The organism is Streptomyces sp. NPDC006208, from assembly GCF_040613775.1.
In the GTDB taxonomy this organism is placed as follows: Bacteria; Actinomycetota; Actinomycetes; order Streptomycetales; family Streptomycetaceae; genus Streptomyces.
The window spans coordinates 1-82,678 of record NZ_JBEXSW010000033.1 but is presented as its reverse complement, the minus strand read 5'-3'; the positions used below and the strand labels follow the sequence as shown (position 1 = coordinate 82,678).

The 82,678-nt window shown below is 70.4% G+C and carries 68 protein-coding genes, 1 tRNA gene, 2 pseudogenes and 1 riboswitch; of the genes and pseudogenes, 28 read left to right on the top strand and 43 right to left on the bottom strand.

Annotated elements, in window-relative coordinates; translation table 11 throughout:
• The 4 genes from ABZ208_RS25515 to eccB form a co-directional block, all read right to left on the bottom strand.
• A partial coding sequence (locus tag ABZ208_RS25515; protein WP_356911791.1) for a hypothetical protein occupies positions 1-1,298 on the bottom strand: 1,298 nt, incomplete at its 3' end.
• 6 nt (positions 1,299-1,304) lie between these two features.
• Complete coding sequence (locus ABZ208_RS25510) at positions 1,305-1,808, bottom strand: hypothetical protein (RefSeq protein ID WP_356911790.1); 504 nt, start codon at positions 1,806-1,808, stop codon at positions 1,305-1,307.
• Positions 1,809-2,058: 250 nt separating this feature from the next.
• The gene (gene mycP / locus ABZ208_RS25505) at positions 2,059-3,288 is read right to left on the bottom strand and encodes a type VII secretion-associated serine protease mycosin (protein ID WP_356911789.1); all 1,230 of its coding nucleotides are present in this window, start codon (positions 3,286-3,288) and stop codon (positions 2,059-2,061) included.
• 13 nt (positions 3,289-3,301) lie between these two features.
• Positions 3,302-4,831: a type VII secretion protein EccB gene (eccB, locus tag ABZ208_RS25500; protein WP_356911788.1), complete on the bottom strand. Its 1,530-nt coding sequence runs from the start codon at positions 4,829-4,831 to the stop codon at positions 3,302-3,304.
• A gap of 180 nt (positions 4,832-5,011) precedes the next feature.
• Here eccB and eccE point away from each other — a divergent pair, with 180 nt between their 5' ends.
• The 9 genes from eccE to ABZ208_RS25455 all read left to right on the top strand — a co-directional run bounded on the left by eccE (position 5,012) and on the right by ABZ208_RS25455 (position 17,297).
• Entirely contained in the window at positions 5,012-6,346 is a 1,335-nt protein-coding gene (gene eccE / locus ABZ208_RS25495) for a type VII secretion protein EccE (RefSeq protein ID WP_356911787.1), read from the top strand.
• A complete protein-coding gene (locus ABZ208_RS25490) occupies positions 6,346-7,062 on the top strand; it encodes a hypothetical protein (RefSeq protein ID WP_356911786.1) in 717 nt (238 codons plus the stop codon). Before eccE ends, ABZ208_RS25490 begins: the two co-directional genes overlap by 1 nt.
• A gap of 279 nt (positions 7,063-7,341) precedes the next feature.
• Positions 7,342-7,575 (top strand): DUF397 domain-containing protein, encoded by a 234-nt coding sequence (locus tag ABZ208_RS25485; RefSeq protein WP_356911785.1) that lies wholly within the window; start codon positions 7,342-7,344, stop codon positions 7,573-7,575.
• A 409-nt stretch (positions 7,576-7,984) separates the two neighbouring features.
• Entirely contained in the window at positions 7,985-11,242 is a 3,258-nt protein-coding gene (locus ABZ208_RS25480) for an SCO5717 family growth-regulating ATPase (protein WP_356911784.1), read from the top strand.
• A gap of 199 nt (positions 11,243-11,441) precedes the next feature.
• A complete protein-coding gene (locus tag ABZ208_RS25475; protein WP_356911783.1) occupies positions 11,442-13,343 on the top strand; it encodes an ABC transporter substrate-binding protein in 1,902 nt (633 codons plus the stop codon).
• Between the two features lie 3 nt (positions 13,344-13,346).
• Positions 13,347-14,405, top strand: a complete 1,059-nt coding sequence (locus tag ABZ208_RS25470) for an ABC transporter permease (protein ID WP_356911782.1) — start codon at positions 13,347-13,349, stop codon at positions 14,403-14,405.
• On the top strand, positions 14,402-15,331 hold the full coding sequence (locus ABZ208_RS25465; RefSeq protein ID WP_356911781.1) for an ABC transporter permease: 930 nt from the start codon (positions 14,402-14,404) through the stop codon (positions 15,329-15,331). Before ABZ208_RS25470 ends, ABZ208_RS25465 begins: the two co-directional genes overlap by 4 nt.
• Positions 15,328-16,320, top strand: a complete 993-nt coding sequence (locus ABZ208_RS25460; protein WP_356911780.1) for an ABC transporter ATP-binding protein — start codon at positions 15,328-15,330, stop codon at positions 16,318-16,320. Before ABZ208_RS25465 ends, ABZ208_RS25460 begins: the two co-directional genes overlap by 4 nt.
• The gene (locus ABZ208_RS25455; protein WP_356911779.1) at positions 16,317-17,297 is read left to right on the top strand and encodes an ABC transporter ATP-binding protein; all 981 of its coding nucleotides are present in this window, start codon (positions 16,317-16,319) and stop codon (positions 17,295-17,297) included. The genes ABZ208_RS25460 and ABZ208_RS25455 overlap by 4 nt, the downstream gene beginning before the upstream one ends.
• Before the next feature lie 345 nt (positions 17,298-17,642).
• On the opposite strand, the gene ABZ208_RS25450 is transcribed toward ABZ208_RS25455, so the two are convergent.
• From ABZ208_RS25450 to rimP, 9 genes are all read right to left on the bottom strand, one after another.
• Positions 17,643-18,599 carry a bifunctional riboflavin kinase/FAD synthetase gene (locus ABZ208_RS25450; protein WP_356911778.1) on the bottom strand — a complete coding sequence of 319 codons (957 nt, stop codon included), beginning with the start codon at positions 18,597-18,599 and terminating at the stop codon, positions 17,643-17,645.
• A complete protein-coding gene (locus ABZ208_RS25445) occupies positions 18,500-22,330 on the bottom strand; it encodes a serine protease (protein WP_356911777.1) in 3,831 nt (1,276 codons plus the stop codon). Before ABZ208_RS25445 ends, ABZ208_RS25450 begins: the two co-directional genes overlap by 100 nt.
• 222 nt (positions 22,331-22,552) lie before the next feature.
• The gene (truB, locus tag ABZ208_RS25440) at positions 22,553-23,449 is read right to left on the bottom strand and encodes a tRNA pseudouridine(55) synthase TruB (RefSeq protein WP_356911776.1); all 897 of its coding nucleotides are present in this window, start codon (positions 23,447-23,449) and stop codon (positions 22,553-22,555) included.
• Complete coding sequence (gene rbfA / locus ABZ208_RS25435; RefSeq protein ID WP_356911775.1) at positions 23,446-23,892, bottom strand: 30S ribosome-binding factor RbfA; 447 nt, start codon at positions 23,890-23,892, stop codon at positions 23,446-23,448. The genes truB and rbfA overlap by 4 nt, the downstream gene beginning before the upstream one ends.
• Before the next feature lie 47 nt (positions 23,893-23,939).
• Positions 23,940-24,233 carry a DUF503 domain-containing protein gene (locus ABZ208_RS25430; RefSeq protein ID WP_356911774.1) on the bottom strand — a complete coding sequence of 98 codons (294 nt, stop codon included), beginning with the start codon at positions 24,231-24,233 and terminating at the stop codon, positions 23,940-23,942.
• Between the two features lie 139 nt (positions 24,234-24,372).
• Entirely contained in the window at positions 24,373-27,486 is a 3,114-nt protein-coding gene (gene infB, locus ABZ208_RS25425; RefSeq protein WP_356911773.1) for a translation initiation factor IF-2, read from the bottom strand.
• 152 nt (positions 27,487-27,638) lie between these two features.
• Complete coding sequence (locus ABZ208_RS25420) at positions 27,639-27,917, bottom strand: YlxR family protein (protein WP_356911772.1); 279 nt, start codon at positions 27,915-27,917, stop codon at positions 27,639-27,641.
• 120 nt (positions 27,918-28,037) lie between these two features.
• Positions 28,038-29,033 (bottom strand): transcription termination factor NusA, encoded by a 996-nt coding sequence (nusA, locus tag ABZ208_RS25415; protein ID WP_328395815.1) that lies wholly within the window; start codon positions 29,031-29,033, stop codon positions 28,038-28,040.
• Positions 29,034-29,035: 2 nt separating this feature from the next.
• The gene (gene rimP, locus ABZ208_RS25410; RefSeq protein WP_356911771.1) at positions 29,036-29,539 is read right to left on the bottom strand and encodes a ribosome maturation factor RimP; all 504 of its coding nucleotides are present in this window, start codon (positions 29,537-29,539) and stop codon (positions 29,036-29,038) included.
• Between the two features lie 165 nt (positions 29,540-29,704).
• On the opposite strand from rimP, the gene ABZ208_RS25405 reads away from it, so the two are divergent.
• From ABZ208_RS25405 to ABZ208_RS25395, 3 genes are read left to right on the top strand one after another with little or no spacing between them, the layout of a single operon-like run.
• Positions 29,705-30,235 carry a hypothetical protein gene (locus ABZ208_RS25405; protein WP_356911770.1) on the top strand — a complete coding sequence of 177 codons (531 nt, stop codon included), beginning with the start codon at positions 29,705-29,707 and terminating at the stop codon, positions 30,233-30,235.
• The gene (locus ABZ208_RS25400) at positions 30,232-30,687 is read left to right on the top strand and encodes a DUF4439 domain-containing protein (RefSeq protein WP_356911769.1); all 456 of its coding nucleotides are present in this window, start codon (positions 30,232-30,234) and stop codon (positions 30,685-30,687) included. The genes ABZ208_RS25405 and ABZ208_RS25400 overlap by 4 nt, the downstream gene beginning before the upstream one ends.
• Positions 30,688-30,710: 23 nt before the next feature.
• Complete coding sequence (locus ABZ208_RS25395; protein WP_356911768.1) at positions 30,711-31,586, top strand: aminoglycoside phosphotransferase family protein; 876 nt, start codon at positions 30,711-30,713, stop codon at positions 31,584-31,586.
• A 277-nt stretch (positions 31,587-31,863) separates the two neighbouring features.
• Here the strand turns inward: ABZ208_RS25395 and ABZ208_RS25390 are convergent, their stop codons facing one another.
• From ABZ208_RS25390 to ABZ208_RS25335, 12 genes and pseudogenes are all read right to left on the bottom strand, one after another.
• Positions 31,864-33,558, bottom strand: coding sequence for a proline--tRNA ligase (locus tag ABZ208_RS25390; RefSeq protein ID WP_356911767.1), 1,695 nt, complete (start codon positions 33,556-33,558; stop codon positions 31,864-31,866).
• A 65-nt stretch (positions 33,559-33,623) separates the two neighbouring features.
• Positions 33,624-34,193, bottom strand: a complete 570-nt coding sequence (locus ABZ208_RS25385; protein ID WP_356911766.1) for a GNAT family N-acetyltransferase — start codon at positions 34,191-34,193, stop codon at positions 33,624-33,626.
• Positions 34,194-34,244: 51 nt separating this feature from the next.
• The gene (locus ABZ208_RS25380; protein WP_356911807.1) at positions 34,245-35,087 is read right to left on the bottom strand and encodes a GNAT family N-acetyltransferase; all 843 of its coding nucleotides are present in this window, start codon (positions 35,085-35,087) and stop codon (positions 34,245-34,247) included.
• Positions 35,088-35,222: 135 nt separating this feature from the next.
• The gene (gene ispG / locus ABZ208_RS25375) at positions 35,223-36,401 is read right to left on the bottom strand and encodes a flavodoxin-dependent (E)-4-hydroxy-3-methylbut-2-enyl-diphosphate synthase (protein ID WP_328395830.1); all 1,179 of its coding nucleotides are present in this window, start codon (positions 36,399-36,401) and stop codon (positions 35,223-35,225) included.
• 151 nt (positions 36,402-36,552) lie between these two features.
• Positions 36,553-37,848: a site-2 protease family protein gene (locus ABZ208_RS25370; protein ID WP_356911765.1), complete on the bottom strand. Its 1,296-nt coding sequence runs from the start codon at positions 37,846-37,848 to the stop codon at positions 36,553-36,555.
• Positions 37,845-39,098 carry a 1-deoxy-D-xylulose-5-phosphate reductoisomerase gene (dxr, locus tag ABZ208_RS25365; protein ID WP_356911764.1) on the bottom strand — a complete coding sequence of 418 codons (1,254 nt, stop codon included), beginning with the start codon at positions 39,096-39,098 and terminating at the stop codon, positions 37,845-37,847. Before dxr ends, ABZ208_RS25370 begins: the two co-directional genes overlap by 4 nt.
• 172 nt (positions 39,099-39,270) lie before the next feature.
• Positions 39,271-39,523: pseudogene (locus ABZ208_RS25360) on the bottom strand (3-phosphoshikimate 1-carboxyvinyltransferase); the annotation flags it as partial.
• A 106-nt stretch (positions 39,524-39,629) separates the two neighbouring features.
• A complete protein-coding gene (locus ABZ208_RS25355; protein ID WP_356911763.1) occupies positions 39,630-41,612 on the bottom strand; it encodes an acyl-CoA dehydrogenase family protein in 1,983 nt (660 codons plus the stop codon).
• A 234-nt stretch (positions 41,613-41,846) separates the two neighbouring features.
• Positions 41,847-43,292, bottom strand: coding sequence for an aldehyde dehydrogenase family protein (locus ABZ208_RS25350; RefSeq protein WP_356911762.1), 1,446 nt, complete (start codon positions 43,290-43,292; stop codon positions 41,847-41,849).
• Positions 43,293-43,425: 133 nt separating this feature from the next.
• Positions 43,426-44,412 (bottom strand): EamA family transporter, encoded by a 987-nt coding sequence (locus ABZ208_RS25345; RefSeq protein ID WP_356911761.1) that lies wholly within the window; start codon positions 44,410-44,412, stop codon positions 43,426-43,428.
• A gap of 103 nt (positions 44,413-44,515) precedes the next feature.
• A complete protein-coding gene (locus tag ABZ208_RS25340) occupies positions 44,516-46,129 on the bottom strand; it encodes a PucR family transcriptional regulator (RefSeq protein WP_356911760.1) in 1,614 nt (537 codons plus the stop codon).
• A 108-nt stretch (positions 46,130-46,237) separates the two neighbouring features.
• Complete coding sequence (locus ABZ208_RS25335; RefSeq protein WP_356911759.1) at positions 46,238-48,535, bottom strand: ATP/GTP-binding protein; 2,298 nt, start codon at positions 48,533-48,535, stop codon at positions 46,238-46,240.
• A gap of 164 nt (positions 48,536-48,699) precedes the next feature.
• On the opposite strand from ABZ208_RS25335, the gene ABZ208_RS25330 reads away from it, so the two are divergent.
• From ABZ208_RS25330 to ABZ208_RS25320, 3 genes are all read left to right on the top strand, one after another.
• Complete coding sequence (locus tag ABZ208_RS25330) at positions 48,700-49,251, top strand: hypothetical protein (RefSeq protein ID WP_356911758.1); 552 nt, start codon at positions 48,700-48,702, stop codon at positions 49,249-49,251.
• A gap of 155 nt (positions 49,252-49,406) precedes the next feature.
• The gene (gene gabT, locus ABZ208_RS25325; protein WP_356911757.1) at positions 49,407-50,756 is read left to right on the top strand and encodes a 4-aminobutyrate--2-oxoglutarate transaminase; all 1,350 of its coding nucleotides are present in this window, start codon (positions 49,407-49,409) and stop codon (positions 50,754-50,756) included.
• Positions 50,757-51,000: 244 nt separating this feature from the next.
• Positions 51,001-51,678: a phosphatase PAP2 family protein gene (locus tag ABZ208_RS25320; RefSeq protein ID WP_356911756.1), complete on the top strand. Its 678-nt coding sequence runs from the start codon at positions 51,001-51,003 to the stop codon at positions 51,676-51,678.
• Here ABZ208_RS25320 and ABZ208_RS25315 read toward each other — a convergent pair.
• The 8 genes from ABZ208_RS25315 to ABZ208_RS25280 form a co-directional block, all read right to left on the bottom strand.
• Positions 51,614-53,413, bottom strand: a complete 1,800-nt coding sequence (locus tag ABZ208_RS25315; protein WP_356911755.1) for a glycoside hydrolase family 18 protein — start codon at positions 53,411-53,413, stop codon at positions 51,614-51,616. The two genes, ABZ208_RS25320 and ABZ208_RS25315, sit on opposite strands and share 65 nt — an antisense overlap.
• A 100-nt stretch (positions 53,414-53,513) precedes the next feature.
• Positions 53,514-53,972 carry a hypothetical protein gene (locus ABZ208_RS25310; protein WP_356911754.1) on the bottom strand — a complete coding sequence of 153 codons (459 nt, stop codon included), beginning with the start codon at positions 53,970-53,972 and terminating at the stop codon, positions 53,514-53,516.
• Between the two features lie 164 nt (positions 53,973-54,136).
• Entirely contained in the window at positions 54,137-55,549 is a 1,413-nt protein-coding gene (locus ABZ208_RS25305) for an FAD-binding oxidoreductase (RefSeq protein ID WP_356911753.1), read from the bottom strand.
• 21 nt (positions 55,550-55,570) lie between these two features.
• Positions 55,571-56,368, bottom strand: coding sequence for an ABC transporter permease (locus ABZ208_RS25300; protein ID WP_356911752.1), 798 nt, complete (start codon positions 56,366-56,368; stop codon positions 55,571-55,573).
• Complete coding sequence (locus ABZ208_RS25295) at positions 56,368-57,288, bottom strand: ABC transporter permease (RefSeq protein WP_356911751.1); 921 nt, start codon at positions 57,286-57,288, stop codon at positions 56,368-56,370. Before ABZ208_RS25295 ends, ABZ208_RS25300 begins: the two co-directional genes overlap by 1 nt.
• Entirely contained in the window at positions 57,285-58,439 is a 1,155-nt protein-coding gene (locus ABZ208_RS25290; RefSeq protein ID WP_356911750.1) for an ABC transporter ATP-binding protein, read from the bottom strand. Before ABZ208_RS25290 ends, ABZ208_RS25295 begins: the two co-directional genes overlap by 4 nt.
• Before the next feature lie 46 nt (positions 58,440-58,485).
• Entirely contained in the window at positions 58,486-59,733 is a 1,248-nt protein-coding gene (locus ABZ208_RS25285) for a spermidine/putrescine ABC transporter substrate-binding protein (protein ID WP_356911749.1), read from the bottom strand.
• Between the two features lie 62 nt (positions 59,734-59,795).
• Positions 59,796-61,313, bottom strand: a complete 1,518-nt coding sequence (locus tag ABZ208_RS25280; protein WP_356911748.1) for a gamma-aminobutyraldehyde dehydrogenase — start codon at positions 61,311-61,313, stop codon at positions 59,796-59,798.
• A 175-nt stretch (positions 61,314-61,488) separates the two neighbouring features.
• On the opposite strand from ABZ208_RS25280, the gene ABZ208_RS25275 reads away from it, so the two are divergent.
• A complete protein-coding gene (locus tag ABZ208_RS25275) occupies positions 61,489-62,046 on the top strand; it encodes an NADAR family protein (RefSeq protein WP_356911747.1) in 558 nt (185 codons plus the stop codon).
• Here the strand turns inward: ABZ208_RS25275 and ABZ208_RS25270 are convergent.
• Positions 62,036-62,725 carry a DUF4190 domain-containing protein gene (locus ABZ208_RS25270; protein ID WP_356911746.1) on the bottom strand — a complete coding sequence of 230 codons (690 nt, stop codon included), beginning with the start codon at positions 62,723-62,725 and terminating at the stop codon, positions 62,036-62,038. The two genes, ABZ208_RS25275 and ABZ208_RS25270, sit on opposite strands and share 11 nt — an antisense overlap.
• 111 nt (positions 62,726-62,836) lie before the next feature.
• On the opposite strand from ABZ208_RS25270, the gene ABZ208_RS25265 reads away from it, so the two are divergent.
• Both ABZ208_RS25265 and ABZ208_RS25260 read left to right on the top strand, forming a co-directional pair.
• Positions 62,837-63,862, top strand: coding sequence for an adenosine deaminase (locus tag ABZ208_RS25265; RefSeq protein ID WP_356911745.1), 1,026 nt, complete (start codon positions 62,837-62,839; stop codon positions 63,860-63,862).
• A gap of 20 nt (positions 63,863-63,882) precedes the next feature.
• A complete protein-coding gene (locus tag ABZ208_RS25260) occupies positions 63,883-64,572 on the top strand; it encodes a glycerophosphodiester phosphodiesterase (protein ID WP_356911744.1) in 690 nt (229 codons plus the stop codon).
• A gap of 14 nt (positions 64,573-64,586) precedes the next feature.
• Here the strand turns inward: ABZ208_RS25260 and ABZ208_RS25255 are convergent.
• The 3 genes and pseudogenes from ABZ208_RS25255 to ABZ208_RS25245 form a co-directional block, all read right to left on the bottom strand.
• Positions 64,587-64,919: pseudogene (locus ABZ208_RS25255) on the bottom strand (NADP oxidoreductase); the annotation flags it as partial.
• Positions 64,920-65,059: 140 nt separating this feature from the next.
• Complete coding sequence (locus tag ABZ208_RS25250; RefSeq protein WP_356911743.1) at positions 65,060-65,599, bottom strand: hypothetical protein; 540 nt, start codon at positions 65,597-65,599, stop codon at positions 65,060-65,062.
• A gap of 38 nt (positions 65,600-65,637) precedes the next feature.
• On the bottom strand, positions 65,638-66,801 hold the full coding sequence (locus ABZ208_RS25245; protein ID WP_356911742.1) for an extracellular solute-binding protein: 1,164 nt from the start codon (positions 66,799-66,801) through the stop codon (positions 65,638-65,640).
• Between the two features lie 170 nt (positions 66,802-66,971).
• Between ABZ208_RS25245 and ABZ208_RS25240 the strand changes: the two genes are divergently transcribed.
• Positions 66,972-67,334: a DUF1304 domain-containing protein gene (locus ABZ208_RS25240; protein ID WP_356911741.1), complete on the top strand. Its 363-nt coding sequence runs from the start codon at positions 66,972-66,974 to the stop codon at positions 67,332-67,334.
• Positions 67,331-67,885, top strand: coding sequence for a TetR/AcrR family transcriptional regulator (locus ABZ208_RS25235; protein WP_356911740.1), 555 nt, complete (start codon positions 67,331-67,333; stop codon positions 67,883-67,885). The genes ABZ208_RS25240 and ABZ208_RS25235 overlap by 4 nt, the downstream gene beginning before the upstream one ends.
• Before the next feature lie 105 nt (positions 67,886-67,990).
• Here the strand turns inward: ABZ208_RS25235 and ABZ208_RS25230 are convergent, their stop codons facing one another.
• Positions 67,991-69,430 carry a gamma-aminobutyraldehyde dehydrogenase gene (locus tag ABZ208_RS25230; RefSeq protein ID WP_356911806.1) on the bottom strand — a complete coding sequence of 480 codons (1,440 nt, stop codon included), beginning with the start codon at positions 69,428-69,430 and terminating at the stop codon, positions 67,991-67,993.
• A 169-nt stretch (positions 69,431-69,599) separates the two neighbouring features.
• On the opposite strand from ABZ208_RS25230, the gene ABZ208_RS25225 reads away from it, so the two are divergent.
• From ABZ208_RS25225 to ABZ208_RS25205, 5 genes are all read left to right on the top strand, one after another.
• The gene (locus tag ABZ208_RS25225; protein WP_356911739.1) at positions 69,600-70,115 is read left to right on the top strand and encodes an Lrp/AsnC family transcriptional regulator; all 516 of its coding nucleotides are present in this window, start codon (positions 69,600-69,602) and stop codon (positions 70,113-70,115) included.
• Entirely contained in the window at positions 70,100-71,479 is a 1,380-nt protein-coding gene (locus tag ABZ208_RS25220) for an aspartate aminotransferase family protein (RefSeq protein ID WP_356911738.1), read from the top strand. Before ABZ208_RS25225 ends, ABZ208_RS25220 begins: the two co-directional genes overlap by 16 nt.
• A 187-nt stretch (positions 71,480-71,666) precedes the next feature.
• Positions 71,667-72,395: an ATP-binding cassette domain-containing protein gene (locus ABZ208_RS25215; RefSeq protein WP_356911737.1), complete on the top strand. Its 729-nt coding sequence runs from the start codon at positions 71,667-71,669 to the stop codon at positions 72,393-72,395.
• Complete coding sequence (locus tag ABZ208_RS25210; protein ID WP_356911736.1) at positions 72,377-73,540, top strand: hypothetical protein; 1,164 nt, start codon at positions 72,377-72,379, stop codon at positions 73,538-73,540. Before ABZ208_RS25215 ends, ABZ208_RS25210 begins: the two co-directional genes overlap by 19 nt.
• A gap of 361 nt (positions 73,541-73,901) precedes the next feature.
• On the top strand, positions 73,902-75,014 hold the full coding sequence (locus ABZ208_RS25205) for an LOG family protein (RefSeq protein ID WP_356911735.1): 1,113 nt from the start codon (positions 73,902-73,904) through the stop codon (positions 75,012-75,014).
• 59 nt (positions 75,015-75,073) lie between these two features.
• Here the strand turns inward: ABZ208_RS25205 and ABZ208_RS25200 are convergent, their stop codons facing one another.
• From ABZ208_RS25200 to rlmN, 4 genes are all read right to left on the bottom strand, one after another.
• A complete protein-coding gene (locus ABZ208_RS25200; protein ID WP_356911734.1) occupies positions 75,074-76,102 on the bottom strand; it encodes an ABC transporter ATP-binding protein in 1,029 nt (342 codons plus the stop codon).
• Entirely contained in the window at positions 76,102-77,730 is a 1,629-nt protein-coding gene (locus ABZ208_RS25195; protein WP_356911805.1) for an iron ABC transporter permease, read from the bottom strand. Before ABZ208_RS25195 ends, ABZ208_RS25200 begins: the two co-directional genes overlap by 1 nt.
• A gap of 38 nt (positions 77,731-77,768) precedes the next feature.
• Positions 77,769-78,866: a thiamine ABC transporter substrate-binding protein gene (locus ABZ208_RS25190; protein WP_356911733.1), complete on the bottom strand. Its 1,098-nt coding sequence runs from the start codon at positions 78,864-78,866 to the stop codon at positions 77,769-77,771.
• A riboswitch (TPP riboswitch) is annotated at positions 78,862-78,966 on the bottom strand. Its footprint overlaps the gene before it by 5 nt.
• A 60-nt stretch (positions 78,967-79,026) precedes the next feature.
• Complete coding sequence (gene rlmN, locus ABZ208_RS25185) at positions 79,027-80,133, bottom strand: 23S rRNA (adenine(2503)-C(2))-methyltransferase RlmN (RefSeq protein ID WP_356911732.1); 1,107 nt, start codon at positions 80,131-80,133, stop codon at positions 79,027-79,029.
• 260 nt (positions 80,134-80,393) lie between these two features.
• On the opposite strand from rlmN, the gene ABZ208_RS25180 reads away from it, so the two are divergent.
• Both ABZ208_RS25180 and ABZ208_RS25175 read left to right on the top strand, forming a co-directional pair.
• The gene (locus tag ABZ208_RS25180) at positions 80,394-80,531 is read left to right on the top strand and encodes a hypothetical protein (protein ID WP_356911731.1); all 138 of its coding nucleotides are present in this window, start codon (positions 80,394-80,396) and stop codon (positions 80,529-80,531) included.
• A gap of 21 nt (positions 80,532-80,552) precedes the next feature.
• Entirely contained in the window at positions 80,553-80,726 is a 174-nt protein-coding gene (locus ABZ208_RS25175; protein WP_356911730.1) for a DUF6233 domain-containing protein, read from the top strand.
• A gap of 1,164 nt (positions 80,727-81,890) precedes the next feature.
• Here the strand turns inward: ABZ208_RS25175 and ABZ208_RS25170 are convergent.
• Positions 81,891-81,977: transfer RNA gene (locus ABZ208_RS25170), tRNA-Ser, on the bottom strand.
• Between the two features lie 312 nt (positions 81,978-82,289).
• On the opposite strand from ABZ208_RS25170, the gene ABZ208_RS25165 reads away from it, so the two are divergent.
• A partial coding sequence (locus ABZ208_RS25165) for a toll/interleukin-1 receptor domain-containing protein (protein WP_356911729.1) occupies positions 82,290-82,678 on the top strand: 389 nt, incomplete at its 3' end.

Below are 82,678 nucleotides of genomic sequence, written 5' to 3'. Positions count from 1 at the left end.
CGTCCGACGGGTGATGTGGCGCTCGTACCCGGCATCCCTGCGCGGCCGACCGGTCCGGTCGTACGTCCCGCTGTCGTCGGTCCGCTGCCGGTCGGGCCGGGGCGTCCGACGGGTGATGTGGCGCTCGTACCCGGCATCCCTGCGCGGCCGACCGGTCCGGTCGTACGTCCCGCTGTCGTCGGTCCGCTGCCGGTCGGGGCGGGGCGTCCGACGAGTGCTGTCGGCGAGGGCCTACCGGTCTTCGGCACAGGAGGCCCGCCCGTAGCCCGCGGCGGGACTCCCCTCACAGGGGGGCCAACAGGGCCGACCGTCGGCAGAACCGGGCCACTACCGTTGGGCGGGCCGGCCGGCGCCGTCGGCGGTGTTCCTGGAGCAGTGGTCGTCGGTGGGGGAGGTGTCGTGACACTGTCGATCTCGACCGAGGTGTCCGGGACGGTGGGGGTTCTTCCCGGCACATCTACACGGGAGACACCGCCGGTGTCCCTGGCCTCGTTTTCTGCGACGCCGCCTCGCTCGCTCGAAACTCGTGAGAAGTCACCGGAATCGGCCCGGGAATCGGAGGCCGTTCCCGTCCTGACGGAGTTCATCGGTGGCGGCACCGCCGCCTTCAGCGTGCTCGGGGGCTGCGGTTCCGGCTGCTTCTCCAGGGTCGTCCGCGACACCACGTAGAACGACGCCAAGCGGTTCATCTGGTTGATGGCCTCTTGGCGGTCCTTCTCCTTCTGGATGGCCTTCTGGTACTCCGCGTTGTCCGGGGTCTTCTTCTCCGCCGAAAACCTCTCAGGGGGCTTCGGTTCGGCCCGATCGTCACGCGCAGGCATGGCGTTGCGCACGGACGCCAGGCCGGTGCTGGCCACCTTCATCTGGGCCCCAACCGCGTTGGCATAGGCGCCCAGATCCCAGGTGTACTTCACGACTTCCTTGCCGTACCGCTGGAACTCGGTGGCACCATCGCTCTTCCAGTCGGTCGACTTGATGAAGTCGTCGAGCTCCTTCGCCGCCTTGTTGAGAGCCTCCGTGGTCTTTTTCAAGGCGTCGCCTGCGTCTTCGAGATCTGACGGCTTCGCCCCCTCGACCATGTCGATCATGTCGTTGAGCAACTTCTCTTCGAAGTTGGTCGAGCCGAAGATGCTGCCCTTCGGGAAGGGGAGAGGGATGAACGGCAGTCCCTCCGGCAGCCGCTCCAACATGTCCGTATTGGCAAACAGGCTCTCGATGTCGCTTCGGCCTGTCTCCTGCCTCTGTTGCTGACCCTCCTCGGTCAGCGCCCAATGCTTGTCTTTCGCCTCTTCAGCCATCAACCATCACCTCAAATCCGTCGGGACAGAGGTGTCGTTGCCGCGAGCCGGCTCGCTGCCCCTGGAACCGTCTTCCTTCTGCTTGACGTCCCTCTCCGACTGCCGCTCGTCGTATGCGTCCCGCGCCTGGTCGAGACGCGCCTGAATGACATGGAAGCGCTGCCGCGCATCCTCTTCGATGGTGTCGTAGCCGAGGTCGGCACCCTTCACACCGATGCTGAGCAGTTCGATCTGGTCACCGAGAGACTGCGAGAACGAGACAAGGAGGGTGTGAACGCGTTGGTACTGCTTGAAGAAGTCCTCCGCCTCGTCGAAGTCACCCTTGAGCCCACCGAACGAGGCACGACTGACGTTGGCGAGAGCGACCTTGGACTTGCCGGCGGCTCCATTCTCGAGCTCGCCCAGCAGAGCATTGACCTTGCTGCGGAAATCCTTCAGCGCATTGACGCCGCGCTCGATGTCGCTCGAGCCCCTTGCGACGCCGCCGCCTCCTCCGTCTGCCGGAAGCACGATGCCATTCCTCCCCGTTTGCTTCAGCTGTCACGCATTGCGATCGTGGTGACTCGCCGTCCACCGATTGCACCCAACCCACTCTAGCCACTGCCAGTGACAGCCCCAAGTGTCTTATCCGTCACGCGACTTAACTGTCAGGACGTCACGCAGGCCCTGTGCGGTTGCAACGCTCGGCACCTTGCCACCTGCAACGCATCACGGTTCACCCACAAGGCTTCACCGCTCCCGCGCACAGTTCACCCACCCGTTATCCGGCAGCCCGTCCGGCCCGTCGTCGGGAGTCGCGCAGTGCCACCGCGCCGCCCGCGATCGTCGCGACCAGGACTCCGCCGCCCACCACCACATACGTCGCGAGGCGGGTGTTGCGCTGTTCCGGTGTCTCGCCGAGATGGAGCTTCGCCGGGGTCGGTGCCTCGGCCTTGGGCATGCCCTCGTTGGCGACCGGCTTCTCGATGGGCTTGTCGTCCTCGGTGAGGGCGCGGACCGGGTCGACCACTCCCCAGCCGACCAGGCGGTCGTGGCCCGCGACCGAGCGCTCGGCCGTCTGTTGGATCTGAGCGACGATCTGTTCCTGTGTCCAGTCGTCGTGCTTCGCCTTGACCAGGGCCGCGAGACCGGCGACGTACGGCGCGGAGAAGCTGGTGCCGTTGTCGGCGCAGTGGCCGCCGCCGGGGACGGTGGAGATCATGTCCACTCCGGGTGCCGCGACGCCGACGAAGTCGCCGGACTGGGAGAAGGCCGCGCGCTCGTTGTTGCGGTCCGAGGACGCCACGGCGAGGACCCCGGGGTACGAAGCCGGGTACGTCCGCTTGACGTTGCCGCCCAGGCCGTCGTTGCCCGCCGAGGCCACGATCACGATGTCCCTCCCGAGGGCGGCGTCCACGGCCTGCTTCAGGATCGGGGCCGGCTCCACGGCGTTGGCCGTGTCCTGGGAGATGTTGATCACGTCGGCGCGTGCGGTGACCGCGTAGTTGATGGCGTTGGCGAGTGTCTTGGCGGTGCCGTGGCCGTCGGCGTCGTTCTGCTGGATCGGGATGATCGTGGCGTCGGGAGCGAGGCCGACGAAGCCCGTGCCCTTGTCGGGGCGGGCTGCGATGATGCCGGCGACCTTGGTGCCATGGCCCACCACGTCCGTGGTGCCGTTCTCCTTGCCACGCTCGATCTTGTTGCCGTTCTCGTCCTTGAGGTTCTTGGGAAGCAGATTGCGGCCGCTCCTGACGTCCACCGCGCGCGTCAGCTGTTTGTTCTTGACGTCGACGCCGGTGTCGATCACCGCGACCCGCACACCCTTGCCCGTGGACTGCTTCCAGAGTTCGTCGAGCAGGACCCGTTGCAGGGACCAGGGGCGGCCTTCGTACTTCTTTCCCGGGAAGGTGCACTGCGTGTCGTCCGCCACCGCGGTCGGCAGCGGCAGGCCGACGAGAGTGAGAGCGGTGACGGCCGCCGTCGTGAGCAGGCGCCGGGTGTGGTTCGTCATCTCGCCTCAGTCCTCAGGAGCCCTGCGGCTGACGCGCGGCCCCGGTGGACAGCCGGGGTCCGGTGGGCAGGAACGTCGACCATTCGGCCGGGACGGGAAGAGGGTCGACGTCCTTGTAACCGAGCCGGTTCTGGGCCTGCTGCGCCTCCTGCGCCCGCTGCCGCTTCTCCTCCTCCGAGCCGGAGGAGCCGATGCCGGAGTCGTCGGTGGCGGTGTCGCCGTTGGACTGCATCGCGTAGCGGAGTCCGGTGTCGGTGACCAGGAAGAGGAATCCGCTCCTGGTGTTGGAGCCCTTGAACTGGCGGAAGAGCTGGCCGGATCCAGGGGTGACATAGGCGCTGCTGGAGCCGGTCGGCAGCGGAGCGGGGAAGTCCGTGCCCGCCCATGTGCTCAGCGTCGTCTCCCCGTTGTCGTCGTCGACCTCGCGCAGCACGTTGCAGACGGTGTTACGGCTGTCCTCGGCGGTACCTGCGTCGTTGACGGGTACCGGCCTGGCCGCCGGCCACTCCTTGTCCTGGTTGAACGGGGCTCCCGGCTCGAGGACTCCGGGGCTGACCGCCTTCGCCTTGCCGGGCTGGCCGAGGCTGATCAGCTGCTTGCTGCCCAGCAGGAGCTTCGCAGTGAAGTCCGAGATCGGGGCGACCCGGCCCTGAAGGACGACGTACTGCTGGTTTCTCGTACCGTCGGTCGCGGACAGGACCATGCCGATCCTGTTGTCCGCGGGGTCCAGTTCGCCCGGCGCGTTCGCGGGGTCGCCGATCCGTCCGGGGACGGTCGGGAAAGTGATGGTGTCGCCCTTGTGGAGGGTCTTCAGCCAGGCTTCGGACACGCGCTGGGGCACCTGGTTCCGCCCGACGACCTGACTCAGCAGGAGGTCGTCCTTCGCAACGGGGTATGCCTTGCCGCCGGCGTCGACCACGTAGCGGGCCTCGTCGGGCCCGCTCTCGACGTAGAGGAGTTCCCCGCCCCTCAGCCGGTTGGCACCCTCGGTCTGCTTCTGCTCCCGTTCGGCGAAGACGAACGCGGCCTTCTGGATGGCACGGCCGCCCTGCCCGGGACGCTCGCAGACCGCCCAGCGCTTGACCGCCCCGGCCTCCTTGGGATCGGGCAGCCGGTCAGGGGCGTAGGGGATGCCGAGCGTGGCCCCGTGCGGAATCTTCCCGCTGTCGAGCACGGACTCGTCGACATTGATGACCTTGCCCTTGTCGGGAAGGAGCAGCAGCTTCGCCGACGCCATGTTGAGCACCGGGTGGAGCTGTACCTTTCCGTTGGTTCTCAAGACCACATAGCGGGTGGTGGACTTGCTCGCAATGATCACGTTCTCGTCAGGTGTGTTCCAGTCCTTGGGGGCGACCGGCTTGAACATCCCCCAGGCTCCGAAGACCGCGAGTACCACCACCCCGACGATGGCCCCGGGAAGCACCGCACGCAGTGGGCGGGGTGCACCTTCTTCCGAACCGGTCGCGTTCGGCTGGAGGAACTGCGCGATCAGCCTTCGCTTCGCGAAGGTGTAGGCGTTGAGTTCGTCCCGTCGTGATGCCATCTGTCCGCTGTCCCTCTCCCCGCTGGGCGACCAGGTTCCCACACTCATCGAGATGGGCTGCCGTCGTACCGCCCCCTACTATGCCTGCTGGCGCCCGCGTCCCACTGCTCAGGTAGGGTGATCGCCCGGTCAACGCCCATGGGAATTTGGTAATTACGGACACGAGGGGGCAACGCGGCGATGGGTACAGCGACGCGCGTGCGGAACGGGCGGGCTTCCCAACGAGCCTCCGAATCTTCCCAACGGCAACGCAGCAATGCAGGGGGTGGCACGTCGGCGCAGAGCATCCCCGCCACAACGACGCTGCGGCCCCTGTCCCGCACCAGCCGTCTCGGTCCCTTCCAGCTACGCCAGTTGGTGCTCGTGGAGGCGGCTCTCGCGCTGGCCGCGGTGGGTGTCGCGCTGGGTGGCCTGTGGCTGGTGCCCGCCTGTGTCATCGCGGGCGTCCTCGTGCTCCTGTCCGTGATACGCCGTCGGGGCCAGGCCCTGCAGGACTGGTTGTCGACCGCCCTCGCCCTTCGCTCCCGCAGGCGCCAGGCCGCGCCTGCGGCGGCGGACGTGGATCCGTCCCTGGCCCCGGTCGCGGAGAGCGTGCCGGGCTTCGGCCCGTTCGCCTATGTCGACCGGAAGCGCCGCACCGTGGGGATGCTCGGCGACGGCTCGTTCCTGACCGCGGTGGTGAGGGTCGAGGCGAGCGGGTCCGCGCTGCGCCCCGCCTTCGGGGCCCGTGCGCTCCCGCTGTCCCTCCTGGGCGGTGCCCTCGAAGTGGACGACATCGTCCTGGAATCGGTGCAGTTGGTGCAGCAGGTGCGTTCCGCACCGGCACCGCATCTGCCCCAGCAGTCGGTGGCACGACTCTCGTACGCCCCGCTACAGGAGCGGACCGGCGCACCGGCGCTGAGGCTGACCTGGGTGGCCGTGAAGCTGGATCCGGAACGGTGCCGGGAGGCCGTCGAGGCGCGCGGCGGCGGCATCGAAGGTGCCCAACGCTGCTTGGTCCGTGCGGCGGACCATGTGGCGAGCCGTATCACCGGCGCCGGCTTCCAGGCCGTCGTGCTGGACCAGGAGGAGCTGAACTCCACTGTGGCGACCGCGGCGTGCGCAAGTCCGCGGCTGACGGCCCGGGCCGGACGGCCGGACACCGCACCGCAGCGGCGGACCGCCGAGACCTCACGGGTCTGGCGTTGCGACGACCGCTGGCACACGACGTACGCGGTGGGCCGCTGGCCGGAGTTGGGGCGCGGGGCGTCTCCCCTTCCCAAGCTGGTCTCCCTGCTCACGGCCGCCCCCGCCTATGCGACGACCTTCAGCCTCACGTTGCGGCGTGGCTCACGGCAGGGGGCGATGACGGTGGCCGGAAACGTACGTATCACCGGTGGTTCCGACACCGAACTGGTCGGTGTGCGGCGTGCGTTGGAGCAGGCCGCCCGTACGGCGAAGGTCGGCCTGCTACGACTGGATCGCGAGCAGTTGCCGGGAGCACTGGCGACGCTGCCGCTGGGGGGTGCACGGTAATGGGCCGTACGGGATCCGTACGTGGGCTTCGAGGGCTCCTCGGGCCGCGTCACGCGGGCCACACCATGGCTGCCGACCATCTGGGCGTACTGTCCCTGCCCGTCGGCGACGACGGGGTGGTGATCGGTGACGACGCCGAGGGACGCCCGCTGATGGTCGGGTTCCACCGCTCGACACCGTACGAAGTGGTGCTGATCGGCGGACTGTGGACGGCGCAGGTGCTGGCACTTCGCGCGGCGGGCACCGGCGCGCGCGTGGCGGTAGAAACCGGGCGGGCCCAGGACTGGAGCCTCCTGGCGCAGGCGGCGGGGGCCGGCCTGGAGTGCATCACGCTGCACGATGTGGGGCGCGTCCCCCCGATGGGCGCGAGCGTGGGCAGCCCGGTCGTGGTGGTGCGGGACTGCGGTATGCGGCCGCCGCGCGGGCGCGTGGTCTCGTCGCCCTGGCAGTCCGTAATGACGCTGCTGCCGTATCTGAGCCCGGTGGCACCGCGGTTGTTGCGGACAGCGACGCTGGTGGGTGTCCAACGGGTCTCGCCGCAGGAAGCGGAGCAGATCGGCCGGATCCTGGGGTTGTCCCGGATGGAGACGGACGCACTGCCGACTCTCGCGGACGGGGTCACCCTCTGGTGCGCGGGGCGCGAGCGTCACTGGGTGATGACGACGGCCACGGATGCGGAGTCCGGCCTGCTGGGCGTGGCCCGCCGGATGGACTGATCGCAGATCTCACCCCACCCTCACGGACGACGCGGTGGCGAGGCCTATCGTGCACGCAGGGCGTGCTCCGGGTGACACCTCCCTGGCACGCACCGCCACGCAAAGGGTGCGTGGGCCGCGTGGCGTCTCTTTGCCGTGAACGGTCCCCGAACTGGCCCGCGTCCCGCGGCTCGGCTGACCTAGGATGCCCGAAGTGACGCAGAGCGACAGTGACATACGCGGCATCACTGCGCATGTGGGCACGTTCATCTCGGCTGTGATCGAAAGGAAGCCACGCTGATGGGGAGCGCACAAGAGAAGGACGAGCTGTACGCACTCGACATCTCGAACGTCGAGTGGCAGGGCGCTCCCGGCACGAGGCCGGACGAGGAGCGGGTCGAGATCGCTCATCTTCCGGGCGGTGCCGTGGCCATGCGGTCGTCCCTGGATCCGGAGACCGTGCTGCGATACACCGAAGCCGAATGGCGGGCCTTCGTACTCGGGGCACGTGACGGCGAGTTCGACCTGCAGTGAGCCGCCGGGTTCGCGGTGGTGCCGGTTCCTGGCAGCAGGCGCCGCCGCCGTGCGGGGCGGCCTGCGCCTGACGGGTCGGCCGGGGCGTGCCGACGGGTCGGACCGACCGGTCTCCATGAATTCCATGAGCAGTTGTCCCGGTTTGCCATGCGATTCCTCACGCTCTGCCGCGCCCGCGTCACGTGGGGGCAGGGCGTGACGAACGGGACAGCAGTCGGCCACGGGTCCGCCCTGCCGGTGGGGCATCGTTGACGATTAGGGTGGGTGGAGGCGCGGCACAAGAACCTGCGGGCGTGTTCGCCGCGTCCCAGGGGGAGAGCCGGGCCGATCGGTTTCCACGGTGGCCCCCAAGCACCATCCAACACGGCACAAGGGTGCTCGACCACACCAGGCACACCAGGAGGCAATAGTGAACGGCGATCGGGACGACATCCACGGGGGCTGGAACATTCCCGTCGACGAGTCCGACGCGGAGCCCGCCGAGCTGACGGGTGAGTTCACCATCGACTACACCCCGCCGGCCTGGTACACGCAGAATGCTTCGGGTGAACCCTCGGGCGGGGGCCCTGCTCAGCAGACGCCTCCTCCGCCGCCGGGCGGTGCGCCGGTCGCCGTGCCGGGGTTGCCCGCAGGGAGCGGCTTCGAGCCGAACTGGGCGCCGACTCCGCCGCCGGCCCAGGAGCCTGCACCCATAGCCTCCCCGCCTGCCGCTCCGGTTCCGCCTGCCGCTGCCCCGGTCGCGTCCGTGCCACCGGCTGCCACGGAGCCGGCCCCGGCCGCAACCCCGCAGGCATCGGCGCTTACGACGCCGACCCCGCCTGCCGTTGCCGCACCGGCCACCGACGCCTCGCCTTCCTTCGGCGGCGGCGACCTGGAGAGCGGGGCGACCATGCGCTTCTCCGCCGCCGCTCTCAAGCGTGAGATGGCGGATCGGGCCGCTGCCAAGGAGCCGGAGGAGGGGTCCGCATCCGGCGAGGTGGCCGTATCGGCGGCCGGCGAACCCGTTGCCACCGCCGATGGTTCGGACACGGCTGACGAGCCCACGGTCGCCGCTTCCGAGGAGGTGGCCGCCACCGAGGCGGAGACTTCCGAGGAATCCGCCGCGGAGGCCGGCCTTGGTGCGGACGCCGGTACGGGCACGTCCGAAGGCCATGACGCCCAGGCTCAGGCGAGCTCCGAAGAGCCGTCGGCGGACGCAAGCGTGGCCGCGGAGAGCGACGAGGCCGCCGAGAGCGCGGCTGACGCGCCGTCCGACGCCGTCCCCGCCGACGCGGTTCCCACCGATGCGCCGTCCGACGCTGTCCCCGCCGACGCGATTCCTGACGCGGTCGCGCCCCAGGACGCCGCGCCTGCCGTCGCCCCTGCCGTCGTCGAACCGCAGGACGCACCGCCGGCCGGGGCACAACCCTGGTCGCAGGCGCCGGCCGCGCCGAGCGCCGGACTGCCGCCGCTGCCGCCCGCCTACCAGCCGGCCGCGCCGGCCGCCGCGCCGCAGTGGCCTGCGGCGGCGCCGAACGCCGACCAGTCCGCGCCGCCGCAGGCCCAGCCGCCCGCACCCGGACAGCAGGGCGGCTACGGCTTCCCCCAGCCGGGCCAGCAGCCCGGCACCCCCACGCCGCAAGGCGGCTACGGCTTCCCCCAGCAGGCCGCACCCGGACAGCCGGCACCAGGCACACCGGTCCCCCCGGCCGCGCAGGGGCCCAACACCCCCACGCCGCAGGCCGGCTACGGCTTCCCGCAACAGACCGGACCCGGACAGCAGCCCGGCACCCCCGCACCCCAGGGCGGCTACGGCTTCCCCCAGCAGGCCGCACCCGGACAGCCGGCACCAGGCACACCGGTCCCCCCGGCCGCGCAAGGGCCCAACACCCCCACGCCACAAGCCGGCTACGGATTCCCGCAACAGACCGGACCCGGACAGCAGCCCGGCACCCCCGCACCCCAGGGCGGCTACGGCTTCCCCCAGCAGGCCGCACCCGGACAGCCGGCACCAGGCACACCGGTCCCCCCGGCCGCGCAAGGGCCCAACACCCCCACGCCGCAAGCCGGCTACGGATTCCCCCAGCAGGCCGCACCCGGACAGCAGCCCGGCACCCCCGCGCCCGCACCGATCCCCTCGCAGGCACAGCCGCTGCCGCAGCCTCAGGCGCCGCACGCGCCGAACCTGCCCGCGCAGCAGGGCGGGCCGCAGCCCGCCGGTCCCGTCGACCCGCGCACCGGTGCCGCCTGGCCCACCCCGGTCACGCACGACCAGCGCGAGCGGTCCGTGCCGGGTGCGCCGCTCGGTTACACGGCCGCGGTCGAGCTCTCCTCGGACCGTCTGCTGCGCAACAACAAGCAGAAGGCCAAGTCGAGCCGTAACCCCTCCAGTGCCGCACGGTTCAAGATCGGCGGCAAGAAGGAGGAGGCCGAGCGGCAGCGCAAGCTCGAGCTGATCCGTACGCCGGTTCTGTCCTGCTACCGGATCGCCGTCATCAGCCTCAAGGGCGGCGTCGGCAAGACCACGACGACCACCGCGCTGGGTTCGACGCTGGCCAGCGAGCGTCAGGACAAGATCCTCGCGATCGACGCCAACCCGGACGCGGGCACGCTCGGCCGCCGGGTGCGCCGCGAGACCGGGGCCACCATCCGTGACCTGGTGCAGGCGATCCCGTACCTCAACTCGTACATGGACATCCGCCGGTTCACCTCGCAGGCGCCCTCCGGTCTGGAGATCATCGCCAACGACGTGGACCCGGCCGTGTCGACGACGTTCAACGACGAGGACTACCGGCGCGCGATCGACGTGCTGGGCAGGCAGTACCCGATCATCCTCACGGACTCCGGCACAGGTCTGCTCTACAGCGCCATGCGCGGAGTGCTGGATCTGGCCGACCAGCTGATCATCATCTCGACGCCGTCCGTGGACGGTGCGAGCAGCGCTTCGACCACGCTCGACTGGCTGTCCGCGCACGGATACGCCGAGCTGGTGCAGCGTTCGATCACGGTCATCTCCGGTGTCCGCGAGACCGGAAAGATGATCAAGGTCGAGGACATCGTGCAGCACTTCCAGACGCGCTGCCGCGGTGTGATCGTGGTGCCGTTCGACGAGCACCTTTCGGCCGGTGCCGAGGTGGATCTCGACATGATGCGGCCGAAGACCCGTGAGGCGTACTTCAACCTCTCGGCCCTGATCGCCGAGGACTTCGTGCGCGCCCAGCAGCAGCAGGGGCTGTGGACGGCTGACGGCAACCCGCCGCCGCAGGCGGCTCCGCCGATGCCGGGTCAGGGACAGCCGCAGCCGCAGTGGCAGGGACACGGGCAGGGGCAGCCGCCGATGCACGGGCAACCGCCGGTGCCGGGGCACCCGTACCCGCCGCAGTACCCCCAGCAGCCGCACCCGCAGCAGCCCCAGCAGCCGTACGGCGGCCCTCAGCAGGGCTACCCGCCCCAGGGCTGGCAGCAGGCACCCTCGCAGACCCCGTCGCCCGCGAACCCGGCCGCCGCACCGCCCGCACAGGCGGGCGGGCCTGGTCAGGCGCTGCCGCCGGGAGCCCCCGCCGCCCCGGGTCAGGCGCTCCCGCCGGGTACTCAGGCCGGACCGGGGCAACCCGAGTTGCAGGGCCCTGTACCGCCCGCCGGATGGCCGCAGCAGCCGCCGCAGGCACCGCCAGCCCCTCAGCAGTAGCGCTTCAGAGGTCTCGACCAATGAGGGCCCGCACCGTCTCCACGGTGCGGGCCCTCATTGCATTCCCGCAGCCCACACGCGGTTTGAGGGCCCGTTGACGCGGCTTCACCACCGCTGATAAACCTCGCTTCACCAGCTGGCGAACCAGAGATCACCAACCCGCCTTCTCCGAGTGAGTAATGACGCGAGGTCACCGTCCATGGTCACTAAAGCTTCACCACACAGCTCCCGGCAGCGCCCCCGCTTCCGACTGGTTCTCGCCGCGGGCACAGCGGCCTCCGCGCTTGCGATGACCGGGGCGATCGTCCCCCAGGCGCAGGCCCAGCCCCAGGAGCGCGCCCTCGCCCCGTCGCAGACCCAGGCACGGGCGGCCGCCGCAAAGGACGACAAGGGCGGCAAGAAGGTCCTCACGGTCGCCGTTTCGCAGAGCGTGGACTCCCTGAGTCCGTTCCTCGCGTCCCGGTTGATCAGCACCTCGGTCCACCGTCTGGCCTACGACTACCTGACGAATTACGACGCCAAGGACGGCCGTACGATCCCGGGCCTCGCCACCAAGTGGGAGGCGTCCCCGGACAAGCTCACCTGGACGTTCACGATCCGCGACGACTCCACGTGGTCCGACGGCAAGCAGGCCACCGCCGAGGATGCCGCCTGGACGTTCAACAAGATGATGTCGGACGAGAACGCCGCCACCGCCAACGGCAGCTTCACCGCCAACTTCAAGAAGGTCACCGCGCCCGACGCCCGCACCCTGGTGATAGAGCTGAAGCAGCCGCAGGCCACGATGACGGCACTGGACGTGCCGATCGTGCCCAGGCACGTGTGGGAGAAGGTCGGCGACTTCTCGAAGTTCAACAACGACAAGCAGTTCCCGATCGTCGGCAACGGACCGTTCGTCATCACCGACTTCAAGGTCGACCAGTATGTGAAGCTCAAGCCGAACAAGGACTTCTGGCGTGGCGCGCCCAAGTTCGACGAGCTGGTCTTCAAGTACTACAAGGACGGCGACGCGGCGGTCGCCGCGCTGCAGAAGGGCGAGGTCTCCTTCGTCCAGGGCCTGACCCCGGCCCAGGCGGCCGCCCTCAAGAACGCCAAGAACATCGCGGTCAACGACGCCCCCGGCCGCCGTTTCTTCGCCCTCGCCACCAACCCCGGCGCGCGGTCCAAGGACGGCAAGAAGTTCGGCAGCGGCCACAAGGCGCTGCTCGACCCGGCCGTACGCAAGGCGCTTTTCCACGCCACCGACCGCAAGACCATCGTCGAGAAGGTCTACCAGGGGCACGCGGTCGAGGGCGAGGGCTACATCCCGCCGCGCTTCGCGGGGTACTTCTGGAAGCCGGAGGCGGGCCAGAGGACCGACTACGACCCGGCGAAGGCGGCCAGGCTCCTCGACGAGGCCGGCTACAAGAAGAACGGCAGCGGCAAGCGCGTCGGCAAGGACGGCAAGGCGCTGAACTTCCGTATCCTCTGCCACGCCACCGACCCGAACGACAAGGCGATCGGCAAGTATCTGCAGGAGTGGTGGGGCGAGCTCGGCGTCGGTCTGAAGGTCGAGTGCCTCGACAACGTCTCCGACCCCTGGCTCGCCGGCGACTACGACCTGGCCTTCGACGGCTGGTCCGTCAACCCGGACCCGGACTTCGTGCTGTCCATCCACACCTGCGCGGCGCTGCCCGCCACTCCGAAGGACACCGGCGCGACCGACAACTTCATCTGCGACAAGCAGTACGACGAGCTGTACGCCAAGCAGGCGGCCGAGTACGACCCGGCCAAGCGTGCCGATCTGGTCAAGCAGATGGAATCGCGGCTGTACGACACGGGCTACATGAATGTCCTCGCGTATCCGAACGCCGTCGAGGCGTACCGTACCGACCAGATCAAGTCCATCACGACGATGCCCGAGGCCGCGGGCAACATCTACGGCCAGGACGGCTACTGGAGCTGGTGGTCGGCCGAGCCGGTCGCCGCTGACGGCAGCAGCTCCGACAGCGGCTCGTCGACGGGTGTGGTGATCGGCATCGGCGCGGCCGTCGTCCTCGCCGCGGCCCTCGGGTTCTTCGTCGCGATGCGTCGCCGTTCCACCGCGGAAGACCGTGAATAACCGATGAGCACCACAAGCACGACCGGCACCACCGGCACCACCGCCGTGGCGCGGGCCCCCAAGGCCCGCGCCACGAGCGCCGATGCCCGCGCCTATCTGTTCTATGTGGGCGGCAAACTCGCGGGGGCGGCGGTCTCGCTGCTCGCCGTGCTCGTCACGAGCTTCTTCCTGTTCCGGATCATCCCGGGCGACCCGGTCAAGGCCATGACGCACGGCATGCCGACATCGGCGGAGCAGATGGCCACCCTGCGCCGCCAGTTCGGGCTCGACCAGCCGATGTGGCAGCAGTTCACCGACTACTGCGCCAAAGCGCTCAGTGGCGATCTGGGGATGTCGTACCAGTTCCACGCCCCCGTCGGGGAGCTGATCTGGCTGAAGCTGCCGGCGACGCTGCTCCTCACCGGTGTGGCGGTGGTGATCTACTCGGCGATCGGGCTGTGGCTGGGTACGCGCTCGGCGTGGCGCCACGGCAGTCTCGGCGACAAGCTCAACACGGGAGTGGCGCTGACTCTGTGGTCGGTCCCGTCGTTCTGGCTCGGTCTTCTGCTGATCATCACCTTCTCGGTGGGGATCGGGCCGATCCCCGGCCTGTTCCCGACCGGCGGTATGGAGTCGGGCACCGAGAGCGGCTTCGCGTACCTCCTCGATGTGGCGCACCACATGGTGCTGCCGGTGATCACACTGGTCGCCGTCGGCTATGCGCAGACGCTGCTGGTGATGCGTTCCTCGCTGCTGGACGAGATGGGCAGCGACTATCTGACGACGGCGCGGGCCAAGGGGCTGCGGGACGACTCGGTGCGCCGCAGGCATGCCGTTCCCAATGCGCTGCTCCCCACGGTCACCATGGTGTTCATCAATCTGGGGCATGTGGCGGCCGGCTCGATCCTCGTGGAGACGGTCTTCTCCTGGCCGGGCCTCGGCGGACTCTTCTACCAGGCGCTCAGCGTGCCCGATCTGCCGCTCGTACAGGGCCTCTTCGTGGTCTTCGCCGGCGCCATGATCCTGATGAACCTGCTTGCCGATCTGCTGTATCCACTGCTCGATCCACGGGTGGGCCGATGACGACTACACCGGTAGCGAAGACCGGGCAGGCCGGGCGGACCGCGGCCTCCCTGGCCTGGGCTCGCCGCCGCCACTCGGTGGCCCGGTTCTGGAAGGCGTACCGCTCCCGTCGCGCGGGGCTCTACGGTCTCGCCGCGCTGACGCTCATCGCCCTGGTGGCGCTGGCCGCGCCCTGGCTGGTGGGCCCTGACGTGCAGAGCGTGACGAACGCGCCCGGCTCGGCGCTGGAGAAGCCGAGCAGTGAATTCCCGCTCGGGACGGACCAGTTCGGCCGCTCTCTGCTGGATCTGCTGCTGTGGGGGGCGAGGATCTCACTCACCGTCGGCCTGCTGGCGGCCGCGCTGTCGGTGGCCATCGGCACGCTGGTCGGCATCATCGCCGGTCACTACGGAGGCTGGTTCTCCACGGTGCTGATGCGGATCACGGACTGGTTCCTGGTGATGCCGACGCTGGTGCTGGCGATCGTGCTGGCCACCGTGATGTCGCGCAGCGTGTGGACCGTGATCGTCGCGATCGGCGTCACCAGCTGGCCGACGACGGCCCGGCTGGTACGCGCCCAGACCATCGCGGTCGAGTCCCGTCCCTACATCGAGCGTGCCAAGGCGCTCGGCGGCGGCCACGGCCACATCATGAACCGTCATGTCCTGCCCAATGTGATGCCGCTGGTGCTTGCGCAGACCACGCTCGGTATCTCCAGCGCGATCCTCACGGAGGCGACGCTGGCCTTCCTCGGCCTCGGCGATCCGTCGGTCGTCTCCTGGGGCGGCATGCTGCAGGACGCGCGCGAGGCCGGCGCGGTCTCCTCGGGCCACTGGTGGTACCTGGCACCGCCCGGTATCGCCATCGCGGTCGTGGCACTCGCTTTCACGCTGTGCGGGCGGGCGATCGAGTCCGTGCTGAACCCGAAGCTGGGGGTGGCTCGTTGAGCCTGCTCGAGGTCAGGAACCTCCATGTGACGTACGGCTCCGGAGCGCGGGCCGTGCCCGCGGTGCGCGGCGTCGACCTGTCCCTGGCCGCGGGCCGCAAGCTCGGCATCGCGGGCGAGTCCGGCTGCGGCAAGTCGACCATCGCACTGGCGCTGCTGCGGCTGCTGCCCGCGTCGGCCAGGCTGACCGGCGAGATCCTGCTGGACGGCGAGGACGTCCTCACCATGAAGTGGGGGCGGCTGAGGGCCGTGCGGTGGGCGGGGGCGTCGATCGTCTTTCAGGGCGCCATGCACTCCCTGAACGCGGTGCACCGCATCGGCGACCAGATCGCCGAGCCGATCCTGCTGCACCGCAGGTCCACGACCGAGGCGGAGGCTGCCACGCGCGTCGGCGAGCTGCTCGAGCATGTGGGGCTGCCCACCTCACGCGCGGACGCCTATCCGCACGAGCTGTCCGGCGGGCAGCGGCAGCGGGTGATGATCGCGATGGCGCTCGCCTGCGATCCGCAGCTGATCGTCGCGGACGAGCCGACGACGGCGCTCGATGTGATGATCCAGGCGCAGGTCCTCCGGCTGATCGAGCAGCTGGTCGCCGAGCAGAGCATCAGTCTGCTGATGATCAGCCACGATCTGGGAGTGCTGGCCGACACCTGCGACCGCCTCGCGGTGATGTACGCGGGCCGGGTCGTCGAGGAGGGCCCCGCCCGGGCGGTGTACGCGGCGGCGGAGCATCCGTACGGGCGGGCCCTGTCCGCCGCCTTCCCCCGTATCGGCGACCCTGCCTCGCGCCGCGCCCCGCGCGGCCTGCCCGGTGACCCGCCCGATCCGGCGGCGCTGCCGGGCGGGTGCACGTTCCATCCGCGCTGCCCGGTCGCGGTGGAGGCGTGCGCCGCGGAGGACCAACTGCTGGCGGTGGCCGGTGAGGACCACCGTGCGGCGTGCGTGCATGTGGGCAGCGCCCCCGAAGCCGTTGTCAGGAGCCAGTCATGACCACCACTCCCCTGCTGTCGGCCGACGGTCTGCATGTCGCCTTTCCCGGGCGACGCGGCGGGCGGACGGCACGTGTCGTCGACGGGGTCGATCTGGACATCGGCACCGGTGAGATCGTCGCCCTGGTCGGTGAGTCCGGCTGCGGCAAGACCACGCTGGCGCGTTCCCTGCTCGGCCTGGTGCCGCCCACCTCGGGCCGGGTCACCTTCGGCGGCGCACCCCTCGCCTACGGATCCCGGGCGCTCAAGGCGTACCGCAAGCGCGTGCAGCTGGTACTCCAGGATCCGAGCGGAGCGCTCAATCCGCGGCACACGGTGTACGACGCGGTCGCCGAAGGGCTGCGGATCCACGGATACGCCGGGGACGAGCGCGAGGCCGTCGCCGAGGCGCTCTCGCGCGCGGGTCTGCGTCCGCCCGAGCGCTTCTTCCTGCGCTACCCGCACGAGCTCTCCGGCGGCCAGCGTCAGCGCGTGGTCATTGCGGGCGCCCTCGTGCTGGAGCCCGAACTGATCGTCGCCGACGAGCCGGTGGCCTCACTGGACGCCTCCGTACGGGGCGAGATCCTCGCACTGCTCCTGCGGCTGCGCGACGAACTGGGCCTGTCCGCGCTGGTGGTGACGCACGACCTCGGTCTGGCCTGGAACATCGCGGACCGGGTCGCTGTCATGTACCTCGGCCGTATCGTGGAGACCGGGCCGGTGGAGGACGTCCTGACGGACCCTCGGCATCCCTACACGAAAGCCCTGTTGTCGGTCCTGCCGGAATCCGGCTTGCCGCCCGTCGTCCTGAGCGGCGAGCCTCCGGACCCTTCGCGCATCCCCGAGGGCTGCCGCTTCCACGTCCGCTGCCAGGTGCTGTCGTCGGGCGAGGCGACGCGGGCGGGGGTGTCCGACCTGTGCCGCACCCAGGACCTGCCGATACTGCCGAGCGCGGCGGAGGCGCACGTGGCGTGCCACTGGGCGACGCGGCCGGGATGACGGGTGGTCGCGTCCACCCTCACGGGATGAGGTACGCCGGGATCGATCCCGGGACCTGACGCGGCACAGCTCGCGCGGAGCGCGGTGACCGGCGACGGAGCCGCACGTCGAATGCGGCGCTGCCCGGACACAAGCTCTGGATCGGTCGGACGTCACGCACACGGACCGGGCCGGACCCCCGGCTTCCGCCACGCCCGACGGGCGACGCCGGCGTGGCGAAACGCACCTGGCACGCGCAACGCCCCCGGTTGCGTCGTGCCGTGCCCCCGTTCCGCGGAACGCATGCCCACAGCGGGACCGACGAGTGACCATGCAGTGGCCGGGCCGCGCCCGCCCGGGTCCGGGTCAGCCCCGGACGTCGCACGCGCCGGTCAGCTCACGGCACTTCTTGACGTCCTCGCCGATCGCGTCCAGCAGTGACTCGATCGAGTCGAACTTCTCCTGGCCGCGCACGTACGCCAGGAAGTCCACCATCACGTGCAGTCCGTACAGATCGAGCCCCACACGGTCGATCGCATACGCCTCGACGGTCCGCTCCGTGCCGTCGAACTGCGGATTCGTGCCGACCGAGATCGCGGCGGGCATCCGCTCACCGTCGGCGGTCAGCCAGCCCGCGTACACCCCGTCCGCCGGGATCGCGGTGTGCGGCAGGGTCTCCACGTTCGCCGTGGGGTAGCCGAGCTCACGCCCCCGCTGTGCGCCACGCACGACCACGCCCTCGACGCGGTGCGGCCGGCCCAGGATCTCCGCCGCGCCCTCGACATCGCCCTCGGCGACGAGCCGCCGGGTCAGCGTCGACGAGAACGGCTCGCCGCCGCCCGCCGCGCCGCTCACGTACAGGTCGACGACCTCGACCTCGTAGTCGTACGTGGCGCCCAGTTCGGACAGGAAGGCGACGTTGCCCGCGGCGCGGTGGCCGAAGCGGAAGTTCGGGCCCTCTATCACCGCGCGTGCGTGCAGCTTGTCGACCAGCACCTTCACGATGAAGTCGGCGGGCGACAGCTTCGAGAACTCGGCGGTGAAGGGCAGGATCAGCACAGCGTCGACGCCCAGCTCGGCCATGAGCTCCGCGCGCCGGTGGTGCGGGGCGAGCAGCGGCGGGTGGCTGCCCGGGCGGACGACCTCGCTCGGATGCGGGTCGAACGTCACCACGACCGAGGGCACGCCCAGGTCGCGGGCCCGCTCCACCGCGCGGCCGATGATCAGCTGGTGCCCGCGGTGCACCCCGTCGTAGGAGCCGATGGTGACGACGCTGCGTCCCCAGTCCTCGGGGATGTCCTCCAAGCCACGCCAGCGCTGCACTGTGACCGCTCCTCGCCCGAACCTGTGTCCATGATTGCCTCTTGCGCAGGTCTAAGACTGCCATGCCCACGGCGTGCGGTCGGCATCGGCACCGGACAGGCAAGCGGCACAAGGGCGCGGCGGGTGCCCGGACCGACCACCGCCGCCCACTCCTGCGGCGCCGTGGCCAGCCATCCGGTCAGCGACGCGGCAAAGCCGGGCAGCTCAAGTGCCAGCTCCACGAGCCGGCGGTCGAGACGGGCCGCACCGCCCGGACTGCGGGCGAGCAGCAGCCCCGTGCGGTGCACCAGCTCGCTGGTCCGGGGCTCGGTACGGACCGTGCAGCCCAGCGCCGCCGCGCTCAGCACGGCCTCCAGCACGGCCAGATCCCGTGCCTCGTACTGCTCGTACTCCAGCAGTACGTCGAGCAGCTCGGCGCGCAACGGCAAGGACGTCGCGCTGCCGGAGGCGGCCAGCACCGGGGCGAGGGCAGCGCGCACCTGGGGCGGGCGGCCGCGCAGCAGGCGTGTGACGAGGGGGAAGAGGAGGTCGCGCGCACCCGGTCCCCGTTCGAGGAGGCATTCGACGTACACGGCGGCCTGCCGTGCGGCCTGCGGTCGGTGGTCGACGTACTCGCAGACGAGCGCGGCGGCGCGGCGGGCCGCGGCCGGAGCGGTGATGCCGGCGAGGACGCCGAGGATCTCGCCGCCCTCGTCGGCATCGTCGGCGTGCCGGTCGCCGGGCGACGGCAGCAGCCTGGCCCGGAAGGCAGCGAGCACGGGCCCGGGGTGGTCGGCGAGTGCGGGTGCGAGCGCCCGAGCGGACAGCCCGGGCGCACCGGCCGTGTACGCCGCAAGCGCTGCGTCCAGGTGGTGGGGGCGGCTGACCGGATCCCGGACGAGGATCATGAGCGCGGGGACGTGCACGGCGGGGTCCGGGGGTCCGTCGAGCAACCCGAGCGCTGCCTGGCGCAGCAGCTCACGATCGGCCGGACGGGTCGCCGCGGCCGCGGTGGCGGGCGCGTGCGCCGCGGCCGCGCTACGGCGCTGCGGACGCGGGTCGCGGGCCCAGCGTGCGACGGCCCGGCACAGCGCGGAGGGCTCGTCCTCGGCGAGTGCGGCGAGCAGTTCCGCGGCACGGGGGTGATCGGTCTCGACGAGGGCCTCGGTGAGATCGTCGACGGCAAGGCCGCGCCGGGCGTAGAGCAGGGCTTGAGCCGCCATGGCGACGGTGGGGCGTACGGTCGCGTCGGGCCCGGCGGGCAGCGGCGTGGTGTCGGCGAACCAGCGGCACAGCAGCGGCTGTACGGCTCCCGGGTCGGCGGCGAGCCGCGTCGCCGCGACGTCCAGGAAGCGCCGCCCGCCGCCCCGGCCGGACCGGTCGCCGTGCGGCGGGTCGTCGGGGACGAGCCGCCGCAGGAGATCGAGACGGGTGGCCTCGCAAAGGGGCAGCCGCTCCCAGAAGCCGGGTCCGAACGCGTCCGGGTCGCGCAGGCGGACGAGCCGCCGCAGCACGTCGGCGTAGGGCTCCGCGTCCGGCACCCGCCGCAGCACCCCGCCGAGCAGCCGGCAGGCCCACCACCGGGCGTCGCCCGATGCTGCCCGGGGTTGCTCCAGAGCGCGGGCCAGCCCGGTCAGCCGCCGCTCCAGCGTGGCCGGTCCGTGCAGCGGGTCCAGCCGGAGGAGAGCGTGGACGACGGTGCCGAGGCGATGCCGCGGGACCGGCTGTCCGGCACCCGGCTGCGGGCGGTGGACGAGGCGGTCCAGCGTGGCGTCGACATCCAGGTGGGCGCCCAGGATCCACTCGGCGACCTCCTCGTGCGCGAAGCGGTACCCGGGCCCCGCCGCCACGATCAGCCCTTCGGCGAACACGGCGGATTCCCACCCGGAGAACAGCTCCTCGAACGACGCGTGGTCCAGATCCCCCTGCCCCGTCGCCAGACACCGCCGGGCCATCTCGTGGACGTGCCCCGCGAGGGATGCCGCGAGCCGGCGCACGGCGCTGCCGGGCACGTCACCGGCGACCCTTGCGGCGATACGCAGACAGACCAGATCCAGATACGCACCGAACAGATCCGCACGTACCGGGCGCACAGACATGTCCGCGCCGGGAGCGTCCCGCACCTCGCCGTAGATCCTGAGCGCCAGCGGATGCAGGGCGTCGGCGCCTGCGAGCACCCCGTCGGGCACCCGGCACAGCTCCCGCATCCGCCGCGCCTCGTCCGGCGTGAACTCCCCGATGGGCACTGCCGGCGGGTGCTCCCCCGGTCCCGCCTCCGGTCGACCGGCCCTCCCCCGTGCCGGATCGAACCGCTGACCTGGTGCCGCCGACGAGCCCGTGCGCCCGCCGGATCGCAGCTCCGGCAGCCGCGGCCGGTCCTCGTCGCCGGCCGTTTCCCCCGCCGCGTCGCCCGCCCGCACTGCCTCGCCCGCTCCCGCGCCGCCGCCCGCCCCCACCACCACTCGGTGCACGCCTGCCGGACACAGCGCCGCATCCGGCAATGCCGTGCGAGGCCGCACATGCACCGCGTCGGAAGCTCGCAGCACCGCCCTGCGCTCCGGCACACGGACTCGTGCGGCGCCCGCGCCCGATCCGTACAGCACGCCCGGCGGGTACAACGCCCCCGCCGCCTCCCAGTGCTCCGGGCGGCAGCCGATGATCAGCCGGGTGTCCGTCGCCGTCAGCCATGCCACCGTCTTCGCCGTCCACCGGGACATGGCATCCGGCGGCAGCGGCGGGGCTTCCTCGGGTCCGTCCAGAACGATGAGCAGCGTGTGTCCGGCCTCCCGGGCCAGGCCTGCCACGCGGTCCGGGGTGATGCCGTCGGTCATGCCGGCCGGACCCGACGCGTCGAGGACCCGTGCGGCCGCGTCGGCGATCGACGTGTCGTCGGCGCGCAGGTCGGCGCCCCGGATCCGGAGCGTGGGCGCGGGCGTGCGGCGGGAGGCGAGCGCGGTGAGCTCGGTGGTGCGGCCCGTGCCGGGTGCGCCGACGAGCGCGGCCACCAGGGCAGCTGCACCATCGGCGAAGTCGTCCAACTGCCGTGCGACACCGGGCCTTTCGATCCTGGGACCGAGCGCATCGCGCGCCGCGGTGAGTTCCAGCACCGCCGCCAGGTTCAGATCGTCCCCGTACCCGGGCACTGTTGCCCCGTTGCGCCGCAGCAGGGCGGCCAGCGGCCCGTCAGGCGCCCGGCCGGTGGCGCGCAGTGGTACGGCGCATGCCGCCGTGGCATGCCCGCAGCGCAGCGCGGTGCCGAGGATGCCGAGCACCGCTCCGGTACGGGCGTCGAGCACCGGGCCCCCGGCCGCCGCGCCGCCGAGGCGCAGCGCGTCACTGCCGTCCGTACCGATCGCCAGTTCCAGCGCGTCGTCGATGGCATGACGGGAGCCGGCGGCGCCGTACGTGGCCCGGGTCGTGCCCAGTACGCGTGCCTCGCGCCAGCCGTGGGCGGCGAGCCGTACATACCTCCCCGGCTCGGCCCCGTCGCGCGTGCCGATCGGCAGCGGCGGTACGCCCAGCCCGTCGGCACGCAGCAGCGCAAGTCCGTGGTGCGGCAGTGCCGTGACGGCGTCGCCCGCGGCGGAGCAGACCCGCCCGTCGGAGGCGTACAGCATCACCCGCGCCTGCCCGTCGACTGCCTCATGGCTGGTCACCACCGTGCCGAGGCGGTCGGCGACGAAGCCGGTGCCGCGCGGCCGGCCGGCCGGATCGCAGATGCGCACCAGCGCTGCCAGGTCCCCGCTTCCCATACCGTCGACGGTAGGTCCGCAGTGATCAACAAGAGAAGGCCGTGAGTGAACGCGCCCCCCAGTGCTCCCGCGGTTCACTCCGTGCGCCTGCCCGAACAGGTGATTACGCGGTCCGGAAGGGATAGACCTCTGCCTGGGGGAAGCGAGGGGGATCGTGGAACGGGCAGCGGCGCTGCCCGTTCCACGAGGAATCAGAGGAATCCGGTGAGTCCCGCGGCCGGGTCAGCCGAAGACGGCAAGGCTCTTGGCCTTGCCCTTGTGCTCCTCGACCAGGGCCACGAAACGCCCGTCCGGCCCGAAGACCGCGACCGGCGAGGCCCCCTGTGCCGGCATCTCCAGCCGCACCCCGTTGGTGAGCAGTTTCGCCTGCCTGCCGTCCACGTCCCAGCGCGGGAACGCGGCGGCGGCGGCTTCGGCGACCGGCATGACCGTCAGCTCCTGCTGCAACTGGTCGAGCGTCTTCGCCGCGTCCAGTCCGTACGGGCCCACGCGCGTGCGCCGCAGTGCCGTCAGATGCCCGCCGACGCCCAGATCGGCGCCGAGGTCACGGGCCAGCGCCCGGATGTACGTCCCGGAGGAGCAGACCACGGAGACCACCAGGTCCAGGACGCGCAGGCCGTCCTCGGTCACCCCGTCGCGCACGTCGTAGACGCGGAAGGACGACACGGTCACCGGCCGGGCGGGGATGTCGAACTCCTCGCCGCCGCGCACCCGTGCGTACGACCGCTTGCCGTCGATCTTGATGGCGCTGACCTTGGACGGCACCTGCATGATGGCGCCGGTCAGCTTGGCGACTCCCGCGTCGATGGCCTCCCGGGTGACCCCGGAGGCGTCGGACGAGGACGTGATCTCGCCCTCCGCGTCGTCGGTGACGGTGTTCTGCCCGAGCCGGATGGTGCCGAGGTACTCCTTCTCGGTCAGCGCGAGATGACCGAGAAGTTTGGTGGCCCTCTCGACCCCGAGCACGAGCACTCCGGTGGCCATGGGGTCCAGCGTCCCCGCGTGTCCGACACGGCGGGTCCTGGCGATCCCGCGCATCTTGGCGACGACGTCGTGCGAGGTGAAGCCGGACGGCTTGTCGACGATGACAAGGCCGTCCGGCGTCCTGTTGTCCGTCATTCCGAGGCTTCGTCCTCGTCGGTCTCGGGCTTGCGGTACGGGTCGGCCTCGCCGGCGTACGCGGCGCCCGAGGACGCCTCGCGCACCTTGGCGTCGGAGGCCCGCGCCTTGTCGAGGAGGTCCTCGATCGTCTTGGCGGTCTCGGGGAGGGCGTCGGCGACGAAGGTGAGCGTCGGCGTGAACTTCGTGCCGGCCGCCGCGCCGACCGCCGAGCGCAAGATGCCCTTGGCGCTCTCCAGACCCGCCGCCGCAGTGGCCCGTTCCTCGTCGTCGCCGTAGACCGTGTAGAAGACCGTCGCCTCCCGCAGATCACCGGTGACCCGGGTGTCCGTGATGGTCACATGCGTGCCCAGCCGGGGGTCCTTGATGCCGCGCTGCAGCTTCTCGGCGACCACCTCCCGGATGAGGTCCGCCAGCTTCTTCGCCCGCGCGTTGTCGGCCACTGGTCCTTCTCCCTTTTCCTGCTCTTCGTGCTGTGCCTTGCACAGGTTCAGTCTTCGTCGCTGTGGAGTCTGCGTCTAACGGACAGCAGTTCCACCTCGGGCCGGGCGGCGACCAGGCGCTCGCACCGGTCCAGTACGTCTGTGAGGTGCCCGGTGTCCCCGGACACCATGGCCAGGCCGATCTCGGCCCGGCGATGGAGATCCTGGCCGCCCACTTCCGCCGCGCTCACCGCGTATTTGCGCTGGAGCTCGGCCACGATGGGGCGGACCACGGAGCGCTTCTCCTTCAGCGACCGTACGTCGCCGAGAAGCAGATCGAAGGACAGTGTCCCCACATACATGTATGTCCGGATGTCCCGCCGGTTCGGGGTCTGGGGCCCTGCCGCGGCTGCTTGGCAGGGACATCAGCACCGTACACGCAACGGCCGGGGCCGATCGACGGAAATATGTCCCGTCGACCGGCCCCGGACAGGCTGCGTGTCAGCCGCGAGGCTTCTCGCGCATCTCGTACGTCGCGATGACGTCGTCGATCTTGATGTCGTTGAAGTTTCCGAGGTTGATACCACCCTCGAAGCCTTCGCGGATCTCGGTGACGTCGTCCTTGAAGCGGCGCAGGCCCTCGATGTTGAGGCTCTCCGCGATGACCTTGCCGTCGCGGATGAGTCGGGCCTTGGTGTTGCGCTTGACCTCGCCGGAGCGGATGAGAACACCCGCGATGTTGCCCAGCTTGGACGAGCGGAAGACCTCGCGGATCTCCGCCGTACCGAGCTCGACCTCTTCGTACTCCGGCTTGAGCATGCCCTTGAGGGCCGCCTCGATCTCCTCGATGGCCTGGTAGATCACCGAGTAGTAGCGGACGTCGACGCCCTCGCGCTCCGCCATCTGCGCGGCACGGCCGGCCGCACGGACGTTGAAGCCGATGACGATGGCGTCGGAGCCCATCGCCAGGTCGATGTCGGACTCGGTGACCGCACCCACACCGCGGTGCAGGACGCGGATCTCGACCTCTTCGCCGACGTCGAGCTGGAGCAGCGAGGACTCGAGAGCCTCCACCGAACCGGACGCGTCGCCCTTGATGATGATGTTGAGATCCTGCACCAGACCGGCCTTGAGCACCTTGTCGAGGTCCTCGAGGGACACCCGGCGGGTGCGCTTGGCGAAGGCCGCGTTGCGCTCACGCGCAGCGCGCTTCTCGGCGATCTGGCGGGCCGTACGGTCCTCGTCGACGACGAGGAAGTTGTCGCCGGCGCCGGGGACGTTGGTGAGACCCAGGACCAGGACGGGGGTCGACGGACCCGCTTCCTCCACGTTGTTGCCGTTGTCGTCGAGCATCGCCCGGACACGGCCGTACGCGTCACCGGCGACCATCGTGTCGCCGACGCGCAGCGTGCCTCGCTGGACCAGGACGGTCGCGACGGCGCCGCGGCCGCGGTCGAGGTGGGCCTCGATCGCAATACCCTGCGCGTCCATCTCGGCGTTCGCCCGGAGGTCGAGCGAAGCGTCCGCGGTGAGGACCACGGCCTCCAGCAGGGAGTCGATGTGCAGACCCTGCTTGGCGGAGATGTCGACGAACATCGTGTCGCCGCCGTACTCCTCGGCCACCAGACCGAACTCGGTCAGCTGACCGCGCACCTTGGTCGGGTCCGCGCCCTCGACGTCGATCTTGTTGACCGCGACCACGATCGGCACACCGGCCGCCTTGGCGTGGTTCAGCGCCTCGATCGTCTGGGGCATCACACCGTCGTTCGCCGCCACCACGAGGATCGCGATGTCGGTGGACTTGGCACCACGGGCACGCATGGCGGTGAACGCCTCGTGACCCGGGGTGTCGATGAAGGTGATCTTGCGCTCTTCACCGTTGACCTCGGTGCCGACCTGGTACGCACCGATGTGCTGCGTGATGCCGCCGGCCTCGCCCGCAACGACGTTCGTCTTGCGGATGGCGTCGAGCAGTCGGGTCTTACCGTGGTCGACGTGACCCATGACGGTCACGACCGGCGGACGGGAGACGAGCATTTCCTCGCCGCCCTCGTCCTCGCCGAACTCGATGTCGAAGGACTCGAGAAGCTCGCGGTCCTCCTCCTCCGGGCTGACGATCTGAACGGTGTAGTTCATCTCGTCGGCGAGAAGCTGCAGCGTCTCGTCGGAGACGGACTGCGTGGCCGTGACCATCTCACCGAGGTTCATCATCACGGCGACGAGCGACGCCGGGTTGGCGTTGATCTTCTCCGCGAAGTCGGTGAGGGAAGCACCGCGCGACAGGCGAACGGTCTCGCCGTTGCCGCGAGGCAGCATCACACCGCCGACCGACGGGGCCTGCATGGCCTCGTACTCCTGGCGCCTCTGCCGCTTCGACTTACGGCCACGACGCGCCGGACCGCCGGGACGGCCGAACGCACCCTGCGTGCCACCACGGCCGCCGGGACCACCCGGACGTCCGCCGAAGCCGGGACGACCGCCGCCGAAGCCGCCGCCACCGCCACCGGGGCCACCGCCGCCGGGACGACCGGCGAAGCCGCCACCGCCACCGGGACGACCGGCACCGCCACCGCCACCGGGACGACCGGCGAAGCCGCCGCCGGCCGGACGACCGGCACCGCCGGGACGACCGGCGCCGCCACCGGGACCGCGACCGCCGCCACCGGGACCGCCACCAGGACGGGGACCGGCAGCAGGACGCTGCGGCATCATGCCCGGGTTCGGGCGATTACCACCGGGACCGCCGCCAGGGCCCGCGGAACGGGGAGCCTGCGGACGAGGCATGCCGCCCGGGGTCGGACGGGGACCGCCCTGGCCCTGCGGGCGCGGAGCACCGCCGGGGCCGCCCTGCGGACGCGGGGCACCGGAAGCGGCGCCGCCAGGCCCACCGGGGCCGGGACGTGCACCACCCGGACGGGGCGCCTGCGGGCGCGCCATGCCGGTGGAGCCACCGGAGGTGAAGGGGTTGTTGCCCGGACGAGGACCGGCCGGACGGCCACCGGGACGCGGAGCGCCCTGACCGCCGGCGGGACGTGCCGGACGCTCGCCGCCGCGGCCGCCGTCACGCTGACCGCCGGCCGGAGCCGGACGGGCGGGGCGAGGACCGGGAGTACCCGCGGGACGCGGGGACTGCGGTGCGGCGGGCTGGGCCGGGGCCGGAGCCGAGAACTCGGCAGCGGGCACCGGAGCCGCCGGAGCGGGCTTGGCCGGTGCGGGCTTGGGACCCGGAGTCGGACGCGGGCCCGGAGCCGGGGCCGCGGAGGGGGTGCTGCTCGCGGGCGCGGCGGCCGGCTTGGGGGCCGGGGCGCCGGGCTTCGGGGCAGCAGGACGTGCCGCGCCGGCCGGAGACGGCGCAGCGGGTGCAGAGGGGCCGCCCGCGCGGTTGCCCGCTGCGGGGGAGGGCGTCGCCTTGCGGGGCGCGCCAGGCTTGGCAGCAGTCTTGCCGGCGCCACCGCCGGGACCCTGCAAAGCGTCAGTCAATTTGCGTACAACCGGCGCCTCGATCGTCGAGGACGCCGAACGGACGAATTCACCGAGTTCTTGGAGCTTGGCCATGACGACCTTGCTCTCCACGCCGAACTCCTTGGCGAGTTCGTATACCCGGACCTTAGCCACTTCGCTCCTTTTAGGTCCGGGTTACCGCCGGACCGTCGCTACTTCATGGGCGTACTCATCGCGTACTCATCGAGTGCTCATCGCAATCTCGACCTACTTCCAACTCGCGAGGTACCTGACCGCACGGTGTTCCGTGCCGTACTTCTTTCTTCTTACGGTGCTGCCTGCTCAACATGCCGCCGTACATCAGCGGTCTCAAGCGGACCCTGGACCCTGAAGGCCCTCGGGAACGCCCGGCGGCGGACCGCCAGGTCGAGACAGACCAAGGCGGGGTGTACATACGCACCCCGGCCGGGCAGCGTACCGCGATCATCGGGGACACATGCATCCTCGATCACCACGATGCGCAGCAGATCGCTCTTGGCCGCTCGCTCCCGGCATCCCACACAGGTTCGCTCAGGGCACACGCGGGCATGCGTCCGGCCAGACACGGCTAAGTCTACCTCCCCGCACCGACCTCACCCCTTTGGGGCAAAAATCGAACGGTTGTTGTCCAGATCTGCGCGACACCCCGCCGTCAAGCCCAACGGGATCTCCCACCGATACATTCCTCAGCCCTGGTCGGATCCCTGCTCCGTGTCCGGGCGGATGTCGATGCGCCAGCCGGTCAGACGGGCGGCGAGGCGGGCGTTCTGCCCCTCCTTGCCGATCGCCAGTGACAGCTGGTAGTCGGGAACGGTCACCCGTGCGGAGCGCGCGCCGAGATCGACCACCTCGACCTTGCTGACGCGGGCCGGCGACAGGGCGTTGGCGACCATCTCCGCCGGGTCGTCCGACCAGTCGACGATGTCGATCTTCTCGCCGTGCAGTTCGGCCATCACATTGCGCACCCGGCCGCCCATCGGGCCGATGCAGGCGCCCTTGGCGTTCAGGCCCGAACGGGTGGAGCGGACCGCGATCTTGGTGCGGTGACCGGCCTCACGGGCGATCGCCGCGATCTCGACGCTGCCGTCCGCGATTTCCGGGACCTCCAGCGCGAAAAGCTTCTTGACCAGGTTCGGGTGGGTGCGCGACAACGTCACGGACGGGCCGCGCACACCCTTGGCCACACGGACCACATAGGTACGCAGCCGCAGGCCGTGCGTGTACTCCTCGCCCGGCACCTGCTCCTGCACCGGAAGGATCGCCTCGAGCTTGTCGTCCAACTTGACCAGGACGTTCTTCGGGTCCTTGCCCTGCTGCACCTGACCTGCGACGACATCGCCCTCACGGCGCGCGTACTCACCGAAGGTCACATCGTTCTCGGCGTCCCGCAGACGCTGCTGGATGACCTGGCGGGCGGTCGTGGCGGCGATCCGGCCGAAGTCCGACGGGGTGTCGTCGAACTCCTTGGGCTCCTGGCCCTCCTCCAGATCCGCCGGGTCCTCCTTGGCCCACACGGTCACATGGCCGGTGTCCCGGCTGAGCACCACGCGCGCGTGGCGGCGGCTGCCCTCGGTGCGGTGGTACGCGATGAGGAGGGCCGATTCGATAGCCTCGACCAGCAGTTCGAAGGGAATTTCCTTCTCCTGCGCGAGGCCCTTGAGAAGCTTCACGTCGATGTCCACGGCTACGCCTCCTCTTCCTTCTCGTCTTTGTCCTTGCGATTGAACTCGATCTCCACGCGCGCCTTGGCGATCTCGGGGAATTCGACCCGCCGGGCGGTGGGCTTGCGCCCCTTCACGCCGGGCACTTCGAGATCGAGTCCGGTGTCGTCCACGGTGAGGATGCGGGCCACCAGCTCGCCGCCCTCGTGCAGCTGCAGCCTGACCAGCCGGCCGGTCGCGCGCACGTAGTGGCGGTGTTCGTTCAGGGGCCGGTCGGCGCCGGGCGAGCTGACCTCCAGGACGTACTCGCCCTCACCCATGGCGTCCGTCTCGTCGAGCTTGTCGGAGATGACGCGGCTCAGCTCGGCACATGCGTCCAGTTCCACGCCCTCGTCGGAGTCGACGGTGATCCTCAGCGTGCGGCGCCTGCCCGCCCGGGAGACCTCGATCTCCTCCAGATCCAGGTCGGCGGCGCTGACGAGCGGTTCCAGCAGCCCGCGCAGCCTCTCGCTCTGGGTGGTGCTCATCCGGGTGACTCCTCGGCCGCGTGTGCTGTTGTGGGATCGTCGCGTGTCAGATCAAAGGGTATCCGGTCGCGGAGGGTGTTGCCGTCCACCGGCCCCGGACCCGCAGGTACGCTCGCCTGCGGCGATGATCATCGCAAGCCATGACGAGGCCCGAGGGAGACAGGCGTGGGGCGCACGGGGACGACACGCAGGCGCGCGCTCGTGGTGACGGGGGCCGCCGCGGCGGGCCTGTTGACGGGTTGTTCGACGGACGCGCCCGCCGGCCGGCGTACCTCGGGTTCCCCTTCCGACCCCGCACGCGCCGAGGCGGCGCTGCACCGCAGGCTCGCCGCGGCCAGCCGGGCGCTGCGGGACGAGTACGACCTCGTGATCGCCCAACATCCCGTGCTGGCGGGCCGGTTGGCACCGCTACGGGCGGCGGTCGACCAGCATGTGAGGGCTCTGGCCCCCGCTCCCGGCGTCCTTGCGTCGCCCTCCGCATCCCCCTCCTCGTCCCCTGCGCCGTCCCCGTCGGCTTCGGTCGCCGCCGAACCGGGTGCCGCGCTCAAGGCGCTGGCCGCGGCCGAGCGCCGTACCTCGCAGGCGCACACGGCGTCCCTGGCCGAAGCCGAACCGGAACTGGCCCGTCTGCTGGCCTCCGTCGCGGCTGCCGGTGCAGCGCATGCGTACCTGCTGACGAAGGGGGACGCGCGATGACCGGACTGGACTCCTCCGCGAAGGCCACGCTGGAGGCCGCCCAGGCCGCACTCGCCGCCGAGCATGCGGCGGTGTACGGGTACGGGGTGGTCGGCGGCCGGGTCGGCGACCACCGCGAGGCCGAGGCGGAGGCCGCGTACGCCGCCCACCGGGCTCGGCGCGACGCGCTGACGCGCACCGTGCGCGATCTGAAGGGCGAACCAGTGGCGGCGGCCGCGGCGTACGCACTGCCGTTCCCGGTACCGGATGCGGCAGCGGCCGTACGGCTCGCCGCGGAGCTGGAGGACCGGATCGCGGGCGTCTACTCCGACCTCGTCCGGGCGGCGGAAGGCGCGTTGCGCCTGGAGGCCGCGGGCGCGCTGCAGGAGGCGGCGGTCCGCGCGGTGCGCTGGCGCGGCAGCGGCGTAGCCTTTCCTGGGCTCACCGAGCGTGCGGTGGGCAACAACCGCTGAAGCGGAAAGGGAACAACGAGCGTATGGCTTTCGAACCGCCGCAGCGGCTGGTCCGGGCACTCGGTGAGGGCGACGACTGGCTCGGGCAACTGCCGGGCCTCGCCCAGGAGGCGGTGGACCGGAGCGGTCTGGAAGTCGAACGCGTCATGGCCCCGGGCGGCAGGAGCAGTCTGGTCCTTCTGGTGCGACAGCCCGACGGCACCCCCGCCGCACTGAAGGTCGCCCCACCGTCGGCCTCCCCCGAGCTGGAACGGGCGGCGCTCGAGCACTGGAACGGCTGGGGTGCGGTACGGCTGCTGGGCGCTGCCGACGACGCGCTGCTGCTGGAGCGCCTCCAGCCCGATGTCTCACTGCGCTCCCTGCCGGAGGCGAAGGCGCTGCTGGAGGCGGCGGGCACCGTACGGCGGCTGTGGGTCGAGCCGCCGGCGGACCACGCCTTCGAGACAGTCGCGCAGCGTACGTCCCGACAGGCCGTGGCGATGCGGGAGTTCGATGACCCGGGGGCGGCAGAGCTGGTCTCGGCGGCGCTGGACGCGCGCGACGAACTCGCCGCGTTCACACCCGAAGAGGAGCTGCTGCACGGCAACTTCCGCCAGGGCAAGGTGCTTTCGGGCGACCGGACGCCATGGCTCGCGGTCGGCCCGGAGCCCTTGGTGGGCGAACGCGCCTACGACCTGGCCCGGTTGGTCCGCGACCGGGTCGAGGACCTGATCGCGACCTCTGCGGGCGCGTCGGCGGCCCGCCGCCGTGTGAACAAGCTCGCGGACTCCCTGGAGGTGGACCGCGACCGGCTGCGGGGCTGGACGCTGTTCCGGGCCGTGGAGTCGGGCACACGGGCGATTGCCGCGGGGCGGCTCCAGGAGGGGGAACTGGCGCTGGAGTTCGCGGGCTGGTTGTAGCCGGGGCGGGTGCGCTGCCCAGGGGCGCGTTCCCCCACCCCGCCCCTGCCGATGACCGGGGGCTCTCCCCCGGACCCCCGCGCCTCGAGCGCCGGCGAGGCTGAATTGCCGGGCTGCGCCAGCCCGTCCGGAGGTCCCCCCGGACGCAGTCCAGGGGGAGATTGAGGACACCGCCCGAAGGGCGGTACGGGGCCCGGGGCTTGCCCCGGTCACGGGAAATGGGGATCCCCCCACGCCGCAGGGCGTAGGGGGAGGGACGGGGCAACGCCCCCGCTACCTACGCGCGCAGGCGGGCGATCGCCTCCGCCACCGAAAGCTCCTCGCGCTCCCCCGTCCGCCGGTCCTTCAGCTCCAGCACTCCCTCGCCCGAGCGGCGCCCGGCCACCAGGATCTTCGGGACGCCGATCAGCTCCGCGTCGGTGAACTTCACGCCCGGTGAGACACCCGCCCGGTCGTCCACCAGCACCCGCAGGCCCGCGGCGCCGAGCTGCTCGGCGACGTCGAGCGCCAGCTCCGTCTGCAGCGCCTTGCCCGCGGCGACGACGTGGACGTCGGCCGGGGCGATCTCGCGGGGCCAGCACAGGCCCTGCTCGTCGGCGGTCTGCTCGGCCAGTGCCGCCACCGCGCGTGAGACGCCGATGCCGTACGAGCCCATGGTGACGCGGACCGGCTTGCCGTTCTGACCGAGCACGTCGAGCTGGAACGCGTCGGCGTACTTGCGGCCGAGCTGGAAGATGTGACCGATCTCGATGGCGCGGTCCAGCTTCAGGCCGGTCGCGCACGCGGGGCACGGGTCGCCGTCCTCGACCACGACGACGTCCAGGTACTCGTCGACCTCGAAGTCACGGCCCGCCACGACGTTCTTCGCGTGCGTGTCCGGCTTGTTGGCACCGGTGATCCACGCCGTGCCGGGCGCGATGCGCGGGTCGGCGATGTAGCGGACCTTCTCCAGGCCCTGCGGGCCGACGTATCCGCGGACCAGGTCGGGGCGGTCGGTGAAGTCGTCGGCGGTGACCAGCTCGACGGTCGCCGGCGCCAGATGGTCGCCCAGCTTGCCCAGGTCGACCTCGCGGTCGCCCGGCACGCCCACGGCGACGATCTCACCGTCGACCTTGACCAGCAGGTTCTTCAGGGTCGCGGAGGCCGGGACGCCGAGGTGGTCGGCGAGCGTCTCGATGGTCGGGGTGTCGGGGGTGTCCAGCTCCTCGACCGGACCGTGCGCCGCACCGTCGACGGGGGCGAGCGCGAAGGTGACGGCCTCGGTGTTGGCCGCGTAGTCGCACGAGGGGCAGTACACGAAGGTGTCCTCGCCTGCCGCGGCCGGGGCGAGGAACTCCTCGGACGCCGAACCGCCCATGGCGCCGGAGACCGCGGAGACGATCTTGTGGTCGAGGCCGAGGCGCTCGAAGATCTTGACGTATGCCTCGCGGTGCAGGGCGTACGACTCGGCGAGGCCCTCGTCCGTGGTGTCGAAGGAGTACGAGTCCTTCATCTGGAACTCACGGCCGCGCAGGATGCCGGAGCGCGGACGCGCCTCGTCGCGGTACTTGGTCTGGATCTGGTAGAGGATCACCGGCAGGTCCTTGTAGGACGTGCACTGGTCCTTGACCAGCTGGGTGAAGATCTCTTCGTGGGTCGGGCCGAGCAGGTAGTCGGCGCCCTTGCGGTCCTTGAGGCGGAACAGCTCAGCGCCGTACTCCTCCCACCGGCCCGTGGCCTCGTACGGCTCCTTGGGCAGCACGGCCGGCAGCAGAACCTCCTGCGCGCCGATCGCGTCCATCTCCTCGCGTACGACGCGGGTGACGTTCTCCAGGACCCGCTTCCCGAGGGGCAGCCAGGACCAGATGCCGGCGGCGTTGCGGCGGACATAACCGGCACGGACGAGCAGCTTGTGGCTGAGCGTCTCGGCGTCGGCCGGGTCGTCGCGCAGTGTCTTGATCATCAGACGGGACATGCGCTGGACCTGGGCCATGGTGAACTCCTGCTCGGAACGTGTGATGTGCAGGAGGTTAGCCGGGCCGCACGTGCAGGCGGAAATCAGTTCCCCCGCTGCAGCGGCAGCGCAGCCCCCATCACCGCATACGGACTCGGCGCGCTCGGGAACATGACCTGCCTGGCCAGGTCCTGGTAGCCGAGGCTGCGGTACAGGGCACGGGCCGGGCTCTCTGTGTCGATCGCGGACAGGATCGAGCGGGGCTCGTCCGCGGTGTCGGTGATCGTGGTGATCAGCTCCCGTCCGATGCCGCGCCCCTGGAATTCGGGGTGCACATGGAGTTCGGTGATCACGAAGGCGTCGTTCAGCCAGCCCGCGTTGCCCGTGCTGTGCAGATACGGCTCGACGATGGTGGACCACCAGTGGGTGCGCTCGTTGGGCATGCCGTAGACGAATCCGACGAGCCGGCCGGTCGCGGTGGTGGCGCCGAATGCGCGGGCGCCGCGGTTGAGCAGATGCCGCAGCACGATGTAGCGGCGGATGTCGATCTCTTCGTCGCTGAGCCCGAATGCCGTCGCCTGTACGGCAAGGGCATCGTCCACCCGCGCGGAGAGTTCGAGCGGTCCGACCACGACATCGGGTTCCTGGGACGGGTCCCCAGACAGTGCTGCCATGGCCCGAACCCTACTTGCAGCTGTCCGCCCTCTGAACCGTACGTTCCTGATTCAGAACAGCACGCTCATGAAGGCGCCGACCTCACTGAAGCCGACCCGCCGGTACGCCGCCCGGGCCGCGGTGTTGTAGTCGTTCACATAGAGGCTGACGACCGGAGAGACATCGGCGAGCGCGTAGCGCAGCACCGCCGCCATACCGGTCTCGGACAGCCCGCGCCCCCGGAACTCGGGAGCCACCCACACTCCCTGGATCTGGCAGGCCTGCGGGGTGGCCGCGCCGATCTCGGCCTTGAAGACGACCTTTCCGTCCTCGATGCGGGCGAAGGAGCGTCCGGACCCGACGAGTTCCGCGACCCGGGCCTGGTAGAGCAGACCGCCGTCGCCCGCCATCGGGGAGATGCCCACCTCTTCGGTGAACATCGCCACACACGCCGGCATGATCAGTTCCATCTCGTTCTTGCGGATCCGGCGGACCTGCGGATCGGGCTCGATGTCGTCCGGGAGCCGTTCGGTGACCATCAGGGGCTGATGGGCGCGTACGTCCCGTGCCGGACCCCAGCTCGGTTCGAGCAGCCGCCACAGCTGGGCGGTCGGCTGGGAGGGACCGACGATGGAGGAGCAGCGTCGTCCGGACCTGCGCGCGCGGTCGGCGAACGCGCGTACGGCGTCGGGAGTGGCACAGATCGGGACGAGGTTGGCACCGGAGTAGCACAGCGAGCGCAGCTGCCCGTCCGCGTACCAGCCCCACATCTCGCCGCCCAGGCGCCAGGGGTCCAGCCCGGCGACCTGGACGCGGGAGGTGACGAAAGCATTCGTCACGGGCTCGCTCTCGAGGATGGCGAGCGCTGCGCCGAGGTCGCTCGGTTCGAGGACCCGGGTGGTGGTCTGCGTCAACACGAAGGGGGCCTCACCATGCGGTCTGCTGATTTCCGCACTGTACCTGGCGTGTCCCCCGGATGGCTCGCCCACGACGAAGCCCCGGCGCAGGGCCTGCGGCGGGGCTTGATCGTTGTCGCCGGAGCGGACGGGTCAGCCGAGGGCCGCCGCGGGCTCGCCGACGGCGACCACATCGGGAGTGCCGGAGGCGACGCCGTCCTTCTCCATCTGCTCGGCGATCTTCAGTGCCTCTTCGATGAGGGTCTCGACGATCTTCGACTCGGGCACGGTCTTGATGACCTCGCCCTTGACGAAGATCTGGCCCTTGCCGTTGCCGGACGCCACACCGAGGTCGGCCTCGCGGGCCTCGCCCGGGCCGTTGACGACGCAGCCCATGACAGCGACGCGCAGCGGGACCTCCATGCCCTCCAGACCGGCGCTGACCTGGTCGGCGAGCTTGTAGACATCTACCTGGGCGCGGCCGCAGGACGGGCAGGAGACGATCTCCAGGCGGCGCTGGCGCAGGTTCAGCGATTCGAGGATCTGGATGCCGACCTTGACCTCTTCGGCGGGCGGGGCGGACAGGGACACCCGGATCGTGTCGCCGATGCCCTCGCTGAGCAGTGCCCCGAAGGCGACCGCGGACTTGATGGTGCCCTGGAAGGCGGGGCCGGCCTCGGTGACGCCCAGGTGCAGCGGGTAGTCGCACTGCGCGGCCAGCTGCCGGTAGGCGTTGACCATGACGACCGGGTCGTTGTGCTTGACGGAGATCTTGATGTCGCGGAAGCCGTGCTCCTCGAAGAGGGATGCCTCCCACAGCGCCGACTCGACGAGCGCCTCGGGGGTGGCCTTGCCGTACTTCTTCAGCAGTCGCGCGTCGAGCGATCCGGCATTGACCCCGATGCGGATCGGGGTGCCCGCGTCACCGGCCGCCTTGGCGATCTCCTTGACCTTGTCGTCGAACTGCTTGATGTTGCCCGGGTTCACCCGGACCGCGGCGCAGCCGGCGTCGATCGCGGCGAAGACGTACTTCGGCTGGAAGTGGATGTCCGCGATGACCGGGATCTGCGACTTCTTGGCGATGGTCGCGAGTGCGTCGGCGTCGTCCTGCGTGGGGCAGGCGACCCGCACGATCTGGCAGCCGGACGCGGTCAGCTCCGCGATCTGCTGCAGCGTGGCACCGATGTCCGAGGTGCGCGTCGTCGTCATCGACTGCACGGACACGGGTGCGTCACCGCCGACGGCCACCGAGCCGACCTGGATCTTGCGGCTGGCCCGGCGCTCGGCGAGCTTCGTCGGAACGGACGGCATTCCCAGAGAAATCGCGGTCATCTGCTGTGCAACCCCAAGGTGTGGATCAAGGTCCCGGATGGGCGGGCTCCGGCCTCCGAGATTACGGCACGCACCTTGCGCGCAGCACATCGCGTGGCTGTGTCCACCCATTGGTACGGGCCCGGACACCCGAGGTGTCCGGGCCCGTCATTCAGGAGATACGCACCGGGTTGACGACGTCCGCGACGAGCACGAGCAGCGTGAAGCAGACGAAGACACCCGCGACGACGTAGGCGAGCGGCATCAGCTTGGCGACGTCGAACGGGCCCGGGTCGGGCCTCTTGAACAGGCGCGCGAGCTTGCGGCGCAGGGACTCCCACAGCGCGCCCGCGATATGCCCGCCGTCAAGAGGCAGCAGCGGCAGCATGTTGAACAGGAACAGCGAGAGGTTGAAGCCGGCGATGAGGAACACAGCCATGCCCAGCGTGTTCTCCACCGGCAGTTCCATACCGAAGATCTCACCGCTGATACGGGCCGCGCCCACGATGCCGACCGGGGAGTCCGCCTTGCGTTCGGCACCGTTGAAGGCCGCGTCCCACAGGTCGGGGATCTTGGACGGCATGGCGACGAGCGCCTGGACGCCGTCCTCCATCATGATCCCCATACGGTCGATGGACTGCCCGAAGGTGAGGGGCTCGTCGATCTGCTGTGCGGTGAAGCCGAGGTAGCCGGCCTTCTGGGTGCCAGGGACGGGGTTGCCGTTGTCGTCCCTCTTGCTGACCGTGTTCTCGATGAGGGTGGCGTTCAGCACCTTCTGCTGCCCGTCACGCTCGACGGTGACGGTGACAGCCCCCCTGGACTCGCGGATGCGCTCGGACAGGGTCGGCCAGTCCGCCACCGGCTTTCCGTCGAACGCGACGATCTTGTCGCCTGACTGGAGGCCTGCGGCCTTGGCCGGGGCGATCGGGTCGCTCTTGCGGCAGTCGGTGCGCTTCTCGCTCAGCTGGATGACGCAGGGCTGGACCGCGTCGACCGTCGTGGTCTGCTGCGTCGCGCCCACGACCATGAAAACGCCGAGGAGCAGTACGAAGGCCAGGATCAGGTTCATGAACGGGCCGGCGAACATGACGATCACGCGCTTCCACGGCTTGCGCGTGTAGAAGAGGCGCTTCTCGTCGCCCGGCTGCAGTTCCTCGTACGCGGCCGAGCGGGCGTCCTCGATCATGCTGCGCCACGGGGAGGTGGAGCGGGCCTCGACCCTGCCGTCCTCACCGGGCGGGAACATGCCGATCATGCGGATGTAGCCGCCGAGCGGAATCGCCTTGAGCCCGTACTCCGTCTCGCCCTTGTTGCGTGACCAGATGGTCGGGCCGAAGCCGACCATGTACTGCGGTACGCGGATGCCGAAGAGCTTGGCGGTGGACAGATGCCCCAGCTCGTGCCAGGCGATCGAGACGAGCAGACCTACGGCGAAGACCAGTATGCCGAGGATCGTCATCCAGATCATGCGTGCGCCTCCGAGTGCTCTGCGGCGAGTTCACGGGCCCGGGCCCGGGCCCAGGTCTCCGCTTCCAGGACGTCCGCCACCGTCAGGGAAGTTCCCGGTGCGGGCACTCCGTGTTCGGTGACGACCTGAGTGACCGTATCCATGATGCCGTTGAACGGCAGCCGCCCCGCGAGAAATGCGTCCACACACTCCTCGTTCGCGGCATTGAACACCGCCGGGGCCGTTCCGCCCAGCTCGCCCACATGCCGGGCGAGTCCGACGGAGGGGAACGCCTCGTCGTCGAGCGGGAAGAACTCCCACGTCGAAGCCGTGGACCAGTCGAACGCGGGGGCCGCGTCCGGGACCCGCTCGGGCCAGCCGATACCGATGGCGATGGGGCCGCGCATGTCGGGAGGGGTGGCCTGCGCCAGTGTCGAGCCGTCGGTGAACTCCACCATGGAGTGGACGTACGACTGGGGGTGGACGACGACCTCGATACGGTCGAAGGGGATGTCGTAGAGCAGATGGGCCTCGATGACCTCGAGGCCCTTGTTGACCAGGGTGGCGCTGTTGACCGTGATCACCGGGCCCATGGCCCAGGTCGGGTGGGCCAGGGCGTCCTCGGGGGTGACGTGCGACAGGTCCGCCTTCGTACGGCCCCGGAACGGGCCGCCGGAGGCCGTCACCACCAGCTTGCGTACCTCGGCCCGGGTCCCGCAGGCCAGCGCCTGGAACAGGGCGGCGTGCTCGGAGTCGACCGGGATGATCTGGCCGGGCTTGGCGAGCGCCTTGACCAGCGGCCCGCCGACGATGAGCGACTCCTTGTTGGCCAGCGCGAGGGTACGGCCGGCTTCCAGCGCGGCAAGGGTGGGAGCGAGGCCGATGGAACCGGTGATGCCGTTGAGCACGGTGTGGCAGGGGGAGGCAGCGAGCTCGGTCGCGGCGTCCGGGCCGGCCAGGATCTCGGGCAGCGGCTCGGCACCGTACTGCTCGGCCAGCGCCTCGCGCAGGGCGGGCACCGCGTCCTCGCGCGCCACCGCGACCTTCTCCACCCCCAGCTGCCGCGCCTGCTCGGCGAGCAGCGCGACCCGGCCGCCGGCGGCGGACAGCGCGGTGACGCGGAAGCGGTCGGGGTTGCGCAGGACGAGGTCGATGGCCTGGGTGCCGATGGACCCGGTGGAGCCGAGGACCACGATGTCCCGGCGGCCTGCGCCCTCATCGGGGGCGTAGACGATGTGCGGGTCGGCCAGGGGGGATGGGCTGTCGCTCATCCCCCCATTGTGGCCGCTGTCGCTCTCGGCACTGACAGTGCGTCCCTGTGCGTCCTGCCCCGGACCGCCGCGGCCGGTGGACGCCGGTCGTTCCGGGCCTGCTGCAGCGCCCCGGATGCGGTGTGGAAACCGGGGAGGGGCTTGCGGACACAGCCGGGGCGTCGTAAGTGATGCCGAGGGTGCGAAGGGCGCCGGCGAGCAGGCCGAGGGGCCGGCGAAGCATCTGCGCGGAGACGTCGGAGCGGTAGGCGTCGGCAGGAAGCGGGCGGTGGTGGCGCCGTCCCGCTGCAGTCGTCGGCCTCGGCGACCGTGGGGCCGGTCGGGCGGCCCTCGATGCACCAGGTGTCGGGGCCGCGCTCCACCGTGTACCCGAGACGGGTCAGTCCTTCGGCGAAGCCCTCGGTGCCGTCCTGTACCAGCGGCCGCGTCCGGGCTCGATGACGGTAACGGGCGCTCGTCCCGCCCGCGAAAGCCACGGGCGGGCGGGGTACGTCCAGCGTGTGGACGCACCCCGCCCGCCTCGGGTCCGGCTCAGTGGATCGGGCGGTGGACGTTCGCTCGGGTCGTGGGGCCCGGGGTTGCGTCCGCGATCCAGGGGCCTTCGCCACTGGGGTCGATGACGCCCTCCTCCAGCCAGGTGTACGTACCGGACAGGACGCCGTCCACGACCTTGCGGTCCAGGTCGTCGGTGTTGGACCACAGACGCGTGAACAGTTCCTCGACGCGGATACGGGACTGGTGGCAGAAGACGTCGGCCAGTTGGTACGCCTCGCGGCCGTGCTCGCCGGCCAGGCGCATGTGCTCGGCCCGTACGCAGGCCGCGCTCATCGCGAACAGCTCGGCGCCGATGTCGACGATCCGGCCCAGGAAGCCCTGCTTGGTCTCCATGCGGCCCTGCCAGCGCGACATCGCGTAGAAGGTGGACCGGGCCAGCTTGCGGGCGTTCCGCTCGACGTAGCGCAGATGCGCGGCGAGGTCGGGATGCCCGGCCGGGTGGAACTCCGCGTAGGTACGGGGCAGATGACCGGGCCCGGTGACCAGTTTGGGCAGCCAGCGGGCGTAGAAGGCCGCCGCGTTCGCCCCCGCCTTGGCCTTGGCCGAGAACGGCTTGTCGGGGTCGATGATGTCGCCGGCGACCGCGAGATGGGCGTCGACCGCCTCACGGGCGATCAGCAGGTGCATGATCTCGGTCGAACCCTCGAAGATGCGGTTGATGCGCATGTCGCGCAGCATCTGCTCGGTCGGTACGGCCCGTTCGCCGCGCGCCGCGAGCGATTCGGCGGTCTCGAAGCCGCGGCCGCCGCGGATCTGGACCAGTTCGTCGGCCATGAGCCAGCCCATCTCGGAGCCGTAGAGCTTGGCCAGCGCTGCCTCGATGCGGATGTCGTTGCGGTCCTCGTCGGCCATCTGGGAGGAGAGGTCGACGACCGCCTCCAGCGCGAACGTGGTCGCCGCGATGAAGGAGATCTTGGCGCCGACCGCTTCGTGCTTGGCGACGGGCCTGCCCCACTGCTCGCGGGCCGCCGACCACTCCCGGGCGATCTTCAGGCACCACTTGCCGGAGCCGACGCACATCGCGGGCAGCGAGAGCCGGCCGGTGTTGAGCGTGGTCAGGGCGATCTTGAGGCCCGCGCCTTCGGGCCCGATGCGGTTCTCGGCGGGGACCCGCACCCGATGGAATCTGGTGACGCCGTTCTCCAGGCCGCGCAGTCCCATGAAGGCGTTGCGGTTCTCGACGGTGATGCCGTCGCTCGCCGCTTCGACGACGAAGGCCGTGATACCGCCCTTGTGGCCCTCGGACTTCGGCACCCGGGCCATGACCACGAGGAGGTCGGCGACGACCCCGTTGGTGGTCCACAGCTTGACGCCGTCGAGGATGTACGAGTCGCCGTCCGGGACGGCCGTGGTGGCCAGGCGGGCGGGGTCGGAGCCGACGTCCGGCTCGGTGAGCAGGAAGGCCGAGATGGCACTGGTGGCCAGTCGCGGCAGGAACTTGTCCTTCTGCTCCTGGGTGCCGAACTGCTTCAGCGGCTGGGGAACACCGATCGACTGGTGCGCCGACAGCAGCGCGCCGATCGCAGGGTTCGCCGAACCGACCAGGGCGAGGGCCTTGTTGTAGTACACCTGCGTGAGACCGAGGCCGCCGTACTTGGGGTCCGTCTTCATGCCGAGGGCACCGAGCTCCTTGAGCCCGTTGATGACCTCGTCGGGGATCCGCGCCTCGCGCTCGATGAGCGCGCCGTCGATCTTCGTCTCACAGAAGTCGCGCAGTTTCGACAGGAATTCCTCGCCCCGCCTGGTGGCCTCACCGGAGGGCATCGGGTGCGGGTGGATCAGGTCGAGCCGGAAGCGGCCCAGGAACAGTTCCTTGGCGAAGCTCGGCTTGCGCCAGGACTGTTCGCGCGCGGCTTCGGCGACCTGTCGCGCTTCGCGCTCGCTGACCTTCGGGGTGTGGGGTTGGTCGATCGGTGTCTGGAGTGACGTGTCGACGGGCTTGTCGGGTGGTGCGGACATGAGGCTCACCTCGCCGCGAGTCGGGGTCGTGCCGGGCGTCGGCCGGGGCGCGCCGGTACCGGCCGGTGCTACTCGTCCGTAGTACCCGATTCCTTCCCACCCCACCAGTGGGTGTACCGCAGTGGAGGGAACCTGGGGGAATCCTGACCCTCTAACCGGTCGAGGAGCCCGTCCGGGGGACGGCAACGGCCGGAGCCCCCGCACAGTGGGCTCCGGCCGTCGGTCCGTCGTGTACTAGAGGGCGAGGCCCGTCAGGACCAGCACCCGCTCGTACGTGTAGTCGTCCATCGCGAAGCGCACACCCTCGCGGCCGACGCCGGACTGCTTGGCGCCGCCGTACGGCATCTGGTCGGCACGGTAGGACGGAACGTCTCCGACGATCACGCCGCCGACCTCGAGGGCACGGTGGGCGCGGAAGGCGGTCTGCACGTCGTGCGTGAACACGCCCGCCTGCAGGCCGTACTTGGAGTCGTTGACGGCCGCGAAGGCCTCCGCCTCGCCGTCCACCTTCGTCACCGTGAGCACGGGTCCGAAGACCTCCTCGCAGGCCAGGGTGACATCGCCCGGGACCTCGGTGAGAACGGTGGGCGCGTACGAGGCACCGTCACGCTTGCCGCCCGCCAGCAGCTTGGCGCCGCCGCGCACGGCCTCGTCGACCCAGGACTCCACCCGCTGGGCGGCGTCCTCGCTGACGAGCGGGCCGACATCGGTGACGGAGTCGGACGGGTCGCCGGTGACCTGGGCCTCGACCGCAGCGACGATCTTCGGCAGCAGCCGGTCGTACACGGTCGCGTCGGCGATCACGCGCTGCACGGAGATGCAGGACTGGCCGCCCTGGTAGTTCGAGAAGGTGGCGATACGGGTCGCCGCCCAGTCCAGGTCCGCCTCGGAGGACCAGTCGGCGAGGACCACGGCCGCGCCGTTGCCGCCGAGCTCCAGGGTGCAGTGCTTGCGCGGGACGGAGTCCATGATCGCGTAGCCGACCTTGTCGGAGCCGGTGAAGGAGATGACCGGCAGGCGCTCGTCCTGGACGAGGGCGGGCATCTGGTCGTTCGGGACCGGGAGAACGGACCAGGAACCGGCGGGCAGCTCGGTCTCGGCCAGCAGTTCACCGAGGATCAGGCCGGACAGCGGCGTCGCCGGGGCGGGCTTGAGGATGATCGGTGCGCCGACGGCGATGGCCGGGGCGATCTTGTGGGCGCACAGGTTCAGCGGGAAGTTGAACGGCGCGATGCCGAGCACGACACCCTTGGGGAAGCGGCGGGTGAGCGCGAGGCGGCCCTGGCCGCCGGCGTCGGTGTCGAGGCGCTGGGCCTCGCCGCCGTTGAAGCGCCGGGCCTCCTCGGCCGCGAACCGGAAGACGGAGACGGCGCGGCCGACCTCGCCACGCGCCCACTTGATCGGCTTGCCGTTCTCGGCGGAGATCAGCTGGGCGATCTCCTCGGTGCGCTCGACGAGGCGCTTGGACACATGGTCGAGGGCAGCGGCGCGTACGTGGGCCGGCGTGGCCGCGAACTCGTCCACGACGGCGTGAGCGGCGGCGACCGCCTCCTCCACCTGGGCTTCGGTGGGGACGGAGACCCTGCCGACGAGACGGTTGTCCCAGGGCGAGGTGACGTCGAAGGCGGCCTCGCCGGTGGCCTGGCGGCCGGCGAGCCAGAAGGCGTGGGTGGAAGTCATTGTCCGGGTCCCGGCCCTTCCGAAGTAGTGGGGGTGTGTCTGTGCCCCACGGTAGGACCGGGACGGCGTCAACGCGTTTGTCCGGCGTGGAGCAGTGACCGGACGCTCTCTTACGCTTTGGCGAAAGTGCAGGTCAGCGGCGCCGTTCCGTACTCACGATCAGGAACACTCCGGCCACGACGACCGTGCCGCCGACGGCGATCGGCCAGCTCAGCTGCTCGCCGAGGATCAGCGCGCCGAGCAGCACGGCGACGACCGGATTCACGTAGGCGTAGGTGGCGACCAAGGAGAGCGGGGCGGAGTGCAGCAGCCAGGCGTACGCCGTGAACGCGATCAGCGAGCCGAAGACGACGAGGTAGGCGAGGGCCAGCCAGGAGCGGCCGGAGACATCGGCGAGCACGAAGCCCCGGTGCTCGCCCCGGCCTAGGGCGACCAGCAGGCAGCCGATGCCGCCCGCGACCATCTCGTACGCGCTGGCCGCGAACGGATTGGCGGGCATGGGGATGCGCGACGAGGAGAAGGAGCCGATCGACCACATGGCGGTGGCGGCGATCACGGTGAGCACGCCTGTGATGCGCACCTGGCCGCTGAGGCCCGGCAGGGTCAGGACGGCGAGTCCCGCGAGGCCCAGTGCGACGCCGAGGTAGGCGGCGAGGCCCGGGCGCTCGCCGAACCCGGTGCGCAGGAGGACCACCCACGCGGGCACGACGGCGATGAGCAGCGCGGCGAGCCCTGAGGGCACGGTCGTCTCGGCGAGGACGACGAGTCCGTTGCCACCGAGGAGCAGCAGGAGGCCGACGATCGCGGCGGAGGTGAGCTGGGCACGGGTCACCCTGAGCGCGGAAGCGCCCTGCTTCCACGCGACCAGCGCTGCCAGGAGCAGACCGGCGACGACGAACCGGCCGGCCGCCGAGAGGAAGGGCGGCATGGTCTCGACGACGATGCGGATGCCGAGGTACGTGGAGCCCCAGACGACATAGACGATGGCGAGGGCGGCCCAGACCGCTCCGGGTATCCGGCGGCCGGGGACGGCGGATCCGGACGCGGCGGGCGCGGTGATGCCGGGGGTGCGGCCGGGCGCGGAAGGGCCGGCTTCAGAAGTGCTGGAGTTGGTGACCACAGGGCATGACATTAAATACTTCAGCAATTAACTTCCAGATTTATGCCCGGTTCCGGGCACAGGAACGCGAAATATCTCCGCTTCCGGGTCGCAGGGCTCCGGATCACTGGTCCGTCGACGGCTCCGGCGTCGCCGAGGCGGACACCGGGCCGGCCGTGTCCATGGCCGGAACGGCCGTCGTCTTCAGGGCCAGCCACAGCTCCATACGGACATCCGGGTCGTCCAGCGAGCGGCCCAGGATCTCCTCCACGCGGCGCATCCGGTAGCGCAGTGTGTGGCGGTGCACGCCGAGGTCCGCGGCTGCGGCGTCCCACTGGCCGTGCCGCGAGAGCCAGGCGCGCAGCGAGGCGACCAGGTCACCGCGGCCGGTCGCATCGTGTTCGTAGAGAGCGCGGAGCATGCCGTCCGCGAAGGCGCGTACGGCGTCGTCGGCGAGCAGCGGGAGGATCGAGCCGGTCGCCAGTTCCTCGTGCTCGACCAGGGCCCGCCCGCGGCGCCGGCCCACGGAGAGCGCCTGCTCGGCCTGCTTGTACGCCCCGGCCGCCGCTATCGGGCCGGTCGGCGCGGAGAACCCTATGTACATCTCGGTCTCCGCGGCTTCCTTGTCGCCGTACGCGTCCACGCACGCCGCGACCACGGCGCCGCCGTCCGCGGCCAGCACCACGAGCCGGTCGTCGGTGTCCGGGACGGCCAGCAGTGCCTCACCGGCCCGCGCGGCAGCCGATTCCAGCAACTCGGTGAGCACCGGGAGGGGACCGGCCGTGGGGTCGGCCTCGCCGGCCGGTTCGGCGATGAGCAGCCGGAAGGGGGCGTCCAGCAGGCCGCCGTACAGATCACCGGCGACCGCCCGCGCGTGGTCCGGCTGGCCGGAGAGCAGCATCCGCAGCACCGCGGCACCCAGGCGCTGCTCGGCCGCCTGGAGCGAGCGGGAGCGCGCGGTGGACAGGGTCAGCAGCGCGACCGCGGAGTGCACGGCATAGCGCTCCGCGGTGCCCAGCGGCGCGCCTGTACCGACCGCGAGCGCGCCGCGCACCCGGCGTCCGGTGCCCAGGGTCTGGAGCTCGACCCGGTCGTCGTCCGAGTCGCCGACCACGGCACTCGCGGGTGCGGCGCGCTCGCGCAGCCTTTCCACGTCGTGGGTCAGCCGGGCAGCGCGGCGTGCGGCCCACTCCGGTGCGGCGGCGACGACAGCGCCGGACGCGTCGTACAGCGCGGCCCAGCCGTCGACATGGGAAGCGAGCCGGGCGATCACAGCGTCGGGCCCCTCGGCGAGCGCTGCCCGGGTCAGCTCGCGCTGGGCCTCGAACCCGGCGGTCACGGCCCGGTACTGGTCGGCGGCGATCGCGGCCGACACGGCCTTGCTGATCGCGAGGAACGGCGTGCGCCGCGGCACGGCGAGCAGCGGCAGCCCCTCCTCCTTCGCCGCCTCGACCAGCGCGTCCGGGATGTCCTCGTAGTAGACCCCGACAGCGAATCCGAGGCCCACCACACCTGCTCCGACGAGCCTGCGCACATAGCGGCGCATCGCCTCGGGGTCCTCGGCGTCCAGGGTCATGGCGGTGACGAGCAGCAGTTCGCCGCCCTCCATGTAGGGCACGGGATCGGCGAGCTCGCTGACATGGGCCCAGCGCACGGGCACCTCGAGCCGGTCCTCGCCGGCGCGCACGGTGAGTTTGAGCGCCGAATGCTGGACGAGCGAGGCGAGCGTGGGCGGCATGGGGACCGTGGGCCCTTCGAGCGGGAGGTGCGGAGCATTTCGCCGTCCCGTATGAACGGCATACCTCGATTCTGCCAGGACGTAGCAGTCCGGGGGGCCGTCGGGCGGTCAGGTTCGCAGATCCACGAGCAGGGGTGGTGCGTACTCGCCCCGTACGGTCGTGAGCGAGAGCACCGCATGCCCGGCGGGCAGCCCGTGGGCCAGGTCGGACGCCGACCAGCGGGCGCGTTCGACCTCGCGGACGGTGACCGCCTCGGCGGTGGTCGCCTTGCCGGTGACCAGGCGGCGCAGCATGTGCAGCGCCTTGGTCAGAGGTTCGTCCGACACGATCTGCCGGTTGGTGACGTCGCGGGTCTGCACCCACTCGGTGCCCCACATCTCGGCGAACCGGCCGCCGTCCCAGGGGGCGAGGCCCGCGAACGCCATGCGGCAGCCGACCGCGCCGAGCAGCGGATCGCGCAGCGCCTCCGGTACGTCCTCCAGGGTGCGCAGCGCGAGCACCACGCCGGCGTGAGCGGAACGCAGACGCTGGACGGCCCGTACGGAGTCGGCCGTGACGGTGTACGTCGCGTCGTCGAGGACCAGGCAGGCGAACAGCGAACGGTCCGAACGGGCGAGTGCGGCCTCGGTGAACTGGGCGAGGACGAGCCTGGCGATGATCCGGGAGGCCTCGGCGTGGCCGCGCTCGGGCAGGTCGACACGGACGCGCAGGGGGTGCTCGATGGCCCGCAGCGAGAACTGCCGGCCGGCGCCGTCGGTTCGGAAGAAGTCCGCGAACGCGGGCCGGTCGAGGAAGGCGATCCGCTCGGCGAGCAGCACGCCGATGTCGTCGGCGCGCTCCGACTGCCGTGCGCGGGCGTCGAGTTCGCGCAGCTGCGACACCTCTCCTGCGGCATCGAGCGCGGCGCGCAGGTCCCCCAGCGGGCCGGGTGCCCCGCCGACGAGATCCCGCAGTTCCGGTACGCCCGGGAAATGAGCGTGGACCCGGTGGTACGGGCCGATCAGCTGCGCGAGCGCGGTGGCCGCGCGCCTGCTGTCGGCGACCAGGTCACCCACGAGCGCCTCGGCGAGGATGCGTGCGGCCTCGTCGGCGTCGTCGGCCCCGCCGTACAGATCGAGGTCATGGGTGGAGTCGGGCCGGCCCGGCGCGATGACCAGGTCGAAGGAGTCGTCCGGGGTCAGTGTGGTGCCCCGGGCGGTGACGGCGACGACGGCGGCGCGGTTGGCGAGCGCCTGCAGGCACAGCGACTCGACGACAGGGCGCACCAGGCGCACGGTCTTGCCCGAGCCCGAGGGTCCGACGGCGAGCAACGAGGTGCCGAGCAGCGCGGGTTCGAGAGCGACACCCGTGGTACGGCGGGCATAGGGGTTGCGGGTGTCGTCCACGGCCGTGCCGATCTTGACCTGGGAGATCGCCAGATCGTGCGTGGCGGTGCGCACCGGCAGGTCCCGTACGCCCGAAGGGTGCGCGCACGCGGCGGCGCCGTGCCGGCGCACGGTGTCCGCGAAGGCCGGCAGCCGCTCGGGCCTGGCGTGCACTGTCTGCCAGGCCCGCCGGATCCGGGCGTAGTCCACGTCGCCGAGCTGTCCGGCACGGGTCGCCTCGGCGAGCCGGGCTGCCGCCTCGGCCATCCCGGCGGCGCGCAGTTCGGGCCAGTCGGCGGGGTCGCTGCCGGGCACGGGGGGCGGCGGAGCGGCGGCCTCGCCCATGCGCCGACGCACGAGCGGCCATGTGCCGATGCGCCCGACAGCCGCGACGAGCGCCGCCACGAGCAGTACGTAGTAGATGTTCGACACCCAGGTCAGCCATGCAACGGTCCGCGGCATCTCGCGCCACACACCCGGCAGCAGCACGAACAACGGCCAGAGCGGCACGCCGTACCGCTGCCAGATCTCGCGCCAGTTGCCGACGCGGCCGAATCCGACGGCGAGCAGGCCCAGGACGAGGGCGTCGTAGAGATACGTCGCCGCCACGTACCACTCCACGTGGGGGCTGGATGCCGACCTCCATTCGTCGGGCACCAGCCACAGCATCGGCAGCAGCCACCACTCGTCGACGAAGATCCACCACCCCTCGAGATAGCCGTGCCACAGCAGCGACCAGACCAGCCAGCCACAGAGGTACGCGATGAAGGCGCCGCTGAACAGCTGGCGGGCGGGGACCGGTTCCGGCTCTTCCTGCGGCCGCTCACGGTGGCCGAGCCGCCAGACGCCCGGTGCGGCCGGAGGCCTCGGGGTGCGCAGCCACTGCGCGACGGCAGGGCGGGTGACCGGCGCATGAGCGGGCAGCGCGGGCATTCCGGGAGGCACGGCCGGCACTGCCGGCACACCCTGCGGCGGCGCGGCGGGCCGCGGCACGGGATCGGCTCGTGTGCCGCGCGCGTCGAATGTGCCTTCGGATTCCATGAACCGCTGCCCCCTGACCAGCCAGGCCCGCTCTGTGCAGGGTCAATCTAGTGCCCCCGCGTGGGGAGTTCACCGACTCCGGCCGTGTGGTGACGGACAGGAACGGACAGGACCGGAACATCCGGGGCTTCCCCCCAGCCGCCCGGCGTTGCCATGATCAGCCCATGACTGACGCAAAGTCACCGGTGTACGAGGCACGGTTCGGCTGGGACCGCAGGACGGTTGGCGCCCTGACCATCTCGGTCGTCTTCACCGCGGCCCTTCTGCTGCCCGACACCCCACTCCTCGCGCAGCTCCTGGGCATACCGCTGTTCGCCGGAGGCGGGCTGCTCATGACGCTCAACTCGCTGACCCGCAAGGTGGCGCTGCGGGTCGACGGCACGGGCGTACTCCTCGGCGGTGCGCCACTGCGCTACCGGTCGACCACCGCGCACGTTCCCTGGGCGGACATCACGGCGGTCGTGCTCTGGCAGCAGGCGATGCAGAACTCCACGATGCCGTGGGTGGGCGTGGCCCGCCACGACGGGAAGGCGCCGCTGCCCGGCCCCGGCCAGGGCCCCCGCGCCCGCGCCGCGATGCGGTTCCTCGTGCCGAACGTCCCGGTCGATGTGGCCATGGCGTCGCGCGCGGTGAACGGCTGGCGTCTGGACCGGGCCCGCCTGGCTGCGGCCGTGGACCACTTCGCCCCCGGCGTCCCGGTCGTCGACGCCGGGTAGGACGGCTCCAGCGGGGATCTTCGCGTACGCCTATGTCCGTGAAGGACAACGACACGCGCCCACCACTCCCGATCGGAGCATGCCGGACCCCCTGGACCCGCCCTAGCCTGCGGAGAAAGAACAAGAAGCGTCCGGAACACCCCCAGGAGCCCCTCATGACCGAAATCCCGCAGGAGCGCCGCGTCGTCACCGCCATTCCCGGCCCGAAGTCGCAGGAGCTGCAGGCCCGCCGCACGGCCACGGTGGCCGGCGGGGTGGGGTCCGTGCTGCCCGTGTTCACGGTTCGCGCGGGTGGCGGGATCATCGAGGACATCGACGGCAACCGTCTGATCGACTTCGGCTCCGGCATCGCCGTGACCTCGGTCGGCGCCTCCGCCGAGGCCGTCGTACGCCGCGCCTCCGCACAGCTCGCCGACTTCACGCACACCTGCTTCATGGTCACGCCCTACGAGGGCTACGTCGAGGTCTGTGAGGCGCTTGCCGAGCTGACCCCGGGTAACCACGCCAAGAAGTCCGCGCTGTTCAACTCCGGCGCCGAGGCCGTCGAGAACGCCGTCAAGATCGCCCGCGCGTACACCAAGCGCCAGGCCGTCGTCGTCTTCGATCACGGTTACCACGGCCGTACGAACCTCACGATGGCGCTGACCGCCAAGAACATGCCGTACAAGCACGGCTTCGGGCCGTTCGCGCCCGAGGTCTACCGCGTGCCGGTGGCGTACGGCTACCGCTGGCCGACGGGCCCGGAGAACTGCGGCCCCGAGGCCGCCGCCCAGGCCATCGACCAGATCACCAAGCAGGTCGGCCCCGAGAACGTCGCCGCGATCATCATCGAGCCGCTCCTCGGCGAGGGCGGCTTCATCGAGCCGGCCAAGGGCTTCATGCCGGCGATCGTGAAGTTCGCCAACGACAACGGCATCGTCTTCGTCGCCGACGAGATCCAGTCCGGCTTCTGCCGCACCGGCCAGTGGTTCGCCTGCGAGGACGAGGGCATCGTCCCGGACCTGATCACCACGGCCAAGGGCATCGCGGGCGGCCTGCCGCTCGCCGCCGTCACGGGCCGCGCCGAGATCATGGACGCGCCGCACGCGGGCGGCCTCGGCGGCACCTACGGCGGCAACCCGGTGGCCTGCGCCGGTGCGCTGGGCTCCATCGAGACCATGCGCGAGCAGGACCTCAACGGCAAGGCCAAGCGCATCGAGGAGATCATGAAGGGCCGCCTCGCCGCGATGCAGGAGAAGTACGCCCACAACGATCGGTTCGTCATCGGCGACATCCGCGGCCGCGGCGCCATGATCGCCATCGAGCTGGTGAAGGACCCGGTGACCAAGGAGCCCGCCCCGGAGGCGGCGGGCGCACTCGCCAAGGCCTGCCATGCCGAGGGGCTCGTGGTGCTCACCTGCGGCACGTACGGGAACGTGCTGCGCTTCCTGCCGCCGCTGGTCATCGGCGAAGACCTGTTGAACGAGGGTCTTGACATCATCGAGAGCGCTTTCGCCCAGGTCTGACACGTCCTGTGAAGAAGGTGTGGGGGGCCGATGGCGGGTTGGAGATCCGCCTGTCGGCCCCCCGGCCACTGCCGTACGGTTTCAGCAGATGAGAGAAACACCCCGTCCGCAGGAGACTGCGGGCGACCCCAGGGCGGAGCCTCCCCAGCCCCGTTCTGGTCGTGCCCTGGCGCACACCACTGGAGCCTCGAGCTCCGAATCTCCTCACCGATCGGATGGCCGCTCGCCCCAAACCCCCCGGGGCGTGCGGCAAACCGATCCGACCGGTCGCCTCGCAACTACCCCCCCTGTTGCGAGGCGACCGGCCTCTCGGCTTTCCCGGGCCCTCGCACCGGCGCTGTGCGCCGCACTCTTCGCCCTGGTCACCTGGCAGATCGCCGCCCGCGGCCCGCTGCGCCGGGCGGACGAACACCTCGGACGGGCCCTGTTCGGCGACGCCCCCCGCTCCCTGACCGAACCGCTCGCCGACCTCGGCTCCCCGGCCGTCGCGCTGCCGGTCCTGGCCGCGGCCGTCGCCTGCACGATCTGGCGCACCCGGCAGTGGCTGCCCGGCCTTGTCGCCGCCCTGACCATGGCCGCCGTACCCGCGGCCGTCGTTCCGCTCAAGCTGTGGATCGCCCGTACCGGACCTCTCGAGCCCGGCACCGGCTGGTACCCCTCCGGCCACACCGCCACCGCGATGGTCGCCTACTGCGGTGCGGCACTGCTTCTCGCCCCGCAGCTGCGCCGCCGATGGACGATGCCCGTCGCCGCGGTACTGACCGCGGCGACGGGCATCGGTCTGGTGCTGCGCGGCTACCACTGGCCGCTGGACGTCCTCGGCAGCGTTCTGCTCTGTGTGCTGCTGCTCGTCCCGCTCAGCTCCAGTTGTAGGCGTCGAAGTTCTTCGAGAACTCCCACTGGCTGTATCGGTCCCAGTTGATCGACCAGGTCATCAGGCCGCGCAGTGCCGGCCAGGTGCCGTGGGTCTGGTACGCGCCGCAGTTGGCCTTCCTGGTCAGACAGTCCAGAGCTTTGTTCACCTCGGCGGGCGAGGTGTGGCCGTTGCCCGCGTTGGTCGAGGCGGGCAGACCGATCGCGACCTGGTCCGGGCGCAGGGCCGGGAAGAACCTGGACTGGTCGCCGGCGACGGGGAAGCCGGTGAGCAGCATGTCGGTCATGGCGATGTGGAAGTCCGCGCCGCCCATGGTGTGGTACTGGTTGTCGAGCCCCATGATCGGGCCCGAGTTGTAGTCCTGGACGTGCAGCAGGGTGAGGTCGTCCCTCATCGCGTGGATGACCGGGAGGTACGAACCGGCCCGCGGGTCCTGTCCGCCGAAGGGACCGGAGCCGTAGTACTGGTAGCCGAGCTGTACGAAGAACGTCTCGGGGGCCATGGTGAGCACGAAGCCGCTGCCGTACTTGGACTTGAGGGTCTTGAGTGCCGAGATCAGATTGACGACCACCGGGGTCGTCGGGTTGCGGAAGTCCGTGTCGCCGGTGTTCAGGGACAGCGAGTGGCCTTCGAAGTCGATGTCCAGGCCGTCGAGTCCGTAGTCGTCGATGATCTTCGACACGGAGGTGACGAAGGCGTCGCGCGCTGCTGTGGTCGACAGCTGCACCTGGCCGTTGGCGCCGCCGATGGAGATCAGGACCTTCTTGCCCGCGGCCTGCTTGGCCTTGACGGCGGCCTTGAAGTCGGCCTCGGACTCGACGTTCGGGCACTCGGCGACGGGGCAGAGCCTGAACCGGATGTCGCCGGAGGTGACCGAAGTGGGCTCGCCGAAGGCGAGGTTGATGACGTCCCAGGAGTCGGGGACGTCGGCCATGCGTGTGTAGCCGGAGCCGTTGGCGAAGCTGGCATGCAGATAGCCGACGAGGGCGTGCGCAGGCAGGCCGCCGCCGGGACCTCCGCCCGCCGTGGTCGTCGCGGTCACGGCTGCCGACTTCGGGGACTCTCCGGCTTCGTTGGCTGCGGAGACCTGGAAGCTGTAGGCCGTGGACGGGGTCAGTCCGGTGACGGTCGCCGATGTGCCGCTCACCGTCGCGACCCGTGCGGTGCCCCGGTAGACGTGGTAAGCGGTGGCGCCCGACGACGTGTTCCAGCTCAGCGGCACAGAGGTGGAGCCGGGGCTGCCTGCCGTGAGTCCGGTGGGGGCGGCCGGTGTCTGTACGGGGCCGCCACCCGGACCGAACAGGGAGATGTCGTCGGCGTGATAGGCCGGAGTTCCGTACCAGCCGTGTGTGTAGATGGTCACCGACGTCGTCGACGCTCCGGTGCTGAACGTCGTCGACAGCCGCTGCCAGCTCGTCGCGGACGGCGTCCAGGTGGAGACATCGGTGGTGCCGGTGCCGGACGCGCCGAGGTAGACATAGCTGCCCTGCACCCAACCACTCAGCGTGTAGGTGGAGTTGGGCAGGACGGTGACGGTCTGGGAACACTTGGCGTTGTCGCTGCCTGCCGGGGTGGCCTTGAGGGCCGAGCTGCCGCTGCGGGTGGGTGAGCCGACGGCGACGCCGCTGCCGGCCGTACAGCTCCAGCCGGTCAGCCCGGCCTCGAAGCCTCCGTTGCGGGCGAGTTCGGCGTCGGCCGCTTCGGCGGTCGTTGCTGTGGCGACAAGCCCTCCGGCGGCGAGGAGGGCCGCCGCCAGGGCAGCCGTAAGTCTGGTGCGGTGCACAACTTCCTCCGGGCATGGGGGATGTGGAGAGGTGGCACTGGCGGGCACAACATGGTCCAGACCAATACGGTTGTCAAGACCTCTGGCATTCCCGCGGCGTTCACCTGCCGGCGTCGCCGGCCGGTGCGTGCACCGCCTCGTGCAGGGCAAGCTCCAGCAGCGACGCGTCCGTGAGCGTGCCCGCGCCGTCCGGCGCGACCAGCCAGCGCACCGCTCCGCTCGTCCGGCCAGGACAGGGCACGACGATCCAGGTGCCGCTGCCCACGGTGCGCACCCCGGTGCCGAGCCAGTGCTCCGCCGTGCCCGGAGGTACGAAGAATCCCATCCGCTCGTCACCGAAGCCGGCGAGGACGGGCCCGGGCAGGACCACCAGACGGGAGATCACATCAAGGGTGCGACAGCCGAGTTCGCCCGGCAGGATCAGTACGTCCCAGAGCCTGCCGGCGGGAAGGAGCGCGAACCCGAGAGGATCGCGCTCCCATTCCCGCCGGCAGGCGTCCGGGTCCGGCGCCACCGCCGCCAGCCACTCCACCGCCGCCTGTGCCCCCGAGCCACCCATGAATCCGGCCTTCCGTCCGCGTGCACCAAAGGTGCGTCCACACGGGGAGAGCCGATCGGATTCCGGTCATGACGCGGGTTCGACGCCCGTCGATGGTGAGATGGGTCACATCAATGATCGAAGGCATGCGCCGGGCCCCCACAGGGCACCCGGCCTGCGGCCTGCTAACTGTCGAAGCCGAGACCGAGCCGGTCCATCGCCTTCAGCCACAGATTGCGCCGCCCGCCGCGCGCATCCGCCCTGGCCAGCGCCCACTTGGTGAGGCCGATGCCTGCCCAGGCCACCGGCTCCGGCGGGAAGGGCAGCGGCTTGGTGCGCACCATCTTCAGCCGGGTGCGCTCACTCTCCTCACCCGCCAGCAGGTCGAGCATCACATCGGCGCCGAAGCGGGTCGCGCCGACGCCCAGGCCCGTGAAACCGGCGGCGTACGCGACCTTCCCGCCGTGCGCGCTGCCGTAGAAGGCCGAGAAGCGCGAGCAGGTGTCGATCGCACCGCCCCAGGCATGGCTGAAGCGAAGCCCTTCGAGCTGCGGGAAGTAGTGGAAGAAGTGCGAGGCGAGCTTGAGATACGTCTCCGGCCTGTGGTCCATCTCGGCGCTGACCTTGCCGCCGTACGGATAGATCGCGTCGTACCCGCCCCACAGAATGCGCTGGTCGGCGGTGATCCGGAAGTAGTGGAACTGATTGGCGCTGTCGCCCAGCCCCTGGCGTCGCTTCCACCCGATCGAAGCAAGCTGCGCAGGGCTGAGCGGCTCCGTCATCAGGGCGTAGTCGTAGACCGGAACGGTGTACGAGCGCACCCGCCGGACCAGCGACGGGAAGACGTTGGTGCCGAGCGCGACCCGGCGGGCGAAGACCCGCCCGTAGGGCGTGCGGACGGCCATCCCTGCGCCGGACGCGCTCAGTTCGAGGCCGCGGGTGTTCTCGTAGATGCGCACACCGAGGTCCGTGCACGCCTGCTTCAGTCCCCAGGCGAGCTTGGCGGGGTGCAGCATGGCGACACCGCGCCGGTCCCACAGCCCGCCGAGGAACGTCGGTGAGTCCACCTCCGCGCGCACGGCGTCCGCGTCCAGCAGTTCGAGTCCGGTGAAGCCGAGCCGGGAGGCCTCCTCGTGCATCTCGCGCAGGTCGTCGAGCTGGTGCGGCTCGGTGGCCACGTCGATCTCGCCGGTGCGCTCGAAGTCGCAGTCGATCCCGTAGCGGGCGACCGTGTCCTCGATGGCGTCGAGGTTGCGGGCTCCGAGCTCCTCCAGCTGCGCCAACTCCTCGGGCCAGCGGGCGAGTCCGTTGCCCAGCCCATGGGTGAGGGAGGCGGCGCAGAAGCCGCCGTTGCGGCCCGAGGCGGCCCAGCCCACCTCGCGCCCCTCGATCAGCACGACATCCCGTCCCGGGTCGCGTTCCTTGGCCAGCAGCGCGGTCCACAGTCCGCTGTAGCCGCCGCCGACGACGAGCAGATCGGTCCGCTCGTCACCGGTGAGGGCGGGCAGTGCGCCGGGCTTGCCGGGGTCTTCCAGCCAGAAGGGGACGGGCTGGGCGTCCGAGAGCGATTGGGCAAAGGTCATGGCAGCTGGGGCCATGGTTTCCACTCCTTCGGGGTCCTACTTGGGCAGGGCGGTCTTCTTCCGCCGGCTGCTGATGACCTGGCCGGCGACCACGATCAGCACGGCGATGACGAACATGGCCGTACCGATGACATTGATCTGGACGGGCGTACCGCGCTGGGCCGAGCCCCACACGAACATCGGGAAGGTGACGGTGCTGCCCGAGTTGAAGTTGGTGATGATGAAGTCGTCGAACGACAGGGCGAAGGCGAGCATCGCGCCTGCCGCGATGCCTGGGGCCGCGATCGGCAGCGTGACCCGCAGGAACGTCTGCACGGGGCCCGCGTAGAGGTCGCGCGCGGCTTCCTCCAGACGTGGGTCCATCGACATGACGCGCGCCTTGACTGCGACCACCACGAAGCTGAGGCAGAACATGGTGTGGGCGATGAGGATCGTCCAGAAGCCCAGCTCCGCGCCCAGGTTGAGGAAGAGCGTGAGGAGCGAGGCCGCCATGACCACCTCGGGCATCGCCATCGGCATGAAGATCAGCGAGTTGATGGTGCCGCGGGCGCGGAAGCGGTAGCGGACCAGCGCGAAGGCGATCATCGTGCCGAGCACGGTCGCACCGAGCGTCGCCCAGAGGGCGATCTGCAGCGACAGGGTGAGCGAGCCGCACATGTCGGCGACGCCGCACGGGTCCTTCCAGGCGTCGAGGGAGAACTCCTGCCAGGAGTAGTTGAAGCGCCCGGCCGGCTTGTTGAACGAGAACACCATCACGACGATGTTCGGAATGATCAGGTACGCGAGCGTGATGATGCCCGCGATGACCACGAAGTTGCGCCGAATCCAGCTCATCAGACGAGGTCCTCCGTCCCGGCCCGTCGGATGTAGACGGTGACCATGACCAGCACGATCGCCATCAGGATGAACGACAGCGCGGCGGCCGTCGGATAGTCGAGCACGCGCAGGAACTGCGACTGGATCACGTTGCCGATCATGCGGGTGTCGGTGGACCCCAGCAGCTCGGCGTTGACGTAGTCGCCGCTCGCCGGGATGAAGGTCAGCAGGGTTCCGGAGACGACACCGGGCATGGACAGCGGGAACGTCACCTTGCGGAAGACCGTGGCGGGCTTGGCGTACAGATCCCCGGCCGCCTCGTGCAGGCGCGGGTCGATCCGCTCCAGCGAGGTGTACAAGGGAAGGATCATGAACGGCAGGAAGTTGTAGGTCAGACCGGTCACGACGGCGAGGGGGGTGGCGAGCACCCGGTCGCCCGAGGTCAGCCCGAGCCAGCTGGTGACGTCCAGGAAGCCCACGACGTTGAGGAACTCCACCACGGGTCCGCCGTCCGCGAGGATCGTCTTCCAGGCGAGCGTACGGATCAGGAAGCTGGTGAAGAACGGCGCGATGACCAGCACCAGCAGCAGATTGCGCCAGCGGCCCGCCCTGAAGGCGATGAGATAGGCGAGCGGGTAGCCGAGCAGCAGGCACAGGATCGTGGCTGTGCCCGCGTACAGCAGCGAGCGCAGGAACTGCGGGTAGTACTCGGTCAGCGCGTCCCAGTAGGTCTGGAAGTGCCAGGTGACCTGGAAGCCCTGCTCCAGCGAGCCCGTCTGCACGGAGGTGGAGGCCTGGTAGACCAGCGGCAGCGCGAAGAAGACGAGCAGCCACAGGATGCCGGGCAGCAGCAGCCAGTACGGGACGAGCTTGCGGCGCACGGACGTCTTGTGCACGACCGGCCCTGGGGGAGCCGGCGGCGCCTCGGTTACGGTCACGGCGTCTTCTCCTCGACCGTCTCCACACCCGCGTCGATGTCCTGAGCGGCATCGAGACCGAAGGTGTGCTCCGGGTTCCAGTGCAGGACCACCCGGGCGCCGGGAACCAGCCGCGCATCGCGCTCGACGTTCTGCGCGTACACCTCGAGCTCGGGACAGACCGGGCTGTCGATGACGTACTGCGTCGAGACGCCGATGAAGCTGGAGTCGGCGATCGTGCCGGTGAACCGGTTGCGGCCGCCGGCGATGTCGCCCTCGTCGTCCGCGTGTGCCAGCGAGATCTTCTCCGGACGCACACCGACCAGAAGCTTTCCTCCGGGGCTCGGCCGGGTGGCACAACGGTCCGCGGACAGCCGCAGCTTGGCGTCGGCGGCGGTGACGACGACCTCGCCGTCGCTGCTCTCCACGACCTGGGCCTCGATGAGGTTGGAGGTGCCGAGGAAGTTGGCGACGAAGGTGGTCTGCGGGTTCTCGTACAGGTCGGCGGGGGCGCCCAGCTGCTCGACGCGGCCCTTGTTCATCACCGCGACCGTGTCGGCCATGGTCATGGCCTCCTCCTGGTCGTGGGTGACATGGACGAAGGTGATGCCGACCTCGGTCTGGATCCTCTTCAGCTCGAGCTGCATCTGGCGGCGCAGCTTCAGGTCGAGGGCACCGAGCGGCTCGTCGAGCAGCAGCACCTCGGGATGGTTGATCAGCGCGCGGGCGACTGCGACACGCTGCTGCTGGCCGCCGGAGAGCTGGTGCGGCTTGCGGTGCGCGAAGTCGCCGAGCTGGACCAGCTCCAGCATGTCGTCGACCTGCTTCTTCACCGACTTGATGCCGCGCCGGCGCAGGCCGAACGCGACGTTCTCGTAGATGTTCAGATGCGGGAAGAGCGCGTAGCTCTGGAAGACGGTGTTGACCGGCCGCCTGTGCGGCGGGAGGTCGGTGACGTCCTTTCCACCGAGCGAAACCGTGCCGGTGGTGGGTTCCTCGAGCCCGGCGATCATCCGCAGCGTGGTGGTCTTGCCGCAGCCGGACGCGCCGAGCAGCGCGAAGAACGAGCCCTGCGGAATGGTCAGGTCCAGCGGCTGTACGGCGGTGAAGGAGCCGTACGTCTTGCTGATCCCGGAGAGGCGGACATCGCCGCCCGCTGTCTTGTCAGTCATGGGTCGCAGTCCCAGGTGTGTCGGAAATCGAAGGAGGCAGGGCAGGTCAGGCGCCGATGAGCTTGGTGAACTTCTCTTCGTACGCCGTCTCTTCTTCGGAGGAGAGCGAACGGAACGAGTGGGACTTGGCGGCCATGGCTTCGTCCGGGATGATCAGCGGGTTCTTGGCCAGGGCCGGGTCGATCTTCGCCAGCTCCGGGCCCACCCCGGCGACCGGACTCACGTAGTTGATGTACGCGGCGAGCTGGGCTGCGACGGGGAGTTCGTAGTAGTAGTCGATCAGCCGGGTGGCGTTCTTCTTGTGCCGGGCATGCGCGGGGACCATCAGGTTGTCGGTGGCGGTCATGTAGCCGGCGGCCGGGATCGCGTACCTGATGTCCGGGTTGTCGACCTGGAGCTGGATGAGGTCACCGGCCCAGGCGACACAGGCGGCGATGTCGCCCTTGTCGAGGTCGGACGTGTAGTCGTTGCCGGTGAACCGGCGGATCTGCTTCTTGTCGACGCCCTTCTGGAGCCGGCCGATGGCCGCGTCGTAGTCGGCGTCGTTGACCTTGGCGGGATCCTTGCCCATGTCGAGCAGGGTCAGTCCGACCGTGTCGCGCATCTCGGTGAGGAAGCTGACCCGGCCCTTGAGAGTGGGGTCGTCCAGCAGCTGGGTGACCGAGTCGACCTTGCGGCCCCGGGTCGCCTTGATGTTGTAGGCGATGACGGCCGGGATACCGGTCCAGGGGTACGAGTAGGCGCGTCCGGGGTCCCAGTCCGGGCTGCGGAACTGGGGCGAGAGGTTCGCGTACGCGTGCGGGAGCAGCGAGGCGTCGAGCTTCTGGGCATATCCGAGCCGGATCATCCGGGCGGCCAGCCAGTCGGTGACGTTGATCAGGTCACGCCCGGTGTCCTGGCCGGCCGCCAGCTGCGGCTGGACCTTCCCGAAGAACTCGACGTTGTCGTTGATGTCCTCGGTGTACTTGACCTTGATCCCGGTCCGCCGGGTGAACTCGTTCAGGGTCGGCCGGGTCTTCCCGTCCTCGCTGGTGTCCATGTACTCGGTCCAGTTGGAGAAGGCGAGCTGCTTCTCCTGGTCCGAGCGGTCGTCCGCGTCCGACGAACCCTCCTCACGCTTGGCGGGCGGGATTCCGCACGAGGTGAGGGCCGCCAGACCTCCGGCGGTGAGCGCCCCGATGCCGGTCGCGCGCAGCATCGAGCGGCGGCTGAGCGCGCCCCTGCCGTTGGTGAGACTGCGACGCATCGCGGCAAGCTGTGCCTGGGACAGGCCGTCGGGCTGGTTGTGATCCATGCTGTGCCCTTTCGGGATGGTGCCGCTGGTCGTGCGGCTCGGTCACACGGGGGCGTGTGCCGTTACGGTCGGTCCCCGAAGATCGTGCGGTGCCAGTCCTTCCTGACGACCGCCGTATTGTCGAACATCACATGCTTGACCTGCGTGTATTCATCGAACGAGTACGCCGACATGTCCTTGCCGAAGCCGGACGCCTTGTAGCCGCCGTGGGGCATCTCGCTGATGATCGGGATGTGGTCGTTGACCCAGACGCAGCCCGCCTTGATCTCGCGGGTGGCGCGGCCCGCGCGGTAGACGTCGCGGCTCCAGGCGGAGGCGGCGAGTCCGTACGGGGTGTCGTTGGCGAGGGCGATGCCTTCGTCGTCGGTGTCGAAGGGCAGCACGACCAGGACCGGGCCGAAGATCTCCGACTGGACGATCTCGCTGTCCTGGGCGGCACCGGTGACGAGCGTGGGCAGGTAGTACGCGCCGTCCTTCAGGTCCCCGCCGGGCGCCTGGCCGCCGGTGACGACGGTGGCGTACCCGCGGGCCCGTTCGACGAAGCCCGCCACCCGGTCGCGCTGGAGGTGCGAGACGAGCGGGCCGAGGTCGGTGGACGGGTCGAAGGGGTCACCGAGCCGCACACCGGCCATGAGGTCGGCGACCGCGCCGACGAATGCGTCGTACAGGGGCCGCTGGACATACGCGCGGGTGGCCGCGGTGCAGTCCTGGCCGGAGTTGATCAGCGAGCCGGCCACCGCGCCATGGGCCGCGGCGTCGACATCGGCATCGTCGAACACCACGAACGGGGCCTTGCCGCCCAGCTCGAGGTGGAGGCGCTTGACCGAGGCGGTGGCGATCTCCGCGACGCGCTTGCCGATCGCGGTGGAGCCGGTGAATGAGGTCATGGCGATGTCCCGGTGGCCGACCAGATGCTCGCCCGCGTCCTTGCCCGCGCCGCTGATGATGTTGACGACACCGTCGGGGACGCCCGCCTCCGCGGCCGCCTCGGCGAACATCAGCGAGGTGAGCGGGGTGATCTCGGCGGGTTTCAGCACGATGGTATTCCCCGAAGCTATGGCCGGGAGAATCTTCCAGGCCGCCATCTGGAGCGGATAGTTCCAGGGGGCGATGGAGCCGATCGTGCCGATCGGCTCGCGGCGTACGTACGAGGTGTGGTCGCCGCTGTACTCGCCCGCGGACTGGCCCTGGAGATGGCGGGCGGCGCCGGCGAAGAAGGCGGTGTTGTCGACCGTGCCCGGTACGTCGAACTCGGTGCTGAGCTTGATCGGCTTGCCGCACTGGAGCGTCTCGGCGTCCGCGAGCTCCGCGGACCGCTCGGCGAGCACGGAAGCGAAGCGGTGCAGCGTGTCGGAGCGCTCGCCGGGGGTGGCGCCGGCCCAGCCGGGGAAGGCCTCGTGGGCCGAGGCGACGGCGGCGTCCACATCGGCGGCGCCGGCCAGTTCGTACGTGAGGACCGTCTCGCCGGTCGCCGGGTTCACGATGTCCTGAGTGCGCCCCGACGTGCCGGGGCGCAGCTGTCCGCCGATGTACTGCGCGCCGGCAGCGAAGCGGTCCTTGATCTGGAATCGGTTGCCCATGACGCTCTCCGTTGTCCCAGCCCGATTTGAGTGCCGATCCTGGCAGAGGGTGATGCACCCAACAAGGGATTCCGTTGTTGCCTTTTGATTACGCGACGGAATCGGTCGACCAAGTGTCGCGTCGACGGGACAAACCTTGAACGGATTGTCCGTGGTCACTGCCAGACTCGCATGCATGGGGATGGATGAGCTGATCAAGCAAGCCGCCGGCGGCACGAGGATCAAGTACCTGCACTTCTGGGGCCATGCGCCCCGCCGGGACGGCACTCTCGGGGCGGGCTGTCTGAGCCAGTGGTGGCCGTCGCCCTTCGTGGTGGACGGCGTGCGCTACGCCACCGCGGAGCACTGGATGATGGCCGCCAAGGCCCGGCTGTTCGGGGATGCGGAGGTGGAACGCGCGGTGCTGGAGGCGACGAGCCCGGCCGCGGCGAAGAAGGCGGGGCGGCTGGTGCGGGGCTTCGACGAGAAGGCATGGAAGCGGGAGCGCTTCGAGGTCGTGCGCGCGGGCAGTGTGCACAAGTTCGGGCAGGACGCCGACCTGCGGGAGTTTCTGCTGGGCACGGGCGACCGGGTGCTCGTCGAGGCCAGCCCGGTGGACCTGATCTGGGGTATCGGACTGGCCGCCGACGACGAGCGGGCAGAGGATCCCACGCGCTGGCGCGGGCTCAATCTGCTGGGCTTCGCGCTGATGGAGGCGCGCGAGGAACTGCGGGTGCGGTGGGCTACCGGCTGACGTCGACCACCAGGACGTTGGAGTACGAGTCGTAGTCGTAGTCGTTGTTGCGTTCCTCGTCGATGGCCTTGGTGATGCCCCAGGCGAGCAGGCCGATGACGACAGCGCCGATGACGATGCCGATGGAGCCAAGGATGACGCCGGCCAGGGCCATGCCGCCGTTGGTGGCCTCGCCCCGCTCGACGCGTTTGCGGCCGAGGATGCCGAAGATCAGCGCGAGGACGCCGAGGATGACCGAGAGGACACCGTAGACGCAGAAAAGGCACACGGCGAGGATGCCGAGCACCATCGCGGCGATGCCCATGCCGTTCGCCGGGCTCTGCTGCCAGCCGGGCTGGCCGTAGCCGGGGTAGCCGGGGTAGCCCGGGTACCCGGCACCGTACGGGTCGCTCGCGACCGGGCCGAAGGAGCCGGTGCCCGTGCCGGGCGGGGCCGCGGGGTAGCCGTACGCACCGGCTGCCGGCAGGCCCGGCCCACCGGGAGCGGTCGGCGGCGGCACGGCGCCGCCGTCGACGGCCGGCATCGACGTGACCGTCGGCTGGTCGTGCACCGGCCGCGCGGCGGGCTTGTCCAGCGGCACCCTGTCCTGCGGGGCACTCGGTGCGGCGCTGCTCTCCGGCGGGGCCCACGGGTCTCGCGGCTGCGGCCCGCCGGGCGGCTGGGCCTGATTGTCGGACATTGTTCTCCCCCACTCGTGGTGCGGCCATGCTACGGCCCGGTCCCTGGGCCGGACCCGGCCGCCTACGATGATCCCTGACGACCAGCGGCCGAGCGCACCCGGAGGCACCCGATGACCGATCTGCACCCCTTCATCGCGGGACTGCCCAAGGCCGAACTGCATGTGCACCACGTCGGTTCGGCCTCACCGCGCATCGTGGCCGAGCTGGCCGCCAACCACCCGGACTCGAAGGTTCCCACCGACCCGGAAGCGCTCGCCGAGTACTTCACCTTCACCGACTTCGCGCACTTCATCGAGGTCTACCTCTCCGTCGTCGATCTGATCCGGACCCCGGAGGACGTACGGCTGCTCACCTTCGAGGTGGCCCGGGACATGGCCCGGCAGAGCATCCGCTACGCCGAGCTGACCGTCACGCCCTTCAGCTCGACCCGCCGTGGCATCGACGAGAAGGCCTTCATGGAGGCGATCGAGGACGCCCGCCGGGCGGCTGAGGCCGAGCTCGGGATCGTGCTGCGCTGGTGCTTCGACATCCCCGGCGAGGCCGGTCTCTCGGCCGCCGAGGAGACCGCGCGGCTCGCGGTGGACCTGCGCCCGGATGGCCTGGTCTCCTTCGGCCTCGGCGGCCCGGAGATCGGCGTACCGCGACCGCAGTTCAAGCCGTACTTCGACCGCGCGATCGACGCCGGACTGCACTCGGTGCCGCACGCCGGCGAGACGACCGGGCCCGGGACGATCTGGGACGCGCTCACCGAACTGCGCGCCGAGCGCATCGGGCACGGCACCAGCGCCACGCAGGACCCGAAACTGCTCGCGCACCTCGCGGAGCATCGGATCGCGCTGGAGGTCTGCCCCACCTCCAACATCGCGACGCGTGCCGTCACCGACCTCGACCAGCACCCGGTCAGGGAGATGGTCGCGGCCGGCGTGCTGGTGACGATCAACAGCGACGATCCCCCGATGTTCGGGACCGACCTGAACCACGAGTACGCGGTCGCGGCACGGCTGCTGGACCTGGACGAGCGGGGGCTCGCGGGCCTCGCGAAGAACGCTGTGGAAGCGTCCTTCCTCGACCCCGCGGGCAAGGCCAGGATCAACGCGGAGATCGACGCGTACACCACCGCCTGGCTGGCCCGCTGACCGGCGACCACACTGGTTCCATGAGCGATGTCACGGTCGTGGCCCACCGCGGCGACCCCTACCGCGTCCGCGAGAACACCCTGCCCTCGCTGCGTTCGGCCGTCGAGCGCGGCGCGGACGCGGTCGAGATCGATGTACGGCTCACCCGCGACGGCGTGCCCGTGCTGCTGCACGACGACTCGCTGGAGCGGCTGTGGGGCCACGACCGCCCGCTCGCCCGGCTCACCCACGCCGAGGTCAGCGGGTTGACCGCGGGCGGGGTGCCGACCCTGCGCGAGGCACTGATCGAGACCGGGGCACACCGCGTGATGATCGACCTGCCGGGCGCCTGTGAGGAGTCGGTGCGCGCGGTCGTGGGCACGGTCCGCGAGTGCGGTGCGGGCGACCGCGTGTACTACTGCGCCGGCGCGACGACGATGCTCGCGGTACGCGCGACCGACCCGTCGGCCGAGATCGCCCTGACCTGGACCTCCCTCGCCCCGCCGCGCCAGGTGCTGCTCGACGCGCTGGGCCCCCGCTGGCTGAACTACCGATTCGGGCTGATCGGACCTGAGTTGGCGGACAGGGTCCACCGGGACGGGATGCTGATCTCCGCGTGGACGGCCGACACCCGGCGCACGATGCGCCGGCTGATCGGCTGCGGAGTCGATGCGATCACGACCAACCGCGTGGACACCCTGCGCAGTGTGGTGCGCCGCTCGCGGGCCTGATCACCGCACCACGGTCACCGGCCCGCCGCGGCCCCGAGGGGCGGGGCGATCGCCTGCGCATCGACGCCCTCCTCCACCCACAGCCCGATCAGCAAGGCGGCCGTGGCCTCGAGCAGGCGTGCCCTGGTGAGAGCGCCTGCCGCGACGGGCTCCGCGCCGAGGTCCCGCACAAGGACGCGTACGGTCGCGAGCGCCTCCGGGTCGTCGCCGCAGAGAGGCGCGGCGAGCGGCCGGCCGCCGAATTCGAGTGGCGCGATACGCCAGACGCTTTCGTGACAGAGGTTGAACGCCTTGACGACCCGTGCACCCCTCGCGGCCTCGGCGATCCGCTCCGCGGCCGACGGCCCGGCGCCGCCCGCGAGGGTGAGCCCTCGGCGCATGGGGCTTCCGGTACGGGGACGCGGTGCTCGAGGCCCAGGACATCGCCGAGCGCCGGGATGGCACAGAGGGCTGAACCCGCTCGCGGGGGCCGTCGTCCACGCGGCGCTCAGGTGCCGGCGGCGACGGCAGCGGTGGGGACCGGCCGGGCCGTGAGCGCCTCCAGCCGCTTGATCCTGCGGCGCACGAGGTGGAGCGGGATCACGCCGAAGACCCCGAACGACATGTCGATGACCGACCACCAGAAGGGGATGCCGCGGATCGGTCCGCAGATCAGGGCGAGCGGAATGATGCCCGCGCAGGCGATCATCCCGAATTCGATGACCCAGATGTTGCGCACCGGGTCGCGGTACGGGCCGTAGAAGGCGACCGCGATCACCAGGTGGGCGAAGGCCAGCCAGTCCGTGCCGTACAGCACGAACGGGTACCGCTCGTCCGTGGCGTCCAGGCCCTCGCGGACCCGTTCGATCCACTCCGTCAGGCCGGGGAGGTGCTCGGGCACCGGGGAGGCGGAGGACTTCAGCGCGTCCTCCAGCCAGCGCAGTTCGGTCACCAGCGGAAAGGCGGTGAGGCCGCTGAGGACGAGACAGACGATGAAGATGACCAGCCACACACGTATGCCCCGTACGAGGGCCGCGCTCTCGCTCATGCACAGCAGCGTACAGCGCGAATGAACGCGTTCAAAAATCACAGGCCCACGAGGGAGTTCCAGCGCCCGGCGAGCTCCTGCCGCTCTGTTGACGTGATGTCACGCGCGATGGCGAGCCGGGCCCGCATCGCGTTGTCGGGGAAGATCAGCGGGTCCTCTGCCAGCGCCGCCGTCTCCTCGTCCTTGGCGGAGGCCAGCACCTCACGGGCGGCGGGCACGGGGCAGACGTAGTTGACCCAGCCCGCCAGCTCGGCAGCCACCTCGGGGTCGTAGTAATGGTCGATCAGCGCCTCGGCGTTGCGCTTGTGCCGGGCGAGGTCGGGGATCATCAGACTCTCGGCCCACAGTTCCGCCCCCTCCTCGGGGACCACGAACTCGATGTCCGGGTTGTCGGCCTGGAGCTGGATGACATCGCCCGAGTACGCCTGGCAGGCAAGCACATCGCCGGTGGAGAGGTCCTTGATGTAGTCGTTGCCGGTGAACCGCCGGACATGTCCTTGCCGTACACGCCTTTCCACCTGCTCGCACACGAGGTGGAAGTCGTCGGCGCTCCAGCGGGTGACGTCGACGCCGTTGCCCTGCATCAGCAGCGCGAAGGCCTCGTCGAGCCCGGACAGCAGGGTGACCTTGCCGCGCAGGTCGTCCGCCCACAGGTCGCCGGTACTGCGGATCTCCCGGCCGAGCCGTGCGCGGTTGTACGCGATGCCGGTGATCCCGCACTGCCAGGGAACACTGTGACGCCGGCCGTTGTCGAAGGCGGGTGAACGCAGCTGCGGGTCGAGGTACTTGGAGACGTTGGGCTGGCTCGCCCGGTCCATCTCCTGCACCCAGCCCAGCCGTACGAACCGGGCCGCCATCCAGTCGCTGACGACGATCAGGTCCCGGTCGGTCTCCTGACCGTTCATGAGGGCGGGGCTGATCTTGCCGAAGAACTCGTCGTTGTCGTTGATCTCCTCCGTGTACCGGACGGCGATCCCGGTGCGTTCGGTGAAGGCGTCGAGGGTGGGCCGCTTCGAGGTGTCCTCGTCGTCCGTGTCGATGTACAGCGGCCAGTTGGCGAAGTCGACTCGCCGCTCGCGGGCCGAGAGGTCGCGGCGCGCGCGGTCACCGGGCGCGACGAAGGCCGCGGGAACCCCGCAGCCGGCGAGTACGGGTCCGGCCGCACCGCCACCGAGGGCGCGCAGCAAGGACCGACGTGACATGGGATTCATCCGGATCGCCGACACGTGCGAAGGATGCCGGGCGGCGGGTGCGCGCGGCAATGGACGCTGCGTCGATCCATGGACACGCCGCCCGACACCCTGTCGATCATGGACACATGTCTATACTTCCTGAACACTCGTCCATGAACCGGAATCGAATCGAGTCGAGCATGAACGCAACAGCCCAAGCACTGGTCGGCCTGGTGGCCGCGCTGCACATTTACATCCTGGTTCTGGAGATGTTCCTGTGGCAGCGCAAGCCCGGCCGGAAACTCTCCGGCTTCGACGCGGAGACGGCCCGCGAGACCGCGCCGCTCGCCGCCAACCAGGGCCTGTACAACGGGTTCCTGGCCGCGGGCCTGATCTGGGGCCTGATCGCCGCCCACCCGACGGGCCGCCAGGTGCAGCTCTTCTTCCTCGGCTGCGTGGTGGTGGCGGGCCTGTACGGGGGCGTCACCGCGAACCGCCGCATCCTGGTGGCTCAGGCCCTTCCCGGTGCGCTCGCGCTGAGCGCCGTACTGTTGGCGGGATGAGCGATCCCAGGGCGGAGCGGACCCGGTCCAGACTGCGCGAGGCACTGCTGCGGGAGTGCGCCGAGCGCCCGCTCGAGCAGGTCAGCGTGGCAGCCGTGGTGCGCCGGGCGGGCGTCGGCCGGGCCACGTTCTATGTGCACTACCCCGACCTCGAGGCTCTGGCGGTCGACGCCTGTGCCGAGGTCGTACGGGACGCGGTGGACGCGCTGCACGCGTGGCGGGGCGTGCCGGACCCGGCAGCGCCGCCGCCTGCCCTGGCGGAGTTCTTCACCAGGGCGGCCGCGAACGCCTCCCTGTACCGGACGTTGCTGCGCGAGGGCGGCAGCGGCCCGCTGGGTGACCTGCTCCACCGCGAACTACGCGAACGCAGCCGCACCGAACGCGAGTTGGCGGGCGGCCCCGCCCCCGCCCTGATCGCCACGGCGGTGGCTTCGACGTTCGCGGGCCTGCTGGCGGACTGGCTCCACGGCACGATCACCGCGCCCCCGGACCGGATGTCCTCCCAGACCTGGCGCCTGCTGCTGGCACTTCACACCACCCCGCTGGAGTAGCCCCGGCCGCCGCCACGCCCCCGGTCACGGAAAGGGGCGGGGCGGGGGAACGCACCCCCACCCCGCCCCGCCACCGCGCAGCCGTCAGCCGTCAGCCGTCAGCCGTCAGCCGTCGAGCGACGTCATCACGTGCTTGATCCGCGTGTAGTCGTCGAACCCGTACGACGACAGGTCCTTGCCGTACCCGGACTTCTTGAAGCCGCCGTGCGGCATCTCCGCCACCAGCGGAATGTGGGTGTTGATCCACACGCAGCCGAAGTCCAGCGCCTTCGACATCCGCATCGCCCGCGCGTGGTCCTTCGTCCACACCGACGACGCCAGCGCGAACTCCACACCGTTCGCCCACTCCAGCGCCTGCGCCTCGTCGGCGAAGGACTGGACCGTGATGACCGGCCCGAAGACCTCGTTCTGGATGATCTCGTCGTCCTGCTTCAGGCCGGAAACGACGGTCGGGGCGTAGAAGTAGCCCTTGTCGCCGACCCGGTGGCCGCCCGACTCGACCTTGGCGTGCGCCGGCAGACGGTCGATGAAGCCGGAGACCTGCGCCAGCTGGTTGGCGTTGTTGAGCGGGCCGAACAGCACGTCCTCGTCGTCCGGCGCACCCGTCTTGGTGTCGGCGGCCGCCTTGGCGAGTGCCTGCACGAACTCGTCGTGGATGGACTCGTGCACGAGCACGCGGGTCGCGGCGGTGCAGTCCTGTCCGGCGTTGAAGAAGCCCGCGACCGAGATGTCCTCGACCGCCTTGGGGATGTCGGTGTCCTCGAAGACCACGACGGGCGCCTTGCCGCCGAGCTCGAGGTGGACACGCTTGACGTCCTTGGCCGCGGAGGCGGCGACCTGAATGCCGGCGCGCACGGAACCGGTGATGGACGCCATCGCCGGGGTCTCGTGCTCGACCATCAGGCGGCCGGTGTCGCGGTCGCCGCAGATGACGTTGAAGACGCCCTTGGGGGCGATCGCGCCGATGATCTCGGCGATCAGCACCGTCGACGCGGGCGTGGTGTCGGACGGCTTGATGACGACGGTGTTGCCCGCCGCCAGGGCCGGCGCGAACTTCCACACCGCCATCATCATCGGGTAGTTCCACGGCGCGACCTGGGCACAGACACCGACCGGCTCACGCCGGACGATCGAGGTCATGCCCTCCATGTACTCGCCGGCGGAGCGTCCTTCGAGCATGCGCGCCGCGCCCGCGAAGAAGCGGATCTGGTCCACCATCGGCGGAATCTCTTCGGTGCGCGTGAGCTCGAGCGGCTTGCCCGTGTTCTCCGACTCGGCCGCGACAAGATCCTCGGCCCGCGCCTCGAAGGCGTCCGCGATCTTCAGCAGAACCTTCTGACGCTCGGCCGGGGTGGTGTCGCGCCAGGCGGGGAAAGCGGCCGCGGCAGCGTCCATGGCGGCGTCGACATCGGCCTGGCCGGACAGCGGCGACGTGGCGTAGACCTCGCCCGTGGCCGGGTTGACCACGTCGATGGTCCGGCCGTCGGCGGCGTCCCGGAACTCCCCGTTGATGTAGTTGCGCAGACGACGCAGCTCGGTGGTCACTGTTGCCACCCCTCCAGTCCTGTCGGTGTCCGATCCCTGAGACATCCACCCTAATCTCTCGGCAGACGTTTTCCATAGGCCCGACGCTCCCCAACTTCGGATTCAGTGAAATATCGCCCCGCTGACAACGAATTTCATCGCTCTGGGGTTGCCAGACAGACGAGTCGCGGTGCAGAGTGAGCTCGTGGCCAGCCGTAGCGCAGACTCCAGGACCGGGGCGGGAAGCGGATCGTCGAGTCCGACGATCGACTCCGTCTCCCTCGCGATCGTCGAACAGCTCCAGCAGGACGGGCGCCGCCCCTATGCCGCGATCGGCAAGGCCGTGGGCCTTTCCGAGGCGGCGGTGCGGCAGCGCGTCCAGAAGCTGCTCGATCAGGGCGTGATGCAGATCGTCGCCGTCACCGACCCGCTCACCGTGGGCCTGCGCCGCCAGGCAATGGTCGGCATCAAGGTCGAGGGCGATCTCGACCCGGTGGCCGACGCACTCACCGCAATGGCCGAGTGCGAGTACGTGGTGATGACCGCGGGCTCGTTCGACCTGATGGTGGAGATTGTCTGCGAGGACGACGACCACCTGCTCGAAGTGATCAACAAGCGGATTCGCGCCCTCCCCGGGGTGCGCTCCACCGAGAGCTTCGTTTACCTAAAGCTCAAGAAGCAGACCTATATGTGGGGAACCCGATAGCCGTGAGCAAGGACCTCTCCAAGACCGCCTACGACCACCTGTGGATGCACTTCACCCGCATGGCGTCGTACGAGAACGCACCCGTGCCCACCATTGTGCGTGGCGAGGGCACCTACATCTACGACGACAAGGGCAAGCGCTACCTGGACGGCCTCGCCGGCCTGTTCGTGGTCAACGCGGGCCACGGGAGGCGCGAGCTCGCCGAGGCGGCCTTCAAGCAGGCGCAGGAGCTCGCGTTCTTCCCCGTGTGGTCCTACGCGCACCCGAAGGCCGTGGAACTCGCCGAGCGTCTGGCGCAGCACGCTCCGGGCGACCTCAACAAGGTCTTCTTCACCACCGGTGGCGGTGAGGCCGTCGAGACCGCCTGGAAGCTCGCGAAGCAGTACTTCAAGCTCATCGGCAAGCCCACCAAGTACAAGGTCATCTCCCGTGCGGTCGCCTACCACGGCACTCCGCAGGGTGCTCTGTCCATCACCGGTCTGCCCGGCCTGAAGGCCCCCTTCGAGCCGCTGGTGCCCGGCGCGCACAAGGTGCCGAACACCAACATCTACCGTGCGCCGATCCATGGCGACGACCCCGAGGCCTTCGGCCGCTGGGCCGCCGACCAGATCGAGCAGCAGATCCTCTTCGAGGGCGCCGACACCGTCGCGGCCGTGTTCCTCGAGCCGGTGCAGAACGCCGGCGGCTGCTTCCCGCCGCCGCCGGGTTACTTCCGGCGGGTCCGCGAGATCTGCGACCAGTACGACGTCCTGCTCGTGTCCGACGAGGTCATCTGTGCCTTCGGCCGCCTCGGCACGACCTTCGCCTGCGACAAGTTCGACTACGTGCCGGACATGATCACCTGTGCCAAGGGCATGACGTCGGGCTACTCCCCGATCGGCGCATGCATCGTCTCCGACCGTCTCGCCGAGCCCTTCTACCGGGGCGACAACACCTTCCTGCACGGCTACACCTTCGGCGGTCACCCGGTCTCCGCGGCCGTGGGCCTCGCCAACCTCGACATCTTCGAGAAGGAGAAGCTCAACCAGCACGTGCTGGACAACGAGGGCGCCTTCCTGTCCACGCTGCAGAAGCTGCACGACCTGCCGATCGTCGGCGACGTCCGCGGCAACGGCTTCTTCTACGGCATCGAGCTGGTGAAGGACAAGGCGACGAAGGAGTCCTTCAACGACGAGGAGACCGAGCGCGTCCTGTACGGCTTCCTCTCCAAGGCGCTGTTCGAGAACGGTCTGTACTGCCGCGCCGACGACCGCGGCGACCCGGTCGTGCAGCTGGCGCCGCCGCTGATCGCCGACCAGTCGACGTTCGACGAGATCGAGCAGATCCTCCGCAGCGTCCTGACGGAGGCCTGGACCAAGCTCTAGCCAACGGCTCCGCACCCTGCCTGTGACCGGCCCGGGTACCCCCATCCGAGTGAGATGGGCGGTACCCGGGCCGCGTGCCTTCCGGCGCCTCGCCGCGGACTCCTTAGCGTGCCCAGTGACCGATCGGCCCTGTCTTCGTTCCCCCGTACGGGGGGCCGGAAATCTGATCAGAACCGAGGAGTGCGCCATGGTGGCCCCACCGGACAACGATGTGCTCTGGGCACGTTCCCTCCATTACTCCCACCGCGGCTCACCCGCGCTCGTCGGTGTGTCACTGGGCGTACGGGAGAGCGAGATCCTCGCCGTGTGCGGCCCGCGGGGCGGCGGCAAGACCACGCTGCTGCGGTGTCTGTCCGGCCAACTCGTGCCGCAGCAGGGCGAGGTGTGGTTCAACAGCTCGCCCGTGCACACGATGCCTCCGGTGCACCGGGAACGGCTGCGGCGCGACCGGTTCGGCTGGATCGACCCCGAGCCGACGCTGGTGGCGGAGCTCAAGGCGTGGGAGAACGCGGCGCTGCCACTGCTGCTGCGCGGCGTCTCGCACCGCAAGGCGAAGTCCACCGCACTGGAGTGGATGGAGCGCCTGGACATCGGCGGCTGCGCGGACAAGCGCCCCTACGCCCTGCTGCGGTCCGAGCAGCAGCGCGTCTGTGTCGCACGGGCTCTGGTCACCGTGCCGGCGGTGCTGTTCGCCGACGAGCCGACGGCGACGCTGCACCGCGCCGACGCGGCCCACGTGCTGCGTACGGTGACGGCCGCGGCGCGCTCGCACCGGATCACCGTGGTACTGGCCACGCACGACGCGGATGTGGCGGGGCTCGCGGACCGGGCGATCACGATCGTCGACGGCCGACGGGCCAACTCCCTCGGCTCCGCCGACGCGGAAGGGCGGGCCGCGTGCTCGCTCTCCGTCTAGCCCGCGGCACACATCCCCTGGTTCTGCTGCGCCGGCTGATGGTGGCGGCGGCATCGGCGGGTGTCGGCTTTCTGCTGCTGTGCACGCTGACCTATGCGCTGGCCCACCCCGACGATTCGGGCGCATCAGTGGTACGGCTGCTGTGGTGCCTGGCGCCGCTCGCCGCGACCGTGCACTTCGCGGTGGCCGTGGCGCGTGCGGATCCGAGCACGCGCCTGCGGTCCGGGCTGTCCGCGGTGGGGCTGGGCCCGGCCCGGCTGGCCGCGCTCGCCGCGGTGTCCACGGCTGTCGCCTGCACGCTGGGCAGCATGCTGGCCCTGCTGTTCTTCCTGCATCTGCGCGGAGATCTGACAGGGCTGCCGTTCGACGCGGACGCGGCCGAACTGCTGGCCGCAGAACAGCCGTTGCCGCTGGGGGCGGTGCTGACGCTGCTCTCGCTGGTACCGGTGCTGGCCACCGTCGCGGCGGCGCTCGCGCTGCGGCCACGTCCGGCGAAGCCGGGCGAGGAGACGGACCCGGACCAGCCCGCCGCCCCGATGGCGGCACCACCCGGGCTGCCCTGGGGGGTCGCCCTGACCGCCGCCGGCCTCGCCGTCGAGACCTACGCCAGCCGAGGCGCGGCCCAGTCTGCGCTCCCCCTGCCGGGGCAGGTCGCCGACGGACCGGCAGGGGTCCTGGCGGGCTGGGCCCTGACCGCCGTGGGGCTCGCCCTCGCGGGCCCGGGCATCACCCATCTGTGCGGCCGCCTCCTGCAGACCGCCCGCCCCGGCGCGACGCGCCTGCTGGCCGGCCGCGTCCTGATGGAGGAGGCCCAGCGCATCGGCCGCCCCCTGGGCGTGGTGTGCGCGGTGGCCTCGGGAGCGATCGCGGCCTCGACGGTGTACGGCACGTCCTCGGACGTCTTCGGGCCGGTGACGGCCCTCGGCGTGATCCTGGTGATGGCCTGCACGACGGCGACGCTGCTGACGGCGGTGCTGGAGGCCCGCCAGGCCCGGGCACAGACCAGGACGAACCTCCTGCGCCTGGGCACCTCTCTCGCGGCCCTCCATCAGGCAACGGCGCTGCGCGCGGTGGCGCTGCTCGTGGCCTTCGTCCCCCTGACCTGGGCGGTGGCCACTCTGGCCGCGGCCCCGCTCTCCCCCTGACCGCTGTCCGCCGACCCACTGCCCCTGGGCGCACCAGCGGCCGGCCCCGTCCCGGGATCCGCCTCCGCAGCGGCTCCCGGCCCCGAGGCCGAACTCTCCCGGACCGACGGCCGCGCCGCCCGCCTGCCCGTCCCGAGACAGGACCGGCCTTCTCGTTCATGCACACCCCGTCGCCGGGCCGCCTCCACCGGAAGCCGCCGTGAGACGCCGACGTTCGAGACATGCGCACAGAGCCGCCACCGACGCGCCGCACACCGTCCCCCAGGAGCGGCAACTGCACTCGGCGCAAGGGCGACCGCGCCCGTCCGCACCGCGCCACCCCGCTCCCCCGCCGTCCCCGGCAGGGGCCTATCGTGGCCGCATGGCGAACCCGCAGGAGCGCGGACATCACCGCGAGATCGAGTCCATCGAGGCGTTCGACGAGATTGCCGCGGGAGGCTCGCTCGTCGGGTACCGGGTGCAGTCCGTCGATCTGTCGCACCGTACGTTCGCCCTGCTCAGCTGCGACTGTGCGGACGCCGTGTTCCTCGGCTGCCGTATGAACGCCGACGCCGACGCCAAGGTCCGCGGCGACGGCGCGCTCGTGTTCCCGCCCGTGCCGGGACTGCCCTTCGATCCGTACCGGGGGCGGCTGTACTCCCCCGAAGAGCTCTTCACCGGCCTTGCCGACCGCGGCTACGACGCCACTCCCGACGCCGGCACCTACCAGTGGTTCCAGTCCACCAAGGCCGACGGCGACATCTACGCCTCGATGCTCCGCTCGATCCACGACGACGCGATCTCCGACACCCTGGACGAACTCCTTGTCGGCGCACGGGTCGTGGGCGTGATGGGCGGGCACGCGATGGCCCGTGGCACCGACGCGTACGCCGGGGCCGCCCGGCTCGGCCGGGCACTGGCCCGGGACGGGTTCACGGTGGCGACCGGCGGCGGGCCCGGTGCGATGGAGGCCGCCAACCTGGGCGCGTACGCCGCTCCGCAGCCCGACGAGATGCTGGACGACGCCCTCCAACTCCTCGCCAAGGCACCGTCCTTCGTCCCGTCCGTCTCCGAGTGGGCACTCGCGGCCTTCGAGGTGCGCCGCCGCTGGCCGCAGGGCGGCGACTCGGTGGGCATCCCCACCTGGTTCTACGGCCACGAGCCGCCGAACGCGTTCGCCGGGCACATCGCCAAGTACTTCGCCAACGCCACCCGCGAGGACGGTCTGCTGTCCCGCTCCTCCGCGGGCGTGATCTTCCTGCCGGGCGCAGCCGGCACCGTCCAGGAGATCTTCGACAACGCGACCCCGAACTACTACGAGTCCCGGGGTGAACCCACCCCCATGGTGCTCGTGAACCGTGCTCACTGGACCGAGCTGCTTCCGACCTGGCCGCTGCTCCAGTCGCTGGCCAGCGGCCGGTCGATGCAGACGCGCATCGCGCTGGTCGACTCGGTCGAAGAGGCCCCTGAGGCACTCGCGCGGCTGGCCGCGTAAGGAGCCGGCGGCACCGTGGAAGGGCCGGCGGAAGCTTCCCCGTCCTGAACGGAGTCCCGTTACTCGGGGGGGAGCACGACCACCTCGGCCGGGTCGAATGCCACTCCCGCCTGCGCACCCTGCTCAGGGGCGTCCCCCAGTCCGCACTCCGCCTCCAGCGGCGGGGCATTCTCGGGCTCCAGCCGCAGCGCGACATGCGTGCCCCGGAAGACACGGGACGTCACCGCACAGCGCAGGCCGTCGGGTGAAGGCAGCACCCGCACTCCGGACGGGCGGATCAGCAGGCGGCACGGGCCCTGCGGCGATCCCTTCGGCACCGGAATCCTGCCCCACACCGTGTCCGCCGCCGCGCCGTGCACGGTCGCGGGGACGACATTGTCGAAGCCGAGGAAGCGCGCGACGAACTCCGACGCAGGGTGCCGCCACACCTCCAGCGGCGTGCCCGTCTGGGCGATCCGTCCGTCGCGCATGACGACCACACGGTCGGCGAGCGCGAAGGCCTCGCTCTGGTCGTGGGTGACGGCGAGCACCGTCGTGCCCAACCGGCGGAAGAGGCCGCGCAGTTCGACGACGAGCCGCTCCCGCAGCCCCCGGTCCAGCTGGCCCAGGGGTTCGTCGAGCATCAGCAGCCTCGGCTCCGGTGCCAGCGCCCGGGCGAGCGCGACCCGCTGCTGCTCACCTCCGGACAGCGACGACACCTCCCGCCCGGCGGCACCCGGCAGCCCGACCAGCTCCAGCAACTCGGCCACCCGGCGGGCCTGTTCGGCGCGGCGGACCCCGCGCATCCGCAGCCCGAAGGCGACGTTGCCGCCGACATCGCGCTGCGGGAACAACTGGTGGTCCTGGAACATCAGGCCCACTCCACGCCGGTGTGCCGGCACGCCCCTCTGGTCCGCGCCGCCGAGCAGGACCCGTCCGTGGTCGATGTCCTGCAGTCCGGCGACTGCCCTCAGCAGGGTGGACTTGCCGCTGCCGCTCGGTCCGAGTACGCATACGGTCTCGTGCTCGGTGACCTCCAGGTCCACCGAGTCGAGCGCCGCACGCGCCCCGAACCGTACGCTCACGTCCGACAGCCGCAGCATCGCCATCAGAACTCCTCCGTGGTGTTGTCGGAACGGACTCCCGTACGGATGCGTTCGAGGAGCAGCAGGGCGACCGCGCAGACGGCCATCAGGATCGTGCTCAGCGCCATCGCCTGCCCGTAGTTGAGCTCTCCGGGACGCCCCAGCAGCCGGGCCACAGCCACCGGCAGCGTCGGCCGGTCGGGGCGTGCGATGAAGACCGTCGCGCCGAACTCGCCGAGCGAGACGGCGAAGGCGAATCCGGCGGCGATCAGCAACGCCCGCCGTACCAGCGGCAGATCGACCTCCCGCCAGGCCCGCAGCGGCGATGCGCCGAGTACGGCCGCGGCCTCCCGCAGCCGTTGGTCCACGGCGCGCAGGACCGGCAGCATGGTGCGGACGACGAAGGGGACGCCGACCAGTGCCTGGGCGAGCGGCACCAGGATCCAGGAGGCCCGCAGATCCAGTGGCGGCTCGTCGAGTGTGATCAGGAAGCCGAAGCCGACGGTGACGGCCGAGACACCGAGCGGCAGCATCAGCAGCGCGTCGAAGCCACGCACGAACCGCCCGGCCCTCCGGGTCAGCGCGGCGGCCGCGAGCCCGCCGACGGCCACGGCGATGGCGGTGGCCACCAGGGCGTACTGGAGGGAGTTCCAGACCGCTTCGACAGGCGGCACCAGGAACGCTCCGCCCGTCGGGTCCACCGTGCCGAGCTCGCGGTAGTACGCGAAGCCGTATCCCTCCGGGGTGTCGAAGGACCGCTCGACGAGCACCGCGAGGGGCGCGAGGAGCAGCAGCGCGACTGTGGCGAGGACCGCGCAGAGCAGCGCCCACTGGCCGGCGCCGCGCGGCCGGCGTGCGGTCAGCGCCGGATCGACCAGGCGCAGGGCGCTCTCCCGCCGTCGTACGGTCCAGGCGTGCACGGCGAGGACCGTCCCGACGGCCGCGAGCTGCACCAGAGTGAGCACGGCTGCCGTGGACAGGTCCAGCAGGTGTGCCGTCTGCCGGTAGATCTCGACCTCGAGGGTGGCGAAAGTGGGTCCGCCGAGGATCTGCACCACACCGAAGGAGGTGAAGGTGAACAGGAAGATCATCAGCGCGGCCGCTGCCACGACGGGGCCCAGCGCCGGCAAGGTGACGCTCCGCCAGGCGGCGAATCGTCCGGCGCCGAGCACACGCGCGGCCTCCTCCTGGCGCGGGTCGAGCTGGGACCAGAGTCCGCCCACCGTCCGCACGACGACGGCGTAGTTGAAGAAGACGTGCGCGAGCAGGATCGCCCACACGGTGGTGTCGAGGCGTACGCCCCACAGGTCGTCGAGGAGTCCGCCGCGTCCCAGCAGCGCGAGGAACGCGGTGCCGACGACGACGGTGGGCAGCACGAAGGGAACGGTGACCACCGCTCGCAGCAGCCGCTTGCCGGGGAAGTCGAAACGGGCGAAGACATACGCGCCTGGCAGCGCGATCAGCAGGGTGAGCGCGGTGGATGCCAGCGCCTGCCATGTGGTGAACCACAGCACCCGCAGCAGTTCGGGCCGCCCGAGTACCTCGCCGATCCGTCCCAGCTGCCATACCCCGTCGACGTTCAGACCGCGTCCGACGATCGCGGTGACGGGGTAGGCGAAGAAGAGCGCGAAGAACGCGACGGGCACGGCGATCAGAGCCAGCCGCGCCGCGTTCCCGCGGAGGGTGCTGCTTACTTCAGGACGAGCGAGGACCACGACTGGACCCACTGCTCACGATTCTTGGTGATCGTCCCGGGAGCGACGGTCTCCGGCTTGTCGACGACCGCGCCGTGCTCGGTGAAGAGCGCAGGCAGCTTCGCGTCCTTGACCACCGGGTTCACGAACATGTTCAGCGGCATGTCCTCCTGGAACTTCTTGGTGATCAGGAAGTCCAGCAGTGCCTTGCCGCCCGCCTCGTTCTTCGCGCCGTGCAGCAGACCCGCGAACTCGATCTGGCGGAAGCAGGTGCCGGTCGCGACGCCGGTCGGGGCCTCGGCAGGCTGCGGGTCCGCGTAGAGCACCTCGACGGGCGGGCTGGAGGCGTAGGAGACGACGAGCGGACGGTCGGCCTTGGCCTTCTTGCCGCCGGCGGAACCGGAGAACTCCTCGTTGTACGCCTGCTCCCAGCCGTCGACGACCTTGACGCCGTTGGCGTCGAGCTTCTTCCAGTAGTCCTGCCAGCCCTCGTCGCCGTACTTGGCGACCGTGCCGAGCAGGAAGCCGAGGCCGGGCGAGGAGGTGGCCGCGTTCTCGACGACCAGGAGGTTCTTGTACGCCGGTTCGGCAAGGTCGTCGAAGGTCTGCGGCGGCGCGAGCTTCTTGTCGGCGAAGTACTTCTTGTCGTAGTTGACGCAGATGTCGCCGGTGTCGACGGGGGTGACGCGGTGCTTGCCCTTGTCGAGCTGCACTTCGTCCGCGACCTGGTCGAGGCCCTTGGCCTCGTACGGCGTGAACAGGTCGTTCTGGAGGGCGCGCGAGAGCAGGGTGTTGTCCACGCCGAAGAAGACGTCGCCCTGGGGGGAGCCCTTGGTGAGGATCTCCTTGTTGAGCGCCGCGCCCGCGTCCCCGCTCTTGAGGACCTTGACCTTGTAGCCGGTCTGCTCGGTGAACTCCTTCAGTACCGCCGGGGACGCCGTGAAGGAGTCATGGCTCACGAGTGTGACGGTCCTGGATTTGCCCGAGCCGCCGTCCGAGGAGTCCTTGGACTGCTCGCCGCAGGCGGCGAGTGCGGCGATGCCGAGGGCACCGACGAGTGCGGTGCTGACGGCACGGCGAAGCTGGCTGTTCATGATGGTGCTGACTCCCTACGCCGGTATGACCCGGATCAGGTCCGAGGGTCTGCGGCCTGGCCGCACTCTCAGCGCTGTGTGCGCTCCCCTGTCGGAATGTTCATTGTTCATTTGTGCGAAAGCACGGGCACAGTATCAGCCATGGCCGGCAGGCCCTGCCTCAGCGCTCGGTCGCCGCGAGCTGTCCGCAGGCTCCGTCGATCTCCTGGCCACGCGTGTCCCGGACGGTCACCGGCACACCGTGGGCGGCGATGGCCTCCACGAAGGCCTTCTCGTCCTCGGGGCGCGAGGCCGTCCACTTCGATCCCGGGGTGGGGTTGAGCGGGATCAGGTTCACATGGACGCGCCTGCCCTTGAGGAGGCGGCCGAGCAGATCGCCGCGCCAGGCCTGGTCGTTGATGTCGCGGATCAGCGCGTACTCGATCGAGATCCGGCGGCCGGACTTCTCCGCGTACTCCCAGGCGGCGTCGAGGACCTCGCGGACCTTCCAGCGGGTGTTGACCGGGACCAGGGTGTCGCGCAGCTCGTCGTCCGGAGCGTGCAGCGACACGGCGAGCCTGCACTTGAAGCCCTCGTCGGCGAAGCGGTGCATGGCCGGCACCAGCCCGACGGTGGAGACGGTGATTCCACGCTGCGAGAGGCCGAGACCGTCGGGCTCGGGGTCGGTGAGACGGCGGATGGCGCCGACGACCCGCTTGTAGTTGGCGAGCGGCTCGCCCATGCCCATGAAGACGATGTTCGACAGCCGGGCCGGGCCACCGGGCACCTCGCCGTCGCGCAGGGCGCGCATGCCGTCGACGATCTGGTGCACGATCTCGGCGGTCGACAGGTTGCGGTCGAGGCCCGCCTGCCCGGTCGCACAGAACGGGCAGTTCATCCCGCAGCCGGCCTGCGAGGAGATGCACATGGTGACCCGGTCGGGGTACCGCATCAACACGGACTCGACGAGCGTGCCGTCGTGCAGCCGCCACAGGGTCTTGCGGGTCGTGTCGTCGTCGCACGAGATGTGCCGTACGACCGCCATCAGGTCGGGCAGCAGCTCGGTGGCGAGCTTCTCGCGCGCAGCGGCGGGGATGTCGGTCCACTGGGCCGGGTCATGGGCGTACCGCGCGAAGTAGTGCTGCGAGAGCTGCTTGGCGCGGAACGGCTTCTCGCCGATCGAGGCCACGGCCTCCTTGCGCTCGGCGGGCGTGAGGTCCGCAAGGTGCCGCGGGGGCTTCTTGGCTCCGCGGGGGGCGACGAAAGTGAGTTCTCCGGGCTTGGGCATGGTGCTACCAGTGTCGCAGACGGAATCTGGTGACCTGCGGGCCTTGATGCTCGCGGTGGTCGTCGTCGGTCGTTAGTGGTCACTGCTGGGCGCCCTCGGACGGCCCACAGACGGCCCAGCCCGGAGTGCGTTCTAGCTGGCCAGCAAGCCAAAGAGAAGCGCGAACGGCACCGCTGGAGCCGTGGACCACGGCATGGCGAACCTCCCCCGCGTGTGGTCTCTCTGTCGAACCAGGGCTCCCGAGATCTAGGCTCGAACATGTGTCCGAACAAGTGCCTCGCCTGGAGCGCCTGCGCAGCGTCCGCCAGTGGCTCGCGTGGCAGCTGCGCCGCACTGACAAATCCATCGCAGAGCTGGAGCGTCAGGAGGCAGCCGCCGCGTGCGCCCTGCCGCCGTGAGAGCCGGAGTGGAAGCTTTCGATGCTGCGAGCAGATGGCAAACCCAGCCCGGACGCGGTACACACGAGCGCCAGCGGCATGGCTGGCAACCTCACGAAGCGGCTGACCCACGACCAGGCGCTTAGCGCGCTCACACAGGACGGCATCACGGCGTGCCCTTACTGCCGGCCAGACACGGACCTCGGTGCGCTGTGAACCGGGAACCGTCGCACTACCGGATTTGGGCGGACCACCACGGTGAAGCCGGCCGACCCGGTGGGTTGTGGTCCAGAAGCCGGTGCGTTCCATCGGCTGGACGGGCAGCACCAAGCCTGCGGGGGCCTGACGGATGAAGTCGTCCAGGGTGATGGCGCTGGATTGGGAGTCGACATGGGTGGCACCGCAGCCGGTATAGGCCCCCGGGGGCAGCGATGCCCCTGGCGGCTGGTGCACTCCCAGACAAGGACTTTCCGGTACCCACCAAGGATGCGAAGTTCGTATCGCGGGTTCTCGATCTGGGGAAGACGGGCCTGGTTGGAGCGGAGGATGGCGACGGTGGCGCCCTCGGCGATGATGGAGCTGGCGGTATGCCAGGCAACCGCCTCCCGCTCGGCGGCGAGGGACCGACGGGTTCGCTCCCTCGCTCCATATCGCTGCTTGAACGGCGAGTGCTGCATCTCGTAGGAGACGTGCTGAGTGCCGACGAGAAGAGCATCGAACGCGTACGGCCGTCGCCGGCACGGGCTTCACGCCGGGCCTGGAACCCTGCGGCCACACCTATGCGTTCGACACGATCGCAGTACGCCTTGTGCTCGTCGATCTCCAGCGCCTGATAGGGGTGGTCGGCACTTTCACCGGGCTGGTGAGAGATGACACGGCCGCCCTTGTTGTGGGAGTAAGTCTTCATCCAGTGGGTGACGCGGTCCTCGTCCCAGCACCAGGCGCACTTCACGAGCTGGCGACGCGTGGAGTCGCGGTTGTCGACGACGAGCCCGCGCCCACTCGATGTCACTGAGCTTGGTGGCGTCGACCTTGCCTCGACCGTCGGTGAGGTAGATCAGGTTGTTGTGCACGTCAGATCTGCTCCTCTGCTCCAGGGAACGTCTGGCCTCCCAGCCGGTGTTGGGCGTCTGCGCTCTATGGTGCGGTACGGCACTGACAATGGGACCTGCTGTGCGAAGACCCGGCTGCCGGTCGATCTCACACGCTCTTGCTCGCCGGGCTGATTGCAGGATTTCTAAAATAATCGCAAGTCTGGGCCATACGCCCTGGTCAGGATCGGGGCACAGGCGAGAAACCGTGAGACAGGTCGAATACAAGAGGGGTGCCCGGAAGCTCCGGACACCCCTTCTCACTTGGCCTTATGTGGCCTGCAAGCGGTGGGTGTGGGATTTGAACCCACGGTGACTCGCGCCACGACGGTTTTCAAGACCGAGAAGCCCTCTGTACGCATCTGCCATCTGACCTGCGGGTTGTTCTCTCAGGTCCGCATCGAGGCGCCGTGCTTGGCCGCGTATCCGGGCTGTGGTGCAGCAGTCGGCAGCGCCGTCTTTCTGTGGGTGTGCGCCGAGGTGCGTGCACGTTGATGTCAGGGTCGGAGGTCAACAGCTGCGCGGAGGGTTGGCCGTCCGCTTCTCAGCCGGAGCTGCCCACGCAATTCGCCCGCGGATCTGTCGGGTGTGGGTGAAGTCTGGGCGGGTGTGGGGTTGTTCGGCCTAGTGTCGGTGGTCTGGTGCTGGGCTGCGTCGGGGGTGTGCGTTGGTCGGCGAGGATGGCCGGGTGTTCGTCAGTCATGCGGGGGCGGACCGGGCGTGGGCGGAGTGGGTGGCCTGGCAGCTGGTGGATGCCGGCTACGAGGTGGAGCTGGACTTCTGGGACTGGGGTGCGGGTGAGAACTTCGTCCTGAAGATGAACGCGGCGCTGGCCTCGGGGCGGATGCTGGCGTTGTTCTCGCAGGCGTACTTCGATCCGGACCGGTTCACGACCGCCGAGTGGACGGCCGTCGTGGCGGCGAAGCAGAAGCTGATACCGGTGCGGGTCGACTCCGCGACCGCCCCGCCGGTCCTGCGCCCTCTGATCGCGCCCTCGCTGGCGGGCCTGGGCGAGGACGAGGCACGGACGGTGCTGCTGAAGGCGGTGGGCGGGCCGCGGCGACCCAAGGGCCGGCC

Coding starts and splice junctions, on each gene's coding strand:
- rimP (WP_356911771.1), bottom strand. CDS start 29,539: ATGAGCACCACCCAGAGCGAGAGGCTGCGCGGGCTGCTGGAACCGCTC.
- ABZ208_RS25280 (WP_356911748.1), bottom strand. CDS start 61,313: ATGGGCAACCGATTCCAGATCAAGGACCGCTTCGCTGCCGGCGCGCAG.
- ABZ208_RS25175 (WP_356911730.1), top strand. CDS start 80,553: ATGCTGCGAGCAGATGGCAAACCCAGCCCGGACGCGGTACACACGAGC.
- ABZ208_RS25275 (WP_356911747.1), top strand. CDS start 61,489: ATGGGGATGGATGAGCTGATCAAGCAAGCCGCCGGCGGCACGAGGATC.
- ABZ208_RS25305 (WP_356911753.1), bottom strand. CDS start 55,549: ATGGCCCCAGCTGCCATGACCTTTGCCCAATCGCTCTCGGACGCCCAG.
- ABZ208_RS25470 (WP_356911782.1), top strand. CDS start 13,347: ATGAGCACCACAAGCACGACCGGCACCACCGGCACCACCGCCGTGGCG.
- dxr (WP_356911764.1), bottom strand. CDS start 39,098: ATGAGCGACAGCCCATCCCCCCTGGCCGACCCGCACATCGTCTACGCC.
- ABZ208_RS25340 (WP_356911760.1), bottom strand. CDS start 46,129: ATGCCGCCCACGCTCGCCTCGCTCGTCCAGCATTCGGCGCTCAAACTC.
- ABZ208_RS25270 (WP_356911746.1), bottom strand. CDS start 62,725: ATGTCCGACAATCAGGCCCAGCCGCCCGGCGGGCCGCAGCCGCGAGAC.
- gabT (WP_356911757.1), top strand. CDS start 49,407: ATGACCGAAATCCCGCAGGAGCGCCGCGTCGTCACCGCCATTCCCGGC.
- ABZ208_RS25330 (WP_356911758.1), top strand. CDS start 48,700: ATGACTGACGCAAAGTCACCGGTGTACGAGGCACGGTTCGGCTGGGAC.
- ABZ208_RS25240 (WP_356911741.1), top strand. CDS start 66,972: ATGAACGCAACAGCCCAAGCACTGGTCGGCCTGGTGGCCGCGCTGCAC.
- rlmN (WP_356911732.1), bottom strand. CDS start 80,133: ATGCCCAAGCCCGGAGAACTCACTTTCGTCGCCCCCCGCGGAGCCAAG.
- ABZ208_RS25370 (WP_356911765.1), bottom strand. CDS start 37,848: ATGATCTGGATGACGATCCTCGGCATACTGGTCTTCGCCGTAGGTCTG.
- ABZ208_RS25455 (WP_356911779.1), top strand. CDS start 16,317: ATGACCACCACTCCCCTGCTGTCGGCCGACGGTCTGCATGTCGCCTTT.
- ABZ208_RS25290 (WP_356911750.1), bottom strand. CDS start 58,439: ATGACTGACAAGACAGCGGGCGGCGATGTCCGCCTCTCCGGGATCAGC.
- ABZ208_RS25285 (WP_356911749.1), bottom strand. CDS start 59,733: ATGGATCACAACCAGCCCGACGGCCTGTCCCAGGCACAGCTTGCCGCG.
- ABZ208_RS25235 (WP_356911740.1), top strand. CDS start 67,331: ATGAGCGATCCCAGGGCGGAGCGGACCCGGTCCAGACTGCGCGAGGCA.
- ABZ208_RS25395 (WP_356911768.1), top strand. CDS start 30,711: ATGGCTTTCGAACCGCCGCAGCGGCTGGTCCGGGCACTCGGTGAGGGC.
- ABZ208_RS25485 (WP_356911785.1), top strand. CDS start 7,342: ATGGGGAGCGCACAAGAGAAGGACGAGCTGTACGCACTCGACATCTCG.
- ABZ208_RS25205 (WP_356911735.1), top strand. CDS start 73,902: ATGGCGAACCCGCAGGAGCGCGGACATCACCGCGAGATCGAGTCCATC.
- ABZ208_RS25245 (WP_356911742.1), bottom strand. CDS start 66,801: ATGTCACGTCGGTCCTTGCTGCGCGCCCTCGGTGGCGGTGCGGCCGGA.
- truB (WP_356911776.1), bottom strand. CDS start 23,449: ATGACGGACAACAGGACGCCGGACGGCCTTGTCATCGTCGACAAGCCG.
- ABZ208_RS25430 (WP_356911774.1), bottom strand. CDS start 24,233: ATGTATGTGGGGACACTGTCCTTCGATCTGCTTCTCGGCGACGTACGG.
- ABZ208_RS25300 (WP_356911752.1), bottom strand. CDS start 56,368: ATGAGCTGGATTCGGCGCAACTTCGTGGTCATCGCGGGCATCATCACG.
- ABZ208_RS25265 (WP_356911745.1), top strand. CDS start 62,837: ATGACCGATCTGCACCCCTTCATCGCGGGACTGCCCAAGGCCGAACTG.
- ABZ208_RS25310 (WP_356911754.1), bottom strand. CDS start 53,972: ATGGGTGGCTCGGGGGCACAGGCGGCGGTGGAGTGGCTGGCGGCGGTG.
- eccB (WP_356911788.1), bottom strand. CDS start 4,831: ATGGCATCACGACGGGACGAACTCAACGCCTACACCTTCGCGAAGCGA.
- ABZ208_RS25400 (WP_356911769.1), top strand. CDS start 30,232: ATGACCGGACTGGACTCCTCCGCGAAGGCCACGCTGGAGGCCGCCCAG.
- ABZ208_RS25215 (WP_356911737.1), top strand. CDS start 71,667: ATGGTGGCCCCACCGGACAACGATGTGCTCTGGGCACGTTCCCTCCAT.
- ABZ208_RS25445 (WP_356911777.1), bottom strand. CDS start 22,330: ATGGGAAGCGGGGACCTGGCAGCGCTGGTGCGCATCTGCGATCCGGCC.
- ABZ208_RS25335 (WP_356911759.1), bottom strand. CDS start 48,535: ATGGAATCCGAAGGCACATTCGACGCGCGCGGCACACGAGCCGATCCC.
- ABZ208_RS25190 (WP_356911733.1), bottom strand. CDS start 78,866: ATGAACAGCCAGCTTCGCCGTGCCGTCAGCACCGCACTCGTCGGTGCC.
- ABZ208_RS25385 (WP_356911766.1), bottom strand. CDS start 34,193: ATGGCAGCACTGTCTGGGGACCCGTCCCAGGAACCCGATGTCGTGGTC.
- ABZ208_RS25350 (WP_356911762.1), bottom strand. CDS start 43,292: ATGACTTCCACCCACGCCTTCTGGCTCGCCGGCCGCCAGGCCACCGGC.
- ABZ208_RS25475 (WP_356911783.1), top strand. CDS start 11,442: ATGGTCACTAAAGCTTCACCACACAGCTCCCGGCAGCGCCCCCGCTTC.
- ABZ208_RS25355 (WP_356911763.1), bottom strand. CDS start 41,612: ATGTCCGCACCACCCGACAAGCCCGTCGACACGTCACTCCAGACACCG.
- ABZ208_RS25490 (WP_356911786.1), top strand. CDS start 6,346: ATGGGCCGTACGGGATCCGTACGTGGGCTTCGAGGGCTCCTCGGGCCG.
- ispG (WP_328395830.1), bottom strand. CDS start 36,401: ATGACCGCGATTTCTCTGGGAATGCCGTCCGTTCCGACGAAGCTCGCC.
- ABZ208_RS25465 (WP_356911781.1), top strand. CDS start 14,402: ATGACGACTACACCGGTAGCGAAGACCGGGCAGGCCGGGCGGACCGCG.
- ABZ208_RS25200 (WP_356911734.1), bottom strand. CDS start 76,102: ATGGCGATGCTGCGGCTGTCGGACGTGAGCGTACGGTTCGGGGCGCGT.
- mycP (WP_356911789.1), bottom strand. CDS start 3,288: ATGACGAACCACACCCGGCGCCTGCTCACGACGGCGGCCGTCACCGCT.
- ABZ208_RS25390 (WP_356911767.1), bottom strand. CDS start 33,558: ATGGCCCAGGTCCAGCGCATGTCCCGTCTGATGATCAAGACACTGCGC.
- eccE (WP_356911787.1), top strand. CDS start 5,012: ATGGGTACAGCGACGCGCGTGCGGAACGGGCGGGCTTCCCAACGAGCC.
- ABZ208_RS25260 (WP_356911744.1), top strand. CDS start 63,883: ATGAGCGATGTCACGGTCGTGGCCCACCGCGGCGACCCCTACCGCGTC.
- ABZ208_RS25250 (WP_356911743.1), bottom strand. CDS start 65,599: ATGAGCGAGAGCGCGGCCCTCGTACGGGGCATACGTGTGTGGCTGGTC.